This window comes from Candidatus Kosakonia sp. 282A-S69 (genome assembly GCF_029433855.1).
Taxonomy (GTDB): domain Bacteria; phylum Pseudomonadota; class Gammaproteobacteria; order Enterobacterales; family Enterobacteriaceae; genus Kosakonia; species Kosakonia cowanii_A.
Genome location: NZ_JAROAU010000001.1, coordinates 57471 through 172813 on the forward strand (window position 1 = coordinate 57471; position 115343 = coordinate 172813).

Consider the following 115343-nt stretch of genomic DNA (forward strand, 5'->3'; position numbering starts at 1 on the left):
ATCACCTACTCCCCGACCAACGACGCTAACGGCTCAGGCTTGCCGATAAGATACCCCTGAAGATAATCGATACCCAGCGCGACCGCCGCGCTGCGTATCTCTTCACTCTCCACATACTCCGCCACCACCTGCATCTTCTTCATTCGCGCCAGATGGCAGATCGACTCCACAATCTGGTAATCGAGACTGCTGGCAACAATATTGCGGATAAAGCTGCCATCAATCTTCAGGATATCCGCCGACACCGTTTTCAGCCGCGCATAGCTGGCATAACCGGTGCCAAAATCATCAATCGCTACCCGACAGCCCATCTGTTGCAGCTGCGATAGGGTATTGATCGCCTGCGCCAGGCTCGGTAAGGCATTACTCTCGGTGATCTCAAAAATAAGCTGCCACGGCTCAACGCCATACATCTCAAGCAGATGGAGCACCTCATGGGCAAAGTGCGTGCGACAGAGCGACGACGGTGAGAGGTTAATGGCAAAACGCTGGCCGGGAAGCGCCTCATGATGCTGCGCCATAAAGCGCAGGACATGCTCTGTCACCCACAGGTCGATGCGCGATGAGAGACCGAACTCATGGGCCACCGGCAAAAAGAGATCGGGCTTGATGATCTCGCCGCTCTCCTCGCGCATCCGCAGCAGGATTTCGTGATAATCGTCGCCGCGCACGCCCTGGATCCGCTGCGCCATCAACACAAAATGGTCCTGCTCCAGCGCCAGTTGCAGGCGATTCATCATATCCACTTTGCTTTTCACCCCGCGCTGCACGTTCGCCGCCCCCCGGTTTTGCAGGCTTTCCGGATGATGGGTCGCCAGCGAAAGGTCGGCAATCGTGCTCAGCTCTCCAAGCAACATATAGAGATGTTTGACCGGCGAACGCACATAACAGTAGCTAAAGCCGACCTGCGGCTGGAGCGGCATCTCATCCCAGACGAAGCGAAACTGTTTAACTCGCGCATCCAGCGCTTCGATGCGCGTCTGGTGCGATTGCGTATTCAGGCGAATCACCAGATCGTGCCCGGAGAGCTGGTGGACACACTCTTCAGCCGAGAGCAGCGGCTTGAGCCAGTCTGCCATGTGCTGTTTATATTGGATGCGCAGCCAGACGCCATAATTGCGCCCCAGCAGCTCCAGCTCCGGCACGCGTAAAAAACAGAGCACCGACCAGGGCGTATCTGCAAGGGATCGGCTCAGGGCACGCAGGTTTGGCATATGGGTGACGGGGTCAATATAGGCCAGCCGCCGGGCGCGGTCGTGCACCTGCCGCTGGCGGGTCGCCATGATCGCCATCGCGAGGATCATAAAAGAGAAGACCAGATAGCTGGAGGAGGCGATCGCCAGTTGCACATCCCAGGTGGGTGAATTGGGCAGATAGTGATAGTAAAAGTGAACCGAGAGCACCAGCAACGGCGTCCAGATAAAGAGCATAAAGCGAAAGCCGTAACGCATCGATCCCCAAAGCATGACCGGCAGCAGCAACGACAGCGTGTAGTTAGTGCTGAATATTGAGCTGTTATCATTTAGCGGCCGCAGCAGCAGCAGCAAAATGGCGGTGATAATGCCTAGCCAGATCAGCAGTTCGATACGCGTCACTTTACGGTCAAACTCCGCGCGCAGCTGTGAAAACCAGGCAATGGCATAGCGCGGATGGCGCAGAATACGGATCAATAAATAACTAAAGGGTACGCCGGTGATGGCCCCCACCAGCAGCGCCTGGTAGTTAATCAACGTAGGCACGTTGAGCGCCAGCGCAACGCCCTCATTAACCGCAACATCAAGATTCAGCCAGACACCCAGCTCAAGCAGGATCAGGTAGAGCGTGGCGGGACTGAGCACCTGCCAGAACACCCGCTGCGTCATCTGCCGCGTCGAGCCATAAGCGATTTGATAACGACGGCCAACAAAAAGCCGGTAGCCGAGCCAGCTCAGCAGTAGCGGAATCAGCACATGGACGCATCGCTCCACTACGACAAGCGGGCCGGCAGAGGCATAATGCCAGCTTAAGGCGATGATCACACCGGGCAGCGCGGCCCAGCCAAAGAAGGTCATCATGGCGATGAACAGAGCCATTGGCAGGTAATAGAGCATCACCTCATGACCTGAAATAATCGTGAACGTATTCGCCAGATTAAAGAGCGGGTAGAAAATGGGGGTGATGATCAGCGGCAGCGCCCACCACCTGTCTTTGTATCTGTTGTAACTTCTTATCAATGACATAATCACTCAGCAGACCCGCATAACGCGAGAGAGGTGGTTCAGACAGGTTTGCCGCCTGACTACACGACGCCTAAACCGCGTGCCAGTGCGTAAATGATAAGAAATTTATAGGGGTGAACGCGGGGTGACAATTGTTTTAGATCAAGTAACCCACCTTGCCGCATTTATATTCGGCTGATTATCAGCGATCTCGCGCTTTCTTATTCAAGGCGTAAATTATTAATTTATCTTATATAAAATGTGGTGATATTTTATTCACACTGTTTTTGCGGCAAGCAAGATTGATCTTAATAAGAGAGTGTGACTTAATGTCCCCGTCGCCCGTTGTTCGGGTATTCCTAAGGAACCATTGTGAGTCAGGCAACCAGTATGCGAAAACGACATCGATTTGACAGTCGCATGACCCGTATCGTACTTCTTATCAGCTTCCTCTTCTTCTTCGGCCGTTTTGTCTATTCCTCTGTTGGCGCCTGGTATCACCATCAGGAAAAAAGCCAGTTACAACCTGTTAGCCAGACTATCGACCCCACCGCACAACGTTAACGCTATCTTGTTTTTGTCTGCACGCTTTTGCGTGGAGCCGCGCACGCCTGCATCTTATCGGTCGAGGCAGAGCCAGCGCTCCTCAAGACGGCTGAGTGCGGTATAGGGTGGTCTGCGCCCGACGGTAAGAGAGAAATCTGCCGGCCATGCACCGCTTGCCGACACGCCCTCATTATCAAGCCGGTTAACAAAACGCATTCGCCCGTAATCTGAAACGCACTTACTGAAAACGTGTGCAATCTCTGTGCGGGCTATCGTTGTGCCGGTAACGTACTCCTTCAGCATCTTAATATCTTTCAGGTTATCGATCATGGCGATAAGAAATACGATCCCAACAGACGCTAAAACAGCGAAGAGCAGAAAAACGATGAGATTTGAGAAGATCGGTTCCGCGAGCGGAAATTGCGATAGATAGTTGATGCCCAGATAGATCAGCGCGACGAAAATGACCGAGAAAGCAAGAATGGAGAGAGCCGAGAGCCACTTCTTCAGATTAAAGAGGTCGGCGAGAACAGCCCTTACAAAGCGGGCAATCTCTGCCCAATCGAGCAACATGATGCTTAACAGCACGTTCACCGCCGCCAGCCAGCCCGAATAACCCGTGACGCCGAAGAGGATGCTAAACGGTGTGACCAGCGGAGCCAGCGTCGCAGAATAGAGGCCAGCCACGCTCATCACGAGCACTACAACGCTTGCGATCCAGCGGAATAACGTCACCACGGCAGAGAAGAGATCCTTTTGCAAAAAGAGGCTGGCGCGTGCTGGAACGGGCGCTTTGCTGGCAGCTTTTTTTGGTTTTTTACGCTGCAAATAGTCTCCGGCTCGTGAAACTAATACCACGGCGCAAGCAACCGCCAGCGCATAGCTGGCGCAAAAAAGCGTAATAAAAGGCAGCATCACCGTCAGTAATAGCGTACTCACCAGCGCGGTTTTCATATTCCACACCCGTAAGCGCGCCGTGCGATAGACATGACTCAGCGCATCGGAGAGCGACAGACTCAGCAGCATGGCTTTACGCCTGGGCCAGAAGCGCGTTTCAGGGATCGCCAGCACATAACGTTTTAACTCCTCCTCCAGCGCGGGTTTTACCCTTGCCAGATGGCGACAGGCGCGAAATGCGGTCTCCTGCAGCCACTCATCGGCGATAACAATCGCGCTGGCCAGCACTGGCTCCGCGTCTTCTTCCCGCAGCAGACCGGTGGCTTCGAGGCAGATCTTCGCCGACAGGATATCCTGCCCCTCTTTAACGTGGTCGCTGATAAAGGCGCTGAGCGCAGGTTCAAAAGGCTGAAGTATGTCGCGCCGGGAGCCGAAAGCATCAATTAAAAAACGCAGGCAGTGGATAGCGCGGCTGTGCTGCTCGCCCTGGGCGAAGTTTTGTTCGATCTCATGCCAGCAGAGCTGTGCCAGCCGGTTTGCCTCCGCTTCGCTACAGAGCTGAGCGTACAGCACCAGCGCGTCGCGCCCGCGTGAATCGGTGGGAATGTGCGAATCGGGTACCGCTTCGGGATGAGATAAAAAGCGAGTGGTAACGAAATACTCCAGGAAACGGCGATGGACAAAGGCAAATGACATCTCTTCGCCAGAGGTGACTCTGGCGATTCTGGCGAAGCGCAGGATCTCCAGCACTTTCTCAACATTACCCGTCTTCACTCGCGCATCAATAAGCTTAACGGGCGCCTCAAGACCGAGGGTCGGCTCATGAAAAACGAACCACGCGATATCAGTGGTTACCTTCACCACTTCTTGCGCCGTCATACCCAGCTCACGTAAACGCTCATCGCAGAGTGCCAGCCGCCCATCAATATAGTTTTTGTAGATATCAGCCTGGTTGACCGGGAGCTGTTCATTTCCCGCAATCCACTCTCCGAGCAGCGCCATGATGAAAGGGTTGCGCGCCAGCGGCATCAAATCCTGACGCTGGCTAAACAGCCTATTACGCAGCGCAGGCGTAAAGCGTGGATAGCGGCTTAAAGCGTGAGAGATATCCGTCTCAGAGAGCGGTCGAATCTCAAGCACTTTATCCGCCTGTAAGGCGGCCGTCGGGCGACGAAACATACGCGATGCCAGCAGACCGCGTGAAGCGGTATGGGAGCCGATAAATTTCGCAATGACGGAGGAGAGCGCATGGATAACGTCAGAATTCTCTCTGGCATCAAGCAGAGGCGAGATCTCATCGAAGGAGTCGAAAATAAAGAACAGCCGGCCGCTGGACCAGAGATTGCGAAAATGCTCATCAACAAAGGCTTTGGTAAAGACATCGCCGCGGCGGATCAGGTTTTTAGTGATGAACGCTTCCAGATCTTCAACGGAAAACATCGTGCGCCCATCGACAACGGTACTTTTCGGCAGCCACTCGCGCAGATTGACGTAAATGGGTATGCGCTGGGTGGTCTTGACCTCATCAAGCATATCCTGCGCCAGTTTGCGCAGCGCCACGCTCTTTCCCGCACCGGGCACGCCCAGCACTAAAAATGTCTGCGTGGTGCGGTCGCGACGGATCGCGTCCTGTAAGTTCATGATTTTTCGCCGTGCGGGAGCGCCTCTGCTCTTCCGGATCTCCACTTCCGCCTGCAGCTCAGTGTAGTAGTTGGGGCTCCAGTTGGTCTCCAGATCGACGGCGGCTAAATCACGCTCCAGCACGCGGCAAAATGCTTTCAATTTTTGCGGAAAGCTCTCGTCAGGAAAATCTTTTTTCAGCGCCACAGGATGACCGCCGCTGACGGTTCTGTCACGCGTGAAATAGAAAACGGCAATAATCACAGCGGCAAAAATAAGGCTTACCGACAGCGAGGTCTCAAATGAAATGGGAAGATCTTTTACCCACTGCGGAGCATCGCGCAATAGCGGTGCGGTCCAGAGCAGAGGCCACAGGGATTTCAAGGCGCTGGCACCGCTGATACCGCTCATCCCAATAATCAGAGTCAAGGTGCGTAATTTATTGACCCCATAACCGGCGGGCATCAGCATCGGGCGCGCAATCAGAAACATGACAAGGATAAACGCCGCCACCAAAACGGCATTGATCAAAGAGGAGGTCAGCCCGGTACCGACGACAAAACAGAGTGTCAGGATCAGAAGGAGTAAAAAAAATTTAAGGCTTCCTGACATGCTTGCATCCCCTCCCTGTGTTACGCCCTCAGCAATCGTAAGAGGCACTATAACTTTTCTGCCATGAGATACCAGAAGCGCCCTACCAGATTGGGTAGGCCTGCGTGTAATAAAGTGCTGAGGCTCAGCGTAACTTCAACTCACGGGCGCAAAATGCTGAAAAGCTACCTGCTCTCATAGCAGTTTATTTCTCACAGATTCATTACAATCCCCGCCGTGATCCACCATGTGGTCTCGCCGCAGCACGCAACTCCTCAAGGGAAACTATGTACGATTATCAAGAAGGCAATAAATTCAGGAATTATAACGACCCGGAAGTCTATGACTCTGCCGAGGATGCGGCAGAGGGAAAACGCCGGAGAGAGAGGCAACACCACCCCTCTCCAGCAGCACCCGAGCCAGAGATGAGCAATACCGATCCCGTTGGCTGCACCCTGCTGCTTTTACCCAGCCTCTGTTTTTATGGCTTCTGTATTTATCCGGCAATGGGTGCGTCTGCCATGCTGGCGCTCTCCCCCCAGCCGCTACGCTTGATTGGTCTGGTGTGTTACAGCGCCTGGTGGGTTATCTCCACCATTTTGCTACTGCCGTGCCTGCTGACGCCGCTTATGACCAATAAAGTGGTGGCAGGGGTTATCACCTTTATTCTGATGTTTCTCTGGATGGCGGTGCTAAACGCATTCATCGCCCGAAATTGGGCGCAGAAACGTAAGGTGATGAAAAAGGTCCTGCTGGGTATGGTGCTGCTGACCGTCGTGCCGCTGCTACTGGCCTGGTTTGCCCACGCGACTGGCCTTGTTGACGCCTACTGGTGGGATCGCGGCTGGGCAGGATATGATCCGCTGACCGGGCTGTTTTTCCCCGGCCACGTTGGGGATGCATTCAGAGGCGGCCGCTATTGAGCAAAGCCCCATTGCGGGGCTTATTTTCTTACCCATTAACGCCCGCAACTCGGGTCATCAGACGCAGCGCGTAATCCGCTCGCCAGTGCGGTAAAGGCGTCGATCATCCTGGGCAACGCCTGCTCCGGCTCGTTGCTTGCGGCCACCCACAGGGCGGCATTCAGCGCCGCTCCGTTTAACAGGCGCGCAGCGGCGTCAGCATCAACCGGTTTAAGATCGCCACTCTCAATCATGGCGATAACCGTCTCGCGCGTCGCCTCAAGGCAGCTATTCTGGCTTGGCCATTGGGCGGGATCGCCGAGAAACGCCGGGCCATCAAGCAGGACAATGCGCCGCACTTCCTCATCCAGCGCCATGTTGATGTAGGTAATGCCTTCGGTTAGCAGCTGCTGCCACGCATCTGCGGCTTTCGCGGCCTCGGCCTTCGCGCGCTGCGCCATCTCGCCATCGATTTCGGCGACCACCGCTGCCAGCAGCCCTTTTTTATCGCCAAAATTGTGGTACAGCGCGCCGCGCGTCAGGCCAACACTGGCGGTAAGCTCATCCATCGATGCGGCGGCAAACCCCTTTTCAGCAAAGGCACGTCGCGCTGCCGTCAGCAATTTCGCGCGGTTCTCTTCCATCGTTTCACGGCGGCGTTTACCGGCCATCATCCTCTCCTCTTCACATACGGTTCGTATCTCATTTGACATACGCCGCGTATGTGATATTAATTCATATACGCGGCGTATATTAAATCATTTCCCTGCACCGCGCACTCTTCTCACTTACATTGCCAAAGGAACCATTATGAGCCGTCGCGAAGCTGTTTTTCCCGCCAACCGCCATGCCCTGTATGAGGCGCACGGCTACTCTGCCGCCATCCGCTCCGGCGATCTGCTCTTTGTCTCCGGCCAGGTCGGCAGCCGGGAGGATGGTACACCGGAGCCCGATTTTGCCCGCCAGGTTGAGCTTGCCTTTGCTAATCTTGGCGCCACCCTTGCCGCCGCTGGCTGCACCTTTGACGATCTTATTGATGTGACCACCTTTCATACCGATCCAGAAGTGCAATTCCCGGCCATCATGGCGGTGAAACAGGCAATTTTCCCGCAACCGCCCTACCCCAACTGGACGGCAGTAGGCGTCAACTGGCTGGCGGGTTTCGACTTTGAAATCAAAGTGGTTGCCCGCATTCCTGACGCGCAGCCGTAACGTGTGACGCACAAACCACCACACCGCTGCTGCATGATGTGCCAGGCTGATCCTGTCCTGACTGCACAACGGAGAAGTGATGATGATGAGCTTATGCCGCGCCTGCGGCACCTCGTATGAGACCGCAGGCGAACACCCGCAACAGTGCAAAATCTGTGTCGATGAGCGGCAGTTTGTGCCGCCCGGCGGGCAACAGTGGGTTGATCCTGCCGGGTTACTGGCTACCCATGCCAATAAATGGACGCAGCATGAGGCGGATCTCTTCAGCCTGCAGACAGTGCCGGATTTTGCCATCGGCCAGCGCGCCTTTCTGGTGAGAACGCCGGAGGGGAATATTTTATGGGACTGTATCGCCACGCTCGACGCGGCGACAAAAACGCTGATTGCCGCGCTGGGCGGCCTGAAAGCGATTGCCATCTCCCATCCGCACTATTACACCACCATGCAGGACTGGGCCGCCGAGTTTGATGCGCCGATCTACCTTCACGCCAGCGATCGCGAGTGGATCATGCGCGACAGCCCCTATGTGAACCTGTGGGAGGGCGATACGCTTCAGTTGACCCGCGACGTCAGCGTGATGCGCCTCGGCGGTCACTTCGCCGGCGGCGCGGTGCTCTACCGGGCGCATGAGGGGGGCATTGTGCTGTCGGGGGATATTGTGCAGGTCGCACCGGGCAACGACGCGGTCTCGTTTATGTGGAGCTACCCGAATATGCTGCCACTGTCGGCCGACACGGTGAGCGACATTCTGCGCCGCCTGGGCGCGGTGACGTACACCAGGCTCTACGGCGCATTTGAAGGCCGGGAGCTCACGCAAAACGCCGCAGCGATCGTGCAGCGTTCCGGCGAGAAGTATATTGCCTGTCTGCGCTAACGCGCTCAGCCTGGCCCTTCGCTGGCGGCCGCCAGCAGCGGCACCAGTACATCGCTGATCGGGACTGCAATGCCGTGCGCGTGGCCGAGCCGCTGGATCACGCCGTTACGGATATCCCACTCCAGCGGGCGGTTCGCCTGGCGGTCGGCAAGAATAGAGGTGCCCAGATCGGCAGGCGCACGCTGGAAGTTGCCGACAATCTCCTGCGGCACGTCATCTTTCAGCACCGCCCCTTCGGCGCGCGCAACGGCCAGGCATTCATGTAAATAGGCCAGCGCCAGCCGGGTAACGTCTTCGCGGGCAAACATGCCGGCACGGCGGTTGGTCAGCACCATTAGCCCCGCCGCCGCATTCTGCAACAGCTTACGCCAGGCGATAGAGAGAAAGTCCGCCGCCAGGTCGACCTCACAGCGCGTTCCGCTTAACGCCTCGGCCACCCGCTGCGCCTGCGGCACATCCGGCAAGGTCAGGCGCGGTTTCGCCCGCAGCCAGACGGAGGCATCCGCTTCACGCTGCGCCGGAAACCAGACCACGGAAGGGAGCACCGTCGCGCCATTGACCCGCGGCGCGAGTTGCGCTTTCTGCTCCACGCCGTTTTGCAGCGCGCAGACCACCGTCTTTTCATCGCACAGTGCGGCAAGCCAGGCCGCACTGTCGTCAACCTGGGTGGTTTTCACCGCTACAAACACTAAATCGACCGGCTGCTGGATCGTCGCTGGATCGGTAAGCACCGGGCCAGGGACGACGATCTCGCCCTCATCGTGGCGCAGCGTTAACTGCGGATGCGCGGTGCGCCCGCAGAGGAGCGGCGCGCGGTGAACTTCATGCAGCGCGGCGGCAATGGTGGTGCCAATCGCGCCAGGGCCAATCAGCGCAATCGTAAGATTGTCAGACATCAAACGTTCTCCTGCTGTGATCATCCTTTATCAGTGGCCTTCAGGCGTCCAACGCGCAAGCGTGCTGCGCCCGAATGACAAACATAAGCCGGTTGCAGAACGAAAGACAGCCGATCTCTTCTCACGCCTCTTTTGTCCTGCGCTTAGCCCACTCGCAAAGCCGCATGATGACCACAAAAAAGACCGGCACAAAAAATAGCGACAACAGGGTGGCGCTGATCATGCCGCCAAACACCCCGGTGCCAATCGCATGCTGCGTGCTTGCGCTGGCTCCGCGGGCAATCATCAACGGCACCACGCCGAGGGTGAAGGCAAGCGACGTCATCAAAATGGGGCGCAGCCGTTGCCGCGATGCCAGCAGCGTCGCTTCAAGCGTGCTTTTACCCTGCAGCCGCAGCTGGCGGGCAAACTCAATAATCAGAATGGCGTTTTTCGCCGACAGGCCAATCAGCGTGATCAGTCCGACTTTGAAAAAGACATCATTGCTCATGCCAGCGACGATCACCGCGACAAGCGCACCGATGAGCCCAAGCGGCACCACCAGCATCACCGCAAAGGGGATCGACCAGCTCTCATACAGCGCGGCAAGGACCAGAAACACCACCAGCACCGAGAGTGCAATCAGCCCCGGCAGCTGCGCGGCAGAGGCTTTCTCCTGGAGCGAACTGCCCGCCCACTCGCCGGCAAACCCCTCTGGCAATGCGCGTGCCAGCTGCTCCATGGTCGTCATCCCGGTGCCGCTCGAGTGTCCCGGCGCGGCGCTGCCGGTAATGCGTATTGCCGGGTAGCCCTGATAACGGTTGAGCTGCTGTGGCGACTGGGTCCATGTCGCGCTGACCACACTTGAGAGTAAAACCATCTCACCGCTTCTGTTTTTCAGGGGGATGTTGAGCAGTGTTTCCGGCTGCATCCGATATGCGGCATCGGCCTGCACAATCACTTGCTGTAAGCGGCCGTTCTGCGTGTAGTCATTCACATAATTCGAGCCGGAGGCAACGGAGATCGCCTGGTTAATCTCCTCAAACGAGACGCCCATCGCCTCGGCTTTCTCGCGGTCAATGGTCAGTGAAATCGAGGTGCCCTGCGGCAAACCGTCAATATAGACATCCGAGAGCGCGCCGCTTTCATTCGCCCTCTCCACCAGCGTATCCGCCGCCTGTTTCAGCGCGCTGTACCCCTTCCCGGCCCGATCCTGAATATAAAAGGTAAACCCGGATGAGGTGCCCATATCGGAGATAGCAGGCGGCAACAGGCTCATGGTCATCGCACCCGGTACGGACGCCATCTTTTGCTGGATAAGATCGGCTTCGCTCTGCGCCGTCGCGCCGTGGCGCTGCTGCCACCCTTTTAAGGTGGTGAAGGCCATCGCCGAGTTCTGCCCGGAGCCTGAGAAACCAAATCCGAGGATCATCAGGTTGCTGTCGATATCCGGACGATCGGCCAGCGCCTGCTCAAACTGCTCCACCACCTCCGTGGTGCGCTGCATGGTGGCGTCGGAGGGAAGCTGAATGGAGGACATAAAGTAACCCTGATCCTCTTCGGGCAAAAAGGAGGATGGCAGCGCAACCAAACCGGCAAACAGCGCGATGCAGAGTGCCGCGTAGATCAGCAGCATACGGCCGCTGCGCATCAACACCCATAAAAGTCCCGATTCATAGCGCGATGAAAGTCCATTAAACGCGCGGTTAAAGCGGGCGGAAAAGCCGCGCGCAGCACCGGAATGGGGTTTCAGCACTGTCGCACAGAGCGCAGGCGTCAGGGTGAGTGCCAGAAAGGCAGAAAAGAGGATCGATACCGCCATCGCAATGGCGAATTGCCGGTAGATCAGGCCAACGGAGCCGCTGGCGAAGCCCATCGGGATAAACACCGCGGTCAACACCAGTGTAATGCCGATAATCGCCGGGGTGATTTCGCGCATCGCCCGGCGGGTGGCGTCTGCAGGCGTCATCCCCTGCTCCTCCATCAGCCGCTCGACATTTTCCACCACGACAATCGCGTCATCGACGATGATGCCAATCGCCAGCACCATGCCAAACATCGTGAGAATATTGATGGAGTACCCGCTCAGCAGCATCACGGTAAAGGTGCCGAGCAGCGCAATAGGCGCGACAATCGCCGGGATGAGCGTACACCGTATTTTGTGCAGGAAGAGCAGCATCACCAGGAAGACCAGCACCATCGCTTCGATAAAGGTCTGCACCACCTTGTAGATGGAGAGTTTTACAAAGGGTGCCGTATCAAATGGCACTGTGAAGACCATCCCTTCCGGCAGCACGCTTTTCAGCTCCGCCAGCCGCTGCTGCACCGCCGCCGCGGTGTTAATGGCATTCGCCCCGGTGGCGAGCTGGATCGCCGCAGCCGTTGCCGGCACGCCATTCTCGCGGATACCAAAGGCGTAGCTCTGCAAGCCGCTCTCCACACGCGCGATATCCGCCAGCCGTAAACGGGCGCCGGTGGTGTTCGACTTCAGCGTAATATTGCGAAACTCCTCAATGGAGGAGAGCTGGCCTTTGACGGTCAGCGGATAGGTGACACGCTGCCCCGCCAGCGCAGGCTCATCCCCCACGCGGCCCGGCGAGACCAGCACGTTTTGCTGAGCAATTGCCGTGGTGACATCGCTGACAGAGAGCTGGTAGCTGTGCATCTTGAGCGGATCGAGCCAGATACGCATCGCCTTCTCGCCGCCAAAGAGTTGCACCTTGCCGACGCCGGGAAGACGACGCAGCTCATCGGTCACATTGCGGGCGAAGTAGTCGCTGAGATCGGCCTCCTGATATTTTCCGGTCGTCGATTTTAGCCCGACCATCATCAAAAAGCCGGTCTCCGCCGCATCGATGCTGATACCGTTTTGCCGCACCACCTGCGGCAGCCGTGGCTCAACAATTTTGATCTGGTTTTGCAGATCGATCTGCGCAAGCTTCACATCGGTGCCCGGTTTAAAGGTCACGGTGATCGACGCCGTTCCGCTCGTATCGCTGGTGGCCTCAAAATAGAGAATGTTATCGACGCCGGAGATCTCGCGCTCAATCAGCGAAATAACCGAAGTGTTCATCATCTCCGGCGTCGCGCCGGGAAAGGTGACGGAGATAATCACGCCCGGCGGCGCCACCGCCGTATATTGTGATACGGGCAGCTTTGGAATGGCGAGCAGCCCACCGAGGATAATAAATAGCGCAATGACCCAGGCAAAAACGGGGCGTGCAATAAAAAAGTGCGGCATGGGATAAATTCCGTCTGGCAAATAGCGGCAATAAAAAGATGTGTAGGCTCAAATAAGAGGCGTGCTCTTCACCCCTTCGTCAGTGGAGACCCGTTTACCGATATCGCTAAGCTGCGAAAACTTCTCCAGAAGCTGCGGGCCATCATCAAGGCTGGTGGCGAACATCCACATATAGGTCATCACGGAGTAGATATGCCCGGCATTGATCCCTTTCGTCGAGGCCATACCAAGAATGGTGAAAGTGAACAATAAGGTGACAAGCGCACCGATAGAGAGGTACCCCATCGCTTCGCGGTCTGACAAGGCGATGCGCAGTTTCGCAAGCGTTGAGTAGTGACGTCTCAGCGAGCCATGCGCAGCGTGGTGAACATAATCCACCTCCTTCTCCAGACGGTTATTTAGCCGTTTAAAGAGCTGCTCGTTTTTACCGGCATACCCCCGCAGGAAACAGGCGAGAAAAAGCACAATCGCAACACAAATCATGCCGGCCCAAAACTCGATCAGCAGCAGCATAATCGCCGCGCCGAATAACGATATCAGGGAGGTAATCAGCATCGGCAGATGCATCTCAAAGAAATCCACATACTCGCGCGAGAGCGTCACGCGCGCGGCAATGGTGGAGTGATTCAGCTGATATTTACGCTGCGCCATCACAACGGAGACGGCGAGCCCTGCATAGATACGGGCAAAAGTACGCGTATCGACGCAACGCCTTGCCGCGCCAAGCAGCCATATAAAGAGGATCATCACTCCATACATCGCCGCCTGCAGTGTCTCTCCTGCCACAATGGCGTTGATAGCAATCCCGGCCAGCACCGGATAGAGCAGATAGGTCACATTCTCGGCAATCACTAACAGAAAGGTGAGGCAGAGTTTTTTGCGATGGCGAACCGCCAGCTGTTTAAGCATGGCGGTAACACCCGATGGCGGTACGGTAAGGGCGTTATTTTTCGAATTCATGGTTTTAATAATCATTCCCGGAGGTTCAGGCGACATTAAGTTGGTTATTTGCACTGCTCGCCTGGTTAATCAACGATCATAAGGTTTATCTGTTTAGCCTTAATGCACAGTTGATGGAGCCTGTGTGGAGAGCGGGAGAAGCTCAGAATCGCCGGACCAGCAGAAACAGCGGAAGCACGCCAAAAAAGGCGGTCAGAAAGCACTCATAATAGAAAGTGAGATCGTAAATCGTCGGTACGCGATAGCGTAAGCCGTTAAAGATAACAATCAGGCTAATAAAGAGTGAGGCGATGATGAGAAAGATCAGGGCTAACTCCTGCAAAACACCGGTTTTCTGCTGCAACACTAATAAAAGCGTGCAGGCGCAGAGGTTGATATAGAGCAATGGCGAGGCGAGCAGCGTCAGCGCCACCCTCTCACCGAGATGGTGTATTAACAGCAGCCACAGATAGAGCAGGCCCCAGCAGACCAGCAGAAAAACAACCAGTGTGCGAATCATCTCAGGGCTGGGTTTTATATCTAATTTCATCATTGCTTCATTCCTGATGAATAAACGCTGCCCGGCAGCCGCGATATTTCATGTGCATGTGAGGCAGCACATAATGGCCGTTTGCGCCAGTGGCAGAAGAGTGAGCGATAATTGTTATCCCGCTGCGTGTACATTTTTTAACGTGAATGTGGAGAGTGTGTGGATCGACTCTTTTTAATCGGGACTGATGGGGCATTGAGAAAGAGCGTATTACTGCATGCAACTTTTGCCGTATGGTCTGGTCTGACTCTGGCAAATTGCTGGCAGGACACCACCGTGTTTCATTCAGATAAACCTAAATCAATAAGCAGTGGCATCGTCAACGGTCGCGGGAGAGAAGATGGACAATAAGCACCTTATTCTGGTTGCTGAAGATGATGATGAAATCGCCGATATTCTGCAAAGCTACATCCAGCGCGCCGGAATGCGCACGCTGCGCGCGGCAGACGGCGAGCAGGCGATTAGCCTCTGCTTCCTGCATAAACCCGATCTGGTTTTACTTGATATTCAATTGCCCATTCAGGATGGCTGGAGCGTCCTGAGCGCAGTGCGTAAAGAGAGCACGGTACCGGTTATTATGGTTACCGCACTGGATCAGGACATTGATAAGTTGATGGGGCTGCGGCTCGGCGCGGATGATTACGTGGTGAAGCCCTTCAACCCCTCAGAAGTGGTGGCGCGAATCGAAGCCGTGCTGCGCCGCACCAAAGCGGGCGGCGTGCCGCCTTGCGATAAACCGATTCGCACCCAGCATGTGACGGTCTATCCCGACGAGTTTTATGTCGAGGTGCACGTTGATGGCGAAACGGTCACCCCGCTGCTGACCACCACCGAGTTTAAGCTGCTGGCGCACCTGGCGAAAAATCCGCGCAAAGTCTGCTCCCGCGAAGAGCTGCTTAATGCCTGCCTGCCGGAGGGCGACACGCTGGATCGCACGGTCGACAGTCACATGAGTAAGCTGCGCAAAAAGCTGGAGCAGTGCGGCCTGAAGGGGATGCCGGAGAGCATTCGCGGTATGGGCTACCGGCTGGGGCAGATGAAATGAGCCGCCAGCAGACGCTGGATCGGCAGATCCTGTGGTTTATGATCTCGCTGACGCTGATTGTGATTGCCATTGCGATTATCGGCTCTTATCTCTTCTATGCCTTCCTGATCGATTACATCCCTGGCGGTGCGGAAATTGGCAATGAGGAGCAGATGACGATTGTCGACTGGGCGTGGATCCTGATGGTCACCGTCACGTCGCTCGCCATCTCGCTCTTTTTCGCGGTCAGGCTGTCATCAAAAATCCTGCGCCCTTTAACCTCGGTTGCCACCAGCCTGCGGCGCATTGCCGAGGGCGATCTCGGCGCGCGCGCCGCCTGCTCCAGTTCCCATCTTGGCGAGGTCAATAACCTCGTTAATGACTTCAATACCATGGCGGAAAAATTGCAAACCCTTGAGGCGCAGCGGAAATCGTGGAACGCGGCGATTGCCCATGAGCTGCGCACGCCGGTGACGATCCTGCGCGGCAGGCTGCAGGGGCTGGTCGATGGCGTGTTCGACGCCGACCCGGCGCTTTTTGCCAACCTGCTAAAACAGACTGAAGGCTTAACCAACCTGATTGAGGATATGCGGGTGGTGAGCTCCTCCGGCGCGGCGCAATTTTCTTTAACCCTTGAGGAGGTCGATTTAGAAGCCACGTTGCAGAGCGCGATTGACGCCTTCTCGCTGGAGTTCGCGCGCCATCACGTCAACGTGATCGCTGAGTTACGCCCTCAGGCGTGCGTGTGCGATCCGCTGCGCATTATTCAGTGTCTGACGGTGCTGTTCGATAACGCCATCAAATATGCCACCTCGAAAACCGTGGTGATCAAAAATGGCGTTACCGATAAAGAGGTGTATGTGCTGGTGCAGGATCACGGCCCCGGCATTCCTGAAGCGCTGCATAAATTCCTGTTTCAGCCTTTTCAGCGCGGAGCCGACGCGCGCGAGGTGCACCCGGAGGGTTGCGGGCTGGGCCTGTCGGTGGTGAAAGCGATTATGCTTGCCCACGGTGGCGATGTGACCTACACCCTGACAGCCAACCGCCATTCACTCTTCAAGCTGAGCTGGCCGTTACACACAACGCGCTAAGTTAAGTTGAGGCGCCACATCTCACCCAGCCGGGCATCCCACTCGGCCGGGACGATCTTCAATTTTCCCCGGCGCGGGCTGAGGGTGATTTCACTAAAATAGATCCCCTCTTCCGACGGCATCAGATCGATGCGGCAGTAATCGATCCCTTTGGCTAACCGCTCCGAAGCGCCGATCGCCTGTTGCAGTAATTCAGGCTCGGGGATCGCGCCAGGCGTGTTGGGATACTCCATCTGATAGGGCTGTAACTGCCATGCGCGGTTATAGACATTGATATAACCATTACCGGTTTCATCGGTAAAATCAGCCTCAATCACCTCGGCGACACCGTGAAAACAGTGGAGCCGTAGCATCTCCGGCGTTTGGTCTTTATTACCGCGGGTAAAGACGTCGATATATTTCTCGCACAGAATAACGGGCGCAATATCTTTGTACTGCCACTCGCGGGTGGAGTAATACATATTCTTTTTCAGTGCCAGCCCCAGCTTATTAATGGCTGCGCCAACGTTAAGCTGATCCTTATCCAGACAGACCACCGCGCTGCCGCTGTCGTGATTACACTTCAGAACAAAGCGCTGCGGCAGGCTGTTGAAGTCGATATCCTCGACCCGATGATAAACCCCCAGCAGCGGCACGATACGTAATTGATCGGTGCGCTCATGGACATAGTCACGCACCGCCAGCTTATCGGCTAACAGGGTGTAGAGTGGGTTACGATCGTAAAGCATGCGGTGGCAAATCTTTTCGCTGAGCGTCACCGGGTGGCGCAAATCATGCTCGCGTCCGGAAATTCTTTTCAGCCTGCTGGCGTGAAAATGGCTGTCTGCCACGGCGTAAGCCGTCACTTTTTTCGCTAAATAAGAGATGTATTTACGGAAATAGTCGAGTCTGTTCATTGCCCCCTCCTGAGAACAATGAAGATTTTGAACAGGTTTTATTGCGCGATATTGCGCGAATTATGGAGGGAAAATGGAGGTCAATGAACAACCATTCTCGCCGTATTGAATAATTCAGCCGCTCTCTTTTTTCCGGTAATAAACTCTGTATCGCTGAACGCCCAAACCGGGCTACCAGAATTGGCGGCGCGGGGCATTTGAAGGGTGAGGCAAAGTTCTTTACTCTCGAAGGGCACGCGCGGCTCCATCGCACAGATGATAAAAATCCCCCCTGATAATAAAAAATGATAAGGAACAACCATGGCCCTTGAGATCGCCACCCAGGTAACGGAGCAGGACAAAGAGGAGCTGCTGAGCGGCTTACGCCGCTATAACCAGCAGTTTATTGATGGCTCTGGCTGGGGCCAGGTCGGCATCTACAGCCGTAACGAGGCGGGCGCGATGATCGGTGGGTTAATCGGTACGCAAAAAGGGCTATGGCTGTGCATCGATTTTTTATGGGTTAGCGAAGAAGCGCGAGGCGCCCGGCTTGGCAGCGAGCTTATCCGCACGGCGGAAGAGCAAGCAGAGCGTATGGGCTGCCGGCACGCGCAGGTGGATACCGTCAGTTTTCAGGCGCTGCCCTTTTACCTTAAACAGGGTTACGAACTGAAATTCAGCCTGCCGGATTATCCCGAAGAGGGGATGGAGCGCCACTATCTGATTAAGTTAAACCTGAATGCAGCGCGCTGAGGCAAAAATGGATATTACGTTGCAGGAACTCAACGAATCGCATATTGCCCCCTGCGCGCAGCTCTACTGTCGCACCTATCAGCAAGCGCCGTGGAATGAGAGCTGGCCGTCGCCGCAACCGATCGTCGAGTTTATTCAGACGCATTTGGGGAATAACTATTTCCGCGGTTATATCGCCAAATGCGGCGATGATGTCATTGCGGTGAGCATCGGCTTTAAAAAACCGTGGCCCGGCGGCGTGGAGTATTACATTGATGAGTTCTTTATCCACCCGGAGTATCAAAGAAAGGGCATCGGTACGCAGCTGATGGCTTTTATTGAGGCGCGCTGCCTTGATGAAGGGCTGAATGCGATAATCCTCAACACGCAAAAAGGGTATGCCTCAGATGATTTCTACAAGCGTAACGGCTTTAAAGAGCATCAGGGCTTAATTGTTCTCTCAAAATCGTTAGACGATCATTAGGAGGCCGCATTGCCCGCTTATACCTCACGCTTATGCCTGCGCCCTGTTACGCAGGAAGATCTTGGCGATCTGTTCGCAATTTATGGCGATCCGGCGACCAACACCTTTAACCCGGCGGGGCCCTATCCCGATATTGCATACACAAAAACGGTGCTGGATCGCTGGCTGGCGCACTGGACGCAGCACGGCTTCGGCAGTTGGGCGATCGCACTGCGCGACGCGCCTGAGAAGATCATCGGTTTTGGTGGCCTGAGCCTGCGCAGCTTTGCTGATATCCCGATGAACAACTTAGGTTACCGCTTTGCCACTGACGCATGGGGCAAGGGTCTGGCGAGCGAATTATCGCTTTACGCGGTGAGATATGGTTTTGAAACGCTCAACATGGGGGAAATTTGCGGCGTGGTGCGCGCTAATCATCTGGCGTCGCGCAAGGTGCTGGAGAATGCCGGGCTGAAGTTTGTGCGCGAAATTGCGGATATTGAGAATGCGCCGCCAAGCCTGCTCTACGCCCTGAGCAGGGATGAGTGGCAGAAAAGCGCCCCCCATCCCTCAGCCTGAAACGCGAGGCGGATCTGCCACCTCTCCGCTCATCAGAAGCCCGGCGTGCGGGTCTGTTTGCTGTCCATAAATTTGATACGCGCCTCTCTCCAGACAGGATCGTCCAGTTCAAGAGAGGTATTAGAAAGTTTCAGCACGGCTTGTTGCGTAGTGGAAGAGCACGCCATCCCGGCCTGTTTGCCAGGCTCTTTGCACCATACCATCGGCGTCGAATAAGGAGCATTTGATGCCGGGCCATACTTCTCGACCGCCGCTTTTTCCATTGCCTCTTTGTTGACAGTCGACCACGGCAGCTCGTAAGTGATCATCGATGCTGCCAGCGGATGTTTCGCATCCACCGGAACGCGGCCTTCGAAATAGACCTGCAATTTCACACCCTCTTTTTCATACCCGACAAATTTCGGCTGCTTGTTACCGGTGACCAGGTTATCTTGCGGGTATTTATCTACCTGCAGCGCAGAAGCGGGCACGTTGAAGTGGGTGGTAATAGCCTTGACGACCTCATCGTAATCCATGCCGGTTTTCACCCCAGCAACGTCAAATTTTGTCACATCAACGGCACGCAACTCTTCCGCCTGCACCGCAGAAGCCCCCATCAACGAGACGAAAACAATCGCGCTTAAACGCTTAAACATCCTGAACTCCTGTTCCTGAAAAAGTAAGCCATTGAGCGCCTTCCACCACGTTCAATGTCGATGGGCATTAAGATAGCAGCGCGCACAAAGATGACAACCGCACCGCCCTACCAGGGTTGATAGGTTTTTCCAGGATTGTGCGTTTATGCGCCTCGTCACAGAATCGAAAGAGCAATTTTTGCTCTGGCAAACAGAGCAACTGAAGCCTGGAATCATGTTAATAGCATGTTGCAAATGATTCGATGTAAATGTTAACAGCTATTAATGCGCGTTACGCATCAGCCGATGAGTTTAATGCGCTTATTCAGCTACTTTTCCTGATCCACTCTTCAGAGAGGCGCGTTACAAGCGTCCCTGTATAACTGGAGATGACATGCAAACATTGACCCCTATGGCACGAACCAGCGCGATACTGCGCGTTACCTCAGGCAACTTTCTCGAGCAGTTTGACTTCTTTCTCTTCGGCTTTTATGCCACCTACATTGCGCATAACTTCTTCCCGGCCAGCAGCGAGTTTGCCTCGCTGATGATGACCTTCGCGGTCTTTGGCGCGGGCTTTTTAATGCGCCCTATCGGTGCGATTGTGCTTGGGGCCTACATCGATAAAGTGGGTCGCCGTAAAGGGCTTATCGTCACGCTGTCGATCATGGCGGCAGGCACCTTTCTGATTGTGCTGATCCCCTCTTACCAGACCATCGGTATCTGGGCACCGCTACTGGTGCTGAGCGGCCGCTTACTACAGGGCTTTTCCGCCGGGGCCGAGCTGGGCGGGGTCTCCGTTTACCTGGCCGAGATCGCCACGCCGGGCCGCAAAGGGTTTTACACCAGCTGGCAGTCCGGCAGCCAGCAGGTCGCCATTATGGTCGCCGCCGCGATGGGCTTCGCCCTTAACGCCGTGCTGGAAGAGTCGGCGATCCGTGAGTGGGGCTGGCGGCTGCCGTTCCTTTTTGGCTGCCTGATTGTGCCGTTCATCTTTATCCTGCGCCGCAAGCTGGAAGAGACCCAGGAGTTTAGCGCTCGCCATAAAAAGCTGGCGATGCGCGAGGTGTTTAAAACCCTGCTGGCGAACTGGCCGGTGGTGATCGCCGGAATGTTAATGGTGGCAATGACCACTACGGCTTTTTACCTCATCACCGTTTACGCGCCGACCTTCGGTAAAAAAGTGCTGATGCTGAGCGCTTCAGACAGCCTGCTGGTCACGCTGCTGGTTGCTATCTCCAACTTCATCTGGCTGCCGATTGGCGGGGCGTTATCCGATCGCTTCGGCCGCAAAGCGGTGCTGGTGACCATGACCCTGCTGGCGCTATTCACCGCCTACCCGGCTCTCAGCCTGCTGGCGCAGAACCCCACCTTTACCATGATGCTGACGGTGCTGCTGTGGCTCTCGTTTATCTATGGTCTCTATAACGGTGCGATGATCCCGGCGTTAACGGAGATTATGCCTACCGAAGTGCGGGTCGCCGGGTTCTCACTGGCCTACAGCCTGGCAACGGCGGTCTTTGGCGGCTTTACGCCGGTGATCTCAACCGCGCTGATTGAGTACTCAGGCGATAAAGCCTCCCCCGGCTACTGGATGAGTTTTGCGGCAATCTGCGCCCTGCTCGCCACGCTCTATATGTACCGCCGCAGCAGCTTAACCCTGCAAACCGCACGTTAAGGAGAGACGATAATGAAGAGAATGCTCCGCTCCCTGCTCACTACGCTGCTTCTCTGCACGCTTAGCCTGAGCGCCACGGCGAAAGAGATCACGGTGATGATTTCCGGCGGCTTTAAACCGGCGTTGCAGAAGCTGATCCCGCAATTTGAAGCGAAAACCGGCGATACCATTGTGGTGGTCGGCGGGCCATCGATGGGCAAAACGCCGCAGGCGATCCCCGCGCGGCTGGCGCGTGGCGAAGCGGCCGATGTGGTGATTATGGTCGGCGATGCGCTGACAAAGCTGTCAAAAGAGGGGTGGATTGCGCCCGGCTCCCGCGTCGAGCTGGCTGACTCCCCGATTGGGATGGTAGTGAAAGAGGGCGACGCGGTTCCCGCGATTAAAACGAATGAGGAGCTGCGCGCAACGCTGCTGAAAGCTAAATCGATTGCCTATTCCGACAGCGCAAGCGGCGTCTACATCAGCAGCCAGTTATTTAAGAAACTCGGCATTGAAGAGGCGGTGGCGCAGAAGGCGCATAAAGTGGAGCGCATTCCGGTCGCCAGCGAAGTGGCAAAAGGCCATTATGCCGTCGGCTTTCAGCAGGTGAGCGAACTGCTGCCAGAACATGGCGTGACGTTTGTGGGCGAGCTGCCTGCCGATCTCCAGTACATCACCCGTTTTGCCGGGGCAGTGACCGCGAAGGCGCAACATGCGCAGGAGGGCAAAGCGCTGCTGGCGTTCCTCTCCGCCCCTGAGGCGCAATCGACGATCCACCTTACCGGGATGCACTCCGTAGCGGCGGCACCGCGTGATACTGCTCAGTGATGAGCTTCTCCAGCTCGGCGGCGATATAGGACTGCACGCGCCCGCTGCGGCGAATAAGCCCCAGCGTGCGTTTAACCACCGGGTCGGTCAGAGGCAGATGCGTCAGCACCGAGTGGGCTGACGCGGGCATCGACATCGCCGGTATCGCCGCAATCCCCACCCCCGCTTCCACCATGCCGATCATGGTGGTGACATGGCGGGTTTCACAGATGCTCGGGCGCTCAGGTGTGATGTGCCCCAGCATCTGGTCAATCAAATTGCGGTTGCCAGAGGTTTTATCCAGCCCGATATAGTCATACTGATAAAATTCGCGCCAGGTGAGGCTCTTCTTACTGGCAATCGGGTGATCGTGGCGGCAGGCCGCAACATAGGTATCCACCACCAGCGGGCGAAACTCAATATCTGCCAGCAGGCTACCGGCGAAACAGATGCCGAAGTCCGCCTGGCCGCTGGCGACGGTGTCGATTACGTTACCCGCGCTGCTATCAATCAACTTCACGCGCACGCGGGGAAAGCGGGCTTTAAAGGTGCGGATCACATCGGGCATGAAGTAGCACGCCGCAGAGGGCACCGCCGCCACCGTCACCACGCCAACGCGGTCCTGGCTCACTTTATCGATATCGGCTAACACCGCTTCCACATTCATCAACAGCTGTTCGGAACGCTCGGCGAAGGTCTGCCCGTAGAGGGTCAGCGCCACCCGCCGCGTGGTTCTGTCGAACAACTTAATGCCCAGCGCATTTTCGAGCTTCTCTATGCGGCGGCTCAATGCTGACTGCGACAGACAGATTGACTCGGCGGCAAGGCGAAAATTGCCATATTCCACCAGGGCGCGGAAAGCATAGAGATCGTTGAGATCGAAATTGACGGGCATGATGGCAGGCGATCCTTCTCGGGCGGTTAACAGAGGGATAAAAGCATAACCGCCCGGCAGACAAGATCAAATCTTTAACAACACTACAACATCGGGCTGCGCGTTATCATTAACACAACGAGCGCAATCAGTGCCGGAAGCGCCTGCACATAGAGTATTTTTCTACTGGCGGTGATCGCGCCAAAAATCCCCGCGATCAGCACGCAAACGAGGAAGAAAATTTTGACCTGAAAGCCGCTGTCGCCCAGCCACAGCCCCCACAGCAAACCCGCGGCTAAAAAGCCGTTATAGAGCCCTTGGTTGGCCGCCATCACCCGGCTGTCACGGGCAAAATCGGGGCTGAGGTTAAACGCCTTGCGACCTGTCGCCGTATTCCACAGAAACATTTCGAGCACAAGGATATAGAGGTGAATAACGGCGACAAGCGCAATAAGGATATTTGCTGGCATAGCAACCCTCAAAAACTAATGTGCAGGTTAAGAAAGAGCTTAACCCATTTTTAGTTAACTTTGCGGCTGGCACAAGAGAGTCGAAGTGTTAATGAAGCGCAGCGCAGACGTGCAGCCAGATAATAGCCACTGCACGTTGCGCCGGGTAAGGTTATGGCTCGTTCTCGGAAGGCGCAGGCGCGGTCAGCGTTGCTCTTACCTGCGGCAGGCCATGCGGATAGTTTTGCTGAATAAACTCAATCATCTTTTCCCGCACGTAACAGCGTAAATCAAAGGCCGTTGGCGAGTTCTGCGCCGTCATCAACATCCTGATGGTCATGGTTTTTTCCGTGGTATCGGTCACCTGAAGCACCTGCGTTTGCTGATCCCAGAGCTTGGTTTCACTGAGCACTTTTTCAAAATGCTGGCGCAGAGGCTCTAATGGCATTGAGTAATCGACGTAGAGAAAAACCGAGCCTAATATTTGCGCATTATTACGCGTCCAGTTCTGGAACGGATTTTCGGTGAAGTAGGTAATCGGCAGTACCAGCCGACGCAGATCCCAGAGACGCACTACCACATAGGTCAGGTTTATCTCCTCAATCCAGCCCCACTCTTTTTCCACCACTACTGCATCATCAATTTTTATCGGTTGCGTAAAGGCAATCTGAATACCGGCAAAGAGATTGACCAGCGACTTTTGCAGGGCAAAACCGATGATGATACCGGCAACCCCGGCACCGGCCAGAATTGTGGTGCCGAATTTTCGCACCCCAGGGAAGCTGAGCAAAATCAGGGAGAGGCAGAGCGTCACAAGGATAACGATAGCGACTTTCTTCACGTACATTATCTGCGTGCGGATTTTGCGGGCACGAAGATTGTTCGAAATATTAATATCATAGCGGATAAAAAGCATATCCTGCGCCACGTTAATTAACCGAATCAGGACGGAGCAGAATGACAAAATAATAAATATGTTGATTGTTGTTGTAATAAAGCCCAGCGATTGGGGCTGGATGTGGACATAATTCACCCCAACGCGTATTAACAGCAGCGGAATGAATAGAAACATCGATCCGCGCAGATGCTTCTCAAGTGATTTGAAGAGTTTTCGGTCGCGACTCTGCCAGTAACGGATAAATTGCAGCAGCGTAAACCTCGCGATAAAGCCGATCGCGAGCGAGAGCGTGACGAGCAATACAGCAGGCACCCATGCCGGAGCGCCAGATAACTCACCAAATAAAAAAGGCATGCTTTCCCCTTATATCCTGCCAACACTCCTGCGTTGTCAGTACGGTTAAACGGATCGGTAACCCTTGCCTGGCAGATAATCCGCAGATTGCCTGATTCCCGCGCCTTATTATATGAAAAATATGAAAACAGCCTTATCCGCTGATAACAATATCAGGCAATTCTGATAACGATTTGCAGGGAGGATGCGCTCTGAAGTGAGCCCGATATATTAAGAAGCCTAACGTATAAAGCTGGCAAAAATTGCGTATCCACTATACTGACCAGTGCAGTTGTCATTTACCTACGAAGCTGCTGACGATTACAGAATGTATAAAACCTGTACCCATGACCATCAGGAGAACAACATGCACAAGAGTAAAACCCTGAAAGGGCTGCTGGCCGTATCGGCCGCCGTCGCGATGTTCAGCACTGTTGGCGTGCAAGCCCAGACACCGACGAGCGCCGCCCAGAGTAGTAGCGCTAGCGCAGCCAGCACTAAGCTCAGTTCCGGTGATGAAAAAGCACTGAAGGATATGGCACAGGCCAATATCAACGAGGTCGCCGCCGCGAAAATCGCACTGGAGAAAGCCAAAAGCAGCGAAGTGAAAGCCTACGCGCAGAAGATGGTCGATGACCACGGCGCAGCATTGACCAAAGTTCAGGCTGTCGCTCAGCAAAAAGGGGTGGAGCTGCCGACCGAGCCGGACGCCAAGCATAGAACGATGGCCGCCAAGCTGGAAAAGGAGAGTGGCGACAAGTTTGACAAGCTCTATATGGAAAACGCCGGCACCAAAGACCACAAAATGGTGCTTGATAAACTGCAGAGCGACGCTAAAGAGATCAAAGATCCAGACGTTAAAACGCTGGCCGATGCCCATACCCCGGTGGTTGAGCAGCACCTGAAGTCTGCCGAGCAGATGTCGGCCGCTAAGTAACAAAGCGTAAAAAAGTACACAAGCCTGTAAGCACCATTTTGCAGGTTTACGCTGTTGCAGACCGGGGCCACGCCGCTGCCAGACGCCGTGGCGTGCCCCTTTTGGTTACCTTCCCTCCCCGCTTTTTAGTTAACCTCTGCTTAAATAATATTCTGCAACTATCGCACCGATTCATAATGCTGCTGACGGGATTGCCGATAACCAGATCATTCCTTACTCGATCCGGTAAATCTGATGCGTATGCCTTTATTGAAACACCTTTTTTCCCTGAGCCGCCTGCGCTCATCCACCTCTTACAATGCGCTTTGCCAGAATAAACCTGTCATTGAATTCAGTCCGGAAGGGATCATCCATAACGCCAGCCCGCAGTTTCTCTCAGCGATGGGCTACCGGGCGGATGAAATTATCGGCCAGCACCACCGTATATTCTGCCCGCCGTCGCTGGTGAACTCAGCGGAATACGCACAGTTCTGGCAGCGCCTTTCGCGCGGCGAAAGCTTTAGCGGCAAATATCTGCGCCTCGCAAAGGGAAACCGCCCTGTGTGGCTTGAGGCGAGTTATATCCCCGTCACCAATCGGCGCGGCGAGGTGACCCGGGTCATTAAAATTGCTGCCGACATTTCTGAGCGCATCCATGTTGCGCTTGAGAAGGAGGCAATTGTGAATGCCATTGGCCGCTCAATGGCGATCATCGCCTTCAGCCCCGAAGGGATCGTGCTGGAAGCGAATGACAACTTCCTGAGCACCACAGGCTATAAACGCGATGAGGTGATCGGTAAACATCATCGCCTCTTCTGCTCTGAGACGCTGTATAAGAGCGACGAATACCGGCAATTCTGGGAGAGGCTGAACCAGGGCGAATTTTTTTCCGGTCAGTTTCCTCGCCTGAATCGCCGGGGAGAGCCTTTGTGGCTGCGGGCAACCTATAACCCTGTGTTTAACAGTGACGGACAGCTTTATAAGATTGTGAAATTCGCCACCGATGTGACGGCAGATGTTCTGCGCAACCAGCGAGAGCAGGAAGCGGCTGTTCACGCGTGGGATATGGCCGTCCAGACCCGCGGAAGCGCGCAGACCGGCGCGACCGTGATCGAAAACAGCATCCGCATGATTGACACCATTGCGCAGAGAATGAGCGCGGTCTCCAGCGATGTCTCGCGGCTCAACAATCAGTCGGACAGTATTGATGAGATGGTTGAGACCATCCGCAGCTTTGCCATGCAGACAAGGCTGATTGCGCTGAATGCCGCGATCGAGGCTGCGCGGGCGGGCGCATCCGGACGAAGTTTTGCTGTGGTCGCCGCTGAAGTGCGTACGCTTGCGGCCAGCGTCAGTAGCGCAACGGAAGAGATTGAGCGGGTTGTGGCGAGCAACAATCAACTGGCCAAAGAGGTGCTGAGCGGCATTGAGAGCAACCTGATGAACACCCGCGAAGGGGTGACACTGATGCGTGAAGCGGGCGAAGTTATTGCCAGCATCCAGAAAAATGCAGCCGGGGTTGAGGCTGCGGTTAAAGATGTTGCCCTTTCCGTCAAAGCTGACTGATATAACAGTTCAACAAAGGGAAAGCGCCACGCCATAACCCAAATTTCCCGTCCAGACCAGAAGAGGGGCTAGCAGGCAGCACACTGCCGTAAGCCCCTCTCCTCTTTTTATTGCCCACCTGCCCGCTTCAAACCACCGCGCACGCCTATTAGTACGCTAGGAACAATCGATTAAAGCTAACAATTAATGACAATTTGCCCTATTAAACAAGTCATTACGTCTGAACTCATCTCCCCCATTTCACGCCGACTGTTTCGTTACGAAATTATTTACCCTTCTTCCTCTATCTTTCCGTAAAAATCGTGCCACAATTCACTCAATAAAATCGCGCGTAACTAGTTAACGCGCTATTTATAAAATATAACAACAACACTCTTTCTTAACGCTACCAAACAGGGCGCGACTATGAACAGATTGAAAAACTACACTATCCGCCGCGTCGTGTTATGGATCCTCCTGACGGCGCTGGCGCTGATTACCGCGACCGGCGGCTATGCGGCCTTTGCCGTGCGCGATATGAACAGGCAGGCGGATCAGAGCGCAGCGCTGACCCAGCAGGCAATTTTCATCTCCCACGCTACGCAGGTGCTGCAACAGGGAAGCGAGGCTGAAAAAGCGGCGCTGATGAATGAAATTCCGCCAGGTGCTGAGTGGGCCACAGACGCGTTATCCGGCCCTGCCAGCGCCTGGAAAAAACAGGCCAGCGAGCGTCTGTCGGCGTTAACTCGCCAGACACAAGAGAGTAGCGCACAGATCGCCGCGGATCGCACTCAACTCGATATCGTGCTGATTGTCGCTCTGCTGGCCGCCGCCGGGCTGGTGCTGTTTTGCGACTGCTACCTGGTTATCCATCTGGTCAGGCCCGTTGGCGATATCCGCTCCCACTTCCGCCTTATTGCGCAGGGTGATTTAACCTACCAGCCGCAGGATATTGGCCGTAACTGCGTCGGGCAGATGATCCCACTGGTGCGCGAGATGCAGAACAGCCTGCTGTCCACCGTCAGCGCCATCAGCGAGAACAGCGACGCGCTGCACCTGGAAGCACGCGAGATCGCTGCCGGCAACAGCGATTTAGCGAACCGCACAACCCAGCAGGCAGCGGCTCTTGAACAAGCGGCATCCAGTATGGAGGAGTTGACCTCAACGGTCAGCCACAACGCTGATAATGCGCGTCAGGTTCGCGATCTCTCGGTGATGACCGCACATACCACCGAGAAAGCGAGCCACCTGGTGGAAACCCTTGCCAGCACCATGAACCGCATTGCCGATGGCTCCGAGCAGATCCGCCAGTTCACCTCCACCATCAACAGCATTGCTTTCCAGACCAATATCCTCGCGCTGAATGCTGCCGTTGAAGCGGCGCGCGCTGGCGAGCAGGGCCGCGGTTTCGCCGTGGTGGCAACAGAAGTGCGCTCCCTGGCCCAGCGCAGTGCGGCGGCGGCACGTGAGATTGAGTCGCTGATCAAATCCGCCATCACCTCGGTTCATGAGGGCAAAAATGTGGCAGAAGATGCCGGCGAAGCGATGAGCGAAGTGAAAAGCAATGTCGCCAGCGTCAATGCGCTGATCGGCGAAATCGCGCTCGCCTCCGATGAGCAGAGCAAGGGCATCTCGCAGGTGACTCACGCGGTTGCCGAGCTGGATCGCGTGACTCAGCAGAACGCTGCGTTGGTGCACCAGATTACGGCATCAGCCAGCAACCTTAATGGCAGAACGGAAACCCTGCGCGGCGTGGTTCAACACTTTACGCTGCCGCACGCGGTTAACTGAGGTTCCTGAAACAACATGTTATACGGGACGAGGCTACGCACCGGAGAAGTTACCGGGCGTAGAAATAAAAAAGCAGACGTCTTTTACCTCTTCGTCTTATTTGTAACGGGCAGTGCCGATGTCGCGGCTGCCCGTTTTTTTTCACTCTTTTGGGCAATTAAAATATTCTTCTTATTTATTAATGATGTTGCTACGTCAACTGCCTGTAGACCTCCGCCTTTTGCTCTCCCTCCCCGGCTGGCGCGCGCTGAGGGCGAAAATGAAATTATGAAATAATTGTGAGACCGCACCTTTTACAGGCATCAGTTGCGCTCCGTTACTGCTACTATTAGGACAAGTCATATTTGCATTTGGCTGACGTTGCCTGCCGGTATGCTTCCATCCTGCTGTAAAAACTAAAAAGCGTTTTCAGCACCCTTTATCTTTTTTTTACCCACCGTCCACAGCCGGTTGGGAGGCAACAATGTTACTTAATATCGGCGGCGACAAAGAGCGCCATTTTCTGGCATTACAGGCCCTGCTGAACCCGGACGACAGCCGCGACGATGTGCTGCGTAAAATTACACAACTCGCCGCCAGAATGTTAAAAATACCCGGCAGCTTTATTTCCGTGCTTGATGATGAAAATCAGTATGTGCGGGCAGCGATTAACTTCCAGCTGGAGACCTCTTCGCGGGTCAACTCCTTTTGCCGCTATGCAGTCGACAGCGGGAATCCGTTTATTGTGCCGGATACTCTGCAGGACGCCCGCTTTGTCGCCCATCCGCTGACCGTGGCCAGCCCTTTTATTCGCTTCTACGCGGGCGTGCCGCTGACCACCCGCGATGGGATCACGCTCGGCACGCTCTGCGTGGTGGATACCCATCCCCATACGGTGACCAAAGAGCAGATTGATACACTGCGGCTACTGGGCGAGCTGGCGATGTCGTTTCTGGAAGCCTGGCACTACGCCGGCCTGACGGATGCCATTACCGGCCTGCCGAACAAGCTGCATCTACTGCGTGATATCCAGCTGCTGAACGCGGCGAACGATACCGCCGAGCGCAACCTGATCCTGATTGATTGTATCGACATGCCCCGAGCCTTTGAGCTGGCGCGCACCCGCGGTATGGCACCGGTGGAAAACCTGCTGCGCGATATGGCGATTATGCTCCCTCTGCGCCTGCGCCCGCTGAAGTGCGGCAAACTCTATATGGTGGCGACGGGCCGCTTTGCTCTGTTGACGCGTACGGCGGACAAGATCTCGGCCTGCGCCATCGCCGACCGACTGCAGGGCGTTAGCGCCGAGCTGGAGCCGGGCATCACCGTCGAGTTCCGCGTCCACACCGCGGGCAAAACCTTTGTCCCGGGCGATCTCTCTGCCAGAGAGGTGCTCAATAAAGCAGTGCATGCCCTGCATGAGCGCATCCGCCAGAATACCTTCCAGTTGCCGGAAACCATTATTGATGAGGATGCAGCGGCCATGCCGGTGCTGATGGAGGAGCTGGCACAGGCTATTGACGGGAAAATGTCAGGTCTCTACCTCGTCTATCAGCCGAAAATGTGTCTGCAAACCGACGCACCGGTAGGGATTGAAGCGCTGATCCGCTGGCGGCATCCGCAAAAAGGTGAACTCTCGCCGGGGATGTTTGTTCCCTTCGCGGAACAGGCTGGTCTGCTACAGGATCTGACCAGTTGGGTCATCACCAATGTGATCACCCAACTGGCAGGCTGGCATGCGCTTGGGGTGGCGCTGCCGGTCTCCGTTAACGTAAGCATTCAGGATATCTCCGCGCCCGGCTTTGCCGACAGCCTTGAAGCGCGCATGATCCGCGCCCGCCTGCCCACCAGCCTGCTCGGCGTTGAGTGTCTGGAAACCGAACGCATCATTGAGAGCGCGGAAGCCCTGAAAGGGCTTGAGATGCTGAAGCTGCGCGGCTTCCCGATTTCGCTCGATGATTTCGGCACCGGCTACAGCAACATCAGCTATCTGCGCCGTATGCCGATCGACATCATTAAACTGGACCAGAGCCTGATTTCCAAACTCTCGGAAGATACCGCCTCGCGCATTATTGCCCGCAGTATTATCGGCATGCTCAAAGAGCTCGATTATGTCGTGCTGGCGGAAGGGGTGGAAAACGCACAGACCGGAGAAACGTTGCAAAAGTACGGCTGCGATCAGGCGCAGGGTTATCTCTATGCCCGCCCGCTTCCGGCTCATGAGATGAGTAGCTGGCTGGAATGGAAGATCCGTACCTGATATAGCAACAATTCGCACTTTTTTAACACGCATCATCGTCAGGCGAGGGATCGCCTAAGTAATTATAATTATCAGGCTCTTAAAATATTACCGCCGCCGTTTCGTAATACATATATACATTTAATGTATGCAAGATCGCGTATTCAGAAATAGTGTCATTGAATTCATCCCATCCCGGAGTAATATTCGTCTCAAATAATGACTTCTGATGGGCAGGCCATGAAAAACGTCATACTGAGTATGCTAATTAAAATGTCCAGGATGGATGCGCAGATGAAAGAGCTGACCGCCCAGATCGAGGCGCAGTCGCTTATCGTTGCCGCCCTGACGCTGACCGTCGGCAAAGGCGGCGGGCTGGATGAAATGGTGGCGAGCATTAATAAATCGATTAATTCCGTGCTGGAGACGCCCGACGCCGCGCTGCAATCCGATGCCGAGCTGCTGCTGGTGAAGTTCCATGAGCAGGTCGAACTAACCCGCGCCGTCAGCAAAGAGTCGGATGAGACCCCTGCTGTGGTAACAGGCGATGACCTGACAACCGATCGGCCACGGCAGAGCTAATCTGCCGCCCTTTACTCAGCGTTAACCCACGCCTGATGCTGTATTACCACGCGGTAACCATCGGCATCGGCAAAGGTGCGCCCGTTACGATCCCAGTAGGGGTTAAACGAGGCCACCGCAACAAACCCGGCCTCCCGCATCGTTGCGCAGACCGCCTCCCACTCCGCTTTGTCGGGGTAGTAGAGCACCAATAAATCTTCGTCTGTCTGGGAAGGCTGCACCGGATGATGGTGACAGAGGGTCAATTCCATATGCCAGCCCAATCCTTCCCGACCTAACATCACGCCACTGAAACCTTCATGATCGCTGAAGCCCGCAATACGCCTCAGCCCTAATCCTTTGCTGTACTGCTGATAAGCCTGCTCAAGGTTGGTCACCGGCCTGGCAATTCGCATATGAGAAAACATTCCGCGCTCCTGTCAAAGGGTGGTTGATGGCCTTCAGACTACACAAAATTTGCGGATGGATTTGTCGGTAAGAGCCTAAGTACATCCTTAACCCCTTTTACTTTTGCAGCGCCCTTTTTATTCGCCTACGTGAAATGAAAATATTGAATTCATTCACATGGCGCTTCAGGCTTAAATGGCCAATAAAAAAACGAATGGCGTAAAAGAGGCATTGCAAACTGACAAAACCTTCTACTACCGCACATAAGAATGCCAGCCCATTAAATAACCATTTTGGGTTAATAGCTCCCCCGCCGGGGATATTAACCAACGACTTAAAGGAGAAAAAGGCTATCACCCCCAAAATCAAGCCTACAATTAATAAGATCAGCGGAGCCAGCAGAGCAGCTCTTTTAACAACAACTTGAGAATCATGAAAATAATATAAACTTTTCATATTAAAAAGCGCCTTACAAAAACCCTCATGCTTAACACGTGCTGCAAGGTAAAACCTTAATGTATAGTCATTTAACTCCAGACTATCCGTCATTTTGAACGCAGAGAACATTAGCTCTTGTCGATATTTTTCGAGAGCATCTCTATTTTTCACACAATGAGTAAGAAAGGAGATGCCTTCTGCTTTTTTCTCATCTGATAACGAAAAAAAGCTTTCAAAATAGAACACCTTTTTTATTATCTTCGGGGAAGCAGCGAGCGCCGTTTTAGATATACTGCTAACAGATGTCATGTCCATATATTCTCCTTCTTTTCAGTTTTACAATCGGCGTTTCAAAGAGAGCATTATTCGATGCAATGAAAAAGCCCGCCGGGCGGCGAGCTTTTTTATCCATCAGGGGCGAATTACCCTTCCGCAAGCATCTTCTCTAAACGCGCGCGCACGTTCTCATCCGGCTCCGCGTGGAAGGCGGTTTCCAGCATGCCATGAAGCTCCGCCGGGAGTTGCTCTTCCGGCCAGCCCTCGAGCGCGTTAAGCGCCATCAGGCGGTTACGCACCACCGGGCTGCGCAGGCCGGTTTTAATCAGCGTCCAGCCCATGCCGGGAAAACGGTTGAGATCCTGGAGGATAAAATCGAGCGCGCCGTGCTGGCGATACTCAGCGCCGAGACCCATCAGCGTATCTGGTCCACTGGCAATGACCGCAAGATCAAGCTGCTGCTCAGCCAGTTGCAGAATGCGCTCCATGCGCTGCGGGCTTTCAGTCTGCATCAGTTCATACCAGTTTGCTTCATTGGGAACCTTTTGCTGGCGGGCAAAAACCTGCTCCCAGGTATCAATGCCTAACAGCTTCGCCGCGCGCAGGGCGAGGTAAAAATCGCCGTTATCACTGGCGGTTAAATCCTGCTGCACGCGCGTCAGCCACTTCTCCTGGGCAACAATCGCCTCAACATCATCCGCCATCTGCTGGCGGATCTCATCGCTCCAGCCCTCCGCTTGCAGGGTCTCCCAGTTGTTATCTTCATCGCCAGCAAACGCGCCGATGGCGCTGGTGTTGAGTAAGTTGCGCAGATCGTCATTTTCACTGCGGCGCAGCAGCGTGAGGTAGCGATGGCAGGCCTGCGCACCCTCCGGGTAGTCATGGATATCACGCGCAGGGCCGCCGGCAATCAGTGCCGCAAGAATATCGCCCGCGCCGGTCAGTACGCCCTCATCCACCGTGTCGACCGAAAGCGCCGCCAGCAAGCGCCCTTTGGTGGCGCAATCCCAGGCAGTGTACTCATCCATCACTGTATTGGAGTACCCTTCGCGCAGCAGCCACTCTCGGGTGGCAGGCGAGACCTCGTCAGGAAGGCGCTCGATAAGCTGAATACGCCCCCAGCCGGTTACCCGTTTCGCCAGCGCCGTCAGCGTTGCGTCAAACGCCTCTTCCGGCAGCATGTTGCGCAGGGCAACGGCGGTGAAGAGAGTAAACTCCTCGTGCAGACCGAGGGTGGTTACCAGCGCCCGATTCTCGTCGGTGGGGAAGAAAGCCAGCAGCGCAATCGCGCATTTAACCGCGTTACGATCCGGGCTGTTAGTTGCCAGCCAGACCATCAGGTCATGAACCTGCTGCGGCGACAGCGACGGCGCTTCCGGCAGTTTGTCGGTCAGGATATCGATGTAATCGAGCGGCGGGCGAGCTTTCAGCAGCGCATAGAACAGAGTCATATTGGCCGGGGAGGGTTTACGCAACACGGCGCTCAATGCGCTGATAATCTCATCTGCCGCCTCTTCTGCGTCTGCGCCGCCGCCGTGATGACCAAACGCACCATCCATGCCGCCCGCCACCCAGCGCAGCTCGCCCTCAAGAGTCTCTTCATCCGGCAGGGTCTGCGCCTGCTCCGGCAATGGCGCGCTGCCGTCTGCATAAGGGGAGAGAAAGTGGTAGATGCTCTGCCTGTCGCCTGGCCAGGGAAGCGGGAAAGGTGCGCCCTGCTCTGCAGCCTCTTGTTTACCGAGGAGTTTTGCTAACCATCGCTGCATACTCATATTCCTTGTATTAAATTCCTGATGTTAGCCGGGTGCGCAAAACGCCGACCTTTACGCCTGTTTATAGCTGATTATGCCTCTGCCGCACAGAGTTGCCCCCCTGATCAAGTAGGTGATCGTACCTTTCGGAGCAGTAACAATCCCTGTACAGCGAGATAAATATGAGGGTAACGCGTGCGTTATGAATGTAATGAAGTGCTGAACGATCTGGTGAACTACTTTCTGCTTGCCGATATCCGCCTGCTGAAAAAGTTCAAAGATGACAACAATCTCGCTGACGATCTGGCAACGGAGTTTACCCGCAATGAGAGCGGCGATAAGGCGGTGCTGGAAGGTGTGCTCATCCCGATGACGGGCGTTGAAAACTACCCCTACACCACTATTTTCACCCTGCCGCCCGCAACGCCGGAGCTGCTGAAAACTGAAAACAACCTGCAGCACCGCCGCACCGGCTACACGCTGCGCGTTGAACATGGGCAGGTGCAGCTCTTTACCTGGCGCATTCTTGAGAACTTCACCGACCACAATATCAGCGCGTTATTGCAGCGCTATGAAGCGCCCAATCGCCCGCATATCGCGCTTGAAAACGGCACTTACTCGGTGGAGATCCTCGCGGGCGAAGTACTGCGCAATGACGGCTACGAGCCAGCATTTGAGTTTGTGCTGGAGAAAAACGACGATGCGAAGCCCGCAGCCGATCTTGATATCAACTATCTTTTTAGCATCGACAGCCAGAGCTATTAATTGTGAGAGCGCCGAACAATGAGTAATGAGAGCGATAACCGCCCGATTCCGCCGCTGGTTTGGCCGGAGTTTACCGATGAGCACGCCCGCCTTGCCTGGTGGCGCGACTGCGTACACGCCTGGCGCGATCAGTGGAATAACCCTGCGCCCTCAACCCCCGCCAGCGACGCGGAGATTGCGGACCTCGAGCAGCGCATCGGCTGCCCGCTGCCGCCGGTGCTGCGCACCTATCATCAGCAGATTGGCGAACTGAATCTCGCCGAAACGCTGTGCAGCGTAACGCCTGCGCAATATGCGGCTATCGAACCGCTGATTGCCGCCTATCCCGGCATTAGCGATATTCTTGAAGATGTGCCGCAGGATGACCCGCAGTGGCAGCTGGTTAATAACCTGATCACCTTTGGCGACTATCTCGGCAACGGTAATTTGTGGTGCTTTCACCGCGAAACCGGCGAAGTGTGGTATTTCGACCATGACACCTCGCCGATGCTGACGCAGATATTCCGCGATGCCGGGCAGTATCTCGACGCGCTGATGTTCAAATGCCTGCTCGCAGCCCACGGCGAGGAGGAGAATGAGGAACTGCTGCGCGAACGGCTCGGGGATGAAGTGGTGGAGAAGTGGATGTATTAATGGAAGCGGCCTCGTATTAGCCGGAAATAATTCTGTACAGATTACAGGCAGCTCCCTAAAATTCCCCCACAGATAATGCAGCCTTTGGGGATATGGGAGGAAGTATGGAAATCAATGTGATTACGCTGATGAAAGCGATCATCGGTGGTGCAGGTTTAGGATTTGCCCTTCCCGGTGGCCTATCATTTCTCATTCCGGCTTTCACCGTTACAGCAGGTATTGCATACAGCTTTGCTTTAGCAGGTGCGGTAGTTCTGCCCGCGCTCTACGCTGCAAGGAAGCCTGCCCACTAAAATGCACTTTCTTGACTGGCTTGCACCGCAGAATACACAGGAGTTAACCCGCTTTTATTTCATCCTGTGTATAGGTTACCTTGCAGTGCATCTCATTTGGGATGCCCTATGCAAAGAGACTCCGCCCTTCTCGCTTGATAAACTCCAGTTCAAAATGAATGAGGTCTACTCCTCGTCGACCTTTGCAACCAGCGCTTTTTTTATTGTTATTCTGTTCGATATTAAAAATCCGCTCAGGACATCCGACGCCTCTATTTTCCCGTTAATTATTGCGGCATTAACAGGATTTATGGTTTCGCTCTCTGCGATCGCTCCTAAAAAAGTCAAAACAGAGTAATCCTGCCTCTTTAAATTAGCGAACCCTGAATATTAATCGCTCCACTAAATATAAATCTTATAGCGACAGATATTAAAAACCCACTGTATAAACAGTGGGTTAAATTTAATTTAGGTCTGTGGGAAATTCAGAAAAAGCTATCTGATTATTCCCACTCAATCGTCGCTGGCGGCTTCCCGCTGATGTCATATACGACACGGGAGATACCGTTCACTTCGTTGATAATGCGGTTAGAGACGCGGCCGAGGAAGTCATACGGCAGGTGCGCCCAGTGGGCGGTCATAAAGTCGATGGTTTCAACCGCGCGCAGGGAGACAACCCAGTCATACTTACGGCCATCGCCCATCACGCCGACGGAACGCACTGGCAGGAAGACGGTGAACGCCTGGCTCACTTTATTGTAGAGATCGGCTTTGCGCAGCTCTTCGATAAAGATATGGTCCGCGCGGCGCAGCAGGTCGCAGTACTCTTTCTTCACTTCACCGAGGACGCGAACGCCGAGGCCGGGGCCCGGGAACGGATGGCGGTACAGCATGTCGTACGGCAGGCCGAGTTCGAGGCCGATTTTGCGCACTTCATCCTTGAACAGCTCTTTCAGCGGCTCAACCAGACCCATCTTCATCTCTTTCGGCAGGCCGCCAACGTTATGGTGAGACTTAATAACGTGCGCTTTACCGGTTGCAGAGGCTGCGGACTCAATCACATCCGGGTAGATAGTGCCCTGTGCCAGCCACTTCACATCTTCCAGCTTCAGCGCTTCTTCATCGAATACTTCAACAAAGACGCGGCCGATGATTTTACGTTTCGCTTCCGGATCGTTTTCGCCCGCCAGCGCGCCGAGGAAGCGCTCTTCTGCCGGAACGTGAACAATGTTCAGACCAAAGTGGTCGCCGAACATATCCATTACCTGCTCTGCTTCGTTCAGGCGCAGCAGACCGTTGTCGACGAATACACAGGTCAGGTTTTTGCCAATCGCGCGGTGCAGCAGCATCGCGGTGACGGAGGAGTCCACGCCACCGGAGAGGCCGAGGATCACTTTATCGTTGCCAACCTGCTGGCGGATACGCTCAACGGCGTCATCGATGATTTTTTCTGGCGTCCACAGCGCTTCGCACTCGCAGATATCGCGCACAAAGCGCTCCAGCATACGCAGCCCTTGGCGGGTGTGCGTCACTTCCGGGTGGAACTGCACGCCGTAGAAACGCTTCTCTTCGTTAGCCATAATGGCGAACGGGCAGGTTTCAGTGCTGGCGACGGTGACAAAGCCGGACGGGATCGCCGTCACTTTATCGCCGTGGCTCATCCACACGTCCAGCAGCGCTTTGCCATCTGCGGTCAGGGCATCTTCAATCCCACGGATCAGCGCGCTTTCGGTCTGCACTTCAACCTGCGCATAACCAAATTCACGCTCGTTAGAGCCTTCAACGTGGCCGCCAAGCTGCATCGCCATGGTCTGCATGCCGTAGCAGACGCCGAGCACCGGCACACCGGCGTCGAAAACGTACTGCGGCGCGCGCGGGCTGTTCTCTTCCGTGGTGCTTTCCGGGCCGCCGGAGAGGATGATGCCGCTTGGGTTGAAGTCGCGGATCTGCGCTTCAGTGACATCCCACGCCCACAGTTCGCAGTAGACGCCGAGTTCACGCACGCGGCGAGCAACGAGCTGAGTATATTGCGAGCCAAAGTCGAGGATAAGAATGCGATGTTTATGAATATTGTCCGTCATTGACGTTAGTTCCGAGGCAAAGAGCGAGATTGAAAAGTCAACGCCCGGCAAAAACCGGGCGCGAATTGCATTAAGAACCCATGCGGTAGTTCGGGGATTCCTTGGTGATGGTCACGTCGTGAACGTGGCTCTCCTGGATGCCCGCGCCGCTGATGCGCACGAACTCCGCTTTGGTGCGCAGGGCGTCGATGGTACCACAGCCGGTCAGGCCCATACAGGAACGCAGGCCGCCCATCTGCTGGTGAATGATCTCTTTCAGACGGCCTTTATAGGCTACGCGACCTTCGATACCTTCCGGCACCAGTTTGTCGGCGGCGTTGTCAGTCTGGAAGTAGCGGTCAGAGGAGCCTTTGGACATGGCGCCCAGCGAGCCCATCCCGCGATAGGATTTGTAAGAGCGGCCCTGGTAGAGTTCGATTTCGCCCGGGGACTCTTCAGTACCTGCCAGCATGGAGCCGACCATCACCGCGCTTGCGCCAGCGGCGATCGCTTTGGCGATATCGCCAGAGAAGCGGATGCCGCCATCGGCGATAACCGGAATATCCATCCCTTCCAGCGCTTCAACCGCGTCGGAAACGGCGGTGATCTGCGGAACACCCACACCGGTAACAATACGGGTAGTACAGATAGAGCCAGGACCAATACCCACTTTCACCGCGCTGACGCCCGCTTCAGCCAGCGCGCGAGCGCCTGCGCCGGTGGCGACGTTACCGCCGATGATTTGCAGATCCGGGTATTTGGCGCGTGTTTCGCGAATACGCTGCAACACGCCTTCAGAGTGGCCATGCGAGGAGTCAATCAGCAGCACGTCAACACCAGCGGCAACCAGCGCATCAACGCGCTCTTCGTTGCCGGCGCCCGCACCGACCGCAGCGCCAACGCGCAGACGACCCTGCTCATCTTTACAGGCGTTCGGTTTACGTTCTGCTTTCTGGAAATCTTTTACGGTGATCATGCCGAGCAGGTGGAAGCTGTCGTCCACCACCAGCGCTTTTTCGACGCGCTTCTCATGCATTTTGGCAAAGACAACGTCGCGCGCTTCACCTTCACGTACCGTGACCAGACGCTCTTTCGGCGTCATATAAACGCTGACCGGCTGATTAAGGTCAGTAACAAAACGCACGTCGCGACCGGTGATGATGCCCACCAGTTCGTTCTCTTCATTAACAACCGGGTAGCCAGCGAAGCCGTTACGCTCGGTCAGCTCTTTCACTTCGCGCAGCGTGGTGGTTGGCAGCACGGTCTGCGGATCTTTTACCACGCCAGATTCATGTTTCTTCACGCGGCGCACTTCTTCCGCCTGGCGCTCGATAGACATGTTTTTGTGAATAAAGCCAATGCCGCCTTCCTGTGCGAGGGCGATCGCCAGACGCGCTTCCGTTACGGTGTCCATTGCCGCAGAGAGCATAGGAATGTTCAGGCGAATGGTCTTCGTCAGCTGGGTGCTTAAATCGGCGGTATTCGGCAGAACAGTAGAGTGGGCGGGAACGAGGAGGACGTCGTCAAACGTCAAAGCTTCTTTAGCGATACGTAGCATGGGCAATATCTCTGACCTGGGTGGTTAAATATTGCCGTGGCATTATACAGAGCGTAACCGATTGCATCTACACTTTTTTGGAAAAATACTTGTAATCGGGTGACATCAGGCTACTATCGACCGAATAACTTGCTGATTTAGAATTTGATCTGGCTCACATGTCCTCACTACAAACTCCCTCCATTTATACCGTCAGCCGTCTTAACCAGACGGTGCGATCGCTACTGGAACGCGAGCTGGGCCAGGTGTGGATCAGCGGCGAAATCTCCAACTTTACCCAGCCCGCTTCCGGTCACTGGTACTTCACCTTAAAAGATGACACCGCCCAGGTGCGCTGCGCGATGTTCCGTAACAGCAACCGCCGCGTCACCTTCCGCCCGCAGCATGGGCAGCAGGTGCTGGTGCGCGCCAACATCACCATGTATGAGCCACGCGGTGAGTACCAAATCATCGTTGAGAGCATGCAACCGGCGGGTGAAGGGCTATTACAGCAGAAGTATGAGCAACTGAAAGCGAAGCTGGCAGCGGAAGGGCTGTTCGATCAGCAATTTAAACATCCCCTGCCCTCACCGGCGCACTGCGTTGGGGTGATCACCTCGAAAACCGGCGCCGCGCTGCACGATATTTTGCATGTGCTGAAACGCCGCGATCCATCGCTGCCTGTGGTGATCTACCCGACCGCCGTACAGGGCGAAGATGCACCGGCGCAAATCGTGCGCGCCATTGCCCTGGCTAACAGCCGCAACGAATGTGACGTGCTGATTGTCGGGCGCGGCGGCGGCTCGCTGGAGGATCTCTGGAGCTTCAATGACGAACGCGTCGCGCGCGCCATCTTTGCCAGCCGTATTCCGGTCGTCAGCGCCGTCGGCCATGAAACGGATGTTACCATTGCCGATTTCGTCGCCGACCTGCGCGCGCCAACCCCTTCGGCGGCAGCGGAAGTAGTGAGCCGTAACCAGCTTGAGCTGCTGCGCCAGGTGCAGGCGATGCAGCAGCGTCTGGAGATGGGGATGGATTACTATCTGGCAGGCCGCAACCGCCGCTTTGCTCAGCTTCATCACCGCCTGCAGCAGCAGCATCCGCAGCTGCGCCTCGCGCGCCAGCAGACGGTGCTTGACCGCTTGCAGCAGCGTATGCACCACGCGCTGGATACGCAGCTTAAGCGCGCGAATACGCGTCAGCAGCGGGTACTGCAACGGCTCAATCATCACAATCCGCAGCCGCGCATCCATCGTGTACAAACGCGGGTGCAGCAGCTTGAGTATCGCCTGAGCCAGTCGATTCGCGATCGCCTCGGCAGCACACGCGAGCGTTTCGGCACCGCCCTCACCCATCTGGAGGCCGTCAGCCCGCTGGCAACCCTGGCGCGCGGCTACAGCGTGACCACAGCAACTGATGGAAAAGTGCTGAAACAGACCAAACAGGTGAAAGCGGGCGATACGCTCACCACCCGCCTGAATGATGGCTGGGTCGAGAGCGAGGTGCGCGTTGTCACGCCGGTCAAACAACCGCGAAAACGAAAAACCCCGTAGTTAAAACTCTTAATGCGGTGAAGCGACCTATACTTTTGTTGTTCTTTTGATTTTATCAAGGAGATCAACATGACCACTCGCTTGCCGCACGCCGTTATTCCCCCCTATATTCTCCGTCGCATCATTGACCAGGGCTCTGAAGTACAGAAGCGCTGCGCTAAACAGACTCTGATGCATGTCCAGACGCTGATGGCGCACAGCCACGGTAAACCGAGCGCCCCGCAGGCGAACTCGCCCGGCGAGCTGGTGCGCGATATCTACGATGCGCAGAACAAAGAGAGCCTGCCGGGTAAGCAGGTGCGTTATGAGGGTCAGCCTTCCAATGGCGACGTCGCCGTTGATGAAGCCTATGACTACCTTGGCGTCACCCACGACTTTTTCTGGAAGGAGTGGAAACGTAACTCGCTGGATAATAAGGGCCTGGTGCTGAGCGGCACGGTGCATTACGGCCAGGAGTACCAGAACGCCTTCTGGAACGGTCAGCAGATGGTGTTTGGCGATGGCGACGGCGAAATCTTTAACCGTTTTACTGTCGCCATTGATGTGGTGGCGCACGAACTAAGCCACGGCGTCACCGAGTCGGAAGCGGCGCTGATCTACTTTGAACAATCGGGCGCGCTGAACGAATCCCTGTCGGATGTCTTCGGTTCACTGGTCAAGCAGTACCACCTTAAGCAAACCGCAGATCAGGCAGACTGGATTATTGGCGAAGGGCTGTTAGCTGAAGGCATTAACGGTAAAGGGCTGCGTTCAATGTCCGAACCGGGCACCGCCTATAACGATCCGCTGCTCGGTAAAGATCCGCAGCCCGCGCACATGAAGGACTTTATTAAAACTCGCGAAGATAACGGCGGCGTGCACCTTAACTCCGGTATCCCGAACCGTGCTTTTTATCTCGCGGCCACGGCAATTGGCGGTTATGCATGGGAAAAAGCGGGCTACGCCTGGTACGATACGGTGTGCGATCGCCAACTGGCGCAAAACGCTGATTTCGCTGCCTTCGCTAAACTGACGATTCATCACGGGGAAAAACGTTCCGGTAAAACGGTGGCGGCAGCCATCGAACAGGCGTGGAAAGATGTCGGAGTCTTATGATGAACGAACCCGAACTGACCGACGATGCCGTTGTCGAGCTGGCCCGTGAAGGCGGCGTGGCCTATATCCCGATGCTCGCCGGGCGCAGGCGGATTGTTATTGCCCAGTTAAGCGACGAGCAGCGTCAGCGGCTGATTGAGATCCTGCACCAGGCGTTACCGCTGGCGCAACCGCCTGGTCAGGCTGACTCACCGGGGCGCGGTGACCAGCGCTTTTATCGTTTGCAGATCACCTGGACCGCGCGGCAGAGCGATATGCTGCTGCTGATCCCGGAGAGCAAAGCGCCACCGTCGTTCGTTGAGCTGTGGCGCGAAGGCGAAGGCTGTATCTGCAAGCCCTAGCGCAGGGTAAATTCGACACGCTTTTTGGAAATCAGCCCGTGGCCGTGCTGGCAGAAGTAGTCCACCGCGCCACAGGCTTTTAACACCTCAAGCGGCTGGTGGCACTCCGGGCAGGCGGCATTCACTTCCAAATCCTTATCGCACGTGGCGCAGTGCGCCTTTGTTCCGGCGAGCTCCAGCTCACCATGGCAAGTCGGGCAGTTCAGTTGCATAACGCACTCCTCACAATCGCTTCAGATCGACCTAATGATACACCCTCAGAAACAAAACACCCGCCAGCGGCGGGTGAAGTGAACAGTTACTTACCTTTCTTAAGGTGCTTAATCAGGCGCTTACGCTTACGTAACTGGTTTGGCGTCAGCGTGTTGCGCTTATCGGCAAACGGGTTCTCACCCTCTTTGAACTGGATACGAATCGGGGTACCCATCACTTCCAGCGATTTGCGGAAGTAGTTCATCAGGTAACGCTTGTAGGAGTCCGGCAGATCTTTCACCTGGTTGCCGTGGATCACCACAATCGGCGGGTTATAACCCCCGGCGTGAGCGTATTTCAGCTTCACGCGACGGCCACGCACCAGCGGCGGCTGGTGATCTTCTGCCGCCATGTTCATGATGCGGGTCAGCAGTGCGGTGCTGACGCGGCGGGTGGAGCTGTCATAGGCTTCACGTACGGATTCGAACAGGTTACCGACGCCGCTACCGTGCAGCGCAGAGATAAAGTGCACGCGCGCAAAGTCGATAAAGCCGAGGCGGTAATCGAGCGTCTCTTTCACCTGCTCTCGCACTTCCTGGCTCAGGCCGTCCCACTTGTTGACGACAATCACCAGCGAGCGACCGCTGTTCAAAATAAAGCCCAGCAGGGAGAGATCCTGATCGGAGATGCCTTCGCGGGCATCAATCACCAGCATCACCACGTTAGCGTCTTCAATTGCCTGCAGGGTTTTGATCACCGAGAACTTCTCTACCACATCAGTGATTTTGCCGCGCTTACGCACACCCGCGGTGTCGATAAGGACATATTCGCGCTCATCGCGCTGCATCGGAATATAGATGCTGTCGCGCGTGGTGCCCGGCATGTCATACACCACGACGCGGTCTTCACCGAGAATGCGGTTAGTGAGCGTTGACTTACCGACGTTCGGACGTCCGACAATCGCCAGCTTGATCGGCAGATCCTGCGGGTTGAAATCATCTTCCGGCTCTTCGGCTTCGCCGTTAGCCGCAGCTTCAAACTGCGCCCAATATTCGGCCTCTTCATCCACCTCTTCCGGCGGATTCAGCTCGTCCATCCACGGCATCAGCACATGCTCAAGCAGGCTGGTGACACCGCGACCGTGTGAAGCGGCAATGGCGTGAATTTCGCCAAGGCCGAGGGAGTAGAAATCAGAGACCGCCTGATCCGGGTCGAGACCATCGGTTTTGTTGGCGACGAGGAATGTCGCCTTCTCACGCGAGCGCAGATGTTTGGCGATGGCGATATCGGCCGGCATCAACCCGGCGCGGGCATCGACCATAAACAGCACAACGTCAGCTTCTTCAATCGCCAGCAGCGACTGCTCCGCCATGCGCGTCTCAACGCCATCTTCCGTGCCATCGATACCGCCGGTATCGATACAGATAAATTCGCGGCCTTCTACTTCAGCACGACCGTACTTACGGTCACGAGTCAGACCCGGAAAATCCGCTACAAGCGCATCACGGGTGCGAGTAAGACGGTTGAATAGCGTGGATTTCCCAACGTTAGGGCGCCCGACAAGCGCGACCACAGGTACCATGTTTAAAGCCTCATTGCAGAAAATTCATTAGCAAAACGTCACGATTTACGCGGCGTTTTAAAAACAGGAAAACGGCTCCTGCAACAGGAGCCGTCTTTCAGATACGACACTCTCAGCGCGCTTAGCGCTTGAGGGCGTACAGCGTGCCGTCTTTCGCCTGGATAAGCAGTTTGCCGCCAGCCACAACCGGCTCGGTCAGGAAGCCGGAGCTGTCGACTTTCTGCTGGGCAACAAAACGACCATCTTCAACGTTAATCCAGTGGAGATAGCCTTCGCTATCGCCGGTCACAATATAACCATTATAGAGCGCCGGAGAGGTCAGGTTGCGGTGCAGCAGATCGCTCTGCGTCCACAGCGTCACGCCACCGTCGGTGCTCAGGGCCAGCACGCGATCGTTCTGATCGATGATGTAGATACGGTTGCCATCAATCACAAAATCGCTTACCGAGCCGAGATCGCGTTTCCACATGATCTGGCCGCTGCGCAGATCCAGCGCCGTCATATTACCGTTATACGCCAGCGCGTAAACAACACCATTCACCACGACCGGCGTGGTATCGACGTCGCTCAGGCGGTCGATTTCAGTCGGGCCATTTGCCTGGGAGATGCGCTGCTGCCAGATCAACTGACCCTGCTGCATCAGCACGGCGCTGACGCGGCCGTTATCACCGCCGACAATGGCCGCACCAAACGCTGTGGTCGGCGCAGATTCACCGCGCAGCGACAGCGACGGCATATCGAGGTTAACGGTCCATTTCACCGCGCCATCCGCTTCGTTCAGCGCCTGCAGCTGGCCGTTGCTGGTGTGAATCAGCACCAGACCATCGCTGACCACCGGGCGAGAAAGGGCTTCACCCACCACGCCGGTTTTCCAGGCAACGGAACCATCGCTGCTATTAAGGGCATAGACCTGCGCCTGCTCGGTACCGATGTAGACCTTACCGCCGGAAACGGTCACACCGCCGGAGAGCAGCGCGGCGCGGCTGGAGAACCAGCCATCTTTCTCAGCGAGGTTGACTGACCAGATTTCACGGCCATCATCAATGCTGAGCGCTTTCACCACGCCATGACGATCGGCGGCGTAGACCACGCCATCGGCAAAGGCCGGGTGCAGCGTGGAGTAGTACTTGCCGATACCGTTACCGACGGAGGTACTCCACGACGTGGTCGGCGTGAACTGGTTTTCAACCACCGGCAGCGGCGACATTTTGACAACATCTTCTTCGCTGTTGAAGAGGGAACAGCCGCTCAATAACGTGACGGAAAGCAGCCCTGGCAGGAGTAATTTACGCAATTGCATCGGGTCCCTCTTAGATGGACAAATTATTAATTTTCATCTGCATCATTTCACTCAGCGCAGGAGAAGCATTGTTTTTAATGCCGTTTTCCCATGCGGTGCGCGCACCTTTTTTGTCGCCTTTGCTCAGCAACGCTTCGCCGCGCAGATCCGCAACGATGGCCGACCAGCTTTCACCTTTCACGGCATCCAGCGTTTTCAGCGCCGCGTCCTGCTGCTTCAGTTGCACCTGAATGCGCGCCAGACGGACATTGATCATCGACTTCAGATTCTCATCGTCGGTCGCGGCCAGGCCCTGTTGCAGCTGTGCCGCGGCTTTTTGCAGATCGTTCTTCTCAACGTAGCGCTGAGCCAGCTCAAGCGAGGCGAGCGCACCGTAGCTGTTTTTGTTATCAGCCGCGAATTTTTCCGCCGCGGCAAACGAGTCCTGCTTGCCGGCCTGCAGCGCGGTTACCGCGCTTTCATACGCCTGCGAGGTCTCGCGCGCATTGTCTGCCTGATGGCTGTTCCAGAAACGCCAGCCCACCAGCGCGCCGATACCCAGTACTACCCCAACGGCCAGCGCTTTGCCATTCTCAGCAAAGAAGCGCTTAATCGCGTCTACCTGGTCGTTTTCGTTTTCGTAAATTTCCACGCAGTCCTTCTCCTTAACGATAAATTACCGGGGAGATTAGCCCAGTAGTGTGCGCAAATGCGCCGCAACGCTCTCCTGCGTTACCGTACTCTGCTCACCAGAGCGTAAATCCTTCACCACAACATTTCCGTCGGCAATTTCAGACTCGCCGAGCACCAGCGCGACGCGAGCGCCCCACTTATCTGCACGGGCAAACTGCTTCTTAAAGTTGCCACCGCCGTGGTTCATCATCAGCCGCACGCCAGGCAGCGCATCGCGCACCTGCTCACCCAGCAGCATTGCTGCGGATTGCGTGTTAGCGCCAGACGCCACCAGGTAAATATCGACAACGGATTCGGCTTTAAATTCCGGATTAACTGCCTGAACCAGCAAAACAAGTCGCTCAAGCCCCATCGCGAAACCAACTGCTGGCGTCGCGCGACCGCCCAACTGCTCAACCAGGCCGTCGTAACGGCCACCTGCGCAGACGGTACCCTGCGCGCCGAGGCTGCTGGTCACCCACTCAAACACGGTGCGATTGTAGTAATCGAGACCGCGCACCAGGCGCTGGTTAACGGTGTAGGCAATGCCCGCCGCGTCGAGGAAAGCGCAGAGGCCGGCAAAGTGTTCGCGTGAATCCTCATCAAGATAATCACCCAGCTTCGGCGCATCGTTCAGCAGCGCCTGAATATCCGGGTTTTTGGTGTCCAGCACACGCAGCGGGTTGCTGTACATGCGGCGCAGGCAATCTTCGTCGAGCTTATCTTTATGCTGCTCCAGGAACGCGACCAGCGCGTCACGATAGGTCGCGCGGGCTTCCAGCGAACCGATAGAGTTGAGCTCAAGCGCAACGTGAGATGCGATGCCCAGCTCGCGCCACCAGCGCGCGGTGAGCATAATCAACTCGGCGTCGATATCCGGCCCCTGCAGGCCAAACACTTCCACTCCCAGCTGATGGAACTGACGGTAGCGCCCTTTCTGCGGACGCTCGTAGCGGAACATCGGCCCGACGTACCACAAGCGCTGTTCCTGATTGTACAGAAGACCATGTTCGATGCCGGCGCGTACGCAGCCCGCGGTACCTTCCGGACGCAGCGTCAGGCTGTCGCCATTGCGGTCGTCGAAGGTATACATCTCTTTTTCAACCACGTCGGTCACTTCGCCGATCGCGCGTTTGAATAACGGGGTCTGCTCTACAATCGGCAAACGGATTTCACTGTAACCGTAGCTGCCGAGCACGTTCTTCAGGCTGCTTTCAATGCGCTGCCAGATGGCGGTCTCGCCAGGCAGATAATCGTTCATGCCGCGAATGGCTTGAATATTTTTTGCCACGTTTATTCTCTTTATTAATACAAAAAATGAACCCTCAGGGCGGCGACACAAGGCAGTCGCGCCGGGCGGGCTCATGATACACGGGATGCCAGCCTTCGCGGCACCCTTATTTTTCTACCTGCATGACATCGATACGTCGCGCTTCATCCAGCATCGCGGCTTTCGCACGAATACGCGCCTCAAGCTGGCTGATCATATCGCCATTATCGAGGCGATCTTTACGTACGCCATCTTCATACAGGCCGCTTTTCTTATTCCCGCCGGTCACGCCAAGGGTCGAGACCAGCGCTTCGCCCGGCCCGTTCACCACGCAGCCGATAATCGAAACATCCATCGGGGTGATGATATCTTCCAGCCGCTGCTCCAGCGCGTTGACCGTACCAATCACGTCAAACTCCTGCCGGGAGCAGGTCGGGCAGGCGATAAAGTTGATACCGCGAGAACGGATGCGCAGGGATTTCAGGATATCAAAGCCGACTTTGATCTCTTCAACCGGATCGGCCGCCAGCGAAATGCGCAGGGTATCGCCGATCCCTTCCGAGAGCAGCAGGCCTAAGCCAATCGCGGATTTGACCGAGCCTGCGCGCGCGCCGCCCGCTTCGGTGATCCCAAGATGCAGCGGCTGATCGATCTGCTTCGCCAGCAGGCGGTAGGACTCCACGGCGAGGAACACGTCGGAGGCTTTCACGCTCACTTTGAACTGGTCGAAGTTGAGGCGATCGAGATGATCTACATGGCGCATGGCTGATTCGAGCAGCGCCTGCGGCGTCGGCTCGCCATACTTCTCCTGCAGATCTTTTTCCAGCGAACCGGCATTAACGCCGATGCGGATGGGGATATTTTTATCGCGCGCGCAGTCGACAACGCTGCGGATACGCTCTTCGTTACCGATATTACCCGGGTTGATACGCAGGCAGTCGACGCCATACTCGGCGACTTTCAGCGCGATGCGATAGTCAAAGTGAATATCGGCGACCAGCGGGACACTTACCTGCTGTTTGATAAGCCTGAACGCTTCTGCCGCGTCCATCGTCGGCACCGAGACACGCACAATGTCTGCGCCGACGCGCTCTAATGATTTGATTTGGTTGACCGTCGCTTCAACATCCGTGGTGCGGGTGTTTGTCATAGACTGCACGGCGATGGGGGCACCATCGCCGATCGGCACATTACCAACATAGATCCGTTTTGATTTCCGCCGTTGGATCGGCGACTGGTTATGCATGAATGATCTCCCGCGTTGCCCGTCTGTTACTGTGCTGCTGATTGTTCGGCATTGAGGGTCAGACGCGCAACCTGGTTAGTTCTGATAAAACGACTCAGATCGACAGGTTTTCCCTGGAACTGGATCTGGACAGCCGACGGCGCGCCAATTTTCAGTTTATAGGGCGCCTGGCCGGTGAGATTCAGCGTGGCATCTTTACGCTGCATACCGCTAAAGAGTTTCTTACCGGTCGCATCGCTCACTTCTAGCCAGCAGTCGGCAGTAAAGTTCATCACCAACGCATTCGCGTCGGCAGATGCGCCCGCCACGCCAGCCTGATCGGTTGGCAGCTGAGAGGCATTATTGGCGGTGGTAGCAGCAGGCTGCTGGGCAGAAGGTTCAATGTTCGCCTGCGAAGGCGGAACCACGCTGTTCTGGTTGGCGGTGGCGGCAGGTGAAGTGGTGGCAGGAGCCTGCTCGCTGTTGGTCGGGGCCGGAGTTTCAACCGGGGTGGAACCATTATCCACCGGAGTAGACGCGGCCTGGTTATCCAGCGGCACGCTCTGGCCATTGCTGGCATTAAGCTCGGCGGAGGATTGATCGGCCATGGTGCTGATCTCTTCCTGCTGCGCTTTGTGGTTCTGCCACCACCAGGCGCCCGTCAGGCCCACGACCACAAACAGCACCAGCCAGGTGATGCTCATTAACCAGCCGTCGCGTTTTTTGCGCGGTTTACCCAGCGCAAAGCCCTGCATCGGTGCAACTTTTGCCGCGCGGATCGGCGCTTGTTTCTCAAGAATCGGCAGCAGCTCTTCTTCGGGAATGTGCACCAGGCGAGCATAGGAGCGGATATAACCGCGCACAAAGGTGGATGCCAGATCGGCAGGCGACCTGTCCTCTTCGATATCGCGTACCGTGGAGACCTTCAGGCACAAGCGTTCGGCAACCGCTTGCTGGCTGAGTCCAAGTTGCTCACGAGCATTGCGCAGACGAACGCCCGTGGATTGTGCTTCGTTTTGGTCTTGAGTGGCTTCAGTATTCATTCGCTACAACTACTGGTACGTGAAAAGTAAACACACAGGCGCGCATAACCGCATAACCTACACACGCCGCGAAAAATCCGGGTCAGTTAAACGTAGACCCACAGTATAAGACTGTCAGGTTCATGATAACAGGACGGCTTTCAGCACTATTTGCTAAGCCGTTGTTCCAGCATTACATACTGCCTCAAAGTCAGAGGAAACGCACCGTAATTATTAACGGCCTCTATATAAGCAGGCCAAATATTCAACATCTACCGAACCTGCGGCGCCAACTCCGCGCCGCAGTCACGCTTACACGGCTTTAACCGCGATCGGCTCGCCCTGCAGGCGTTTGCGCATAGTGCGCTTGGTGCGGTCAATCACATCACCCGCCAGCTGACCGCAGGCGGCATCGATATCGTCGCCGCGGGTTTTACGCACAATGGTGGTAAAGCCGTAGCTCATCAGCACTTTGCAGAAACGGTCGATCCGGCTGTTGGAGCTGCGGCCATACGGCGCGCCCGGGAAGGGGTTCCACGGGATCAGGTTGATCTTGCACGGCGTATCTTTCAGCAGCTCAGCCAGCTCATGGGCGTGTTCGGTGCCGTCATTGACGTGATCCAGCATCACATACTCAATGGTCACGCGGCCCTGATTGGCGTTGGACTTCTCAAGGTAGCGGCGCACCGATCCGAGGAAGGTTTCGATATTGTACTTTTTGTTGATCGGCACAATTTCGTCGCGGATGGCGTCATTTGGCGCATGCAGCGAGATCGCCAGCGCAACATCAATCATATCGCCGAGCTTATCAAGGGCCGGAACGACGCCGGAGGTCGAAAGTGTCACGCGACGTTTGGAGAGACCAAAACCGAAATCATCCAGCATGATCTCCATCGCCGGTACGACGTTGGTGAGGTTCAGCAGCGGTTCGCCCATGCCCATCATTACCACGTTGGTGATCGGGCGGTTGCCGGTCACACGGGCAGCACCGATGATTTTCGCAGCGCGCCACACCTGACCGATGATTTCCGATACGCGCAGGTTACGGTTAAAGCCCTGCTGCGCCGTTGAGCAGAATTTACACTCCAGCGCACAGCCGACCTGGGAGGAGACGCAGAGCGTCGCGCGATCCTCTTCCGGGATATAGACGGTCTCAACGCGCTGATCGCCCACGGCGATAGCCCATTTAATGGTGCCATCTGAAGAGCGTTGTTCTTCGACGACTTCCGGCGCGCGGATCTCCGCGACCTCTTTTAACTTGCCACGCAGCACTTTGTTGATGTCGGTCATCTCATCAAAGTCGTCGCAGCAGTAGTGATACATCCACTTCATCACCTGGTCGGCGCGAAACGGTTTTTCGCCTAAGTTTTTGAAAAACTCACGCATCTGCTGACGGTTGAGATCCAGCAGGTTAATTTTTGCATCTTTGTTTGGAACCGTGAGAGCGTCGCTCTCAGACATGGCAATTTGTTCAGACATATTTTATTCCGGCCTCGTTATTACACGTTGTGGCCCGTGGAGGGTTAAAAAGAAGCGCCCCAGGCAAGCATCGGCTCATCCTGGGGCGCAACATTGTACAAATTCTGTCGCACAGATACCACGCCTGGACGCGGCATTTACCAATTAAAGTGTAAATCTCGTTACACAGTTAACCGGAAATTAACGGGTGCGCGGGCAAACTTCGCCTTCAGCGAAGAAGTAAGCGATTTCGCGAGCGGCAGATTCAACGGAGTCGGAACCGTGGGTGCCGTTCTCGGTGAAGCTGTCTGCGTAATCTGCGCGCAGAGTACCGGCCAGTGCGTTATCCGGGTTGGTTGCGCCCAGCAGGTCGCGGTGACGCTGAACGGCATTTTCGCCTTCCAGTACGGAAACCACGATCGGACCAGAGGTCATGAACTCAACCAGGCCATCAAAGAACGGGCGACCTTCGTGCTCAGCGTAGAAGCCGCGCGCCTGCTCAACGGTCAGGTGCAGCATTTTGGTGCCAACGATTTTAAAACCTGCCGCTTCAAAGCGAGAGAAGATGTTACCAATAACGTTTTTTGCCACCGCGTTCGGTTTGATGATGGAAAAAGTACGTTCAATAGCCATGATTACCTCAGTAAGTTGTTCTGTTGCCTCAATAGGTGTGGCGCGGATTATAAAGAGCAACACCGGTCTTGCCTATGGATTAAGGTAACATTTTTTTAAAATAAGATGAGTTTGAGCAACACCAACAGCTCCGTGCGCTCTTTCTCGCCCTATTGCACTGTAAACTGCACGGCGGCAACCTGCCCTGCGTCATCCATTACCACCAGTTGATACTCACCGGCTTTATCAAGCTTCAGGCTCAATAAAGTGCCGCGCGCCGTTAAAGGGTCGCCATTCAAAAACCACCAGCGCCCTCCTTCCCCGCCGCTGCTTTGCAGAGGCAGGATCGCAAAATCCTGGCCAGGCACGCGCTTGATCACCGCGCCTTCACGTACGCCGTTTAACAACAGCGGCGGCGGTGCGTTCTCATCCCGCGGCGGGCAGACGCTGTCCGCCGGCGGTAAGCGTGCGGCGCGACGCTCGCCGGGCGGCAGCCACGGCTCAAGCGGCAGCGGCCAGACAATCCAGTTTTTCTGCTGCGCATCCGGGCAATCCGCCGCCACGCGCCGCCCCTGAGGGTTCAGCCACAGCGGAAAACTGATGCCGTGCAGCCCTTCCTGCTCCGGCATTAACAGCGTCGGCGGCTGGCTGCCATCAAGTAACCAGGTGGCAAGGCGGCGGCGACAATTGCTGTCTCCGGCAGGCAGGCTCTGCCCGCCAGGCCAGCAGATCACGCCCCTGCTCACCGACGCCGGACGCGGGTCGCGCGGCAAGCGCGCCTGCTCAAGCGCAGAGCGCGGTTGCAGCAGATTGTTCACCTGGTTGAGTAGCGGCACGGCGCTGGCAAAACCAAACTGCCCGGCAACCGGCGTGCCGTCCGGGCGCCCGGTCCAGATACCAATCACATACCGGGCGTTCAGGCCGATGGCCCAGGCATCGCGGTAACCGTAGCTGGTGCCGGTTTTCCACGCCAGTGGCACCACCTGCGGCAACGCGCTGTCCGGCACCGGCTGCGCTTCACCCGCCAGAATGCGGCGGATGATCCACGCCGCGCCCGGCGACATCAGGCGGCGTTCAGCCAGCGGTTCATCGGGCGTCAGCCTTAACTTGCCTGCTTTACCTTCGCGGGCAAAAGCGCTGTATGCAGCAGCAATATCTTCCAGTCGCGCACCCGCACCGCCGAGGATCAGCGAGAGGTTTGGCTCCGCGCCGGCGGGTAGCATCAGCGGCAGCCCGATGTTGCGCAGGTTACCGGCAAACTTTTTCGGCCCGTAGGCCTCCAGCACCTGTACCGCAGGCAGGTTCAGCGAGCGTACCAGCGCCTCGTTCATGCTCACCGGGCCATGAAAACCGCTGTCGAAGTTACCGGGGCGATAATCGCCAACCCGCCGCGGCACATCCTGCAATAGCGATGCCGGGTGGATCAGCCCTTCGTCCAGCGCCAGACCGTAGATAAAGGGTTTGAGCACCGAGCCCGGCGAGCGCACGGCGCTGACCATATCGACATGGCTGAAACGGCTGTCGTCGTTGATATCCACCGACCCCACCCAGCCGCGGACTTTCATATCCGTGTGATCGACCACGATGATCGCCAGCGAACTGCGCATCGGCAGCCGGGGTTTAACGCTCAGCGCCAGCTCCTCCAGCTGTCGCTGCAGGCTGGCATCCAGCGTCGTGGTCACCTTCAGCTTTTTGTTAGCGCCCAGCATACGACGGGCAAAGAGCGGGGCCAGCTGCGGCATCTGCCGCGGCGCTAACCATACCGGCTCTTCGCGTGACTCTTTCACCTGAGCCACCGGCCACACCTGCTGGGTCACCATGCGATCCAGCACTTTATCGCGCGCCGCCTGTGCCCGCTGCGGCCAGCGGTCCGGGCGTAAACGGCTCGGGGCCTGTGGCAGCACGGCGAGCAGCGCCGCTTCCGCATAGCTCAGCTTTGAGGGCGGTTTGCCGAGATAGGCCCAGCTCGCCGCCCCCACCCCCTGCAGCGTACCGCCAAAGGGCGCGCGGTTGAGATAAATGGTCAGGATGTCGCGCTTGGAGAGATGCCACTCCAGCTGCATCGCCCGCCACAACTGGCGAACTTTGCCGCCAAAGGTGCGCGGATGTGGGTCGAGCAGACGCGCCACCTGCATGGTAAGCGTACTGCCGCCAGAGACCACGCGCCCGTAGCGCAGATCCTGCCAGGCCGCGCGCGCGATAGAGAAGGGATTAACGCCGGGGTGATCCCAGAACCAGCGATCCTCATACTGGATAAGAGCCTGTAAATAGCGCGGCGAGACCTCTTCGATAGTCACCGGATAGCGCCAGATACCGTCGGCATCAGCAAAACGCCACAGCGGCGTGCCATCTTCAGCCACCACCACCCGCGCGGGTGACACCTCGTTCAGGGGCAGGGGCCAGATTTTATCGGCGGCGATAACCAGCAGCACGAAGAGAAGAGGCACACCCGCCAGCCAGCGCCAGCGGGTGCGTATCAGAGAGACAATCTTCACGTTATGGCGTGATGATCAACGGGCCGCTGGCCGCGCCGGTTGCCCGCCACTGCGGAACATACATCGATTCCACCTGCGGGGCCGGAACCTGGTAGGTGCCCGGCGTGACCGCACGCGCCAGATAGACCAGCGTGACAGGCTGCCCTTCGCTCACCGGTACGGCGGCGACAAAGCGATCGTCACGGAACTCCATATGCTGAATATCGGCTTGCTGCATGCGGTTAAGCAGCTCCTGCACTTCGCTGCCGCTCTCCTGCAGGCTGGCACTGCTGCTGGCCAGGTTCTGGTTTTCCAGCTCCAGACCGGCAGGCAGCAGATCGACCACCAGCGCGTCCGGGACGTTCTGGCTGGCCGTCACTTCCAGCCATACCAGCACAAGCTCACCGCTCTTCAGGGAAGAGAGCGACTTGCTGCGCCCGTCTGTACCGAGTACGGTGCGCTCGATATGCAGCACCTTGCCCGAAGGCGCCGGTGCCTGCTCTGGATAGCCTGTCGTGTCGAGACGCAGCCACAGTGGTGCTGTGCCGCTGTTGGTCACCTGCAGTGCACTAAGCTGATCTGCTTCAAGGTTTCGGCTCTGCGCGGTGTTACCGGCAAGCATCGCGCTATCAAGCGAGGTTTGCGCCTGCCAGTTACCGGTGCTGTTTTGCAGATTGCGGCCAGCCATAAACAGCGCGTTGCTCTCCTGGGTTGAGAGCCAGCGCTGGCTGTAGGCCTCTCCGGAGAGCGTGGCCAGCAGGTGCGCCTGCGCGTCCGGCAGCAGCTTATTGTCCTGCAGCAGCGCCAGCATCAGCGCGTTATCACGCAGGTTGCTGCCATAATCCGCCAGCCAGCGGTTTTCCGCCACGCGTTCCGTTTTCAGCGCCAACGCGAAAGCCTGATCGCCGCGCTGGGCATCGCCCATCAGCTTCAGCGCAACGCCAAGCTGCATTAACGGCAGCCCCGCTTTCGCCTGTTCGTGGCGCTGCCAGATTTCACGCAGCGCGCCCAGCGGTGCTTTCTGCTGACGCGCCAGCACCAGCCCGGCGTAGCTCTGCACGGCAAATTTCGTCGCCGGCAGATCGTCGCTGTAGCGCACCGCCATCGCCGCCGGATCCTGCAAATAACGCAGCAGACGGTTGTTAGCGTTGTTCAGCGCTTCAGCGGGAACGCTGTAGCCCTGCGCCGAGGCGCTGACGAGGAAATCGGTCACGTAGGCGGTGAGCCAGTACTCTTCCGAGCCGCTCTTATCCCACAGGGAGAAGCCGCCGTCGTCACGCTGCATCTGCAGCAGACGGGAGATGCCGATATCCACCGCCGCGCGGCGCTGCTCATCACTCTCACCTTTGATGCCCAGCGCTTTAAGCTGCGCGGCATTGGTGTAGAGCGACGGGAAGAGCCCGCTGGCGGTCTGCTCCAGGCAGCCATACGGGTAAGCGCGCAGCTCCTGAATGTAACGGGCGATATTAAGCGGCGGTTTGCCGCTGAGCAGCAAGCGACCCTGCAGCGTGGCAGGAGATATGCCCGCCAGGTGCTGGCCTGGCACCTGCCAGCTTTCGCCCGGATTCAGCATCGCACCGGTGTTGATGGTCTGCGCCGCAAAAGGCGGGCGCACGCCAATCTTCCACTGCTTATGCTGCGGCGCAAAGGTTTCGCCTGGCAGCGCAAGGCCGCTGATTTGCGCGGCAATTTCGCCGTCGCCGAAGCCGTCCAGCGCGCGCACCGGAATAAAGAGCGTGGTGCGTTTACCGGCTCCGAGGGTGACGCTCTGGGTGGCGGCCCCCTCAAGTGAGAGCAGACCGCTTGCCGTCAGATCGACATTCAGGGTTTGCGGCTTGTCCGTCAGGTTGCTGAGATCCAGCGTCAGGCGTGAGGTGTCACCGCTGCCGAGGAAGCGCGGTGTGTTCAGCTCGGCAATCACCGGGGCTGCTACCACCACTTTGCTTTCACTGCTGCCAAAATCCTCTGCCGTCCAGGCCTGTGCCATGACGCGCAGTTCTCCGTTGAAGTCGCCAATCGGCAGCGTAACGATCCCTTCACCGTTGTCATCCAGCGTCACCGGCTGTGCCTGCTGGGCAATGATGGTGACATGGTTAACCGGCGGTTTGCCACCGCGGTTCAGCTCATCGCCGTCACCGCCGAAGCGCAATGCCGCAAGGCGGCCCTGGCCTTCAATTACCTGGCCGTAAATATCATAAATATCCGCGCCGTAGCGTTTCTGGCCGAAGAAGGCCTGCCACGGATCCGGCGTCACGTAATCGGTAATATTCAGCACCCCGCTGTCAACGGCAGAGAGCAGCACATTAACCTGTTTCGGTACCGCGCCATCTTTCGCTGAGGCTTTGACTTTGACCTTCAGCGGCTGGTTTGGCCGCATTTTTTGCGGAGCGTCGAGGGCAATCTCCAGGCGACGGTTCTCATCGCCCATTGGCAAATGCAGCAGGCCGACCGCGCGTTTTGGCGTGGCGGATTTCGACTTATCGCCAGGGCGCACCACCAGCGTGCTGATATAGAGATCGTGGCGCTGCCACTTCTGATCGACCGGGATCGAGAGATCCAGCCCATCGGCGGGAACGTCTATCTCCTGCCACCAGAGCGGGCCTTCGCTGGATTCTATCATCGCATAGCCTTTACCCGCGGCAGGTGCGGTGACGTGCAGCTTAACCGTATCGCCCGCTTTGTAAGAGGGTTTATCGAGCTTCATGGTGACGCGATCCGGGCGTGCCGCGCCGGCGCCGTCGCTGTTATCCTGCCAGCTGTAGCCAGCCCAGAAACGCACGCTGCTGACGGTCTCATCCGGGCCTTTGACCTCCAGACGATAGGATCCCCACTCCACCGGGAAGGTGACTTTGCCGGTCTCATCAGCTTTAAGCGTCAGGCTCTGCTCGCCTTCCACCAGATCTTTCTGGTTGAACTGCGACTGCCAGCCATCGTTTTCCGACCAGTTCCAGAAGTAGTCGCGGCGCTCGCGGATCAGGCGCACCTGCAGGTCGCTGACCGCTTTTTTGTTACCCTGCGCGTCGGCATAGACAATATCGAACGCGGCGTTACCGCCCTCATCGACAATTGGCTGATTGACGGTGGTGTCGGTACGGTAGTCATAGACCGCTTTTGAGGCGAACTGCGGGCGAATACCCGGCAGAGCGGACGCAGGCCAGATCGCCTGCTCCGCACGGCGGGTCACCGGACGGCCGCCCGACTCCAGCAGGCTGGCCTGCAGAATCACTTCCAGCGGCGAGTGGGAATCCTGCCACTGGCTCGGCGTGGTCACTTCGCCTTTGCCCTCGTCATCAAGGGTGAGGTGGGTTTCATCGAGGCTGCGGCTCAGGTTCTCTTCCGCAATATCGCCAAACTGGAAGCCCGGCAGTGCGGCAACCGCTTCGCGCAGCGGGCGCAGGAACAGCTGCCCCTGCAGGGCGTTGCCGCTGGCAGGCGCGCCGTAGAGATAGTGGCCTTCAATGTTAAACACCACGTCTGCTGCTGGAGCCAGCGGCGTTGGCTGCGGCGTGACGTTGAGCGCCATGCGCTCCGGCATAAAGTCTTCGACGTGGAAGCTCCACTCGCGCGACAGGTTGTCGCCGGTATTGGCGCGAATATGCCACATGCCGGTCTGCGCACTGGCGTCCAGCGCATAAGTGAAGTGATAAAGGCCGTTCTGCGGCTGGCTCACCACCGAGCGGATCACCTGCCCGTCCGGTTTTACCACCTCCAGCTTCACCGGCTGCGCGGCAATCGGCTTGCCGTCGCTGTCGCGCAGCAGGCCGTTGAGGATCACTGTTTCGCCAGGGCGATAGAGATCGCGCGGGCCAAACATAAAGAACTGCTTGCTGTAGCCCGGATCGCCGGTAATGGCGAACTCGGCGAGATCGAGCGCCGGGAGGTTAAGATCGAGCAGCGTGGTTTCGCCCTCTTTGCGCGCCAGCAGCAGCGCGCCCTCTTTATCGGTGCTTAACGTGGCGTGACCATCGCTGTCGGTCTTCGCCTGCGCCAGGCTCTGCCCCTTCTCATTGAGCAACATCACGTCGATACCGCCGAGCGCCGCGCCGCTTTCCAGCCCCTGGGTAAAGATATCCAGGCGGTTATGATAACGGTGCGCAGAGAGGCCGATATTGCTGAGCGTAAAGAGCGTCGCGGCATTGCTGTAGTTGTAGTGCCCCGCCTGGTTCATGACGGCGATATAGACACCCGCCTGTTGCAGCGGTTTGATGCTGCTCAGCGGCAGCATCAGTTTTTCACGGGTATTGCGCGCCGGGTTGAGGTCAAAGCGCCCGGTATAGACCAGATCCGCCATCTTCAGCAGCGTATCGGACTCCCAGTTGGAGAGCGAACTGCGGTACTCCCACTGGCTAATGAATGAAGCCAGCGACTCCGGCTTCACGCGGTAGAAGTTGATATCGACATTTTCGACGTTGAGCGCCATCACCGGCAGCCCTTCAACCACTTTGCCCGGCAGCAGCGAGCCACGGCTGGCAAAGCCGACGCTGGGCTGAATGTCCTGGGTGGTGATTGACTTCTCGAAGCTCTTGCCGAAGGTGGCTTTATTAAGCGCAACCAGCCCGCTCTCCACCGACACCAGCAGCTCGCGGTTCGGCTCAAGGTGGCGCAGGCGCAGCTCTTTCAGGTTGGGAGCCAGCTCCCAGGCCCCGTCGACCTTGCCGCTCTTCTTATCGACCAGATGCACCACCTGGGCGAAGTTCTGATCCGGATCGAGCGGCACCGAGAAGGTCAGCACCAGCGTGGCGCTGCCGTCGAGCTGCACTTCAGACGCATCCAGCAAGGTTAACGGTTTGCCTTCGCTACGCGCGGCAAGTTCATCGCGTTTGGCTTTATCCGGCATGGCTGATGCCGCAGGCGTTTGCGCGGCAGATGAGGCGGACGCGGATTCAGGCGCGCTGGCGCTCTTCGGTTTATCGTTATTGTCACAGCCTGCAAGCGTGAAGGCGGTGAGGAGCGCGAAAGTCAGCGCCGCGTAACGTAGCGGTTTCATTCTGTATCCCTGAGTGATTGACCCGTTGTGAGAGGCGTCGTCATTATCATTCGCAACGGTGGGAAATACAAAATATCTGATGGATTCTGGAAAGCATCTCGCAAAGCGCATTTTTTGCGCGGCGCAGTTGTTGTTAGGCCGATCACACCCCGTGACGTAACATGTTACGTTGCGCGTCATTTGTTTTTAAAACAATAAGATAGATAGCAACAATACCCGACCGGCTGCTAACGTTATGCGGTCTGTGTCCCTTACTACGCGGTGCTAATAAGCGAGAACACTATGTCCAGAGCCGTGAATGCCCTACAAAATTTTGGTAAGTCCCTTTTTGGCCCGGTGCTCATTTTGCCGATCGTTGGCCTGTTTATCGCCTTCGGTAATATCTTCGGCAATGGCAATCTGGCCGAATACCTCCCCTTTCTGGGCCACCCTCTCATTCAGCATAGTGGTCAGTTGATCGCCAAATCTGCCGTCTCGGTGCTCGCTAACCTCGCGCTGGTGTTTGCCGTCGGCATTCCGGTCGGGCTGGCCTCGCGTGATAAAGGCTATGCCGCGCTGATTGGCCTGGTAACCTTTATTGTTTTTATTAATGCCATGAACGTGACGCTGCAATTGCAGGGCGCGCTGGCACCGGCCGACCAGATGAAAGCTGCAGGCCAGGGGATGGTGCTGGGCGTGCAGGTGCTGGAGATGGGCGTTTTCGCCGGGATCCTCACCGGCGCGCTGTCGGGGTATCTTTATGACCGTTACTCCCGCGTGCAGTTTTCCGGCGCAATGGCCATCTACTCCGGGCACTGCTTTGTCGCCATCATTATGCTGCCGGTCTCAATGGTGCTCGGCGTGGTGATGAGCGAGCTGTGGCCCTTCGCCCAGCACGGCATCAGTGCGCTGGCACTGGCGATTAAAGGCGCAGGGCCTTTCGGCGTGGCGGTGTACGGTTTCCTGGAGCGCATTCTGGTGCCAACCGGCCTGCATCATCTGGTCTATACGCCGTTTTTGTATACCGAACTGGGCGGCACGGCTGAGGTGTGCGGCAGCACCTATCAGGGGGCGCGCAACATCTACTTTGCCGAGATGGCCTGCCCTGGCGTCACCAAACTGAGTAGCACCGTGGTCTGGGATGCACGCGGCATAAGCAAGATGTTCGGCCTTCCCGCCGCCGCGCTGGCGATGTATGTGACGGCGAAACCGGAGCGCAAAGCCGCGGCAAAAGCGATTTTGATCCCCGCCGCGCTCACCTCGCTGCTGGTTGGCGTCACCGAGCCGATTGAGTTCTCTTTCCTCTTTATCGCCCCACTGCTGTTCGTGGTGCATGCGGTGCTGACCGGCATCGGCATGATGCTCTTCTCACTCTTCGGCGTCCATGCCATCGGCGCGAACGGCATCATCGACTTTATTCTCTACAACCTGCCGCTCGGCACCGAAAAGTCCAACTGGCCGATGTATCTGCTGGTCGGGCTGATTATGTTCGCCCTCTATTTCGTCACCTTCCGCTTCCTTATCTTGCGCTTCAACATGAAAACGCCAGGCCGCGAGGAGGAGAGCGAAGAGACGCGCCTCTACAGCAAGCAGGAGTACCAGGCGAAGGGGAATAACGATGCGGTAGGCGAGGCGATTATCAATGGCCTCGGCGGGCGCGACAACATCGAAGTGGTCGACAACTGCTACACCCGCCTGCGCGTGACGGTGAAAGATGTGGCGGCTATCAATGAGCCGCAGCTGAAGGCCACGGGCGCGAAAGGCGTGATTAAACAAGGTAATAACGTTCAGGTGGTCTACGGGCTGCATGTCAAAAAAATGCGAGAAGCTGTTGAGACGTTTCTCTGAAGGAGTCCAGAAATGGTTAAACCCCCGTTTATCTTATCTATCGCCGGCGGCGGCAGTACCTATACGCCGGGCATCGTCAAAAGCCTGATGGTGCGCCTGGAGGATTTCCCGCTGGCGGAAATTCGCCTCTACGACATCGATGCAGAGCGGCAAAACACCATTGCGCCGGTGGTTGAGAAGGTGATCCGCGATCACAGCGAGAGCATCAGGTTTACCGTCACCAGCGATGCCGAAACCGCCTTTCGCGGCGCGCACTTTGTCTTCGCCCAGATGCGCGTCGGCCAGTACAAGATGCGCGAGCAGGATGAAAAAATCCCGCTGCGCCACGGCGTCGTCGGCCAGGAGACCTGCGGGCCCGGCGGGCTGGCCTATGGGCTGCGCACGATCCTGCCGATGGTGGAACTGATCGACCTGGTCGAACGCTACGCGGATAAAAAAGCCTGGATCGTTAACTACTCCAACCCGGCAGCGATTGTCGCGGAAGGCGTGCGCCGTCTGCGCCCGAACGCGCGGGTGCTCAATATTTGCGATATGCCTGTGGCGGCGATGCGCAATATGGGTGCCATCCTCGGCGTCGATCGTCACCAGCTTGAGGTCGACTATTTTGGCCTCAACCACTTCGGCTGGTTTACCCAGGTGCGCGTCGATGGCGAAGATCGCCTTCCCGCGCTGCGCGAGCATGTCGCCCGCTTTGGCCTGCTGACGGAAGATGCAGCGCAGACCGATCCGCAGCATGCCGATCCCTCATGGGTGAAAACCTGGCGCAACATCAAGCCGATCATGGACCACTTCCCGGAGTATCTGCCGAACCCCTATTTGCAGTACTACCTGATGCCCAACGAGATTGTCGAGCATCAGGACCCGAACTACACCCGTGCCAATGAAGTAATGGACGGGCGTGAGAAAAAACTCTTCGCCGCGGCGGCTGAGTATAAGCAGACGGGCATTCTGCCCGATGCGTTCCACGTTGGCGTTCACGGTGCGTTTATAGTCGATGTCGCCTGCTCGTTAGCCTTCAACCTGCGCCAGCGTCACCTGGTGATTGTTGAAAATAAAGGGGCCATTGCCAACCTGCCTTACGACGCGATGGTGGAAGTGCCGGCGTACATCACCAGTAACGGGCCGGAACCGGTGCGCATGGGCGCGGTGCCGCTGTTCCACCAGACGCTGCTGATGCAGCAGCTCGCTTCGGAGCAACTGCTGGTGGAAGCGACCATGGAGGGGAGTTACGAGAAGGCGCTGCAGGCCTTTACCCTTAACCGCACTGTGCCGACCATGCAGCATGCAAAGGCGATCCTCGATGAGATGATTATCGCCAACCAGGATTACTGGCCAGCGCTGCAAAAAGCCTGGGAAAACGGCAAAGCGGTCTAATTTTCCGAGGTGGCTCGCGACGCGAGAGATGGTAGCTTGTCGGCCAGTGAAAAAACGTTAACAATTCAGTTAACTGTTGATGACCCGGAGGCACCATGTCCACCTCTTTTTTTGTCGCGGCCGACTGGCTGATAGAGCACAGCGATGATCCTGAAATCCAGCTGATTGATGCCAGAATGGCGCCGGTTGGCCAGGAGCATCGCGATATGAAAGCGGAGTACCGCGCCGGACACCTGCCCGGTGCGGTCTTTTTTGATATTGAAGCCCTCTCCGATCACACCTCTCCCCTTCCCCATATGCTCTCTCGCCCCGAGACCTTTGCCGTCGCTATGCGCGAACTGGGCGTCTGCCAGGATAAACACCTGGTGGTGTATGACGAAGGCAACCTCTTCTCGGCACCGCGCGCCTGGTGGATGCTGCGCAAGGCTGGCGTTGAGAAGGTCTCCATTCTCGCGGGGGGTCTGGCGGGCTGGCAGCGTGATGCTCTGCCGCTACAGCAGGGCGATGTCGCGCTGCCGGAGTCTGATTTCACCGCCAATTTCGATCCCTCCGTGGTGAAAAAAGTGACCGATGTGCTGCTGGCGAGCCACGAAGGCACCGCGCAGCTGGTCGATGCCCGTCCGGCGCCGCGTTTCAGTGGCGAAGTGGATGAGCCGCGCCCCGGTCTTAAGCGCGGCCATATTCCCGGCGCGCTGAATGTGCCGTGGGTTGATCTGGTGGCGGAGGGTGAACTGAAGACCACCGATGAACTGCTGCGCATTTTCCAGCGTCAGGGCGTCGATCTGCACAAGCCAATTATCGCCAGCTGCGGCTCCGGCGTGACCGCCGCAGTGGTGCTGCTGGCGCTTGAGACGCTCGGCGTTAATACAGCAACGCTCTATGACGGCTCCTGGAGTGAATGGGGCGCGCGCGACGATCTGCCTGTCGAAAGCGTGTAGATGGATAACCGACTTGCGCCGCTGCTGACGCGCGGGGAGTCGCTCTCCCGCGCTGAATACCGCGTGCTGGCTCATCTTACGGAGCATCCGTTGCTGGTGGGCAACATTACCGTGCGCGCGCTGGCGCAGGCGACCTTTGTCTCGACGGCGACGATTATTCGTCTCTGTCAGAAGCTGGGGTTTAGCGGTTTCAGCGAGTTTATCTGGCACTGCAAGCAGCTGCTGGCAGATACGCCGCGCCTAGCGGAGCAGCAGCATGAGGGCGTCGCCGAACTGCCCGCTCTGTTCCAGCAGTTTATGGTCAATTACCAGCACACCTTTCAGTGGGTGACCGAGGAGAAGCGGCGGCAGTTTGCCAGCCTGCTGCGCGAGCGGGAGAGCTTTTTTCTCTACGGCGCGGGGTTTTCCTATCTGTTTGCCGAGTACCTGACCAAAAAGCTGCAGGTGCTGGGCAAGACGGCGTTTATCTCCGGCCCGGGCGACAGCCGCAATATCTTTCTCAGCAACGCCGCGCGTTATCAGGTGTTTATTGCGGTCTCGCGCAGCGGCGAGACCGAACAGGTGCTGGATAAAGCGCGGATTGCGCGCACGGTGGGGATGCGAGTGGTGGCCTTTACCCGCGCGTCGGCCAATTCGCTGGCGGCGCTGGCGGATGTGCATTTCGCCCTTTACGACGAGGCGGTGCATTTCGCCGCCGAAGCGGCGGGGATCACCTCGTTTGAGTCCAACCTGGTGCTGCTGATGGATCTGCTGTTGCTGGAAGCAACGCAGGCCGGGTAGCTGTGCGGAAAAATGCCTGATGGCGCTACGCTTATCAGGCCTACATAAGCGGTACTTTGCAAACTCGCAAAACCGTAGGCCGGATAAGGCGTTTATGCCGCCATCCGGCAATGCACAAGGTACCGAAACGGTGAATCGCCATCGGCAACCTTACACCGAATGTTTCGACAACTCCCGGCGCGCCCACGCGCTTTCCGTGTACTCATTGAGTGCGACGTAAAACTCTTCAATGGACAACTTCTCGCGCTGCTCGCCTTTCAACAAGCCGCCAGGCAGGCTCAGCACCACTTTGCGATTATCCGGCTCAAAGATGAAGTTGCGCACCAGCCGACTGACAACCAGCTTCGGCGGCTGATACCCTTCGCGCCAGAAAAGATCGATAAACACCCAATCGTTAATGCTGCGAATGCCGATATTCTCGATTGCCTCAAGCATAAACGGCGCACTGAGCTGATAGCTCTCAATTCCCTGCGCCGTCAAAGTAAAGAGCGGCTGGCGCACGCGGGTGTACATCGTCCAGCAGGCCAGCGCAAAGATCAGCGAACCGCAGACGAGGCCGAACGCAATGGTATCCATCGAGCTGTTGGCCGAGGAGTTCCACACGAGGCCCAGGCTGAACACCATCACCGCTGCCGCCGCACAGAGCACCGTCAGCCCGGCGAAGATCCACAGATTTTTCTTGCGCAGAGAGACCACCAGCGTATCGGTGGCGCGGGAAGCGAGATCCTTAAGCTCAGACTGGTAGGCTTCGTAATGGGCATCAACTTCACTGGCCATGCCGCTGGTTAATGCCACAGAGAGCGCGGTCGCATCGCGAAACAGGCTGCGCATCCAGAGATAATCCGCTTCCTCGACCGGGCGCGACGCTTGCGCGATCAACGCCTCATCGAGCGGAACTTTTAGCTGCTCAATACGCGCACGGGTCGGCGGATGGCTGTCAGTCGGATGCGCCAGCGCCTCTTCCAGTGAGGCAGAGAGATCGAACCGGTCACCATTGCGCAGTTCAGTAAAGAGGCTATGCACCAGATCGTCGGTCGCCAGCTTGCGCTGAAAGAACTGCTCCATCGGCCCCTGGAAACGCTCATTAAGAGCGGAGAAACGTAGCAGTGACGCGGCGAGCGCCATCGATGAACTGGTGCGCGCTCCGGCGGCATCGGCCGCCAGTTCACGCACGCGGCTCCAGCCACTCACCGTTTCGTGGAACTGACGGAAAAACCACAGACCAATATGGATGGTCGGGTTCAGCGCCAGGCGCTCAAGCCAGCCGCTGCCACCGACATCACGGTAGAAGTAGTTGAGGCTGTTCTCCATCCCGGCGTAAAGCCCGGCGAAATGCAGCGTATAGAGGGTGTCATTGCCGGAGAAGTGCCCCAGCTCGTGCCCGATAACCGCGGCCACCTCCTCTCTGTTCATAAACGCCGCATAGCTGAGCGGGAAATAGAGCGTGTTGCCGGTCAGTCGCTCACCCTTATCGATTTGCACCGGGCTTGCGGTGACATAGAACCCTTCGAATAAGCCCACCACAATGTTATCCGGAACAATCGCCTGCCCGCGCTGCGCGAGTTCCCTGACCCAGCGCCAGAGTTCGGGGGCATCGTTTTCGCGCACGGCGGTGCCGTGCACCTCCATATCCTGCGGCTCAAACAGGGTGAAACATTTTTTCAGCAGGAACAGGCTCTTCAACACCATAAACAGCAGGGAGCCAATCACCAGCAGGATGAAGAGCACCAGCTTGATGTTGAAGGTGGTCGCCGGCCCCAGGGTGTAGAGCCAGCAGATCTCATACAAAAACACCGCGATCAGCGCAAAACCGATGCAGGACATCACGGTGACCATGATAAAAGGCAGCAGTTTGCGAGAGAGGTTAAAGGCGACAATCAGATGATCGGCAGAGATGCGCGCCCTGCGCACGCTGTAGAAGCAGAGCGCAACCGCACTGCTGCTGGCGAGTAACGCGACCAGTGAGAGAAGCATGCCGGCTTTCGCCAGAAAATGGCGCAGGAGGTCAACCGCTGCGCTATGCCCGACGTAACCATATCGCGTGACCTGGTAGAGATCGCCATCGTCAATACGAATGTTTTGCCAGCAGGCATAAACAAGCAGTAGCAGAGGCACGCCGAAGCAGTAGAGCAGGCTTTTTCTGTCCATAACATTAACCGTAAAGAAACGTAAAAGCGCACCCTAACACAGGGATGGGCTGAATACATTCCCCACGAATTTAGGGGGGCGAGGGGAAAAAGGCGGTACGGAGCGTACCGCCGGGTACTCAAATAATGCGGTTGGTTTTGAAATCGCGCAGGAAGCTGCCCCAGCGGCGTTCATAAAATGGCGTGATGTGGGCCAGCATAAAGTGGCTGATACCTTTCTCGCCTTCACTGACCTGACAGATATCGATCGGCTCATCGCCCGGCAGGGTATCGGTCGCCACGCTGCCCGCAGCATGAATAATCTCTTCGATATCGCCTTCCGCTTCGATGCCGATTAACAGGTTCGCCTGCGCATCGGCCTGCTCTTTGATGGAGCAGATAAAGGCGCGTTTGACGGTTTTAATGCTTTTGAACAGCGTGGTCAGGGAGTCGACCATCTGCGCGGGCGGCTCGGCAACCTCCGAGAGCAGCAGCGCGGTGCCGCCTTCGAGCACCTCTTGCTGGCTGAGCGGGCTGCCCTCTTCACCAACCAGATGGCTGATTTCACGCGGGGTGAACTCTTTGCCAGTGGGGAGCTTAGCGTTAAGGAACAGCGTTTCGCCAGGCGTCATTTCAAACAGCGTGCGCGCGGGCATCACCACAAAGGCCTGCTCGTCGTCGACCGCCTGCTGCAGTGCCGCAAGGGAGGTGAAAAAGGGGATCACCGACGTGCCGTCATCTTTTTCCCAGTGCTGGAGATCCAGCGCGCTCTCTTCCACCACCGCTTCGCCTTCTGCGGCATTGCCGGGCACCCAGACGGTAGAATCGAGCAACGTGCGGAAAAAGGCCGGACGGTAAGCAGGTTCGGTCGCCGCCTGCTCAAGCAGGGTTTCTAATTCGTTTTTCGTTTTGGACATAGGATCTCTGGTTCGTTTTTGTGCGTAATCGCGCCCGGGTTTCGCTCATTGCCGGATGGCGGCGTTGCCTTATACGGCCTACGGGTTCAGTGCCGCTTTCTTGCCGGATGGCGGAGATGCCTTATCCGGCCTACGTTTCTCAACGTGCGACTTTTGTAGGCCGGATAAGCGCAGCGCCAACCGGCACACCGGTTATTCGGCGGTCAACAGATTGGCAACGGTACGTACACCCAGCCCTGTCGCGCCCGCTGCCCACTGCTCAACCGCCGATTTACGGTAGGTCGCCGAGCAGTCGATATGCAGCCAGCCCTGCTGATAGTTTTCAACAAAGTGCGACAGGAAGCCGGCGGCGGTGCTCGCCCCTGCCGGGAAAGCTGCGCTGGCGGTGTTGTTCAGCTCGGCAAAGTTGGACGGCAACTGATGACGGTGGAACTCCGCCAGCGGCAGACGCCAGAACGGCTCGTTTTCTGCCGCTGCGCTATTAAGCAGGCGGCCTGCCAGCGCGTCATCGAAGCTGAACAGCGCATGGTAATCATTGCCCAGTGCGGTTTTCGCCGCGCCGGTCAGCGTTGCGGCATCGATAATCAGCTGCGGTTTTTGCGCTGACGCGTCAATCAGCCCATCCGCCAGCACCAGGCGCCCTTCCGCGTCGGTGTTCATCACCTCAACTCTTTTGCCGTTGCGGTAGTGAATGATGTCGCCCAGCTTGAACGCATTGCCGCTGACCATGTTGTCAGCGCAGCAGAGCCAGAGCTTAACGCGCTTGTTCAGCCCGCGGTTGATGGCAAACGCTAGCGCACCGGTAACCAGCGCCGCGCCGCCCATATCGGATTTCATCGAATCCATAAACGCGCTCTGCTTCAGGCTGTAGCCGCCGGTATCAAAGGTGATACCTTTGCCCACCAGCGCAGCGTAGACCGGCGCATCCGGGTTGCCGGTCGGGTTGTAATCCAGTGCCAGCAGCACCGGCGGACGCTCGGAGCCGCGCCCTACGGTATGCAGCCCCATGTAGTTCTGCTCGCGCAGATCTTCGCCTTTAGTGATGCGGTAGGAAACATTGTCGCCGCCGACGCTAAAGAGCAGATCGACCGCGCGCTGCGCCAGCTGCTCCGGCCCTAACTCTTCCGCCGGGGCGTTGATGGTGTCACGCACCCAGTCGATCACTTTCAGACGGCTATCCAGCTCTTTCTGCTGAGCTTCATCAAGCTGCGCCCACTCAACCTTACGCGTCCCTTTCGGCCCTTTATAGCCGGCCCAGAAGGCCCAGCTGCGATCCGCATCCCACCCTTCACCGCTCAGGGCAACATGTTTGATGCCGAGACCGTCGATTTTGCGCGCCGCGCGCTGGATCAGACCAAGATCGTCGTTGCCGGTTAAATGCAGTGCGATGCCGTCGTTGTTGATGCTGTAGGCCGCTTTTTCACCCCAGCGCGCGTCAGCGGGCTGCGTGGTGAGGGTGACTTTCATAGCTTCTGTCATTTTTTTATCCTTTTCACAATCGCCGGAGGGCAGACGCCCACTCCGGCCAACGGTTGTGTCCATAAAAACGGGCCACCCGAAGGCAGCCCGTTTGATGATTATGCTGCTTCGTCTAACCAGACTAGCAGAATCGCTTCAAGAATTTTTTCATTCGATGCAGCCGGATCGTCATCAAACTCTTCCAGCTCGCAGATCCACTGATGCATATCGGTGAAACGTACGGTGGTCGGATCCACGTCCGGGCGGCTGTCATACAGCGCTTCGCCGATTTCACGGCTATCGGTCCACTTCAGCCCCATCTTAGTGCTCCCGCGCGTGGTTGATGGTGTAACGCGGTATCTCGACCACCAGATCTTCATCGGTAACGCGCGCCTGGCAGCCTAAACGGCTCTCCGGCTCCAGACCCCAGGCTTTATCCAGCATGTCATCTTCGTCTTCGCTGCTTTCCGGCAGCGAGTCAAACCCTTCACGCACCACGCAGTGGCAGGTGGTGCAGGCGCAGGATTTTTCACAGGCGTGTTCAATCTCAATGCCGCCGCGCAGGGCGACATCCAGAATCGTTTCACCGCTCTTAGCTTCCAGAACTGCGCCATCCGGACAGAGGTCCTGATGAGGCAGAAAAACAATTTTAGGCATATTAAACCTCGTCGACGGAATGGCCTTTTAATGCGCTGCGTACGGATTGGTCCATACGGCGCGCGGCAAATTCCTGGGTTTGTTTATCTACATTTTTAATGGCGTGTTCGATGGCGTCGGTATCATCGGTCTCGGCAACCGCGCGCAGCTGCGCGACCGCCTCGTCGATCTCCGCCCGCTCTGCGGCGCTTAACAGCGCGGCATCCGCGGCGAGCGCGCTGGTCAGACTCTCCAGCACGCGCGCGGCTTCCACTTTCTGCTCCGCCAGCATGCGCGCTTTCACGTCCTGCTCGGCGAAACTCATGGAGTCTTTGATCATGTCGGCGATTTCACCGTCGGTCAGCCCGTAGGAGGGTTTCACCTGAATGGAGGCTTCCACGCCGGTCGATTTCTCCATCGCCGTGACGCTCAGCAGGCCATCGGCATCTACCTGGAAGGTGACGCGAATATGCGCCCCGCCTGCCGGCATTGCCGGGATGCCGCGCAGTGAGAAACGCGCCAGCGAGCGGCAGTCGCTCACCAGTTCACGCTCGCCCTGCATCACGTGGATCGACATCGCGGTTTGCCCATCTTTGAAGGTGGTGAACTCCTGCGCGCGCGCCACCGGAATGGTGGTGTTACGCGGGATCACCTTCTCGACCAGGCCGCCCATGGTCTCCAGCCCTAACGACAGCGGGATGACATCCAGCAGCAGCATTTCGCTGTCCGGCTTGTTGCCGACCAGGATATCAGCCTGGATCGCCGCGCCAATGGCGACCACTTTATCGGGATCGATAGCGGTCAGCGGCGTGCGGCCAAAAAACTCGCCCACACGTTCACGTACCAGCGGCACGCGGGTCGAACCGCCGACCATCACCACCTCCAGCACCTCGCCAGCTTCGACGCCCGCATCTTTCAGGGCCCGGCGGCAGGAGAGCAGCGTGCGTTTTACCAGCGGCGTAATCAGCGCGTCGAACTGTTCGCGGGTGATTTCCCCCTGCCAGCCCGCCACCTTGACTGCCACGCTGTCGGCATCGCTCAGGACGATTTTGGCGGCAATCGCCGCGTCCAGCAGTTCACGCTCCTTGCGGGCATCGTTCCGTTCGGAGATGCCCGCCTGCTGGCAGATAAAGTCCGCCAGCAGGTGGTCGAAATCGTCGCCGCCGAGGGCGGAGTCACCGCCGGTGGCCAGCACTTCAAACACGCCGCGGCTCAGACGCAAAATTGAGATATCGAAGGTGCCGCCACCGAGATCGTACACGGCAATGACGCCCTCTTTACCCGAGTCGAGACCATAGGCGATGGCAGCGGCCGTCGGTTCATTCAGCAGGCGCAGCACGTGCAACCCCGCCAGACGCGCGGCATCTTTGGTGCCCTGCCGCTGCGCGTCATCGAAATAGGCAGGCACGGTGATCACTACGCCATCCAGTTCGCCTGCCAGTGACGCCTTGGCGCGAGCGGCAAGGGCTTTCAGGATATCGGCGGAGACGCGGATCGGGTTAACCAGACCGGCGCGGGTAACCATCATCGGCAGGCCATTTTCGCTCGCCTGGAACTGCCACGGCAGGTGCGGGTAGCGCGCCTGGATATCGGCAAGGCTGCGGCCCATCAGGCGTTTTACCGAACTGATGGTGTTGACCGAATCGAGCGCGGCGTTGTTGCGCGCGTCGAAGCCAACCACGTGGCTTTCGGCCTGATAGTGGACGACAGAGGGGAGCAGATGGCGCCCGGCGCTGTCGACCAGCGTTTCCGCCTGGCCGCTACGTACCGTCGCCACCAGCGAGTTGGTGGTTCCGAGGTCGATGCCTGCCGCCAGCCGACGCTGGTGCGGTGCAGCGCTCAGACCCGGTTCACTGATTTGTAATAAGGCCATGATGTGCTTCCAGAAATTTAAAAACCGAGCAGTTTTTCTTCGAGTTGTTCTGTTGAGCTGCGCAGTTTATCGAGAAAACGCAGTTTACGCACGGTATCCGCCGCCGTCTCCCACGCTTGTGCATCAAGTTGTTCAACCATCTGCTGATGACGGGTGTCATACATACCTTTAATGCGCGCCTGGAGCGCTTCCAGACGGGCGGCATCTTCAGCCTTGGCAATCTCCTCCAGCTCTTCGCGCAGCTCCAGTTGTTCCATCAGGAAAGTGGTGTCGCGCACAGTGTGCTGTTCGGATGCCAGATCGAAGCCGTGCAGCGAGAGCAGATACTCGGCGCGCGTCAGCGGATGGCGCAGGGTTTGCCATGCCTGGTTGATGGTCGCGGAGTGCTGTACGGCAGCCAGCTGCTCAGACTGCGGCTGGCTGGCAAAGCGATCGGGGTGGAACTGCCGTTGCAGATCCTGGAAACGCGTGGCCAGCGCCTGGGTGTCGAGTGAGTATTGGGCCGGCAACCCAAAGAGGGTGAAGTAATCCATAACAATTCCGGGTATGCAATCGTAACAAACCCCACGCGCAGGCGACTGCGGTGGGGTCATCGTCAGAGGCGATTAGACGTTGAAGCTTTCGCCACAACCGCACTCATCTTTCACGTTCGGGTTAGTGAATTTAAACCCTTCGTTGAGGCCTTCTTTCACGAAGTCCAGCTGAGTGCCGTCAAGGAATTGCAGGCTTTTGCCGTCAACCACTACCTTCACGCCTTTGTCTTCGAACACCGTATCTTCATCGTTCGGTGCATCGACAAATTCCAGCACGTAAGCCATACCAGAACAACCGGAGGTTCTCACCCCCAGGCGCAGGCCAAACCCTTTACCACGGTTGGCCAGGAAGGCATTTACCCGTGATGCGGCACTGTCGCTGAGGCTAATGGACATGACAACAACCTCCTGCCTTATTTCGCGTCTTGTTTACTTTTGTAATCCGCAATCGCGGCCTTAATCGCATCTTCTGCCAGGATAGAGCAGTGGATTTTGACCGGCGGCAGTTCCAGCTCTTCGGCGATATCGGTGTTCTTGATCGCCTGCGCTTCGTCCAGAGACTTACCCTTCACCCACTCGGTAACCAGCGAGCTGGAAGCGATGGCAGAGCCACAGCCGTAGGTTTTGAAACGCGCGTCTTCGATAATGCCTTTATCGTTAACTTTGATCTGCAGTTTCATCACATCGCCACACGCCGGTGCGCCAACCATGCCGCTACCGATGCTGTTGTCGCCGTTGTCGAACGAGCCAACGTTGCGCGGGTTTTCGTAGTGATCGATTACTTTTTCGCTATAAGCCATTTTTTATTCTCCTGTTTGCGCAACCTAAAATTAATGATGAGCCCATTCGATGGATTCGAGATCCACGCCCTGCTTGAACATCTCCCAAAGCGGAGAGAGATCGCGCAGACGGCCGATGGATTTGCGGACCAGCGCAATGGTGTAGTCAATCTCTTCTTCAGTGGTGAAACGCCCTAAAGAGAAACGGATCGAGCTGTGTGCCAGTTCATCATTCATGCCCAACGCGCGCAGCACGTAGGACGGTTCCAGGCTTGCAGAGGTACAGGCTGAACCGGAAGAGACAGCCAGGTCTTTCAGCGCCATGATCAGCGACTCACCTTCAACGTAGTTAAAGCTGACGTTGAGGATATTCGGTGCGCCGTGCTCAAGATCGCCGTTCAGATAGACTTCTTCGATATCATTGATGCCGTTCCACAGACGGTTACGCAGAACGCGCAGACGCGCCATTTCGCTCTCCATCTCCTCTTTCGCGATACGGTAAGCTTCGCCCATGCCAACGATCTGGTGAACAGGCAGCGTACCGGAACGCATGCCGCGCTCGTGACCGCCGCCGTGCATCTGCGCTTCGATACGGATACGCGGTTTACGCTGTACGTAGAGTGCGCCAATGCCTTTCGGACCGTAAATTTTGTGGCCGGAGAAGGACATCAGATCGACTTTCAGCTGGCTCAGATCGATCGGCAGTTTGCCGACGCTCTGGGTGGCGTCAACGTGGTAGATAATGCCGCGCGCGCGGCACATTTCGCCGATAGCCGCGATATCCTGCACCACGCCAATTTCGTTATTCACGTGCATGATAGAGACGAGGATGGTGTCGTCACGCATCGCCGCTTCGAGCTCTTGCAGATCGATAATGCCGTTGCGCTGCGGGGCGAGGTAAGTCACTTCAAACCCTTCGCGCTCAAGCTGGCGACAGGTGTCCAGCACGGCTTTGTGTTCGGTTTTGCTGGTGATGATGTGCTTGCCTTTTTTCTGATAGAAATTGGCAGCGCCTTTAATCGCCAGGTTGTCGGATTCGGTTGCACCGGAGGTGAAGACGATTTCGCGCGGGTCAGCGCCGACCAGTTCAGCAATCTGGTTGCGGGCGATATCTACCGCCTCTTCAGCCTGCCAGCCGAAACGGTGTGAACGGGAAGCAGGGTTACCAAAGGTCCCGTCCAGGGTGAGAAACTGCATCATTTTCTCGGCAACACGCGGATCCACCGGCGTGGTTGCGGAGTAGTCGAGATAGATCGGTAATTTCATTGCTCTTTAAACTCCGTACATCGCTCTAATGCAAGGAATCAGGCAACCGGCTGGATGTACGACCGTGTTAACAGGGCATCAGTCGATGCCCTGGCCCGATTCTGAATTCAGTTTAATTATTATGCGCGCAGCTTAACGTCGATCGCGTCCTGGCCACGGGTATTACGATGGGATTCGTTACTGTGCTGACGGTCAGAGACGTCAAGGATTTCCTGATTGTTCACCAGCTCACCGAGGGTGATGTTGTTCAGGAAACCGGTCAGGCGATCGCTCAGATCGCGCCACAGCGCATGGGTCAGGCACTTATCGCCGCCCTGGCAGCCACCTTTACCCTGGCAACGGGTCGCATCGACAGATTCGTCAACGGCGCTAATCACTTCGCCGACGGCGATGCTGTTTGCATCTTTGCCCAGCAGATAACCACCGCCGGGACCGCGTACGCTGGAAACCAGGCCGTTTTTACGCAGGCGGGAAAAGAGCTGCTCCAGGTAGGAGAGGGAAATTCCCTGACGCTCGGAAATATCAGCCAACGGCACCGGGCCCGATTCGGAGTTGAGCGCAACGTCCAGCATTGCGGTCACGGCATAACGCCCTTTAGATGTCAGTCTCATGTCTTACAAGCCTCAAACTCGCCCCTGCCCGGGGTTTATTATTAAAATGTTAACGTTGCATAGCAGACGCAAGTCTGACATTCCTGACTAAAATGGTCAACTATTTAGTTGACTGTTTTAGTCAAGTATTAGCCGCTTCGCTTAACCGCCCGCCAGGACAGGGTTTGTCGCCTGAATTACCCTTTTTGCTTCTGCTCAATCGACGCCAGAATGCCGCGCAGGATGTTCAACTCCTGGCTCTCCGGACGGGCGCGAGTGAAGAGGCGGCGCAGTTTATTCATCACCTGGCCGGGGTGGTTTTCACGAATAAAACCGGTGGAGAGCAGCGTCTGCTCAAGATGACCGTAGAAACGCTCAAGATCGTCAACCAGCGGGTATGGCGTCTCTTCCTGCTCCGCGGCCGGCGCATCGCTCTCCTGCTGTGCCAGCCACGCCATGCGCACTTCATAGGCGATCACCTGCACCGCCATCGCCAGGTTCAGCGAGCTGTACTCCGGGTTGGCGGCAATTGCCACGTGGTAGTGGCACTTCTGCAACTCTTCATTGGTCAGGCCAACGCGCTCGCGGCCAAACACCAGCGCCACCGGCGCGTGTTCCGCTTCGCCGATGCTTTTCAGGCCGCATTCGCGCGGATCGAGCATCGGCCACGGCAGCGTGCGTGAGCGCGCGCTGGTGCCAACCACCAGGCTACAACCGGCTAATGCTTCGTCCAGAGTGTCGACGATCTGCGCATTGCCAATCACATCGCTGGCGCCTGCGGCCAGCGCGATGGCTTGCGAATCGGGTTTGACCAGCGGGTTAACCAGCCAGAGATTGGTTAACCCCATGGTTTTCATCGCACGGGCAACGGAACCCATGTTGCCGGTATGGGAGGTTTCAACTAAGACAATACGAATATTTTGCAGCATAGGTTTTCTACGGCTAAAGAATATTGCCGGATACTATCATAAAGCTGAGACATAATTCGAATTCGCTGGTATGATACGCGCCGTTTTCCGTTCTTTAACATCCAGTGAGAGATATCGATGCATCCGATGCTGAATATCGCCGTGCGCGCTGCGCGCAAGGCGGGTAATTTAATTGCCAAAAACTACGAAACACCTGACACCGTAGAGACCAGCCAGAAAGGCAGCAATGATTTCGTGACCAACGTTGATAAAGCTGCTGAAGCAGTGATTATCGACACTATCCGCAAATCTTACCCGCAACACACCATCATCACCGAAGAGAGTGGCGAGCACGAAGGCACCGACCCGGATGTACAATGGGTTATCGATCCTCTGGATGGCACCACTAACTTCATCAAACGCCTGCCGCACTTCGCGGTATCTATCGCCGTTCGTATTAAAGGTCGCACCGAAGTTGCGGTCGTTTACGATCCGATGCGTAACGAACTCTTCACTGCTACTCGTGGCCAGGGCGCACAGCTCAACGGTTACCGTCTGCGCGGCAGCATCGCTCGCGACCTGGACGGCACCATTCTGGCGACCGGCTTCCCGTTCAAAGCGAAGCAGCACGCAACCACCTACATCAACATCATTGGCAAACTCTTTACCGAATGCGCGGACTTCCGCCGCACCGGCTCTGCCGCGCTGGATCTGGCCTATGTTGCCGCCGGCCGCGTTGATGGTTTCTTTGAAATTGGCCTCAAGCCGTGGGATTTCGCCGCAGGTGAACTGCTGGTTCGCGAAGCGGGCGGTCTGGTGTGCGACTTCACTGGCGGGCATAACTACATGCTGACCGGTAACATCGTCGCCGGTAACCCGCGCGTGGTGAAAGCGATGCTGGCAAATATGCGTGAAGAGCTGAGCGACGCGCTGAAGCGTTAATCCTCTCACAGGCCGGGTTTTGTGAATGGCCTGATGGCGCTGCGCTTATCAGGCCTACAAAAGCAGAACCCGCAGCATTACAGCAGCATCCAGCAGTTCGTAGGCCGGATAAGGCGTTTTCGCCGCATCCGGCAACAAATGCCGCACTTCGTATGCGTCCTCGATTAAAAGGGGCGTAATCCGCCGCCCGGCGGTAATGCGCTCATCCACATCACCACCGCCGCACTAACCAGAACCACGCCACCTGCTAACGCCAGCGTCGTCCAGCCAATTTGCCGCCACAGCACCGGCGCGCGTTTACCGCTTAACTTCACCGCCAGCTGGCGGAAGCCGTGCACCAGTAACGCCAGCCCGCTGATGGTCAGCGACGTGCCGGCGGCCATCGCCAGCGCGGAGGCTACCCCCCAGGCGAAAACGCCAATCACTTTACTGAACAGCAGCACCATAATGGCACCGGAACAGGGCCGCATGCCCATCGACAAGATAATCATCAGCCGCGCGCGCCAGTCGCCACCCTTTTGCAGCTGCGTCTGCGTGGGCAGATGCTGATGACCGCATCCGCAGTTTTCATGATGAACATGGTGTGGTGTAAAAGCGCGAAACGTTGGCGCGCGTAACAGCTGATGCAGGCGCTTCAGCGCGCGGGCGCAGAGCAGCAGCCCCAGCACACCGACCAGCAGATAACTCCCCTTCTCCAGCCAGTAGCCGCTGAGGTGCAGCTGCCGGGCGGGCAGTGCCAGCAGGCTAAGCACCACAACCACCAGTAAAATCGCCACCAGCCCCTGCAACAGAGAAGATGCCAGCGTCAGGCCGATAGCGGGTTTTAATTTTGAGGGGTGAGTCGCAAGCCAGGTGGTGATCACCACTTTGCCGTGTCCCGGTCCCAGCGCATGCAGCACACCATAGACAAAGCTGAACAACAGCAGCGTACCGCCCGCTTTGGTCGGGTTTTCAGCCACCGCCTTCAGCAGCGTGCTCATCTGGATATTCACCTCGCGCTGCCAGAGCGCGCTTCTCATCACCACCTGCGGCCACGCATGCCAGAGCCAGAGTGCGCCGAGCACGGCAGTCACCATAAACAGCAGTAGCGGCCACCACTGCAGTACGCGCCGTTTGCGCGCCATCCGTTGGCTGATTACTGACATAGCAGCGTCACCGTTTGAGCAAACTGTTTACCCAGTTCCATATCCTCCTTTGGGGCGTCGTTCTTATCCAGCGACTGCGCGTAGCTCAGCACCTCTTCGCCGGGTTTCGGTGTGTGTAGCGTAGTTTTACAGCGCGATTGCAGCGCCGCGGGCAGCGAGATATCGCTCGCCTTGTCGTAGCGCATATCCACGTAATAGGTGGGATCGAAAGTCGAGAAGGTATATTTCTCTCCCTTCAGCGGCTGCGGCTCTGCCAGTGGCAGTACAAAGGTCAGCACGGCCTGGTGCGCCTCTCGCGCGAGGCCATATTCGGTCGGGCGATTGAGGAACTTCACCTTCTGACCGTTATGCCACACTTCGGTGAAGTAGTGCTGGCCGAGCACGTTTGCCATCACTTCCGCCGCCAGCTTTTTCCAGATCTCTTCGCCGGGCTTTGCGTTACCGGCGTCATAGAGCAGGTCGGCAGAGGTGATCTCATCCATCGTCCAGCGCATTTTCAGGCCGGTAAACTGGCCGTTTTCGCCAACCAGCTGCGTCTTCATCACAATAAAGCTGTGCGGGTGCGCCATAAGAGAAAACGATAAAAGCGCGGGAAATAGCCCCAAAACCCACTGTTTAACTAATTGCATCTCTTCCTCACGTGAAAAATTCTGTGATGCTCCCCGGCATTCCTGGACGAAAATGCGGCGGCTGCGCTGTCGCTCAAGATACCTTTAACTACGCTTATCAAATAGCCCTTTTTCCCAACCTTAACTGGACACTGACAGATGACCATGACGCTGACCCCACCATCTGTACTCTCCAGCCCGCAGCGTCGCTGCCAGGTGCTACTGCTGCTTGCCCTGCCGGGGCAAGGTATCACCATGGAAAATATCATCGCCATTAACGGTGTTGATGATGCCGTGGCCCTGCAGGATATCGCGGAGACGCAAAGCGAGATCCAGCTTTACCATCGCCTCTCCATCGTGCCCTGCGGCGAGGGCGGCTACCGCATCGAAGGCACGCCGCTCGATCAGCGCTTGTGCCTGCTGCACTGGCTGCGTCGAGCCCTGCGCCTCTGCCCGGATTTTATTACTCAACACTTTACGCCCGCATTAAAAACGGCACTTAAACAGCAGGGCATTGCGCGCACACTCTACGACGATATTAATCTGCATGCGTTGATCAACCTCTGCTCGCGCCGCCTGAAACGTTCGTTTGAGTCTCGCGATCGGCAGTTTTTGGGGCTCTATTTGCAGTACTGCCTGTTGCAGCACCATAGCGGCCACTCGCCGGAGTTTAACCCGGTTCAGCAAGCATGGGCGCAGATGCGCGCCGAGTATCTGGTGGCGCAGGATATTGTCCGCCACTGGCAGCGCCGCGTCGCCGCTACCGCTCATGAGAATGAGCACCTCTTTTTAGCCCTGCTGTTTATGCTGGTGCGTACACCCGATCCGAGCCACGATGATCATCAGCAAGATCACCGCCTGCGCCTTGCCATCAGCCAGATGATTGCCCACTTTCACCAGCTCTCCGGCATGCATTTCAGCGACGAGCAGGGGCTGACCAATCAGCTCTATATTCACCTCGCCCAGGCGCTGGATCGCAGCTTGTTTGGCATCGGCATTGATAACACACTGCCGGCGGAGATCAATCAGCTCTACCCGCGCCTGATGCGCACCACGCGCACGGCGCTGGAGGGGCTGGAAACGGAGTATGGGCTGCGTTTTAGCGATGAGGAAGCGGGGCTGGTGGCGGTGATTTTCGGTGCCTGGCTGATGCAGGAGAGCGATCTGCATGAGAAGCAGCTGGTGCTGATTACCGGCGATGAGCACGCCAGAGAGCAGGAGATTGAGCAGCAGCTGCGTGAGTTAACGCTACTGCCGCTCACCATTCGTTACTTGCCGCTGGAAGCCTTCCGCGAAGCCGGCGCGCCGAAAGATGTGACGCTTATCATCACGCCTTACACTACGCCGCTGCCGCTCTTCTCTGCACCGCTGATTCATACCGACGGGCTGCTGAGCGAGCAGCAGCAGGAGCATATTCGCATTATGCTTGAGGGCTCTCCTTCTGCGCGGCGACCGTTGGACGCAGGATCAGCGCTGGCAGTGCCAGTAACGCCATAATAAAGAACAGCCCCTGATGCAGATGTTCGAAGAGGAATCCGGCGATCATCGTCATCAGGGCAATACTGCCTCCCATCGCTACGGCGGAGTAGACCGCCTGCAGCCGGATCACCTCACTGCCCTGCCGCGCGGAGATGTAGCGCATGGCCGCCAGGTGGCAAACCGTAAAGGTGCCGCAGTGCAGGATCTGCGCGACAACCAGCCACGGCAGCGCAATGGTCCAGCCCATCAGGCTCCAGCGAACCAGCCCGCAAACCGCCGAGAGCAGCAGCAGATCGCGTGCGCTGAAGCGGCGGAACAGGCGGTTACTGAGCGCAAAAATCACCACTTCTGCCACCACGCCCAGCGACCACAAATAGCCCACCGTTGAGGCGGAATAGCCCACCGACTGCCAGTAGATGGCGCTGAAGCCGTAATAGGCGGCGTGCGCGCCCTGTAGCAGCGAGACGCAGGCGAGAAAGCGCCAGTTCTGCGCAATCAAGGTACGCCAGGCGGGCCAGCCTGCGCCCTCCTGCTGGCGGCTCTCCCCCTGCGGCAGAATCGACGGGCGCAGCAGCATGCCGAGCAGCATTGAGGCGGTGCCGAGCGACAGCATCACCAGAATCGCCCGGTAGTCGTAGAGGCTCACCAGCTTGCCGGTTAGCGCCGAGCCAATCACAAAAGCGATCGATCCCCACAGCCTGACGCGGCCATAATCCATCGGGAACTGTTTTTGCCACGTGCCTGCCAGCGCATCCGTCAGCGGCACCAGCGGCGAGAAGAAGAGGTTAAAGCCGACAATCACTACCGCCAGCCAGGCGACATGGCTTCCGGCATAGAAGGCCATGGCAAAGATAAGCGTAGCCAGAGCCAGCACGCGCAGGGCGGTGATTAATCGGGAGGGGTCGCTTACGCGCGGGGCAATCAACAGGCTACCGAGAAAGCGGGCAACGAGACCAGCGCCGAGCAGCATACCGATGATTTCCGGAGTTAACCCGACGCCTTTGAGCCAGACGCCCCAGAAGGGTAAGAAGATGCCGTAACTGAAAAAGTAGGTGAAATAAGCGAGCGCCAGCCAGCGCGTTGACTGCAGAACCATGATTTCCTCCTGAATCGAAGCGTTAGTCTGGCGGCAAACGCCTGGCCTGGCAAGCAACAATCAGGTAACAAATTTGCCTAAGCGCAGGTTTTACAACATTAAAACGTCCCGGACGGGAGGCGTCGCTGGAGAGCAGGTAAAAAAAAGCCCGCTTCACAGGAAGCGGGCTTGTTTGAGGTCGGAAACTTATGCGTAAACCGGGAAACGGGCGCAGATATCCAGCACTTTCTGTTTAGTGCGCTCGATCACTGCTTCGTCGTTGATGCTGTCAAGCACGTCACACATCCAGCCTGCCAGCTCTTTGACTTCCGCTTCTTTGAAGCCGCGACGGGTGACAGCCGGGCTACCGATACGGATACCGGAGGTCACGAACGGGCTCTTCGGATCGTTCGGCACGCTGTTTTTGTTAACCGTGATGTTGGCACGACCCAGCGCAGCGTCCGCTTCTTTACCGGTCAGGTTTTTATCAACCAGATCCAGCAGGAAGAGGTGGTTATCGGTACCGCCAGACACCACGTTGTAGCCGCGCGCAAGGAACACTTCCACCATCGCTTTGGCGTTTTTCGCAACCTGCTGCTGGTAGGTTTTGAACTCCGGCTCCATCGCCTCTTTCAGCGCCACCGCTTTACCCGCGATAACGTGCATCAGTGGGCCGCCCTGACCGCCAGGGAAGACGGCGGAGTTCAGTTTTTTGTACAGCTCTTCGCTACCGCCCTTCGCCAGGATCAGGCCGCCGCGCGGACCCGCCAGGGTTTTGTGGGTGGTTGTCGTCACAACGTGTGCATGCGGAACCGGGTTCGGGTAGACGCCTGCGGCAACCAGACCGGCAACGTGCGCCATATCAACAAACAGATAGGCGCCGATGCTGTCGGCGATTTCGCGCATTTTGGCCCAGTCAACCACGCCAGAGTAGGCAGAGAAGCCGCCAATGATCATTTTCGGCTTATGTTTTTGCGCCTGCTCATTGAGTTCGTTGTAATCAATATGGCCCGTTTCATCGATGCCATAAGGAACGATGTTGTAGAGTTTGCCGGAGAAGTTTACCGGAGAGCCGTGAGTCAGGTGGCCACCGTGCGCCAGGTTCATACCGAGCACGGTATCGCCCGGCTCAAGCAGCGTGGTGTAGACGGCGAAGTTAGCCTGTGAGCCAGAGTGCGGCTGAACGTTCGCGTAATCGGCGCCAAACAGCGCTTTCGCGCGGTCAATCGCCAGCTGTTCAACGATATCGACATATTCACAGCCGCCGTAGTAACGCTTGCCCGGATAACCCTCGGCATATTTGTTCGTCAGCTGAGATCCCTGTGCCTGCATAACGCGCGGGCTGGTGTAGTTTTCGGAGGCGATCAGTTCAATGTGCTCTTCCTGACGTACTTTCTCCTGCTCCATAGCCTGCCACAATTCGGCATCATAATCGGCAATGTTCATTTCACGCTTTAACATCCGCATCTCCTGACTCAGCTAACTAAAACAACTCTCAATGAGGGCCCGATTTCGGGGACGGCTGACAGTATAACTGATTAAAATTCTGAGAACAGGTCTTGACAAAGGTTTTTACGCAAACGATTGGCTGCCCGCCACACAAGGCTTTGAGCAATAACGGGCTGCATCGCGTAAGGGGATTTCTTTTCACCTTTGTGATGCAACTTCTTCATCTTCGATAATCCCTTTTTCATTACGCCCTTTACAACCTTGAGCTCACGACTATAAGATGCATTTAAAATATAACTTTAAATATCGCCCTTCAGAAGGATGCCATCATGCTCGACGCTCAGACCATCGCCACCGTCAAATCCACTCTCCCGCTGCTCGCCGCCACCGGCCCGAAACTGACCGCTCACTTCTACGATCGGATGTTTCAGCACAACCCCGAGTTGAAAGAGATCTTCAATATGAGCAACCAGCGCAACGGCGATCAGCGTGAAGCGCTGTTTAACGCCATTGCCGCTTACGCCGCAAATATTGACAATCTTTCCGCCCTGCTGCCCGCCGTTGAAAAGATCGCCCAGAAGCACACCAGCTTCCAGATCCAGCCGCAGCAATATGAGATCGTTGGCGAGCATCTGCTGGCCACCCTTGATGAGATGTTCCAGCCGGGAGAAGAGGTGCTGGACGCGTGGGGTAAAGCCTACGGCGTGCTGGCGGGCGTGTTTATCCATCGTGAAGCGGAGATTTACCGCGAGCACGCCGATAAACAAGGGGGTTGGGAGGGAACGCGCGCGTTCCGCCTGGTGGAGAGAGTGCCGCGCAGCGCGCTGATCACCAGTTTTGAGTTTGAGCCGGTCGACGGCCAGCCGGTCGCCGATTACCGGCCGGGTCAGTATCTTGCCGTGTGGCTGAAACCGGACGGCTTTCCGCATCAGGAGATCCGCCAGTACTCCCTGACCCGCGAGCCGAACGGCAAAAGCTACCGTATTGCAGTGAAGCGGGAAGAAGGCGGGCAGGTCTCAAACTGGCTGCACGATGAAGCGAAACCTGGCGATGTGCTCTGGCTTGCCGCACCGGCCGGTGATTTCTTCCTTGATGTCAGCCCGCAGACGCCGGTATCGCTCATCTCCGCAGGCGTGGGGCAGACGCCGATGCTGGCGATGCTGCACCATCTGACGCACAGCCACCATCGCGCGCAGGTTAACTGGTTTCATGCGGCGGAAAATGGTGATGTGCACGCCTTTACCGATGAGGTAAGCGAGCTGGGAGCCAGCCTGCCGCACTTTTATCAGCATATCTGGTATCGCCAGCCAAACGCGGCGGATGAGCAGGCCACGCGCTTTAACAGCCGCGGTCTGATGTCACTTACAGAGATGAAAGATCGGGTGAGTGATGAAGAGATGCAGTTCTGGCTCTGCGGGCCGGTGGCGTTTATGCAGTTTGCAGCAGAACAGCTGGTGATGCTGGGCGTGGGACGCGATCGCATTCACTATGAGTGCTTCGGCCCGCACAAGGTGTTGTAAGCAAGACGCCCTCACCGTGTGCGGTGAGGGCAATAAATCAGATGGCGGCGTCGTCTTCTTCGCCGGTACGAATACGCACGACGCGCGCAACGTCAAAGACGAAGATTTTGCCGTCGCCGATTTTACCGGTCTGCGCGGTACGGATAATGGTATCTACGCAGGTGTCGACAATGTCGTCGCCCACCACGATCTCAATCTTCACCTTCGGCAGAAAATCCACCATATACTCTGCGCCACGGTAAAGTTCGGTGTGGCCTTTCTGGCGACCAAAACCCTTCACTTCCGTTACCGTCATCCCGGTGATGCCGACTTCAGCCAGCGCTTCACGCACATCATCCAGTTTGAAAGGTTTAATAATCGCATCAATCTTTTTCATGGTCGTTCCTTACACGCTCTTGCCAGTCTGCTGCATCGTAATCGGTTGCTCACAGTACCATAATCATTTCGCCTTTACTCTTTAAAGTCATTGGCGTCCAGTTCATGGCGCGAGAGCAGTTTATAAAATTCGGTGCGGTTGCGACCCGCCATACGCGCGGCGTGCGTCACGTTGCCTTTAGTGATTTGCAGCAGCTTGCGCAGGTAGTTGAGTTCGAACTGGTTACGCGCCTCGACAAAGGTCGGCAGCGCGGTATTCTCCCCTTCCAGCGCCTGCTCGACCAGCGCGTCGCTGATCACCGGCGACGAGGTAAGCGCCACGCACTGCTCAATTACGTTCACCAGCTGGCGCACGTTGCCGGGCCAGCTGGCGGTCATCAGCCGCTTCATCGCATCGGTGGAAAAAGCGCGCACAAACGGCTTATGCCGGTCCGCCGACTGGCGCAGCAGATGGTTGGCAAGCAGCGGAATATCCTCTGCCCGCTCCGCCAGCGCCGGGATCTTCAGGCTGACCACGTTCAGGCGATAGTAGAGATCTTCACGGAACTCACCGCGCGCCATCGCTTTTGGCAAATCGCGGTGCGTCGCCGAAATAATGCGCACATTGATATCGATATCGCGGTTGCTGCCAAGCGGACGCACTTTACGCTCCTGTAACACACGCAGGAGTTTGACCTGTAACGGGATCGGCATATCGCCAATCTCATCAAGAAACAGCGTCCCGCCCTCTGCCGCCTGGAACAGCCCTTCCCGGCTGCTTACCGCGCCGGTAAAAGCCCCGCGCGCGTGGCCGAAGAGTTCCGACTCCAGTAGCTGCTCCGGGAGCGCGCCGCAGTTGATGGCGATAAAGGCGTTTTTACTGCGCGGGCTGGCGTTGTGGATCGCCTGCGCCAGCACCTCTTTACCGGTGCCGCTCTGGCCGTTAATCAGCACGCTGACATCAGATTGCGCCACCATTCGCGCCTGTTCAAGCAGGCGCAACATCAATGGGCTGCGGGTCACAATCGTTTCACGCCACTGATCGTCGCTGGCGGAGCCGCTGTGCTCCAGCGCATCGTCGATAGCCTTGTAGAGCGCGTCTTTATCTACCGGCTTAGTCAGAAAGCTGAAGACGCCCTGCTGCGTGGCGGCAACCGCATCGGGGATAGAGCCATGCGCGGTGAGAATAATCACCGGCATTCCCGGCTGCATGCGCTGGATCTCGGCGAAGAGCTGCATGCCATCCATCTCATCCATGCGCAGATCGCTTATCACCAGATCGACCTTCTCACGAGTGAGAATGCGTAACCCCTCCTGCCCGCTTTCGGCGGTGACAATGCTGTACCCTTCGCTGGTCAGGCGCAGCCCGAGCAGTTTCAGCAGGCCCGGATCGTCATCCACCAGCAGCAGATGCGCCGGTTTGCGATTGGTCATGGTTTCGTCTCCTGCTGATCGGCATCGCTTTTCGCCGGATGCGCGCCGTCCGGCATATCGGCGGGAGCCGGTTTGCGGATCGAGAGACGCCGTTCAATATCGGTAAGGTTTTCAAGCTTGCGGGTGGTGGTATCAAGCTGCTCATGCAGGAATTGCTGCTGGGCGCGCAGTCTGTCGAGCTCGCTGTCGGCAGACTGCTGCAACTTACTGTAGCGGCTACGCTCTTCGGCTAACTGCAGCTGTGCTTTTTCGCCATCGCGCCACAGCTCAAACAGCGGGCGCAGCTGCGCAGGAATCGCAGGGCTTAAGGCGTCCAGACGATCGGTGTAGTCCCGGCGCTCAAGGGGCGAAATTTTGGCATTAGAGAGCAAAATACCGCGCCGCAAAGTTGCCTGCCAGGTATTGTCCGACCATGCACGCGCTTGTGCGCGCGCAACCGCAGGTGATAAACGCTGGGCACAATCCATGCCGCGCAGCCAGAACAGCGGATTGCTCTCGACGCTCTGCCCCGAGAGGGTCCAGATATCGTTGCAATCCGTCAACAGAAAATCGGCCAGTTGGCGCTCGGGAAGCTGCGTTTTTTTATTGTCATGGATGGCGCTTTGCGGCGTTTGCGCCACGCAGCCTGCCAGCAGCAGGCAAGGAAGCGCGCGCAGCCAGCCCGATTGCTGTGTCATCGCGTTGACCACGCGGGAAAAGAGATGCGACATACTCACCAGATTTATATTCATTGTGTTGATTTTTCCGGCGCGACGAGCGGTAGCTCAATACGGAAGCAGACATCGTCCTTGCTGTCCGTTACCAGATGCAGTTCACCCTGCATTCTGCGGATACAGTCTCTGGCGATGCTTAACCCCAGCCCGCTGCCTTTAACCGCGCCTTTGCGTTGGTGGCTTCCCTGAAAAAAGGGCTCAAAAATCATCTCGCGCTCCGCTTCGGGGATGGGGGTGCCGGTATTCGCTACATCAATGCGCAACCGTGCGCCGGTACTATAACTGTGGAGACGAATGGTACCGGATTCAGCCCCATAGTGCACCGCGTTGGAGTAAAGATTATCCAGCACGCTCATTAGCAGCATCGGCTCTGCCTGACAGGTCGCCGCATCGAGGGCAATCTCGGTATGCATCATTTTAGCTCGTGCTGGCAGGCTGTGTGCGGAGAGCACCATCTCCACCAGCGGAGCCAGTTCCACCGCTTCCAGCTCGACCGAGCCGCCGGCCAGCTTGCGGTTGTAATCCAGCAGCTGTTCAATCAATTTTTGCAGGTTGCGGCTGCTGGCATCGAGGATCTCAACCACCTCTTTCTGCTCCGGTGAGAGCGGCCCGACCACCTCATCAGCAAGCAGTTCGGTCCCTTCACGCATGCTGGCAAGCGGCGTTTTCAGTTCATGGGAGATATGGCGTAAAAACTGGTGGCGCTGAGACTCAAGCCACGCCAGCCGTTCACTCAGCCAGATAATACGTTCGCCGACATAGCGCAGTTCGCGTGGGCCATTAAACACCACGCTCTGCGCCAGGGGCCGCCCCTCCCCCAGCCGGTTAATCATCCGCTCAATGCCCTTTACCGGGCCGATAATCATGCGGGTAAAGAGCAGCATCAGCACCAGGCTGACCAGAAAGAGCACCAGCGCCTGCCAGCCGAAGAACTGGCCGCGCTCGGCGATCTCCAGCTGGAGCTGCTGCCCGCGCGAGAAGACCACGGCGCGGGTCGACTGCACCATCTCCGTATTCGCCGCAGCAAACGCCTCAAGCTGTGCAGAGGCGGCAGGCGACGGGCCGCTGTTGGCGCACTGCAACTGCGCGAGATCGTTCAGATCCTGGCGCAGCGCCTGGTAGAGCCGGTCATCGGGTAAAACCCCGGCATGAGCCTCCAGCATCTCGCTGTAGCGCTTGCGCTGATTCTGATACACACGCTCAAGGGTGGCGTCATCCAGCACGCAGTACTGGCGATAGCTGCGCTCCATCTCCAGCGCGGCGTTGGTCATCGCTTCGCTGCGGCGGGCGTCAATCAGCGTCGTGCGGTTAGTTAACAGTGCCTGGGCGCTGAGCGCATTCAGGCTCTGCCAGGCTTGCCAGGCTAACACCAGTAGCGGCAGTAAAATAAGCAGGAACGCCATCATCACCAGTTGGCGTAAGGAGCGGGGAAAAGCGGGCCAGCGTTTCAAGGCAGTACTCTCGCAGAATAAGGTACAGAGATGCTAGCTGAGTGACGGGCTAAAGAACAACAAAGCCGGGCTTTTGCCCGGCTTTGTTATGTAATTAGGCGGTGCCTAACTCGACGTTTCGCCCGATGTCTGATAAAGCTACGCAATGATCAGCAGGTGGACGGCAGGCACCTTTAAGTGCGTCATTCGAAAGTTTATGTAGCGCGTCCCGAAGGGGCTGACATAAGAGGGTGAATGAGCCACTGGCCCTAAGTATGCACAGAGTGTGCCAGATTAACACACAATATTTTAACGCCTTGATTATCATGATATTTATTATTAAAGCCCGTTTTTGTGAAGTGCGCAACATTTCATCTCCCTGTCGTCATTTAGCAACACTCTCTCAGCGCATTGGCTATCTCTATTAAAATCAAATGGATAAATGTCTCCATTTGGAGACAGTGATAATAGTCTGATGTCGGGAAAAGCCGACACTTTTGCCCCCAGATCGAAAAACCCCCTTCCCGATTAAGGAAGAGGGCCTGTTTTACTGCCGGATCTGATTTAGCCGAGCTGTTTACGCGCGTTGCGGAAGATACGCATCCACGGGCTGTCTTCGCCCCAGTTTTCCGGGTGCCAGGAGTTAGCAACGGTGCGGAAAACACGCTCCGGGTGCGGCATCATGATGGTGACGCGCCCGCTTTCGCTGGTTACGGCGGTAATACCGTTCGGCGAACCGTTCGGGTTTGCCGGGTAGCGCTCGGTTACGCTGCCGCTGTTATCGACATAGCGCAGCGCCACCAACCCTTTGCTTTCGAGCTGTGCCAGATGGGCGGCATCACGCACTTCGACACGCCCTTCCCCGTGCGAGACGGCGATAGGCATATGCGACCCGACCATGCCATTCAGCAGCAGCGACGGGCTTTGCGTTACTTCCACCAGGCTGAAGCGCGCCTCGAAACGATCGGAGTGGTTACGCACAAAGCGCGGCCACAGTTCGCTGCCGGGGATCAGTTCACGCAGGTTCGACATCATCTGGCAGCCGTTACAAACCCCCAGCGCCAGAGTTTGCGGACGGTGGAAGAAGGTTTCGAATTCGTCGCGCACGCGCTCATTAAAGAGGATCGATTTCGCCCACCCTTCGCCCGCGCCGAGCACGTCGCCATAAGAGAAGCCACCGCAGGCGACCAGCGCGTGGAAGCTCTCCAGCCCGCTGCGCCCGGCCAGCAGATCGCTCATGTGAACATCAACCGCGTCAAACCCGGCGCGGTGGAACGCCGCCGCCATCTCAACGTGGGAGTTCACGCCCTGCTCACGCAGCACGGCGACTTTCGGACGCGCGCCGGTGGCGATAAACGGTGCCGCGATGTCCTCATTAATATCAAACGTCAGCTTCACGTTGAGGCCCGGATCGTTGTCGTTGGCTTTCGCCTCGTGCTCCTGATCCGCGCACTCCGGATTATCGCGCAGGCGCTGCATCTGCCAGGTGGTTTCTGCCCACCACATACGCAGCGTGGTGCGGCTTTCGCTGAACACCGTCTGGCCGTCCGCTTCAATCACAAAGCGATCGCCTTCGACCGCGCGACCGAGATAGTGCACTACGTCGCTTAAACCGTACGCTGCCAGCACGCTCTCCACCGCCTCGCGATCGGCTGCGCGTACCTGAATCACCGCGCCCAGCTCTTCATTAAACAGCGCCGCCAGACGATCGTTGCCCAGCGCGGCGATGTCGACATTGACGCCGCAGTGGCCGGTAAAGGCCATCTCCGCCAGCGTCACCAGCAGACCACCGTCGGAGCGGTCGTGGTAGGCCAGCAGTTTTCTGTCCGCCACCAGCGCCTGAATCGCATCATAGAAGCTTTTCAGCTGCTCAACGTTACGCACGTCCGCCGGTTTGTCGCCCAGCTGGCGGTAAACCTGCGCCAGCGCCGTTGCGCCAAGCGCGTTGCTGCCCTTGCCGAGATCGATTAACAGCAGGGCGTTGTCGTCGATTGAGAGCTGCGGCGTCACGGTATGACGCACATCTTCAACGCGGGCAAAGGCGGTGATCACCAGCGACAGCGGCGAAGTCATCTCGCGCTGCTCGCTCCCCTCCTGCCAGCGGGTCTTCATCGACATTGAGTCTTTGCCCACCGGAATGGTCAGACCGAGCGCCGGACAGAGCTCTTCGCCCACCGCTTTTACCGCCGCATAGAGACCGGCGTCTTCACCCGGATGTCCTGCCGCGGCCATCCAGTTGGCGGAGAGTTTGATACGTTTGATATCGCCGATGTGCGTCGCCGCGATATTGGTCAACGCTTCACCGACCGCCAGCCGCGCCGAGGCAGCAAAGTCGAGCAGCGCCACCGGAGCACGTTCACCGAGCGCCATCGCTTCGCCGTAGTAGCTGTCCAGGCTGGCGGTGGTCACCGCGCAGTTGGCAACCGGGATCTGCCACGGGCCGACCATCTGGTCGCGCGCCACCATGCCGGTGACCGTACGGTCGCCAATGGTGACAAGGAAAGTTTTCTCCGCCACGGTCGGCAGGTGCAGCACGCGGTTTACCGCGTCAGCCACGGTAATGCCGTGGGTGCTGAAGCTGTCGCCGCTGGCCTGGCGCGTTGCCACATCGCGCGTCATCTTCGGCGTTTTGCCAAGCAGCACATCCAGCGGCATATCGATCGGTTGGTTAGCGAAGTGGCTGTCGTTCAGCATTAAGTGCTGCTCTTCGGTCGCGTCGCCAATGACCGCGTAGGGCGCGCGCTCGCGGCGGCAGAGTTCGTCGAACAGCGGCAGCTGATCCGCCGCCACCGCCAGCACATAGCGCTCCTGGGATTCGTTACACCAGATCTCCAGCGGGCTCATACCCGGCTCGTCGCTGAGAATATCGCGCAGCTCAAAGCGGCCGCCGCGACCACCGTCGCTCACCAGCTCCGGCATGGCGTTAGAGAGGCCGCCCGCGCCGACATCGTGAATAAAGAGGATTGGGTTGGCTTCGCCCAGCTGCCAGCAGCGGTCAATCACCTCCTGGCAACGACGCTCCATCTCCGGGTTATCACGCTGCACCGAGGCGAAGTCAAGATCGGCATCGGACTGGCCGGAGGCCATTGACGAGGCTGCGCCGCCGCCAAGACCGATATTCATCGCCGGCCCGCCGAGCACGATCAGCTTGGCACCGACCACGATCTCGCCTTTCTGCACATGATCTTCACGGATGTTGCCGATCCCGCCGGCCAGCATGATCGGCTTGTGGTAACCGCGCAGCTCTTCGCCGTTGTGGCTGTTGACCTTCTCTTCATAGGTACGGAAGTAGCCATTCAGCGCCGGACGGCCAAACTCGTTGTTAAATGCCGCGCCGCCCAGCGGGCCGTCGGTCATAATATCAAGTGCGGTAACGATACGCTCCGGCTTGCCGAAATCCTCTTCCCACGGCTGCTCGAAGCCGGGAATACGCAGGTTGGAAACGGAGAAGCCGACCAGCCCCGCTTTCGGCTTCGCGCCGCGCCCGGTAGCGCCCTCATCGCGGATCTCGCCGCCGGAGCCGGTTGCCGCGCCCGGCCACGGTGAAATGGCGGTCGGGTGGTTATGCGTCTCCACCTTCATCAAAATATGGGTCGGCTCCTGGTGGAAATCGTAGCGACCTTCTCCGCGGTCGGCATAGAAGCGCCCCACGGCAGACCCTTCCATCACCGCCGCGTTATCTTTGTAGGCAGAGAGCACATAGTCCGGCGTTTTTTCGAAGGTGTTCTTGATCATTTTGAACAGCGACTTCGGCTGCGGCTGCCCGTCAATCACCCAGTCGGCGTTAAAGATTTTGTGACGGCAGTGCTCCGAGTTCGCCTGGGCGAACATGTAGAGCTCGATGTCGTTCGGGTTGCGCCCCAGGCGCGTAAAGGCATTGTGCAGGTAATCGATCTCATCTTCGGCCAGCGCCAGGCCGAGACGCAGGTTGGCGTCGATCAGTGCCTGGCGGCCTTCGCCGAGCAGATCCACGCTCTGTACCGGCGCGGGCTGATGGTGCTCAAACAGACGCGCGGCGTCCGCTTCCGCGTTAAAAACGCTCTCCATCATGCGGTCATGCAGCTGCGCCGCCACCTCTTGCCACTGGGCTTCGGTCAGGCTGGCAGCTTCCACGTAGTAGGCCACGCCGCGCTCAAGGCGGTTGATCTTTTCCAGACCACAGTTGTGCGCAATGTCGGTAGCTTTTGATGACCAGGGAGAGATGGTGCCGGGACGAGGAGTGACGAGCAGTAATTTTCCGGTTGGGGTGTGGCTGCTGAGGCTTGGGCCATATTTCAGCAGACGCTGGAGCCGGGCGTACTCTTCTTCGGTGAGCGCCGCGTTGAGGTCGGCAAAGTGAGTATATTCGGCATAAATATTGCTCACCGGCAGGTTGGTGGCCTGAAACCGTGCCAGCAGTTTGTTAATACGGAATGCGGACAGGGCAGGCGAACCACGCAGAATTTCCATCATAAGTCTCTCGTCTTCGATTACGAAGCGTCGGGGACGCTTAAAGTGTGCACCAGGGGAAAACGGGCGTCATTATAGAGAATCCTGACGCGCGACGAAACCGTTTGCGTGGAAATAAAAAGCCCCGATGATTTTTAACAATAGCTGTGGCCGAATGCTGTAATTTGTTGCCAACTGCCGTTTTGTTACGCAGAATGCCGCTAAATCAGCAGCAACCCCCTTGCTGTGATTGTGAAAACCTGTTGAGGCAAAGTACGGCGCAGAGAATTAACTCCTTGAAAAGATTTCAGATTAATTATCTGCTCATCGGCATTGTCACCCTGCTGCTGGCAGCAGCGCTGTGGCCATCAGTCCCCTGGTTTGGCAAAGCCGATAATCGCATCGCGGCTATCCAGGCGCGCGGGGAGCTGCGCGTCAGTACGATTTCGACTCCGCTTACCTACACCTCCATTAACGGCAAAAATTACGGCCTCGATTACGAGCTGGCGCAACAGTTTGCCGACTACCTCGGCGTGAAACTGAAAATTACCGTGCGCCAGAACATCAGCCAGCTGTTTGACGACCTCGATCATGACAATGCCGATATGCTCGCCGCCGGGCTGGTCTATAACAATGAGCGCGTCAAAAGCTACCAGACCGGGCCGGTCTACTACTCTGTTTCCCAACAGCTGGTCTATCGCGTCGGCAGCTATCGCCCGCGTACGCTGGCGGAAGTGAATGAGAGCCAGTTGACCATTGCGCCCGGACATGTCGCGCTGGACGATCTGCGTGAGTTAAAAGAGAAGAAGTATCCCAATCTCAGCTGGAAGGTGGATGAGAAACTCGGCACCACCCTCCTGCTCCAGCAGGTGGTCGACGGCAAACTGAGTTATACCGTCGCCGATTCGGTGGCGATCAGCCTCTTTCAGCGCGTTCACCCGGAGCTGGCGGTGGCGCTCGATATCTCCGATGAACAGCCCGTCACCTGGTTTAGCAAGCGCGACGACGACAATACCCTCTCTGCGGCGATGCTCGATTTCTTCAATACCATTAATGGCGAGGGGATCCTCGCAAGGCTTGAGGAGAAGTATCTCGGACATGGCGATGGCTTTGATTATGTCGATACCCGCGCCTTTTTACGCGCCGTTGATAGCGTACTGCCACAGTTGCAGCCGCTGTTTGAGAAGTATGCGCAGCAGATAGACTGGAAGTTATTAGCGGCGATTTCATACCAGGAGTCCCACTGGGATACGCAGGCCACCTCGCCGACGGGCGTGCGCGGGCTCATGATGTTGACCCGCAATACGGCGCAGAGCCTGGGGCTGAGCGACCGAACCGATGCCGAGCAGAGCATCAGCGGCGGCGCGCGCTACCTGCAGGATATGATGAGCAAAGTGCCGGACAGCGTGCCGCAGGATGAGAAGATCTGGTATGCGCTGGCGGCCTACAACATGGGCTATGCACATATGCTCGACGCCCGTGCGCTGACGGTGAAGACCAAAGGCAACCCGGACAGCTGGGCAGAGGTGAAACAGCGCCTGCCGCTGTTAAGCCAGAAGGCCTACTACAGCAAATTACGCTACGGCTATGCCCGCGGGTATCAGGCGTATGCCTACGTTGAGAATATCCGTAAATATGAGATTAGCCTGGTGGGGTACCTGCTGGAGAAAGAGAGGGAGCTTGCCAGGACGCTCAAGCTGGCGCAGAGCTACCCGGCGGTGTCGAGTGACGAGCTTGATCAGCCGACCTACGGCGTGTTGCCCTTCAGCGCGCTGACCGTCGACGAGGCGTTTGGTCACCATTCCGTTTTACCACAGGATACGCTGCAGCTAAAAGTAAACCGCTGAGGGCGTTGCTATAAAACCAAGCGCACTTACCCGTAGGCCTGTTGAGGTGAAGCCGCCATCAGGCATTGTCTGCCGAATGGCGCTTCGCTTATCCGGCCTGCAAAGGCAAACGACCTACCCCCAGGACTGATAAGGCGTAGCCGCCATCAGACGTTACCGGTTTTCAGCGCTTTCTTCTCCAGCCGACGCTGGCGGAAGAAATCACTTAACATCGCGGCACACTCGTCGCGCAGCACGCCTTCGGTAAACTCGACCCGGTGGTTCATTCCCGGGTGGTGGAGCACATCCATCAACGATCCTGCCGCGCCGGTTTTCGCATCCCGTGCGCCAAACACCAGATGCCCGATCCGGCTATGCACCATTGCGCCCGCGCACATTACGCACGGCTCCAGCGTGACATAGAGTGTGGTGTCGATCAGCCGGTAGTTTTGCAACACCAGCCCGCCCTGGCGCAGCGCCATAATCTCCGCATGAGCGGTAGGATCGTGACGGCCAATCGGGCGATTCCACCCTTCGCCAATCACCCGATCGTTATGCACCAGCACCGCGCCAACGGGGACTTCACCCTCTTCCCAGGCGCGCTTCGCCAGCGTCAACGCATAACGCATCCAGTGTTCGTGAGTCAGTTCGGGATTGGACAAAGGTATTAACTCCAGCAATTCAGGCGGGGCGCATTATACACACCCCTAATACGATCGACACTACTCGAGTTGCTGCAGTTCGCCGCGCGGCGTAACGCGCCAGCGGTGCTGGCAGAAGTAGAGCAGCGGGTTGTCCTGTTTACTGTCGCTGTAGCCGCTGTAGAGACGCAGCGGCGTACCAATTTTGCGCTCTAATTGCGCGACTTTTTCATGGCCGAGGCAGCGCATCGTCAACACCCAACCGCCGTAGCCGCGGGTCATCTGGCTGGCAATGACATTGACGCGCGGCAGCCAGGGAGTATCGAAATAGACCTGCTCAACCAGCGACTGCGGCGAGCCGGTGATCAGCCAGATATCCGCATCCGAAGCGGCCAGATAGTTGGTTAACCGCGTCTGTACCACCGGAAAGGCCGTGACGTGCCCGCGAAACCAGGCGGCGAATTTCTGCTGTAAGGCGTTGAGATGGCGCTCGCTGTGACCAAAGGTGCACCCCCATAACAGCAGGCTCATCGGCCAGCGCGCGGCGCGGCCCTTAATCAGAAGCCCGACGCCAATCACCGGTAACAGCGGCAGCACAAGCAGCGCATTGAGCGGGTGATGACGCAGCAGATAGCGCAAAAAGGTGCCGAACATATCCTGCTGATGTAATGTTCCATCAAGGTCAAAAAATACAACGCGGCGTTCACTGGTAGCCAAAAGATATTCCTCTGTGGGTTAACGCTCCATCGCCGGGACGCTCCGTTTGGCGATTACACTACAACTAGCCTAACAGATAGATCCTGACTTTTCCGGTAACAGCCTGTTATCAATACCTGCAATAATACGCGCCACGCTTTCTCTCCCTCACTCATTACAGGTGACAATGACTCCAGCAACCCGCACAACGCCGCGCCGCGCATTGCAAATCTCTGCTTTTCGCCACCTCTTTTTTGCCCGCCTCCTTACCGTGCTGGGCAACGGCATCGCGCCAATCGCACTGGCTTTCGCGGTGCTCGATATTGGCGGCTCGGCGGCCGATCTCGGTCTGGTGGTGGCGGCTCGCTCGCTGTTTAACGTCGCCTTTTTATTGATTGGCGGCGTGCTGGCGGATCGCTACTCCCGCAGCCGCGTGATGGTGCTCTCCTCCCTGGTTGCCGCCCTTTCGCAGGGCACCGTTGCCTGGCTGGTGCTTGATGGCTCGGCCAGTGTCATGTTGCTCGCCCTGCTCGGCACGCTTAATGGCGCGGCGGCGGGCATCGCCCTTCCCGCCTCCTCTGCGCTGGTGCCGCAGACCGTACCTGTTCACCTTCGCCGCGAAGCAAATGCGCTGTTACAACTTGGGATTTACAGCGGGACGGTAATTGGCGCCTCGCTCGGCGGTATCCTGACCAGCGCGGTCGGCCCCGGCTGGGGGCTGGCCATTGACGCGCTCGGCTTTGCCGCTTCGGCGCCGCTCTATTACGCAATTCGCGTCGGTACGATTAAGGCCGCAGAGGCGACCAGCAATATCCTGCAGGATCTGCGCGACGGCTGGAAAGAGTTCGCCAGCCGCCCGTGGGTCTGGTCGGTAGTGGTGCAGTTCACCCTGATTAACGCCGCCTTCAGCGGCATCGTGATGGTGCTCGGCCCGGTGATTGCCGACAGCGCTTTTGGGCGAACGCAGTGGGGGTTGATTATCGCTGCGCAAAGCGTGGGTCTGATTGCCGGCTCGTTCCTGGCGCTGCGCTGGCGGCCTAAACGCGATCTCTTTATCGGCGTGGTGCTGATGGCATTCTGCGCCGTGCCCACCTGGCTGCTCGGCCAGGCGGCACCGGCTCTCTGGCTGATGGCAGCATTCTTTTGCGCCGGGATCGTCTTCGGCCTTTTCGGCGTGGCGTGGGCGCAGTCGCTGCAAACGCACATTCCGGCAGAGAAACTGGCGCGGGTCTATGCCTGGGATGCGATGGGCTCGTTTATTGCCATTCCGGTGGGCGAACTGGCGGCAGGGCCGCTGGCGATACATTTTGGCAGTGAAACAGTGTTAACCGCCTCGGCGCTGGTGGTGATCCTCGCCTGTATTGGTGCGGGCCTTGTGCCGGCGATCCGCCGTCTGGAGAGTGCCCCGCAGGTGAAATCGAGCGGGGCTGGCCTCTCCAGTTGATCGCTATCAAACGCCGCGCGGAGAAACTTTGTGCTGCCAGAATTTTTAATTCATAATCACCGCCCATGGATGGAATAGTTAATTCATCCGCGTAATACACCATGGCAGTGAATTACGTGAACACCCCGGAGATCGTATGAACTGTTTGATCCGCATTCGCCAGCGTTATCCCGGCCTTGCGCAGAGTGATAAAAAGCTGGCGGAATTTCTGCTCGAAAACCCCGATCGCGCCCGCCATTTAAGTTCGCAGCAGCTGGCGGCTGAAGCGGGTGTCAGCCAGTCGAGCGTGGTGAAGTTCGCGCAGAAGATGGAGTTCAAAGGCTTCCCGGCGATGAAGCTGGCGATCAGCGAAGCGCTGGCCAGTAACCCCAACCCTTACTCCGTGCCGGTGCATAATAAAATTCGCGGCGATGACGCCCTGCGCGTCGTCGGCGAGAAGCTGATTAAAGAGTACCAGAGCGCGATGCACGCCTCGCTGGATGTGAACAGTGAAGAGAAGCTGCTGGAGAGCGTGCGCCTGCTGCGCGAGTCAAAGCGTATCGTGCTGACCGGTATCGGCGCATCGGGCCTGGTGGCGCGCAATTTTGGCTGGAAGCTGATGAAAATTGGCCTTAACGCCATTGTCGAACAGGATATGCACGCACTGCTGGCGGCGGTGCAGGCGCTGGAGCCGGGCGATCTGCTGCTGCCGGTCTCCTACTCGGGCGAACGGCGCGAGATCAATATGGCGGCTGATGAAGCGTTACGCGTCGGGGCAAAGATCCTCGCGATCACCGGCTTTACCCCCAATGCGTTGCAACAGCGCGCTACCCACTCGCTCTACACCATTGCGGAAGAACAGGCGACGCGCAGCGCGGCGATCTCCTCCACCAGCGCTCAGATGATGCTGACCGATCTGCTCTTTATGGCGCTGGTACAACAGGATCTGGAGCATGCGCCGGAGCGCATTCGCCACAGCGAGGAGCTGGTAAAAAAACTGGTTTGAGCAGGTAATCATCGTATAATGCCCGCCCTGTTTGTGTTGTTTCTGAGATTTTCCTGATGGCGCTGTTAATTACCAAAAAATGCATCAATTGCGATATGTGCGAGCCGGAGTGTCCGAACGAGGCGATTTCGCTGGGCGAGAGCATTTATGAGATTAACAGCGATCGCTGCACCGAGTGCGTGGGCCACTACGAAACGCCTACCTGCCAGAAAGTGTGCCCGATCCCCAATACCATCCTTAAAGATCCGGCACACCCGGAGAGTGAAGAGCAGCTGTGGGATAAGTTTGTGCTGCTGCATCACTCCGACAAAATCTAACTCTCGATAATCACCGTCGCACAGGCGTAGTGGCGCTCATCTGCCAGCGTCACATGCACTGAACGCACGCCCATCCGCTCTGCCAGCCGTTCGGCTTCCCCCCACAGGCGCAGGCTCGGCTTTCCGAGCTCATCGTTAAACACTTCGAATTGATTAAACGCCAGGCCGTTGCGAATGCCGGTACCGAGCGCTTTTGCCGCCGCCTCTTTCACCGCAAAGCGTTTGGCGAGAAAGCGCACCGGCTGCTGATGCGCCTCGTAGAGAGCCCACTCATTAGGGCTGAGCACGCGTTTCGCCAGCCGATCGCCGCTGCGGGCGACCACGGCTTCAATGCGTGTGATCTCAACGATATCGGTGCCCAGGCCTAAGATCGCCATTATGCGCGTGCTTCCAGCATCAAACGTTTCATCTCTGCCACCGCCTCTTTCAGGCCGCTCATCACCGCACGGCCAATAATTGCGTGTCCGATATTCAGCTCGTGCATCTCTGGCAGCGCGGCGATAGCTTTTACGTTGTGGTAGGTCAGACCGTGACCGGCGTTCACTTTCAGCCCAAGGCTGGCGGCATAGGTCGCGGCATTGGCGATGCGTTCCAGCTCTTTCGCCTGCGCGGCCTCGTTTTCAGCATCCGCGTAACAGCCGGTGTGGATTTCGATCCAGGGCGCGCCCACTTCCGCTGCGGCTTTGATCTGCGCGTGATCAGCATCGATAAACAGCGATACCAGAATGCCCGCCTGCGCCAGGCGCTGGCAGGCATCGCGCATTTTGTCGCGCTGACCGGCCACGTCCAGCCCGCCTTCGGTGGTCACTTCCTGACGTTTTTCCGGCACCAGGCAGCAGAAGTGCGGCCTGGTTTCACACGCAATTGCCAGCATCTCATCGGTAACGGCCATTTCAAGGTTCATGCGCGTGTGCAGCGTCTGGCGCAGGATACGCACGTCTCTGTCGGTAATATGGCGACGATCTTCACGCAGATGGACGGTAATGCCATCGGCTCCCGCCTGCTCGGCAATAAAGGCCGCTTGCACCGGATCCGGGTAGGCGGTACCGCGCGCGTTGCGCAGAGTGGCAATGTGATCGATGTTTACGCCCAACAGTAATTCAGCCATGACAATCCTCAGTTTCGCAAAATTTCCGGCGCGGGCTTCGCCCCGCCTGGTCTGTGATCCTGCCGCTAGCGCTTAGGTACGAACTGCCGGAATAACTCCCGGCTTTTTAGCGGCTTGCCTCCAAGATACGGCTTCAGGGCAATGCGGGTAAAGCGCTTTGCGGCGCGCAGCGTGTCGCTGTCCGGAAACTCCCGCTCGGAGAGCGCGCGTAAATGTCTTCCGGTGAAGGTGGTGTTGTCGACCACTACGCTTGCGATAAAGCCCTTCTCTTCGCGGTAGCGATAGGTCATGCCATCTTCCACCGCCTCACCGCTCCCCGCACAGTGCAGAAAATCGACGCCGTAACCGAGATGGCCGAGCAGCGCCAGCTCAAAGCGACGCAGCACCGGCTCCGGCGAGCCACTGACGCCGGCCAGCGCCTGGATACAGTGCAGGTAATCAAAAAAGAGTTCGGAGAAGCGTGTCTCATGCTCCAGCACGCGGGAGATGAGTTCGTTGACATAGAGACCGCTGTAGAGGGTGATGCCGCTTAACGGCAGCGCCAGTGAGACGGCTTCGGCGCTACGCAGGGTTTTGACTTCACCACGCCCGCCAAAGCGCACCAGCAGAGGCGTAAAAGGCTGTAAGGCACCTTTGAGGTTGGAACGTTTGGAGCGTGCGCCTTTAGCAACCAGGCGCACACGACCGGACTCTTCCGTGAAGAGATCCAGCATTAAGCTGGTTTCGCTCCAGGGACGGCTATGAAGAACGAAGGCACGCTGCCATCCCTCCATTCGGTGTTACTCAGAGATCGTCGACATAACCGAGACTGCGCAGCGCGCGCTCGTCATCGGCCCAGCCCGATTTCACTTTGACCCACAGTTCAAGGTGAACTTTGGCTTCGAACATCTCTTCCATATCTTTACGGGCTTCGATGCCGATGGTTTTGATTTTGGCGCCTTTGTTGCCAATCACCATCTTCTTCTGCCCTTCACGCTCAACGAGGATAAGCCCGTTGATGTCATACCCGCCGCGCTCGTTGGTAATAAATTGCTCGATCTCCACGGTGACCGAGTAGGGCAGCTCTGCGCCAAGGAAACGCATCAACTTTTCACGGATGATCTCAGAGGCCATAAAGCGCTGAGAGCGGTCGGTGACGTAATCTTCCGGGAAGTGGTGAATCGCTTCCGGCAGATGTTTGCGTACGATGCTGGCGATGGTGTCGACGTTGGTGCCGGTTTCCGCAGAGAGCGGCACGATGTCGAGGAAGTTCATCTGGCTTGCCAGGAATTGCAGGTGTGGCAGCAGATCGGCCTTCTCCTGCACGTTGTCCACTTTGTTCACCGCGAGGATCACCGGCGCTTTGCCGTCGCGCAGCTTGTTAAGCACCATCTCGTCATCCGGCGTCCAGCGCGTGCCTTCAACCACGAAGATCACCAGCTCAACGTCACCGATAGAGCTGCTGGCCGCTTTGTTCATCAGGCGGTTGATGGCGCGCTTCTCTTCCATATGCAGACCTGGGGTATCGACGTAGACCGCCTGGTAAGCCCCTTCGGTATGGATGCCGACGATACGGTGGCGCGTGGTTTGCGCTTTACGGGAGGTGATCGAGATCTTCTGCCCGAGCAGCTTGTTCAGCAGTGTGGATTTGCCGACGTTGGGACGCCCAACGATGGCGATAAATCCGCAGTAGGTGTTTTCAGTTTCAGTGCTCATTCCAACTCCAGTTTTTTCAGCGCCTGTTCGGCGGCAGCCTGCTCCGCCTTGCGACGGCTGGAACCCGTGCCAACCACCGGTTCGCTCAGGCCGCTGACCTGGCAGTGGATAGTAAATTCTTGATCGTGCGCTTCGCCACGCACCTGCACCACCAGATAGGAGGGCAGCGGCAGATGGCGACCCTGCAAGAACTCCTGCAGGCGCGTTTTCGGATCTTTTTGTTTATCGCCCGGACTGATTTCGTCGAGGCGCGTCTGATACCAGCTGAGGATCAATTGCTCAACGGTCTGGATGTCGCTATCCAGGAATACCCCGCCGATCAATGCTTCTACGGTATCCGCTAAAATCGATTCACGACGAAAGCCGCCGCTTTTCAACTCACCCGGCCCGAGGCGCAGGCACTCGCCCAGTTCAAATTCGCGGGCGATTTCTGCCAGCGTATTGCCGCGTACCAGCGTTGCGCGCATGCGGCTCATGTCACCTTCATCCACGCGTGGGAAACGGTGATAGAGGGCATTGGCGATCACAAAACTTAAAATTGAGTCGCCGAGAAATTCGAGCCGCTCGTTATGTTTGCTACTGGCGCTGCGGTGAGTTAAAGCCTGCTGCAACAGATCGTGATGTTGAAAAGTGTAGCCCAGCTTCCGCTGAAGCCGATTAATTACGATGGGGTTCATGCGTTACCAATAAATAAATGCGTCAACAATGCAGCACACGAAACCGACCTGAAGAACCAACGCGGTTTCGTGTGCTGTGGCACCCGGAGGGCCAGCCTTAAACTTCGGGGGAATATTCTATACGCAACGAGGAGGGATGTCGTTAGTAAGAAGGGAATAATCCTGGAAATAATTCGGGGCGCAATAAGCGTAATTACGCCCCGCTGAATCAATGAATTCCGCCGATACGATTCAGGCGCACGCCTGTCGGCCATTCACCTTCCTGTTTCTCGAAACTCATCCAGATTGCCGTCGCGCGCCCAACCAGATTGGCTTCCGGAACAAAGCCCCAGTAGCGGCTGTCTGCGCTGTTATCGCGGTTGTCACCCATCATAAAGTAGTGACCCGGCGGCACAATCCAGGTGGCCAGCGGCTGGTTCTGCTGACGGTAGTAAATACCGAGCTGATCCTGCGCGATAGGTACGTTGAGAATGCGGTGCGTTACGTCGCCCAGCGTCTCTTTACGCTCGGTGAGCCGCACACCGTCTGCCATGCTCTGCCCTTTTGCCATCTGGAAGAAGCCGCTGCTCGCTTCGCCGCCGTTACGACGGCCAAAGGTCTGCACAAAATCGCTCTCTTCCACATTGCTGTAGGTTACAGGCAGCGCATTGCCACACGCCTGACCAGAACTGCAATTTGGCTGCACGGTAACCTGTTTAGTCACCGGATCGTAGCTCACTTTATCGCCCGGCAGGCCGACCACACGCTTGATGTAATCCAGACGCGGATCGTCCGGATACTTAAATACCGCTATGTCGCCGCGTTTCGGATGACCGGTTTCGATCAGCGTTTTCTGGTAAATAGGATCTTTGATGCCGTAGGCAAACTTCTCCACCAGAATAAAATCGCCGATCAGAAGCGTTGGCATCATGGAGCCTGACGGGATCTGAAAGGGTTCATAGATAAATGAACGCACCACCAGCACAATTGCCAGCACCGGAAAGACCGAGGCGCCCGTCTCCAGCCAGCCCGGTTTCGGACCAACTTTTTTCAGCGTCTTCGCATCAAGCGCATCGCCCGTCGCTGCCTGCGCAGCGGCCTGACGCTCCCGGCGTTTCGGTGCAAAAATAAACTTATCCAGGCACCATAAAAAACCCGTCACCAGCGTCGCGATCACCAGGATCAGGGCAAACATGTTCGCCATGCCAACTCCTTTAGGTTATTTGCTCTCTTTGCCAACATGGAGAATGGCGAGGAACGCTTCCTGCGGCAGCTCGACGTTACCGACCTGCTTCATGCGTTTCTTACCCTCTTTCTGTTTCTGCAACAGCTTTTTCTTACGGCTGACGTCACCGCCGTAGCACTTCGCCAGCACGTTTTTACGCAGCTGCTTCACGGTTGAGCGGGCAATAATGTGGTTGCCGATCGCCGCCTGGATCGCGATATCAAACTGCTGACGCGGGATCAGATCTTTCATCTTTTCGACCAGTTCGCGGCCGCGATATGGCGCGTTATCGTTGTGGGTGATCAGCGCCAGCGCATCCACGCGCTCGCCATTGATCAGCACGTCAACGCGTACCATGTTGGAGGCCTGGAAACGCTTGAAGTTGTAATCCAGCGAGGCGTAGCCGCGCGAGGTGGACTTCAGACGGTCAAAGAAGTCGAGCACCACTTCCGCCATTGGGATTTCGTAGGTCAGCGCTACCTGTTTACCGTGGTAAACCATGTTGGTCTGCACGCCACGTTTTTCGATACAGAGCGTGATAACGTTGCCGAGGAACTCCTGCGGCAGCAGCATATGACACTCGGCGATCGGCTCGCGCAGCTCTTCGATGTTGTTCAGCGGCGGCAGCTTGGAAGGGCTGTCGACGTAGATCACCTCTTTGTTGGTGGTCTGCACTTCATACACAACGGTCGGTGCCGTGGTGATGAGGTCGAGATCGTATTCACGCTCCAGACGCTCCTGGATGATCTCCATATGCAGCAGGCCAAGGAAGCCGCAGCGGAAACCGAAGCCGAGCGCGGTGGAGCTTTCCGGTTCATAGAACAGAGAGGCATCGTTGAGGCTCAGCTTGCCGAGGGCGTCACGGAAGTTCTCATAGTCGTCGGAGCTGACCGGGAAGAGACCGGCGTAAACCTGCGGTTTCACCTTTTTAAAGCCGGGCAGCGCTTTGTCTGCCGGGTTACGGGCAGCGGTCAGGGTATCCCCTACCGGCGCGCCGAGGATATCTTTGATGGCGCAGACTAACCAGCCTACTTCGCCGCACTTCAGTTCGGTACGGTCGATCTGCTTCGGCGTGAAGATACCGAGACGGTCAGCGTTATAGACCTGCCCGGTGCTCATCACTTTGATTTTGTCGCCTTTACGCATGGTGCCGTTTTTAATACGCACCAGCGAGACCACGCCGAGGTAGTTATCGAACCAGGAGTCGATGATCAGCGCCTGCAGCGGAGCGTCAGGATCGCCTTCCGGCGGCGGAATGTCGCGCACGAGGCGCTCGAGCACGTCAGGTACACCAACGCCGGTTTTCGCCGAGCAGCGCACCGCATCGGTGGCGTCGATGCCGACAATATCTTCAATCTCTTCCGCCACGCGCTCAGGATCGGCAGCCGGCAGGTCGATTTTGTTTAACACCGGCACCACTTCCAGATCCATCTCCATCGCGGTGTAGCAGTTCGCCAGTGTCTGCGCTTCCACGCCCTGGCCTGCATCAACCACCAGCAGCGCACCTTCACAGGCGGCCAGCGAGCGGGAGACTTCGTAGGAGAAGTCGACGTGACCCGGGGTGTCGATAAAGTTCAGTTGATAGGTTTCGCCATCGGTGGCTTTGTAATCCAGCGTCACGCTCTGGGCTTTAATGGTAATGCCGCGTTCGCGCTCAAGATCCATGGAGTCCAGCACCTGGGCTGCCATTTCGCGATCGGAAAGACCACCGCAAATCTGAATAATACGGTCAGACAGCGTCGATTTACCGTGGTCGATGTGAGCGATGATCGAAAAGTTACGAATATTCTTCATAGAGTGAGATTTTATGCCTTACGAGTAACTAAGAGGCCTGTTCGCGCCTGACGTCAATGTACTGAAACGCCGCATTCTACACTACAACCACAACGCGGGGAAATGCTCAAACCGCCCACGCTTTGTAAGCAGTAACAGGCAGGATCAGGGACGGCTTTCAGCGGATGCGTCATCGACGCGGATAAGGTTCGGCGGCAGGCCGACGCTGAGGATTATGGGCTGCCATTCACTACGGGTAGCAAGCTTTGGCGAGAGACCGCGTGCCAGCAGAAAACCGCCGATTCCGCCCAGCACGGCACCGGAAAACGCCGCCATATCGTTACCGAAAAGTGTCTGAAACAGCGCGCCCATGAGAAACAGGCCAAGCAGCGGCGTCATGTAGACTAATACTGCGGAACCCAGCAGGCTGCTTTCGGCAATGCCCAGCTCCACTTTCTGCCCCGGCTCCAGCGGCTCAGCGCAAGGGACAGCGATCGTATGGGTAGTTTGGGGACCAAGCTTGTTGAGTACGCGGCTGCCGCAGCCGGCGCGCGAGGCGCAGCTGCTGCAGGAGGCTTTCACGTCACATTCGACCAGCGCCTGGCCATGTTGCCAGGAGACGACGGTTGCCCACTCTTTAATCATTGCGCGGCCCTGAATTTGACGTTATCTGCAATGCGTTTTGCCGTTTGCGGCGGCAACTCGCCCACGATGGTAATTTCGGCGTTGTCACGCACGGTGGTGCTGACGGTGCGTCGACCGGTGCGCAGCATCTGGTCGCTGCTGTTCTGGTTCGCACGGTTGATATTGACCGAGAAGCTGAACAATCCATCGGAGTAGAGGCGTGACTCGACGGGCACATCAACGGTCGGAAGCTGCCGGCGACTACTGGCAACTTCGGTGAAGCCCTGCGGCAGCCATGACGGCACCCAGTTAAAGTTCACTTTGTCGCCCGTCGGCACCGAGAGCAGCGGCGGCAGGCTCGCTTTCGCCAGCGTTTGCATGCTGTCGCTCACCTGACCATTGACGTTAAAGGCGATCACGCGGAACTGCTCAAGGGTCTCGCCATCACGATCGAGCAGATCGACGCGCATCGGCAACCGGCTCTCTTCATCCATCCAGACAATGTAGCTATAGCGCGTACCGTCACGTGCCACAACGCGGATAACCTCACACAGCCTGTCGGCAATGCGCGTGCGCCCGACGGAGATAAAGTCATAGTACGGCGAGAGGCGTTTAAAGTCGGTATAGACCAGCGACGGCAGAGAATCAACGATGTAGTTACCGTTGAGCGTGAAGGGCTCGAGGCCGGGCTCGAAGTAGCTGATCTCATTGCCGCGCTGCACCACTTCGCGGCGCGGGCCATCCATCTGCAACAGCTGCGCAAGCGCCTGGTTGTTGAGGCGCGCATGACGATAGCGCAGCGATTCGACACCCTGTTTGTTGATGCTGATAAAGGAGAGTTCGTAATTGAGGGACTGGCTCGCTACATTCATCTGCTGTAACAACGCCCCGGATGAAACATCAGCCGAGGCGTTAGTTGAGCAAAGTAGACCAGCAGCCACAAAAGAGAGGGCACACCAAAGTTGCTTCATTACTGCGATTGCGTTCCTAAGGTTTGATTTCCTGGCACCTGGACAGCGGCCTGCTGAGTCTGCGCCTGTTCAAACTGAAGCTGCTCAGCGTGAAGACGGCGTTGCAGTTCGTAATCCTGCAGCATCGCATTGATGCGACGACGCTGTTCCTGAACCTGCTGCTGCTGACCGGCACTGGCCGTTGCATCAGCCGGAACGCCCAGGCTCACCGGGCTGGCTTTGCCCATCATCGGCAGTGTGTTGAACACTGGCGCTTCGGGCTGCTGGGTTGATTCAGCCTGGCCATTATAGTGCTGAACGCCAACAATGACAGCTAACGATACACAGGCCGCAACGCCCATCTGGGTAAGCTGACTCGCCCACGGGCGCACTTTATGCCAGAAGGGCATATTCTGCCATTGCTGCGGTGCCGGCTGTGCTTCAGGGATGAGCGGCGTCGCAGGTTGTACGGCATCACTCTCAATCGCAGCCATAACCCGATCTGAGATATCGAAATGCAGCAGGTCGGCAGTGTCGCCACGCATTGAATCACGGATGAGGTGATAACTCTCCCAGGTTCGCTGCATTTCTGGATCACGGGACAGCTCACTGAGCAGTTCGTTATCCAGCGTCTCACCATCCATTAAAGCGGAAAGTTTTTCTTTCTGCATGCCTAATACCTTTTCCAGTATCCCGCTATCGTCAACGCCTGATAAGCGGTTGAACTTTATTATCAATGGCTTCCCGCGCGCGGAAGATACGAGAACGAACTGTACCCACCGGGCAATCCATGATGACCGCTATCTCTTCATAGCTTAGGCCATCCAGCTCCCGTAACGTAATTGCCATACGTAAATCCTCCGGGAGAGACTCAATAGTGCGGAAAACAATTTGTCGCAGTTCTTCTGACAACATTAAGTTCTCAGGGTTCGAAATTTCTTTCAGCGCGCCGCCGCTCTCAAAGTTTTCCGCTTCATTCGCATCCACATCGCTGGAGGGCGGCCTGCGCCCCTGAGCAACCAGGTAATTTTTCGCTGTATTCACAGCAATACGGTAGAGCCAGGTATAAAAAGCGCTATCCCCCCTGAAAGAATCAAGCGCGCGATAGGCTTTAATAAAGGACTCTTGCACTACGTCAGGCACATCGCCTGAAGGGACATAACGGGAAACCAGACTCGCCACTTTGTGCTGGTAGCGCACCACCAGTAAGTTAAAGGCTTTCTGATCTCCCTTCTGGACCCTTTCAACAAGAATCTGATCCGTTAACTGCTCGCTCATCCGAGGTAAAGTCTCCCCAAAACCCATTTCCACGCGTAGCCAGAACGCCACTCCAAAACTGCATTATGAGCAAGCAGCCAATTAGAGAGCAGACCGGTAAGAAAGTTCCGTCACGCCTTTGTTTTTGTGCAGGGTTGCGCAGAACTTTCGTTATCACTCATTATAAGTCTGCCCACCACATGCACCCTGTTCTCAAAGAAAAGACCTTAAGATCGCCAGAGATTACCGCACTAATGCTTTTTTTTCATCCTTAATACACCTTAGTAAACGAACAGCCATTTCTTCGTTTCTGTCGCCTTTATTCCGACGATGACGCCCTTCATGTTTAGTGCTTAATACACAAAATAAAAAAATGTGCATTTGCTGCGCGGGTGGTGCTATTCTCGGGCAACACTTGTTTAGTAAATTAAACACACTATGCAAACAACTTCTGAACTCTCCTGTGATGTGCTGGTGATTGGCAGCGGTGCGGCGGGTCTTTCCGTTGCGTTACGTCTGGCGGCGCACCACTCCGTTATCGTTTTAAGCAAAGGGCCGGTCAACGAAGGGTCAACACTCTACGCGCAGGGTGGTATTGCCGCAGTGTTTGATAAAACCGACAGCATCGCCTCCCATGTTGAAGATACGCTGATTGCCGGGGCTGGGATTGTGGATCGCCACGCGGCGGAGTTTGTCGCCAGCCATGCGCAAAACTGCGTGCAGTGGCTCATCGATCAGGGCGTAATGTTTGATACGGAGCTGAGCGAAAGCGGCGATGCCAGTTATCACCTTACCCGCGAAGGTGGGCACAGTCATCGCCGTATTCTTCATGCTGCTGATGCAACGGGTAAAGCGGTGGAGAATACACTGGTAAGCCAGGCGATGAGCCACCCGAATATTCGCCTGCTTGAGCGCACCAATGCGGTTGATCTGATTATCTCCGACAAAATTGGCCTGCCTGGTACGCGCCGGGTGGTGGGCGCATGGGTGTGGAACCGCAATAAAGAGCAGGTAGAGACCTGTCGCGCAAAAGCGGTGGTGCTGGCGACCGGCGGCGCATCAAAGGTCTATCAGTACACCACCAATCCCGATATCGCCTCCGGCGACGGCATCGCCATGGCCTGGCGCGCGGGTTGCCGGGTGGCAAATCTCGAATTTAATCAGTTTCACCCCACTGCGCTGTTTCACCCGCAGGCACGTAACTTTCTGCTGACGGAAGCACTACGCGGCGAAGGTGCACATCTGAAACGCCCGGACGGCACGCGTTTTATGCCTGACTTCGACCCGCGCGGCGAACTCGCTCCGCGCGATGTCGTGGCGCGCGCCATCGATCATGAAATGAAACGCCTCGGCGTAGAGTGCATGTATCTGGATATCAGCCATAAACCGCCTGAGTTTGTGCGCCACCACTTCCCGATGATTTACGAGAAGCTGCTTGGCCTCGGCATCGATCTGACTAAAGAGCCGGTGCCCATTGTGCCCGCGGCGCACTACACCTGTGGCGGTGTGATGATTGACGATCGTGGCCGCACCGATGTTGATGGTCTCTATGCGGTCGGCGAAGTGAGCTACAGCGGGCTGCACGGCGCTAATCGCATGGCCTCTAACTCACTGCTGGAGTGTCTGGTCTATGGCTGGTCAGCCGCTGAAGATATTGCCTGTCGGATGCCGAACATCGAAAGCGTGCCCGCGTTACCGGCATGGGATGAGAGCCGCGTCGATAACGCCGACGAGCGGGTGATCCTGCAACATAACTGGCATGAGCTGCGGCTATTTATGTGGGATTACGTCGGGATTGTACGCACCACCAAACGCCTTGAGCGGGCGTTACGCCGCATTAACTTGCTACAACAGGAGATCGACGAGTATTACGCGCACTTCCGTGTGTCGAATAACCTGCTTGAAGTGCGCAACCTGGTGCAGGTGGCGGAGCTGATTGTGCGCTGCGCAATGATGCGCAAAGAGAGCCGCGGCCTGCACTACACACTTGATTATCCGCATCAACTGCCGGAATCCGGGCCAACGGTGCTCTCGCCGCAAAGCTACATAAAGAGATAGAAAGCCTGGGTCAGCGCGCTATAGCTTTCTGAATAGCGCTGATCCGCGCCGCGGATCACCAGCCTGTCGGCAAAGAGTTCGCCCTGTCGCGGCGAGAAGGCCAGCAGCACGCGGTGCGGCAAGCGTCCTTCCGTTTCTGCGACATCGGTACGCAGACGCAAATGCCAGCCGAGCTGCCGCGCTTTCTCGCTAAAACCCTCGCAGGTCTCCACCGGCAGCACCACACAGAAAAACCCCTCTTCGGTGATAAGCGTGGCGGCGATCTCCAGTAACGTCTGGTGATCGAGAGTGGTGGTGTAGCGCGCGCGGTCGCGCTCAGGCGTGGCGCACTTAACGCCCTCTTCAAAATAGGGCGGGTTGCTGACGATGAGATCAAAACGCGCGGTGTTCTGCTGGCTCCAGGCGTGAATATCGGCGCAGTGGACGCGGATGCGATCCGCCCAAGGCGATGCCTGCACGTTCTCCTGCGCCTGCCCTGCCGCCTGCTCATCAAGCTCAACCGCATCGAGAGCGACATCGGCTGCGGTACGCTGCGCCAGCATCAGCGCCAATAAACCGCTGCCGCTACCGATATCAAGAATATGACGGGCACGGGAGACGGGAGCCCAGGCGCCTAACATCACGCCATCGGTACCGACTTTCATGGCACAGCGGTCATGCGCGACAAAAAAAGATTTAAACGTGAAACCATCGCGGCGAAGCTGAGCCTTTGGCTGAGACATCTTTACAACCTCAAAACGGAAAACCGCAGTAGCATAGGGGAAAGCGTAGCGTCAGAAAAGTGATAAGCAGACAACAGATGAAGATTGCAGCCGTAACGTCTATAATCAGCGCCCCACACAGAGGTAGAACATGACTGTAACGACTTTTTCCGAACTTGAACTTGACGACAGCCTTCTGGACGCGCTCCAGAATAAAGGCTTTACACGCCCCACCGCTATACAGGCAGCTGCCATTCCGCCTGCGCTTGAAGGGCGTGATGTCCTCGGTTCTGCGCCCACCGGGACAGGTAAAACCGCAGCCTATTTGCTGCCGGCGTTGCAACACCTTCTGGACTTTCCGCGTAAGAAATCTGGCCCGCCGCGTATCCTGATCCTGACGCCAACCCGCGAGCTGGCGATGCAGGTTGCCGACCACGCGCGTGAACTGGCGGTTAACACCCATCTTGATATCGCTACTATTACTGGTGGCGTGGCGTATATGAACCACGCCGAAGTGTTCAGTGAAAACCAGGATATCGTGGTCGCTACCACTGGCCGCCTGCTGCAGTATATAAAAGAAGAGAACTTCGACTGCCGCGCGGTTGAGACGCTGATTCTTGACGAAGCGGACCGCATGCTGGACATGGGCTTTGCGCAGGATATTGAGACTATTGCTGGTGAAACGCGTTGGCGTAAACAGACGATGCTCTTCTCTGCCACGCTGGAAGGCGATGCGATCAAAGATTTTGCCGAGCGCCTGCTGGAAGATCCGGTTGAGGTCTCCGCCACGCCATCGACCCGCGAGCGTAAAAAAATTCATCAATGGTACTACCGTGCCGATGATGTGCAGCACAAAACCGCGCTCCTGGTCCACCTGCTGAAACAGCCGGACGCCACCCGCACTATTGTCTTTGTGCGTAAGCGTGAACGCGTGCATGAACTGGCAACCTGGCTGCGCGAAGCGGGCATTAACAACTGCTATCTCGAAGGCGAGATGGTACAGATCAAGCGTAACGAAGCGATTAAGCGCCTGACTGATGGTCGCGTCAATGTGCTGGTAGCAACCGACGTTGCCGCGCGCGGGATTGATATTCCCGATGTCAGCCATGTGATTAACTTCGATATGCCGCGCAGCGGTGACACTTACCTGCACCGTATCGGCCGTACCGGTCGCGCAGGCCGTAAGGGCATCGCCATTTCTCTGGTCGAAGCGCACGATCACCTGCTGCTGGGCAAAGTTGGCCGTTACGTTGAAGAGCCGCTGAAAGCACGCGTCATCGATGAGCTGCGCCCGACAAGCCGTCCGCCAAGTGAAAAGCTGAATGGCAAGCCGTCGAAAAAAGCCTTAGCGAAGCGCGAAGAGAAGAAAAAAGAGAAAGATAAAGAGAAGCCGCGCGTTAAGAAACGCCATCGCGATACCAAAAACATTGGTAAGCGCCGCAAGCCGAGCTCGGCGGGCAGCGAACAACAGAAGAGCGACGAGTAAAAAAACGCCGGGGAGACCCGGCGTTTTTATTGCTGCCTGTGATTACAGGCTTTCAGTAAAGGTACGAGCGATAACGTCGCGCTGCTGTTCCGGCGTCAGCGAGTTGAAACGCACTGCGTAACCGGAAACACGAATAGTCAGCTGCGGATACTTTTCCGGATGCTCAACGGCGTCCATCAGCGTTTCACGACGCAGCACGTTAACGTTCAGATGCTGGCCACCCTCAACGCGTACTTCCGGCTGCACTTCCATCGGAATTTCACGGTATTCGATGTCGCCCAGTTTGCTTACCGCAACGACATCATCTTCAGCGAAACCCGCTTTCGCGCAGACGCAGCGTGCTTCGCCTTTTTCGCTATCCAGCAACCAGAATGAGTTCAACAGATCGTCATTAGCAGCTTTTGTAATCTGGATACCCGTAATCATGATTAGCCTCCCTTAGGCAGATTAGGTAATTGACCGGATGCAGGCCGGCCAATTGGTAAAACCATTGTTGTCTGGGTGTTTATATACCAGCCCCTACCGGGCCATTCTTTGATTTTAGTCAATAAAAACCATACAGCAAAAATGGCTATTGGGGTTTGTTCTTGTTTTATATCAATTTATGCCCAACCGTCGCACTAAAAAATCACGTAACTTTTCAACTATTTTTTAGCCAGAAAGCGTATGCCGGCGTGGCTAATTTTGTTCTGGAGAAGGAAGCAGTTAAGCTACGGCAAACCAACTTTGCAGGAGATCGGGATGACGACTTCATTGACATGGCATGATGTACTGGCAGAAGAGAAACAGCAGCCCTACTTTGTGAACACCCTTAACACCGTGGCCGCTGAACGCCAGGCCGGCGCGACGATCTATCCGCCGCAGAAAGATGTCTTCAACGCCTTTCGTTTTACCGAGCTTGGCGATGTGAAAGTCGTGATCCTTGGGCAGGATCCCTATCATGGCCCTGGTCAGGCGCACGGGCTGGCCTTTTCCGTGCGGCCCGGCGTCGCTGTTCCCCCTTCGTTATTGAATATGTACAAAGAGTTAGAGAAAACCGTGCCGGGGTTTATCCGTCCTAATCACGGTTATCTTGAAAGCTGGGCGCGCCAGGGCGTGTTGTTGCTTAATACCGTGCTTACCGTGCGTGCCGGGCAGGCGCACTCCCACGCCAGCCTCGGCTGGGAAACCTTTACCGATAAAGTAATTAGCCTGATTAATGAGCACCGTGAAGGCGTAGTCTTTTTGCTGTGGGGATCGCATGCGCAGAAGAAAGGGGCGATTATCGACAGGAAACGCCACCATGTGCTGACCGCGCCGCACCCTTCGCCGCTTTCGGCGCATCGCGGCTTTTTTGGCTGCAACCATTTTGTGCTGGCGAATGAGTGGCTGGAGCAGCACGGTGAAAAGCCGATTAACTGGATGCCGGAACTGCCAGCGGAAAGCGAATAGGGGATACAGGAAACGTGCCGGATAGGGGGCAATGCCTTATCCGGCCTACGAAAGAGTGCGGAGAGTTTAAATCGAAAAGCAGGTAAAGGCCGGGTAAGCGCTCGCGTCACCCGACCAGTAAAACCTTACGCCTTATTCTGACGCCACCACTCGGCGAGCAACACGCCGGTTGCGACCGAAACGTTGAGGCTTTCAACGTTGCCGGTGCCCTCAATGGAGACGCTCAGATCGGCGCGCGACAGTGTTTCATCGGAAATACCATCACGCTCCTGGCCTAACACCAGCACCATTTTCTTCGGCAGCTCAGCGTTGAATAGCGGCGTGCCGTTATGGCTGGATGTCGTCACCAGCGCGTAACCCGCCTGGCGGAATGCTTCAAGCGCGCCGACAAAGCTCTCGCCGGTGATCGCCTGGACGTGTTCCGCCCCACCCTCTGCAGTACGTACCGCAGCACCGGACTCGATTACTGCCGCATCCTGCAACACCACGCCTTTCACGCCAAAGTGCGCGCAGCTACGCATAATCGCGCCGAGGTTGTGTGGGTTACCCACATCTTCCAGCGCCAGTACGCAATCCTCTTCACCTGCGCTCGCCACCCACTTATCAACGCTCAAACCGTTGCGTTTTTTGATCAGGAAGCAGACGCCGCCGTGGTGCTCGGTGCCAGACGCTTTTGCCAGCTCCTGCTCATCAACCACGTGGTACGCCTTACGGTTGGCCGCCATCCAGCGCAGCGCTTCTTTAAAGCGTGGCGTAACGCTCTGCACAAACCAGGCGCGCACGATGCACTCCGGACGGCTGCTGAACAGCGCCTGGCAGGCGTTTTCGCCATACACGCGCGTCTCTTCTGCGCGCTGACGGCGCAATACTTCAGGATCGATATAGCTTTTACCGCTAATGCCGCCGTGATCCGGCTTCTCCGGCGTTTCATCGCCAGGTGCGCGTGACACGGTGCGCCACGGAGAATCACCCCGGGCGCTGTAATCATCGCGTGGTGCGCGGCTTCTCTCATCGCGTTGCGGACGACCACCTCTGTCATCACGTGCAGAACGACCTTTGTCGTCACGGCCCGGGCGACTTCTGTCATTGCGGGAAGCGTTTCCGGTACGTGCAGGCCCTTTCCCGGTACGCGGGTTATGACCTCGTTTATCGGAATCATCATCACTGCGGACATACATCACTTTGACCTTGCCGCTCTTGTTCTTTAACTCATCGTTCATGCTTTTCTCCACCAGCGCTGCGCGAAGCGCGCAGATTACCTGATGTGCCGACGCTTCGCCATTAATTCATTCAAAAGCCAGCGACTATTGTACTCATTGAATAAACCACGTTGTTGTTTAAAACCTGTACATCAATAATACGTAACATTGTAGAAACATAACGGCATCATGCCGCTGTGTACCACCGCTTTCCTGAGGTTAGTTATGAATACCGTATGTGCAAGCTGCCAGGCGTTGAACCGTATTCCACAAGAGCGCATGCATGATGCTGCGAAATGTGGGCGTTGCGGGCATGAGCTCTTCGATGGCGACGTGATCAATGCCACCAGCGAAACGCTTGATAAACTCCTGAAAGACGATCTGCCGGTGGTCGTCGATTTTTGGGCGCCGTGGTGCGGCCCATGCCGTAGCTTTGCGCCGATCTTTGAAGATGTCGCGGAAGAGCGCAGTGGCCAGGTGCGTTTTGTGAAGGTTAATACCGAAGCAGAACGTGAACTGAGCGCGCGTTTTCGCATTCGCAGCATTCCGACCATTATGTTGTTCAAAAATGGCGAAGTGGTAGACATGCTGAGCGGCGCGGTGCCGAAAGCGCCGTTCGACAGCTGGCTGAACGAATCTCTCTGATCCCGCCGGGGCGCATCTTGTGCCCCGTTTTTACCTCTGCGACAATGGCGTTTTTCCTGTGCGACCGCCATGACTGATAACGCCGTTCTCAAACTCCGCGCTGAGCGCCTTGCCCGATCGACCCGCCCTTTTCTCGCCCGCGGTAACCGTATCCGTCGCTGTCAGCGCTGTCTGCTGCCGCTGCGCAACTGCCTGTGCGCGACCTTAAAGCCAACCGCTGCTGCCAGCCGCTTCTGCCTGGTGATGTTCGATACCGAGCCGATGAAACCG

General features: G+C 57.0%; 105 protein-coding genes and 1 pseudogene (1 of these 106 only partly in view). 39 read left to right on the plus strand and 67 right to left on the minus strand.

Annotation, left to right across the window (positions count from 1 at the left end):
- Positions 1-5: 5 nt before the first annotated feature.
- Positions 6-2219, minus strand: coding sequence for an EAL domain-containing protein (locus PU683_RS00265; RefSeq protein WP_277169575.1), 2214 nt, complete (start codon positions 2217-2219; stop codon positions 6-8).
- A 351-nt stretch (positions 2220-2570) separates the two neighbouring features.
- On the opposite strand from PU683_RS00265, the gene PU683_RS00270 reads away from it, so the two are divergent.
- Positions 2571-2762 carry a YfgG family protein gene (locus PU683_RS00270; protein WP_071789562.1) on the plus strand — a complete coding sequence of 64 codons (192 nt, stop codon included), beginning with the start codon at positions 2571-2573 and terminating at the stop codon, positions 2760-2762.
- Positions 2763-2816: 54 nt separating this feature from the next.
- Here the strand turns inward: PU683_RS00270 and PU683_RS00275 are convergent, their stop codons facing one another.
- Positions 2817-5873 carry an NACHT domain-containing protein gene (locus PU683_RS00275; protein ID WP_277169576.1) on the minus strand — a complete coding sequence of 1019 codons (3057 nt, stop codon included), beginning with the start codon at positions 5871-5873 and terminating at the stop codon, positions 2817-2819.
- A gap of 266 nt (positions 5874-6139) precedes the next feature.
- Between PU683_RS00275 and PU683_RS00280 the strand changes: the two genes are divergently transcribed.
- Positions 6140-6775 (plus strand): hypothetical protein, encoded by a 636-nt coding sequence (locus PU683_RS00280; protein ID WP_277169577.1) that lies wholly within the window; start codon positions 6140-6142, stop codon positions 6773-6775.
- A gap of 35 nt (positions 6776-6810) precedes the next feature.
- On the opposite strand, the gene PU683_RS00285 is transcribed toward PU683_RS00280, so the two are convergent.
- The gene (locus PU683_RS00285; protein WP_277170458.1) at positions 6811-7425 is read right to left on the minus strand and encodes a TetR/AcrR family transcriptional regulator; all 615 of its coding nucleotides are present in this window, start codon (positions 7423-7425) and stop codon (positions 6811-6813) included.
- A gap of 139 nt (positions 7426-7564) precedes the next feature.
- Here PU683_RS00285 and PU683_RS00290 point away from each other — a divergent pair, with 139 nt between their 5' ends.
- A complete protein-coding gene (locus tag PU683_RS00290) occupies positions 7565-7966 on the plus strand; it encodes a RidA family protein (protein WP_277169578.1) in 402 nt (133 codons plus the stop codon).
- A gap of 82 nt (positions 7967-8048) precedes the next feature.
- Complete coding sequence (locus PU683_RS00295; protein ID WP_277170459.1) at positions 8049-8840, plus strand: MBL fold metallo-hydrolase; 792 nt, start codon at positions 8049-8051, stop codon at positions 8838-8840.
- 5 nt (positions 8841-8845) lie between these two features.
- Here the strand turns inward: PU683_RS00295 and PU683_RS00300 are convergent, their stop codons facing one another.
- The 4 genes from PU683_RS00300 to PU683_RS00315 form a co-directional block, all read right to left on the minus strand.
- Positions 8846-9736: an oxidoreductase gene (locus tag PU683_RS00300; RefSeq protein ID WP_277169579.1), complete on the minus strand. Its 891-nt coding sequence runs from the start codon at positions 9734-9736 to the stop codon at positions 8846-8848.
- 121 nt (positions 9737-9857) lie between these two features.
- Positions 9858-12956, minus strand: a complete 3099-nt coding sequence (locus PU683_RS00305) for a multidrug efflux RND transporter permease subunit (RefSeq protein WP_277169580.1) — start codon at positions 12954-12956, stop codon at positions 9858-9860.
- 48 nt (positions 12957-13004) lie between these two features.
- Positions 13005-13916: an ABC transporter six-transmembrane domain-containing protein gene (locus PU683_RS00310; RefSeq protein ID WP_277169581.1), complete on the minus strand. Its 912-nt coding sequence runs from the start codon at positions 13914-13916 to the stop codon at positions 13005-13007.
- A gap of 142 nt (positions 13917-14058) precedes the next feature.
- Positions 14059-14448, minus strand: coding sequence for a transporter (locus tag PU683_RS00315; protein WP_277169582.1), 390 nt, complete (start codon positions 14446-14448; stop codon positions 14059-14061).
- A 337-nt stretch (positions 14449-14785) separates the two neighbouring features.
- Between PU683_RS00315 and PU683_RS00320 the strand changes: the two genes are divergently transcribed.
- Complete coding sequence (locus PU683_RS00320; RefSeq protein WP_277169583.1) at positions 14786-15490, plus strand: response regulator; 705 nt, start codon at positions 14786-14788, stop codon at positions 15488-15490.
- Complete coding sequence (locus tag PU683_RS00325; RefSeq protein WP_277169584.1) at positions 15487-16560, plus strand: ATP-binding protein; 1074 nt, start codon at positions 15487-15489, stop codon at positions 16558-16560. Before PU683_RS00320 ends, PU683_RS00325 begins: the two co-directional genes overlap by 4 nt.
- Here PU683_RS00325 and PU683_RS00330 read toward each other — a convergent pair.
- A complete protein-coding gene (locus PU683_RS00330) occupies positions 16557-17456 on the minus strand; it encodes an ATP-grasp fold amidoligase family protein (protein WP_277169585.1) in 900 nt (299 codons plus the stop codon). The genes PU683_RS00325 and PU683_RS00330 overlap by 4 nt on opposite strands.
- Positions 17457-17536: 80 nt before the next feature.
- Complete coding sequence (locus tag PU683_RS00335) at positions 17537-17758, minus strand: hypothetical protein (protein WP_277169586.1); 222 nt, start codon at positions 17756-17758, stop codon at positions 17537-17539.
- Between PU683_RS00335 and PU683_RS00340 the strand changes: the two genes are divergently transcribed.
- Genes PU683_RS00340 through PU683_RS00350 form a run of 3 tightly spaced genes read left to right on the plus strand, consistent with a single transcriptional unit; the run spans position 17757 to position 19209 of the window.
- A complete protein-coding gene (locus tag PU683_RS00340; protein ID WP_277169587.1) occupies positions 17757-18188 on the plus strand; it encodes a GNAT family N-acetyltransferase in 432 nt (143 codons plus the stop codon). The two genes, PU683_RS00335 and PU683_RS00340, sit on opposite strands and share 2 nt — an antisense overlap.
- Before the next feature lie 7 nt (positions 18189-18195).
- A complete protein-coding gene (locus PU683_RS00345) occupies positions 18196-18651 on the plus strand; it encodes a GNAT family N-acetyltransferase (RefSeq protein ID WP_277169588.1) in 456 nt (151 codons plus the stop codon).
- A gap of 9 nt (positions 18652-18660) precedes the next feature.
- Positions 18661-19209 (plus strand): GNAT family N-acetyltransferase, encoded by a 549-nt coding sequence (locus PU683_RS00350; RefSeq protein ID WP_277169589.1) that lies wholly within the window; start codon positions 18661-18663, stop codon positions 19207-19209.
- A 32-nt stretch (positions 19210-19241) separates the two neighbouring features.
- Here the strand turns inward: PU683_RS00350 and PU683_RS00355 are convergent, their stop codons facing one another.
- Positions 19242-19844 carry a hypothetical protein gene (locus tag PU683_RS00355; RefSeq protein ID WP_277169590.1) on the minus strand — a complete coding sequence of 201 codons (603 nt, stop codon included), beginning with the start codon at positions 19842-19844 and terminating at the stop codon, positions 19242-19244.
- 373 nt (positions 19845-20217) lie between these two features.
- Here PU683_RS00355 and tcuC point away from each other — a divergent pair, with 373 nt between their 5' ends.
- A complete protein-coding gene (gene tcuC, locus PU683_RS00360; protein WP_277169591.1) occupies positions 20218-21501 on the plus strand; it encodes an MFS transporter in 1284 nt (427 codons plus the stop codon).
- A gap of 12 nt (positions 21502-21513) precedes the next feature.
- Positions 21514-22308, plus strand: coding sequence for a substrate-binding domain-containing protein (locus tag PU683_RS00365; RefSeq protein ID WP_277169592.1), 795 nt, complete (start codon positions 21514-21516; stop codon positions 22306-22308).
- Here the strand turns inward: PU683_RS00365 and psrA are convergent.
- The 3 genes from psrA to PU683_RS00380 all read right to left on the minus strand — a co-directional run bounded on the left by psrA (position 22259) and on the right by PU683_RS00380 (position 24862).
- Positions 22259-23182 carry an L-proline-binding transcription factor PsrA gene (gene psrA, locus PU683_RS00370; protein ID WP_277169593.1) on the minus strand — a complete coding sequence of 308 codons (924 nt, stop codon included), beginning with the start codon at positions 23180-23182 and terminating at the stop codon, positions 22259-22261. The genes PU683_RS00365 and psrA overlap by 50 nt on opposite strands.
- Before the next feature lie 83 nt (positions 23183-23265).
- A complete protein-coding gene (locus PU683_RS00375; RefSeq protein ID WP_277169594.1) occupies positions 23266-23631 on the minus strand; it encodes a DUF1304 domain-containing protein in 366 nt (121 codons plus the stop codon).
- A gap of 151 nt (positions 23632-23782) precedes the next feature.
- Positions 23783-24862, minus strand: coding sequence for a mechanosensitive ion channel family protein (locus PU683_RS00380; RefSeq protein ID WP_277169595.1), 1080 nt, complete (start codon positions 24860-24862; stop codon positions 23783-23785).
- A gap of 346 nt (positions 24863-25208) precedes the next feature.
- On the opposite strand from PU683_RS00380, the gene PU683_RS00385 reads away from it, so the two are divergent.
- The 5 genes from PU683_RS00385 (at position 25209) to iraP (ending at position 31893) form a co-directional block, all read left to right on the plus strand.
- Positions 25209-25778 (plus strand): DUF4142 domain-containing protein, encoded by a 570-nt coding sequence (locus tag PU683_RS00385; RefSeq protein ID WP_277169596.1) that lies wholly within the window; start codon positions 25209-25211, stop codon positions 25776-25778.
- Between the two features lie 240 nt (positions 25779-26018).
- A complete protein-coding gene (locus PU683_RS00390; protein WP_431190923.1) occupies positions 26019-27323 on the plus strand; it encodes a methyl-accepting chemotaxis protein in 1305 nt (434 codons plus the stop codon).
- Positions 27324-27728: 405 nt separating this feature from the next.
- On the plus strand, positions 27729-29093 hold the full coding sequence (locus PU683_RS00395) for a methyl-accepting chemotaxis protein (protein ID WP_277169598.1): 1365 nt from the start codon (positions 27729-27731) through the stop codon (positions 29091-29093).
- Positions 29094-29556: 463 nt separating this feature from the next.
- The gene (locus PU683_RS00400) at positions 29557-31332 is read left to right on the plus strand and encodes an EAL domain-containing protein (RefSeq protein ID WP_277169599.1); all 1776 of its coding nucleotides are present in this window, start codon (positions 29557-29559) and stop codon (positions 31330-31332) included.
- Positions 31333-31551: 219 nt separating this feature from the next.
- Positions 31552-31893, plus strand: coding sequence for an anti-adapter protein IraP (gene iraP / locus PU683_RS00405; protein ID WP_277169600.1), 342 nt, complete (start codon positions 31552-31554; stop codon positions 31891-31893).
- A gap of 11 nt (positions 31894-31904) precedes the next feature.
- Here the strand turns inward: iraP and PU683_RS00410 are convergent, their stop codons facing one another.
- The 3 genes from PU683_RS00410 to PU683_RS00420 form a co-directional block, all read right to left on the minus strand.
- Complete coding sequence (locus PU683_RS00410) at positions 31905-32300, minus strand: VOC family protein (RefSeq protein WP_277169601.1); 396 nt, start codon at positions 32298-32300, stop codon at positions 31905-31907.
- A 97-nt stretch (positions 32301-32397) separates the two neighbouring features.
- Positions 32398-33033, minus strand: a complete 636-nt coding sequence (locus tag PU683_RS00415; RefSeq protein WP_277169602.1) for a hypothetical protein — start codon at positions 33031-33033, stop codon at positions 32398-32400.
- A 107-nt stretch (positions 33034-33140) separates the two neighbouring features.
- A complete protein-coding gene (locus PU683_RS00420) occupies positions 33141-34760 on the minus strand; it encodes a hypothetical protein (RefSeq protein ID WP_277169603.1) in 1620 nt (539 codons plus the stop codon).
- 180 nt (positions 34761-34940) lie between these two features.
- On the opposite strand from PU683_RS00420, the gene PU683_RS00425 reads away from it, so the two are divergent.
- The 4 genes from PU683_RS00425 to PU683_RS00440 all read left to right on the plus strand — a co-directional run bounded on the left by PU683_RS00425 (position 34941) and on the right by PU683_RS00440 (position 36773).
- Positions 34941-35510: a hypothetical protein gene (locus PU683_RS00425; protein WP_277169604.1), complete on the plus strand. Its 570-nt coding sequence runs from the start codon at positions 34941-34943 to the stop codon at positions 35508-35510.
- Between the two features lie 18 nt (positions 35511-35528).
- A complete protein-coding gene (locus tag PU683_RS00430; RefSeq protein WP_277169605.1) occupies positions 35529-36143 on the plus strand; it encodes an SMI1/KNR4 family protein in 615 nt (204 codons plus the stop codon).
- Positions 36144-36247: 104 nt separating this feature from the next.
- Positions 36248-36436: a hypothetical protein gene (locus PU683_RS00435; protein WP_187799691.1), complete on the plus strand. Its 189-nt coding sequence runs from the start codon at positions 36248-36250 to the stop codon at positions 36434-36436.
- Position 36437: 1 nt separating this feature from the next.
- The gene (locus PU683_RS00440; RefSeq protein ID WP_277169606.1) at positions 36438-36773 is read left to right on the plus strand and encodes a hypothetical protein; all 336 of its coding nucleotides are present in this window, start codon (positions 36438-36440) and stop codon (positions 36771-36773) included.
- A gap of 145 nt (positions 36774-36918) precedes the next feature.
- Here PU683_RS00440 and guaA read toward each other — a convergent pair whose 3' ends face one another.
- Both guaA and guaB read right to left on the minus strand, forming a co-directional pair.
- A complete protein-coding gene (gene guaA, locus PU683_RS00445; RefSeq protein WP_277169607.1) occupies positions 36919-38496 on the minus strand; it encodes a glutamine-hydrolyzing GMP synthase in 1578 nt (525 codons plus the stop codon).
- A gap of 70 nt (positions 38497-38566) precedes the next feature.
- On the minus strand, positions 38567-40033 hold the full coding sequence (gene guaB / locus PU683_RS00450; protein ID WP_277169608.1) for an IMP dehydrogenase: 1467 nt from the start codon (positions 40031-40033) through the stop codon (positions 38567-38569).
- Between the two features lie 158 nt (positions 40034-40191).
- Here guaB and xseA point away from each other — a divergent pair, with 158 nt between their 5' ends.
- The 3 genes from xseA (at position 40192) to PU683_RS00465 (ending at position 43001) form a co-directional block, all read left to right on the plus strand.
- On the plus strand, positions 40192-41565 hold the full coding sequence (xseA, locus tag PU683_RS00455; protein ID WP_277169609.1) for an exodeoxyribonuclease VII large subunit: 1374 nt from the start codon (positions 40192-40194) through the stop codon (positions 41563-41565).
- A gap of 69 nt (positions 41566-41634) precedes the next feature.
- Complete coding sequence (locus PU683_RS00460; protein ID WP_277169610.1) at positions 41635-42660, plus strand: M4 family metallopeptidase; 1026 nt, start codon at positions 41635-41637, stop codon at positions 42658-42660.
- Entirely contained in the window at positions 42660-43001 is a 342-nt protein-coding gene (locus PU683_RS00465) for a protealysin inhibitor emfourin (protein ID WP_277170460.1), read from the plus strand. Before PU683_RS00460 ends, PU683_RS00465 begins: the two co-directional genes overlap by 1 nt.
- On the opposite strand, the gene PU683_RS00470 is transcribed toward PU683_RS00465, so the two are convergent.
- The 11 genes from PU683_RS00470 to PU683_RS00520 all read right to left on the minus strand — a co-directional run bounded on the left by PU683_RS00470 (position 42998) and on the right by PU683_RS00520 (position 59774).
- Positions 42998-43213: a zinc ribbon domain-containing protein gene (locus PU683_RS00470; RefSeq protein WP_277169611.1), complete on the minus strand. Its 216-nt coding sequence runs from the start codon at positions 43211-43213 to the stop codon at positions 42998-43000. The genes PU683_RS00465 and PU683_RS00470 overlap by 4 nt on opposite strands.
- 86 nt (positions 43214-43299) lie before the next feature.
- Complete coding sequence (gene der, locus PU683_RS00475; RefSeq protein WP_277169613.1) at positions 43300-44775, minus strand: ribosome biogenesis GTPase Der; 1476 nt, start codon at positions 44773-44775, stop codon at positions 43300-43302.
- 121 nt (positions 44776-44896) lie between these two features.
- Complete coding sequence (bamB, locus tag PU683_RS00480) at positions 44897-46075, minus strand: outer membrane protein assembly factor BamB (RefSeq protein ID WP_277169614.1); 1179 nt, start codon at positions 46073-46075, stop codon at positions 44897-44899.
- A gap of 10 nt (positions 46076-46085) precedes the next feature.
- Positions 46086-46706 (minus strand): YfgM family protein, encoded by a 621-nt coding sequence (locus PU683_RS00485; protein ID WP_277169615.1) that lies wholly within the window; start codon positions 46704-46706, stop codon positions 46086-46088.
- Between the two features lie 36 nt (positions 46707-46742).
- The gene (gene hisS / locus PU683_RS00490) at positions 46743-48017 is read right to left on the minus strand and encodes a histidine--tRNA ligase (RefSeq protein ID WP_277169616.1); all 1275 of its coding nucleotides are present in this window, start codon (positions 48015-48017) and stop codon (positions 46743-46745) included.
- Between the two features lie 106 nt (positions 48018-48123).
- Entirely contained in the window at positions 48124-49242 is a 1119-nt protein-coding gene (ispG, locus tag PU683_RS00495) for a flavodoxin-dependent (E)-4-hydroxy-3-methylbut-2-enyl-diphosphate synthase (RefSeq protein ID WP_277169617.1), read from the minus strand.
- 26 nt (positions 49243-49268) lie between these two features.
- The gene (gene rodZ / locus PU683_RS00500) at positions 49269-50264 is read right to left on the minus strand and encodes a cytoskeleton protein RodZ (RefSeq protein WP_277169618.1); all 996 of its coding nucleotides are present in this window, start codon (positions 50262-50264) and stop codon (positions 49269-49271) included.
- A gap of 291 nt (positions 50265-50555) precedes the next feature.
- Positions 50556-51722, minus strand: coding sequence for a dual-specificity RNA methyltransferase RlmN (gene rlmN / locus PU683_RS00505; RefSeq protein WP_277169619.1), 1167 nt, complete (start codon positions 51720-51722; stop codon positions 50556-50558).
- A 180-nt stretch (positions 51723-51902) separates the two neighbouring features.
- Positions 51903-52334, minus strand: coding sequence for a nucleoside-diphosphate kinase (ndk, locus tag PU683_RS00510; RefSeq protein WP_023481239.1), 432 nt, complete (start codon positions 52332-52334; stop codon positions 51903-51905).
- 149 nt (positions 52335-52483) lie between these two features.
- Positions 52484-54808 carry a peptidoglycan glycosyltransferase PbpC gene (gene pbpC, locus PU683_RS00515; protein WP_277169620.1) on the minus strand — a complete coding sequence of 775 codons (2325 nt, stop codon included), beginning with the start codon at positions 54806-54808 and terminating at the stop codon, positions 52484-52486.
- 1 nt (position 54809) lies between these two features.
- On the minus strand, positions 54810-59774 hold the full coding sequence (locus PU683_RS00520; protein ID WP_277169622.1) for an alpha-2-macroglobulin family protein: 4965 nt from the start codon (positions 59772-59774) through the stop codon (positions 54810-54812).
- Between the two features lie 282 nt (positions 59775-60056).
- Between PU683_RS00520 and PU683_RS00525 the strand changes: the two genes are divergently transcribed.
- The 4 genes from PU683_RS00525 to PU683_RS00540 all read left to right on the plus strand — a co-directional run bounded on the left by PU683_RS00525 (position 60057) and on the right by PU683_RS00540 (position 64693).
- Positions 60057-61601, plus strand: coding sequence for a PTS transporter subunit EIIC (locus PU683_RS00525; protein ID WP_277169623.1), 1545 nt, complete (start codon positions 60057-60059; stop codon positions 61599-61601).
- A 12-nt stretch (positions 61602-61613) separates the two neighbouring features.
- On the plus strand, positions 61614-62975 hold the full coding sequence (locus tag PU683_RS00530) for a 6-phospho-alpha-glucosidase (RefSeq protein ID WP_277169624.1): 1362 nt from the start codon (positions 61614-61616) through the stop codon (positions 62973-62975).
- Positions 62976-63070: 95 nt separating this feature from the next.
- Positions 63071-63913, plus strand: a complete 843-nt coding sequence (sseA, locus tag PU683_RS00535; RefSeq protein ID WP_277169625.1) for a 3-mercaptopyruvate sulfurtransferase — start codon at positions 63071-63073, stop codon at positions 63911-63913.
- Complete coding sequence (locus PU683_RS00540) at positions 63914-64693, plus strand: MurR/RpiR family transcriptional regulator (protein WP_277169626.1); 780 nt, start codon at positions 63914-63916, stop codon at positions 64691-64693.
- Positions 64694-64843: 150 nt separating this feature from the next.
- On the opposite strand, the gene PU683_RS00545 is transcribed toward PU683_RS00540, so the two are convergent.
- The 12 genes from PU683_RS00545 to trmJ all read right to left on the minus strand — a co-directional run bounded on the left by PU683_RS00545 (position 64844) and on the right by trmJ (position 75800).
- The gene (locus tag PU683_RS00545) at positions 64844-66841 is read right to left on the minus strand and encodes a M48 family metallopeptidase (RefSeq protein WP_277169627.1); all 1998 of its coding nucleotides are present in this window, start codon (positions 66839-66841) and stop codon (positions 64844-64846) included.
- Positions 66842-66959: 118 nt separating this feature from the next.
- Positions 66960-67736, minus strand: coding sequence for an enhanced serine sensitivity protein SseB (sseB, locus tag PU683_RS00550; protein ID WP_277169628.1), 777 nt, complete (start codon positions 67734-67736; stop codon positions 66960-66962).
- A gap of 192 nt (positions 67737-67928) precedes the next feature.
- A complete protein-coding gene (pepB, locus tag PU683_RS00555; protein ID WP_277169629.1) occupies positions 67929-69215 on the minus strand; it encodes an aminopeptidase PepB in 1287 nt (428 codons plus the stop codon).
- A 98-nt stretch (positions 69216-69313) separates the two neighbouring features.
- Complete coding sequence (gene iscX, locus PU683_RS00560; protein WP_023481246.1) at positions 69314-69514, minus strand: Fe-S cluster assembly protein IscX; 201 nt, start codon at positions 69512-69514, stop codon at positions 69314-69316.
- 1 nt (position 69515) lies between these two features.
- Positions 69516-69851, minus strand: a complete 336-nt coding sequence (fdx, locus tag PU683_RS00565) for an ISC system 2Fe-2S type ferredoxin (RefSeq protein ID WP_039079657.1) — start codon at positions 69849-69851, stop codon at positions 69516-69518.
- Between the two features lies 1 nt (position 69852).
- Positions 69853-71703, minus strand: a complete 1851-nt coding sequence (gene hscA / locus PU683_RS00570; protein ID WP_277169630.1) for a Fe-S protein assembly chaperone HscA — start codon at positions 71701-71703, stop codon at positions 69853-69855.
- 17 nt (positions 71704-71720) lie between these two features.
- Positions 71721-72236 (minus strand): co-chaperone HscB, encoded by a 516-nt coding sequence (gene hscB / locus PU683_RS00575; RefSeq protein WP_277169631.1) that lies wholly within the window; start codon positions 72234-72236, stop codon positions 71721-71723.
- A gap of 72 nt (positions 72237-72308) precedes the next feature.
- Positions 72309-72632 carry an iron-sulfur cluster assembly protein IscA gene (gene iscA / locus PU683_RS00580; RefSeq protein WP_277169632.1) on the minus strand — a complete coding sequence of 108 codons (324 nt, stop codon included), beginning with the start codon at positions 72630-72632 and terminating at the stop codon, positions 72309-72311.
- A 17-nt stretch (positions 72633-72649) separates the two neighbouring features.
- Positions 72650-73036 (minus strand): Fe-S cluster assembly scaffold IscU, encoded by a 387-nt coding sequence (iscU, locus tag PU683_RS00585; protein WP_023481244.1) that lies wholly within the window; start codon positions 73034-73036, stop codon positions 72650-72652.
- A 30-nt stretch (positions 73037-73066) separates the two neighbouring features.
- Positions 73067-74281, minus strand: a complete 1215-nt coding sequence (gene iscS / locus PU683_RS00590; protein WP_277169633.1) for a cysteine desulfurase — start codon at positions 74279-74281, stop codon at positions 73067-73069.
- 119 nt (positions 74282-74400) lie between these two features.
- Positions 74401-74892, minus strand: coding sequence for a Fe-S cluster assembly transcriptional regulator IscR (gene iscR, locus PU683_RS00595; protein WP_023481145.1), 492 nt, complete (start codon positions 74890-74892; stop codon positions 74401-74403).
- Positions 74893-75068: 176 nt separating this feature from the next.
- Positions 75069-75800: a tRNA (cytosine(32)/uridine(32)-2'-O)-methyltransferase TrmJ gene (gene trmJ, locus PU683_RS00600; RefSeq protein WP_277169634.1), complete on the minus strand. Its 732-nt coding sequence runs from the start codon at positions 75798-75800 to the stop codon at positions 75069-75071.
- Positions 75801-75917: 117 nt separating this feature from the next.
- Between trmJ and suhB the strand changes: the two genes are divergently transcribed.
- Positions 75918-76721 carry an inositol-1-monophosphatase gene (gene suhB / locus PU683_RS00605; RefSeq protein WP_277169635.1) on the plus strand — a complete coding sequence of 268 codons (804 nt, stop codon included), beginning with the start codon at positions 75918-75920 and terminating at the stop codon, positions 76719-76721.
- A gap of 164 nt (positions 76722-76885) precedes the next feature.
- On the opposite strand, the gene PU683_RS00610 is transcribed toward suhB, so the two are convergent.
- A complete protein-coding gene (locus PU683_RS00610) occupies positions 76886-77866 on the minus strand; it encodes a nickel/cobalt transporter (RefSeq protein ID WP_277169636.1) in 981 nt (326 codons plus the stop codon).
- Positions 77857-78495, minus strand: coding sequence for a DUF1007 family protein (locus PU683_RS00615; protein WP_277169637.1), 639 nt, complete (start codon positions 78493-78495; stop codon positions 77857-77859). The genes PU683_RS00610 and PU683_RS00615 overlap by 10 nt, the downstream gene beginning before the upstream one ends.
- 138 nt (positions 78496-78633) lie before the next feature.
- Between PU683_RS00615 and csiE the strand changes: the two are divergent.
- Positions 78634-79905: pseudogene (csiE, locus tag PU683_RS00620) on the plus strand (stationary phase inducible protein CsiE); the annotation flags it as partial.
- Here csiE and PU683_RS00625 read toward each other — a convergent pair.
- The 3 genes from PU683_RS00625 to PU683_RS00635 all read right to left on the minus strand — a co-directional run bounded on the left by PU683_RS00625 (position 79895) and on the right by PU683_RS00635 (position 82701).
- Positions 79895-81049 carry a 3-phenylpropionate MFS transporter gene (locus PU683_RS00625; RefSeq protein WP_277169638.1) on the minus strand — a complete coding sequence of 385 codons (1155 nt, stop codon included), beginning with the start codon at positions 81047-81049 and terminating at the stop codon, positions 79895-79897. The pseudogene csiE and the gene PU683_RS00625 sit on opposite strands and share 11 nt — an antisense overlap.
- Positions 81050-81235: 186 nt before the next feature.
- Positions 81236-82489 (minus strand): serine hydroxymethyltransferase, encoded by a 1254-nt coding sequence (gene glyA, locus PU683_RS00630; RefSeq protein ID WP_277169639.1) that lies wholly within the window; start codon positions 82487-82489, stop codon positions 81236-81238.
- Between the two features lie 77 nt (positions 82490-82566).
- Entirely contained in the window at positions 82567-82701 is a 135-nt protein-coding gene (locus PU683_RS00635) for a hypothetical protein (RefSeq protein ID WP_277169640.1), read from the minus strand.
- Between the two features lie 105 nt (positions 82702-82806).
- Between PU683_RS00635 and hmpA the strand changes: the two genes are divergently transcribed.
- Complete coding sequence (gene hmpA, locus PU683_RS00640) at positions 82807-83997, plus strand: NO-inducible flavohemoprotein (RefSeq protein WP_277169641.1); 1191 nt, start codon at positions 82807-82809, stop codon at positions 83995-83997.
- A 37-nt stretch (positions 83998-84034) separates the two neighbouring features.
- On the opposite strand, the gene glnB is transcribed toward hmpA, so the two are convergent.
- The 5 genes from glnB to purL all read right to left on the minus strand — a co-directional run bounded on the left by glnB (position 84035) and on the right by purL (position 92350).
- Positions 84035-84373 carry a nitrogen regulatory protein P-II gene (glnB, locus tag PU683_RS00645; protein WP_023481188.1) on the minus strand — a complete coding sequence of 113 codons (339 nt, stop codon included), beginning with the start codon at positions 84371-84373 and terminating at the stop codon, positions 84035-84037.
- Between the two features lie 74 nt (positions 84374-84447).
- Positions 84448-85785, minus strand: coding sequence for a two-component system response regulator GlrR (gene glrR / locus PU683_RS00650; protein WP_277169642.1), 1338 nt, complete (start codon positions 85783-85785; stop codon positions 84448-84450).
- Positions 85782-86516, minus strand: a complete 735-nt coding sequence (gene qseG, locus PU683_RS00655) for a two-component system QseEF-associated lipoprotein QseG (RefSeq protein WP_277169643.1) — start codon at positions 86514-86516, stop codon at positions 85782-85784. Before qseG ends, glrR begins: the two co-directional genes overlap by 4 nt.
- On the minus strand, positions 86513-87949 hold the full coding sequence (qseE, locus tag PU683_RS00660; RefSeq protein ID WP_277169644.1) for a two component system sensor histidine kinase QseE/GlrK: 1437 nt from the start codon (positions 87947-87949) through the stop codon (positions 86513-86515). Before qseE ends, qseG begins: the two co-directional genes overlap by 4 nt.
- A gap of 543 nt (positions 87950-88492) precedes the next feature.
- Positions 88493-92350, minus strand: a complete 3858-nt coding sequence (purL, locus tag PU683_RS00665) for a phosphoribosylformylglycinamidine synthase (protein WP_431190924.1) — start codon at positions 92348-92350, stop codon at positions 88493-88495.
- 221 nt (positions 92351-92571) lie between these two features.
- Between purL and mltF the strand changes: the two genes are divergently transcribed.
- Entirely contained in the window at positions 92572-94203 is a 1632-nt protein-coding gene (gene mltF, locus PU683_RS00670) for a membrane-bound lytic murein transglycosylase MltF (RefSeq protein ID WP_431190915.1), read from the plus strand.
- 146 nt (positions 94204-94349) lie between these two features.
- Here the strand turns inward: mltF and tadA are convergent, their stop codons facing one another.
- The gene (tadA, locus tag PU683_RS00675; protein ID WP_431190916.1) at positions 94350-94862 is read right to left on the minus strand and encodes a tRNA adenosine(34) deaminase TadA; all 513 of its coding nucleotides are present in this window, start codon (positions 94860-94862) and stop codon (positions 94350-94352) included.
- Between the two features lie 42 nt (positions 94863-94904).
- Positions 94905-95540, minus strand: a complete 636-nt coding sequence (yfhb, locus tag PU683_RS00680; protein WP_277169648.1) for a phosphatidylglycerophosphatase C — start codon at positions 95538-95540, stop codon at positions 94905-94907.
- A 166-nt stretch (positions 95541-95706) separates the two neighbouring features.
- Between yfhb and PU683_RS00685 the strand changes: the two genes are divergently transcribed.
- The 3 genes from PU683_RS00685 to PU683_RS00695 all read left to right on the plus strand — a co-directional run bounded on the left by PU683_RS00685 (position 95707) and on the right by PU683_RS00695 (position 98265).
- The gene (locus tag PU683_RS00685; protein ID WP_277169649.1) at positions 95707-96963 is read left to right on the plus strand and encodes an MFS transporter; all 1257 of its coding nucleotides are present in this window, start codon (positions 95707-95709) and stop codon (positions 96961-96963) included.
- 136 nt (positions 96964-97099) lie between these two features.
- On the plus strand, positions 97100-97948 hold the full coding sequence (locus PU683_RS00690) for a MurR/RpiR family transcriptional regulator (protein WP_277169650.1): 849 nt from the start codon (positions 97100-97102) through the stop codon (positions 97946-97948).
- 56 nt (positions 97949-98004) lie between these two features.
- Positions 98005-98265 (plus strand): YfhL family 4Fe-4S dicluster ferredoxin, encoded by a 261-nt coding sequence (locus PU683_RS00695; RefSeq protein ID WP_277169651.1) that lies wholly within the window; start codon positions 98005-98007, stop codon positions 98263-98265.
- Here PU683_RS00695 and acpS read toward each other — a convergent pair.
- From acpS to rpoE, 11 genes are all read right to left on the minus strand, one after another.
- Positions 98262-98642 carry a holo-ACP synthase gene (acpS, locus tag PU683_RS00700; protein ID WP_277169652.1) on the minus strand — a complete coding sequence of 127 codons (381 nt, stop codon included), beginning with the start codon at positions 98640-98642 and terminating at the stop codon, positions 98262-98264. The genes PU683_RS00695 and acpS overlap by 4 nt on opposite strands.
- Entirely contained in the window at positions 98642-99373 is a 732-nt protein-coding gene (pdxJ, locus tag PU683_RS00705) for a pyridoxine 5'-phosphate synthase (protein ID WP_277169653.1), read from the minus strand. The genes acpS and pdxJ overlap by 1 nt, the downstream gene beginning before the upstream one ends.
- A gap of 65 nt (positions 99374-99438) precedes the next feature.
- Positions 99439-100146 (minus strand): DNA repair protein RecO, encoded by a 708-nt coding sequence (gene recO, locus PU683_RS00710; RefSeq protein ID WP_277169654.1) that lies wholly within the window; start codon positions 100144-100146, stop codon positions 99439-99441.
- Positions 100147-100156: 10 nt separating this feature from the next.
- The gene (gene era / locus PU683_RS00715; RefSeq protein ID WP_277169655.1) at positions 100157-101068 is read right to left on the minus strand and encodes a GTPase Era; all 912 of its coding nucleotides are present in this window, start codon (positions 101066-101068) and stop codon (positions 100157-100159) included.
- Positions 101065-101745, minus strand: coding sequence for a ribonuclease III (rnc, locus tag PU683_RS00720; protein ID WP_076768826.1), 681 nt, complete (start codon positions 101743-101745; stop codon positions 101065-101067). Before rnc ends, era begins: the two co-directional genes overlap by 4 nt.
- 208 nt (positions 101746-101953) lie before the next feature.
- On the minus strand, positions 101954-102928 hold the full coding sequence (gene lepB, locus PU683_RS00725) for a signal peptidase I (RefSeq protein WP_023481224.1): 975 nt from the start codon (positions 102926-102928) through the stop codon (positions 101954-101956).
- Between the two features lie 15 nt (positions 102929-102943).
- Positions 102944-104743, minus strand: coding sequence for a translation elongation factor 4 (lepA, locus tag PU683_RS00730; protein WP_277169656.1), 1800 nt, complete (start codon positions 104741-104743; stop codon positions 102944-102946).
- A gap of 144 nt (positions 104744-104887) precedes the next feature.
- Entirely contained in the window at positions 104888-105367 is a 480-nt protein-coding gene (gene rseC / locus PU683_RS00735; RefSeq protein WP_277169657.1) for a SoxR-reducing system protein RseC, read from the minus strand.
- Positions 105364-106317: a sigma-E factor regulatory protein RseB gene (gene rseB / locus PU683_RS00740; protein ID WP_277169658.1), complete on the minus strand. Its 954-nt coding sequence runs from the start codon at positions 106315-106317 to the stop codon at positions 105364-105366. The genes rseC and rseB overlap by 4 nt, the downstream gene beginning before the upstream one ends.
- Entirely contained in the window at positions 106317-106967 is a 651-nt protein-coding gene (rseA, locus tag PU683_RS00745) for an anti-sigma-E factor RseA (protein ID WP_277169659.1), read from the minus strand. The genes rseB and rseA overlap by 1 nt, the downstream gene beginning before the upstream one ends.
- A 31-nt stretch (positions 106968-106998) precedes the next feature.
- Positions 106999-107574: an RNA polymerase sigma factor RpoE gene (gene rpoE, locus PU683_RS00750; RefSeq protein ID WP_277169660.1), complete on the minus strand. Its 576-nt coding sequence runs from the start codon at positions 107572-107574 to the stop codon at positions 106999-107001.
- Positions 107575-107991: 417 nt separating this feature from the next.
- On the opposite strand from rpoE, the gene nadB reads away from it, so the two are divergent.
- Positions 107992-109611, plus strand: coding sequence for an L-aspartate oxidase (nadB, locus tag PU683_RS00755; RefSeq protein WP_277169661.1), 1620 nt, complete (start codon positions 107992-107994; stop codon positions 109609-109611).
- Here nadB and trmN read toward each other — a convergent pair.
- Entirely contained in the window at positions 109596-110333 is a 738-nt protein-coding gene (gene trmN, locus PU683_RS00760; RefSeq protein ID WP_277169662.1) for a tRNA(1)(Val) (adenine(37)-N(6))-methyltransferase TrmN, read from the minus strand. The two genes, nadB and trmN, sit on opposite strands and share 16 nt — an antisense overlap.
- 130 nt (positions 110334-110463) lie before the next feature.
- On the opposite strand from trmN, the gene srmB reads away from it, so the two are divergent.
- Positions 110464-111798: an ATP-dependent RNA helicase SrmB gene (gene srmB, locus PU683_RS00765; protein WP_277169663.1), complete on the plus strand. Its 1335-nt coding sequence runs from the start codon at positions 110464-110466 to the stop codon at positions 111796-111798.
- Positions 111799-111840: 42 nt separating this feature from the next.
- Here the strand turns inward: srmB and grcA are convergent, their stop codons facing one another.
- Entirely contained in the window at positions 111841-112224 is a 384-nt protein-coding gene (gene grcA, locus PU683_RS00770; protein ID WP_023481164.1) for an autonomous glycyl radical cofactor GrcA, read from the minus strand.
- A 315-nt stretch (positions 112225-112539) separates the two neighbouring features.
- Between grcA and ung the strand changes: the two genes are divergently transcribed.
- Complete coding sequence (gene ung, locus PU683_RS00775; RefSeq protein ID WP_277169664.1) at positions 112540-113229, plus strand: uracil-DNA glycosylase; 690 nt, start codon at positions 112540-112542, stop codon at positions 113227-113229.
- A 125-nt stretch (positions 113230-113354) separates the two neighbouring features.
- On the opposite strand, the gene PU683_RS00780 is transcribed toward ung, so the two are convergent.
- A complete protein-coding gene (locus PU683_RS00780; protein WP_277169665.1) occupies positions 113355-114449 on the minus strand; it encodes a tRNA/rRNA methyltransferase in 1095 nt (364 codons plus the stop codon).
- Between the two features lie 204 nt (positions 114450-114653).
- Here PU683_RS00780 and trxC point away from each other — a divergent pair, with 204 nt between their 5' ends.
- Both trxC and PU683_RS00790 read left to right on the plus strand, forming a co-directional pair.
- Positions 114654-115073 carry a thioredoxin TrxC gene (gene trxC / locus PU683_RS00785; RefSeq protein ID WP_277169666.1) on the plus strand — a complete coding sequence of 140 codons (420 nt, stop codon included), beginning with the start codon at positions 114654-114656 and terminating at the stop codon, positions 115071-115073.
- Between the two features lie 69 nt (positions 115074-115142).
- Positions 115143-115343: the start of a tRNA-uridine aminocarboxypropyltransferase gene (locus tag PU683_RS00790; protein ID WP_277169667.1), read on the plus strand. 498 nt of this gene lie beyond the right edge of the window; 201 of the gene's 699 nt are visible here — the first part of the coding sequence; the start codon lies at positions 115143-115145; its stop codon lies off the right edge, out of view.

Excerpts from the sequence above, each read along its gene's own strand:
- rseB (WP_277169658.1), bottom strand. The coding sequence starts at position 106,317 with ATGAAGCAACTTTGGTGTGCCCTCTCTTTTGTGGCTGCTGGTCTACTT.
- PU683_RS00365 (WP_277169592.1), top strand. The coding sequence starts at position 21,514 with ATGAAGAGAATGCTCCGCTCCCTGCTCACTACGCTGCTTCTCTGCACG.
- mltF (WP_431190915.1), top strand. The coding sequence starts at position 92,572 with ATGCCGCTAAATCAGCAGCAACCCCCTTGCTGTGATTGTGAAAACCTG.
- PU683_RS00300 (WP_277169579.1), bottom strand. The coding sequence starts at position 9,736 with ATGTCTGACAATCTTACGATTGCGCTGATTGGCCCTGGCGCGATTGGC.
- PU683_RS00335 (WP_277169586.1), bottom strand. The coding sequence starts at position 17,758 with ATGGTTGTTCCTTATCATTTTTTATTATCAGGGGGGATTTTTATCATC.
- PU683_RS00355 (WP_277169590.1), bottom strand. The coding sequence starts at position 19,844 with ATGTTTAAGCGTTTAAGCGCGATTGTTTTCGTCTCGTTGATGGGGGCT.
- iscU (WP_023481244.1), bottom strand. The coding sequence starts at position 73,036 with ATGGCTTATAGCGAAAAAGTAATCGATCACTACGAAAACCCGCGCAAC.
- PU683_RS00325 (WP_277169584.1), top strand. The coding sequence starts at position 15,487 with ATGAGCCGCCAGCAGACGCTGGATCGGCAGATCCTGTGGTTTATGATC.
- PU683_RS00295 (WP_277170459.1), top strand. The coding sequence starts at position 8,049 with ATGATGAGCTTATGCCGCGCCTGCGGCACCTCGTATGAGACCGCAGGC.
- PU683_RS00385 (WP_277169596.1), top strand. The coding sequence starts at position 25,209 with ATGCACAAGAGTAAAACCCTGAAAGGGCTGCTGGCCGTATCGGCCGCC.
- suhB (WP_277169635.1), top strand. The coding sequence starts at position 75,918 with ATGCATCCGATGCTGAATATCGCCGTGCGCGCTGCGCGCAAGGCGGGT.
- PU683_RS00465 (WP_277170460.1), top strand. The coding sequence starts at position 42,660 with ATGAACGAACCCGAACTGACCGACGATGCCGTTGTCGAGCTGGCCCGT.
- PU683_RS00285 (WP_277170458.1), bottom strand. The coding sequence starts at position 7,425 with ATGGCCGGTAAACGCCGCCGTGAAACGATGGAAGAGAACCGCGCGAAA.
- PU683_RS00625 (WP_277169638.1), bottom strand. The coding sequence starts at position 81,049 with ATGGTTCTGCAGTCAACGCGCTGGCTGGCGCTCGCTTATTTCACCTAC.
- PU683_RS00290 (WP_277169578.1), top strand. The coding sequence starts at position 7,565 with ATGAGCCGTCGCGAAGCTGTTTTTCCCGCCAACCGCCATGCCCTGTAT.
- PU683_RS00305 (WP_277169580.1), bottom strand. The coding sequence starts at position 12,956 with ATGCCGCACTTTTTTATTGCACGCCCCGTTTTTGCCTGGGTCATTGCG.
- PU683_RS00685 (WP_277169649.1), top strand. The coding sequence starts at position 95,707 with ATGACTCCAGCAACCCGCACAACGCCGCGCCGCGCATTGCAAATCTCT.
- PU683_RS00380 (WP_277169595.1), bottom strand. The coding sequence starts at position 24,862 with ATGCCTTTTTTATTTGGTGAGTTATCTGGCGCTCCGGCATGGGTGCCT.
- rnc (WP_076768826.1), bottom strand. The coding sequence starts at position 101,745 with ATGAACCCCATCGTAATTAATCGGCTTCAGCGGAAGCTGGGCTACACT.
- PU683_RS00440 (WP_277169606.1), top strand. The coding sequence starts at position 36,438 with ATGCACTTTCTTGACTGGCTTGCACCGCAGAATACACAGGAGTTAACC.
- iscA (WP_277169632.1), bottom strand. The coding sequence starts at position 72,632 with ATGTCCATTAGCCTCAGCGACAGTGCCGCATCACGGGTAAATGCCTTC.
- trxC (WP_277169666.1), top strand. The coding sequence starts at position 114,654 with ATGAATACCGTATGTGCAAGCTGCCAGGCGTTGAACCGTATTCCACAA.
- PU683_RS00525 (WP_277169623.1), top strand. The coding sequence starts at position 60,057 with ATGTCCAGAGCCGTGAATGCCCTACAAAATTTTGGTAAGTCCCTTTTT.
- xseA (WP_277169609.1), top strand. The coding sequence starts at position 40,192 with ATGTCCTCACTACAAACTCCCTCCATTTATACCGTCAGCCGTCTTAAC.
- psrA (WP_277169593.1), bottom strand. The coding sequence starts at position 23,182 with ATGCCCGTCAATTTCGATCTCAACGATCTCTATGCTTTCCGCGCCCTG.
- PU683_RS00530 (WP_277169624.1), top strand. The coding sequence starts at position 61,614 with ATGGTTAAACCCCCGTTTATCTTATCTATCGCCGGCGGCGGCAGTACC.
- rodZ (WP_277169618.1), bottom strand. The coding sequence starts at position 50,264 with ATGAATACTGAAGCCACTCAAGACCAAAACGAAGCACAATCCACGGGC.
- hscB (WP_277169631.1), bottom strand. The coding sequence starts at position 72,236 with ATGGATTACTTCACCCTCTTTGGGTTGCCGGCCCAATACTCACTCGAC.
- PU683_RS00420 (WP_277169603.1), bottom strand. The coding sequence starts at position 34,760 with ATGCAGCGATGGTTAGCAAAACTCCTCGGTAAACAAGAGGCTGCAGAG.
- lepB (WP_023481224.1), bottom strand. The coding sequence starts at position 102,928 with ATGGCGAACATGTTTGCCCTGATCCTGGTGATCGCGACGCTGGTGACG.
- PU683_RS00280 (WP_277169577.1), top strand. The coding sequence starts at position 6,140 with ATGTACGATTATCAAGAAGGCAATAAATTCAGGAATTATAACGACCCG.
- PU683_RS00315 (WP_277169582.1), bottom strand. The coding sequence starts at position 14,448 with ATGATGAAATTAGATATAAAACCCAGCCCTGAGATGATTCGCACACTG.
- PU683_RS00545 (WP_277169627.1), bottom strand. The coding sequence starts at position 66,841 with ATGGACAGAAAAAGCCTGCTCTACTGCTTCGGCGTGCCTCTGCTACTG.
- PU683_RS00695 (WP_277169651.1), top strand. The coding sequence starts at position 98,005 with ATGGCGCTGTTAATTACCAAAAAATGCATCAATTGCGATATGTGCGAG.
- lepA (WP_277169656.1), bottom strand. The coding sequence starts at position 104,743 with ATGAAGAATATTCGTAACTTTTCGATCATCGCTCACATCGACCACGGT.
- PU683_RS00610 (WP_277169636.1), bottom strand. The coding sequence starts at position 77,866 with ATGTCAGTAATCAGCCAACGGATGGCGCGCAAACGGCGCGTACTGCAG.
- PU683_RS00470 (WP_277169611.1), bottom strand. The coding sequence starts at position 43,213 with ATGCAACTGAACTGCCCGACTTGCCATGGTGAGCTGGAGCTCGCCGGA.
- guaA (WP_277169607.1), bottom strand. The coding sequence starts at position 38,496 with ATGACGGACAATATTCATAAACATCGCATTCTTATCCTCGACTTTGGC.
- acpS (WP_277169652.1), bottom strand. The coding sequence starts at position 98,642 with ATGGCGATCTTAGGCCTGGGCACCGATATCGTTGAGATCACACGCATT.
- sseB (WP_277169628.1), bottom strand. The coding sequence starts at position 67,736 with ATGTCCAAAACGAAAAACGAATTAGAAACCCTGCTTGAGCAGGCGGCG.
- PU683_RS00460 (WP_277169610.1), top strand. The coding sequence starts at position 41,635 with ATGACCACTCGCTTGCCGCACGCCGTTATTCCCCCCTATATTCTCCGT.
- srmB (WP_277169663.1), top strand. The coding sequence starts at position 110,464 with ATGACTGTAACGACTTTTTCCGAACTTGAACTTGACGACAGCCTTCTG.
- PU683_RS00430 (WP_277169605.1), top strand. The coding sequence starts at position 35,529 with ATGAGTAATGAGAGCGATAACCGCCCGATTCCGCCGCTGGTTTGGCCG.
- PU683_RS00615 (WP_277169637.1), bottom strand. The coding sequence starts at position 78,495 with ATGCAATTAGTTAAACAGTGGGTTTTGGGGCTATTTCCCGCGCTTTTA.
- iscR (WP_023481145.1), bottom strand. The coding sequence starts at position 74,892 with ATGAGACTGACATCTAAAGGGCGTTATGCCGTGACCGCAATGCTGGAC.
- PU683_RS00690 (WP_277169650.1), top strand. The coding sequence starts at position 97,100 with ATGAACTGTTTGATCCGCATTCGCCAGCGTTATCCCGGCCTTGCGCAG.
- PU683_RS00410 (WP_277169601.1), bottom strand. The coding sequence starts at position 32,300 with ATGTTTTCTCATATGCGAATTGCCAGGCCGGTGACCAACCTTGAGCAG.
- pdxJ (WP_277169653.1), bottom strand. The coding sequence starts at position 99,373 with ATGGCTGAATTACTGTTGGGCGTAAACATCGATCACATTGCCACTCTG.
- hscA (WP_277169630.1), bottom strand. The coding sequence starts at position 71,703 with ATGGCCTTATTACAAATCAGTGAACCGGGTCTGAGCGCTGCACCGCAC.
- PU683_RS00435 (WP_187799691.1), top strand. The coding sequence starts at position 36,248 with ATGGAAATCAATGTGATTACGCTGATGAAAGCGATCATCGGTGGTGCA.
- PU683_RS00320 (WP_277169583.1), top strand. The coding sequence starts at position 14,786 with ATGGACAATAAGCACCTTATTCTGGTTGCTGAAGATGATGATGAAATC.
- PU683_RS00275 (WP_277169576.1), bottom strand. The coding sequence starts at position 5,873 with ATGTCAGGAAGCCTTAAATTTTTTTTACTCCTTCTGATCCTGACACTC.
- glnB (WP_023481188.1), bottom strand. The coding sequence starts at position 84,373 with ATGAAAAAGATTGATGCGATTATTAAACCTTTCAAACTGGATGATGTG.
- tcuC (WP_277169591.1), top strand. The coding sequence starts at position 20,218 with ATGCAAACATTGACCCCTATGGCACGAACCAGCGCGATACTGCGCGTT.
- qseG (WP_277169643.1), bottom strand. The coding sequence starts at position 86,516 with ATGAATATAAATCTGGTGAGTATGTCGCATCTCTTTTCCCGCGTGGTC.
- glyA (WP_277169639.1), bottom strand. The coding sequence starts at position 82,489 with ATGTTAAAGCGTGAAATGAACATTGCCGATTATGATGCCGAATTGTGG.
- PU683_RS00265 (WP_277169575.1), bottom strand. The coding sequence starts at position 2,219 with ATGTCATTGATAAGAAGTTACAACAGATACAAAGACAGGTGGTGGGCG.
- trmJ (WP_277169634.1), bottom strand. The coding sequence starts at position 75,800 with ATGCTGCAAAATATTCGTATTGTCTTAGTTGAAACCTCCCATACCGGC.
- ung (WP_277169664.1), top strand. The coding sequence starts at position 112,540 with ATGACGACTTCATTGACATGGCATGATGTACTGGCAGAAGAGAAACAG.
- hmpA (WP_277169641.1), top strand. The coding sequence starts at position 82,807 with ATGCTCGACGCTCAGACCATCGCCACCGTCAAATCCACTCTCCCGCTG.
- PU683_RS00635 (WP_277169640.1), bottom strand. The coding sequence starts at position 82,701 with ATGAAGAAGTTGCATCACAAAGGTGAAAAGAAATCCCCTTACGCGATG.
- rlmN (WP_277169619.1), bottom strand. The coding sequence starts at position 51,722 with ATGTCTGAACAAATTGCCATGTCTGAGAGCGACGCTCTCACGGTTCCA.
- rseC (WP_277169657.1), bottom strand. The coding sequence starts at position 105,367 with ATGATTAAAGAGTGGGCAACCGTCGTCTCCTGGCAACATGGCCAGGCG.
- PU683_RS00310 (WP_277169581.1), bottom strand. The coding sequence starts at position 13,916 with ATGAATTCGAAAAATAACGCCCTTACCGTACCGCCATCGGGTGTTACC.
- PU683_RS00520 (WP_277169622.1), bottom strand. The coding sequence starts at position 59,774 with ATGAAACCGCTACGTTACGCGGCGCTGACTTTCGCGCTCCTCACCGCC.
- nadB (WP_277169661.1), top strand. The coding sequence starts at position 107,992 with ATGCAAACAACTTCTGAACTCTCCTGTGATGTGCTGGTGATTGGCAGC.
- rpoE (WP_277169660.1), bottom strand. The coding sequence starts at position 107,574 with ATGAGCGAGCAGTTAACGGATCAGATTCTTGTTGAAAGGGTCCAGAAG.
- sseA (WP_277169625.1), top strand. The coding sequence starts at position 63,071 with ATGTCCACCTCTTTTTTTGTCGCGGCCGACTGGCTGATAGAGCACAGC.
- PU683_RS00395 (WP_277169598.1), top strand. The coding sequence starts at position 27,729 with ATGAACAGATTGAAAAACTACACTATCCGCCGCGTCGTGTTATGGATC.
- iscX (WP_023481246.1), bottom strand. The coding sequence starts at position 69,514 with ATGGGGCTGAAGTGGACCGATAGCCGTGAAATCGGCGAAGCGCTGTAT.
- pepB (WP_277169629.1), bottom strand. The coding sequence starts at position 69,215 with ATGACAGAAGCTATGAAAGTCACCCTCACCACGCAGCCCGCTGACGCG.
- PU683_RS00375 (WP_277169594.1), bottom strand. The coding sequence starts at position 23,631 with ATGCCAGCAAATATCCTTATTGCGCTTGTCGCCGTTATTCACCTCTAT.
- PU683_RS00415 (WP_277169602.1), bottom strand. The coding sequence starts at position 33,033 with ATGGACATGACATCTGTTAGCAGTATATCTAAAACGGCGCTCGCTGCT.
- trmN (WP_277169662.1), bottom strand. The coding sequence starts at position 110,333 with ATGTCTCAGCCAAAGGCTCAGCTTCGCCGCGATGGTTTCACGTTTAAA.
- era (WP_277169655.1), bottom strand. The coding sequence starts at position 101,068 with ATGAGCACTGAAACTGAAAACACCTACTGCGGATTTATCGCCATCGTT.
- PU683_RS00390 (WP_431190923.1), top strand. The coding sequence starts at position 26,019 with ATGCCTTTATTGAAACACCTTTTTTCCCTGAGCCGCCTGCGCTCATCC.
- PU683_RS00540 (WP_277169626.1), top strand. The coding sequence starts at position 63,914 with ATGGATAACCGACTTGCGCCGCTGCTGACGCGCGGGGAGTCGCTCTCC.
- rseA (WP_277169659.1), bottom strand. The coding sequence starts at position 106,967 with ATGCAGAAAGAAAAACTTTCCGCTTTAATGGATGGTGAGACGCTGGAT.
- PU683_RS00400 (WP_277169599.1), top strand. The coding sequence starts at position 29,557 with ATGTTACTTAATATCGGCGGCGACAAAGAGCGCCATTTTCTGGCATTA.
- glrR (WP_277169642.1), bottom strand. The coding sequence starts at position 85,785 with ATGACCAATCGCAAACCGGCGCATCTGCTGCTGGTGGATGACGATCCG.
- ndk (WP_023481239.1), bottom strand. The coding sequence starts at position 52,334 with ATGGCTATTGAACGTACTTTTTCCATCATCAAACCGAACGCGGTGGCA.
- PU683_RS00345 (WP_277169588.1), top strand. The coding sequence starts at position 18,196 with ATGGATATTACGTTGCAGGAACTCAACGAATCGCATATTGCCCCCTGC.
- bamB (WP_277169614.1), bottom strand. The coding sequence starts at position 46,075 with ATGCAATTGCGTAAATTACTCCTGCCAGGGCTGCTTTCCGTCACGTTA.
- recO (WP_277169654.1), bottom strand. The coding sequence starts at position 100,146 with ATGGAGGGATGGCAGCGTGCCTTCGTTCTTCATAGCCGTCCCTGGAGC.
- PU683_RS00340 (WP_277169587.1), top strand. The coding sequence starts at position 17,757 with ATGGCCCTTGAGATCGCCACCCAGGTAACGGAGCAGGACAAAGAGGAG.
- iraP (WP_277169600.1), top strand. The coding sequence starts at position 31,552 with ATGAAAAACGTCATACTGAGTATGCTAATTAAAATGTCCAGGATGGAT.
- ispG (WP_277169617.1), bottom strand. The coding sequence starts at position 49,242 with ATGCATAACCAGTCGCCGATCCAACGGCGGAAATCAAAACGGATCTAT.
- iscS (WP_277169633.1), bottom strand. The coding sequence starts at position 74,281 with ATGAAATTACCGATCTATCTCGACTACTCCGCAACCACGCCGGTGGAT.
- der (WP_277169613.1), bottom strand. The coding sequence starts at position 44,775 with ATGGTACCTGTGGTCGCGCTTGTCGGGCGCCCTAACGTTGGGAAATCC.
- guaB (WP_277169608.1), bottom strand. The coding sequence starts at position 40,033 with ATGCTACGTATCGCTAAAGAAGCTTTGACGTTTGACGACGTCCTCCTC.
- PU683_RS00330 (WP_277169585.1), bottom strand. The coding sequence starts at position 17,456 with ATGAACAGACTCGACTATTTCCGTAAATACATCTCTTATTTAGCGAAA.
- PU683_RS00780 (WP_277169665.1), bottom strand. The coding sequence starts at position 114,449 with ATGAACGATGAGTTAAAGAACAAGAGCGGCAAGGTCAAAGTGATGTAT.
- grcA (WP_023481164.1), bottom strand. The coding sequence starts at position 112,224 with ATGATTACGGGTATCCAGATTACAAAAGCTGCTAATGACGATCTGTTG.
- fdx (WP_039079657.1), bottom strand. The coding sequence starts at position 69,851 with ATGCCTAAAATTGTTTTTCTGCCTCATCAGGACCTCTGTCCGGATGGC.